General features: G+C 40.3%; 98 protein-coding genes and 1 riboswitch. Of the genes, 42 read left to right on the forward strand and 56 right to left on the reverse strand.

Going from position 1 to position 115,343, the window contains the following annotated elements; genetic code table 11:
- The 9 genes from C9J46_RS01765 to tsgA form a co-directional block, all read left to right on the forward strand.
- Nucleotides 1-961, forward strand: a 961-nt coding sequence (locus tag C9J46_RS01765; protein ID WP_146144659.1) for a glycosyltransferase, incomplete at its 5' end; no start/stop codon positions are given.
- Nucleotides 958-1,917, forward strand: coding sequence for a D-glucuronyl C5-epimerase family protein (locus tag C9J46_RS01770; protein ID WP_107290466.1), 960 nt, complete (start codon nt 958-960; stop codon nt 1,915-1,917). The genes C9J46_RS01765 and C9J46_RS01770, both read left to right, overlap by 4 nt.
- Entirely contained in the window at nt 1,914-2,768 is an 855-nt protein-coding gene (locus tag C9J46_RS01775) for a hypothetical protein (RefSeq protein WP_107290467.1), read from the forward strand. The genes C9J46_RS01770 and C9J46_RS01775 overlap by 4 nt, the downstream gene beginning before the upstream one ends.
- The gene (locus C9J46_RS01780) at nt 2,765-3,931 is read left to right on the forward strand and encodes a nucleotide sugar dehydrogenase (protein WP_107290468.1); all 1,167 of its coding nucleotides are present in this window, start codon (nt 2,765-2,767) and stop codon (nt 3,929-3,931) included. The genes C9J46_RS01775 and C9J46_RS01780 overlap by 4 nt, the downstream gene beginning before the upstream one ends.
- Before the next feature lie 2 nt (nt 3,932-3,933).
- A complete protein-coding gene (locus C9J46_RS01785) occupies nt 3,934-4,692 on the forward strand; it encodes a glycosyltransferase family 2 protein (RefSeq protein WP_107290469.1) in 759 nt (252 codons plus the stop codon).
- A gap of 173 nt (nt 4,693-4,865) precedes the next feature.
- Complete coding sequence (locus C9J46_RS01790) at nt 4,866-6,101, forward strand: exopolysaccharide biosynthesis polyprenyl glycosylphosphotransferase (RefSeq protein ID WP_199190625.1); 1,236 nt, start codon at nt 4,866-4,868, stop codon at nt 6,099-6,101.
- A gap of 111 nt (nt 6,102-6,212) precedes the next feature.
- The gene (gene galU, locus C9J46_RS01795; RefSeq protein WP_107290470.1) at nt 6,213-7,163 is read left to right on the forward strand and encodes a UTP--glucose-1-phosphate uridylyltransferase GalU; all 951 of its coding nucleotides are present in this window, start codon (nt 6,213-6,215) and stop codon (nt 7,161-7,163) included.
- A 207-nt stretch (nt 7,164-7,370) separates the two neighbouring features.
- Complete coding sequence (gene rfbB, locus C9J46_RS01800; RefSeq protein WP_107290471.1) at nt 7,371-8,381, forward strand: dTDP-glucose 4,6-dehydratase; 1,011 nt, start codon at nt 7,371-7,373, stop codon at nt 8,379-8,381.
- Nucleotides 8,382-8,615: 234 nt separating this feature from the next.
- Nucleotides 8,616-9,806, forward strand: coding sequence for an MFS transporter TsgA (tsgA, locus tag C9J46_RS01805; protein WP_107245837.1), 1,191 nt, complete (start codon nt 8,616-8,618; stop codon nt 9,804-9,806).
- A 106-nt stretch (nt 9,807-9,912) separates the two neighbouring features.
- Here tsgA and C9J46_RS01810 read toward each other — a convergent pair whose 3' ends face one another.
- The 18 genes from C9J46_RS01810 to C9J46_RS01895 form a co-directional block, all read right to left on the reverse strand.
- The gene (locus C9J46_RS01810) at nt 9,913-10,767 is read right to left on the reverse strand and encodes a MurR/RpiR family transcriptional regulator (protein ID WP_107206109.1); all 855 of its coding nucleotides are present in this window, start codon (nt 10,765-10,767) and stop codon (nt 9,913-9,915) included.
- Between the two features lie 37 nt (nt 10,768-10,804).
- Nucleotides 10,805-11,494, reverse strand: coding sequence for an N-acetylmannosamine-6-phosphate 2-epimerase (locus C9J46_RS01815; protein WP_199190626.1), 690 nt, complete (start codon nt 11,492-11,494; stop codon nt 10,805-10,807).
- Nucleotides 11,495-11,496: 2 nt separating this feature from the next.
- Nucleotides 11,497-13,047 (reverse strand): maltose/glucose-specific PTS transporter subunit IIC, encoded by a 1,551-nt coding sequence (locus C9J46_RS01820; RefSeq protein ID WP_107290472.1) that lies wholly within the window; start codon nt 13,045-13,047, stop codon nt 11,497-11,499.
- Nucleotides 13,048-13,497: 450 nt separating this feature from the next.
- Nucleotides 13,498-14,754, reverse strand: a complete 1,257-nt coding sequence (locus tag C9J46_RS01825) for an aromatic amino acid transport family protein (RefSeq protein ID WP_107290473.1) — start codon at nt 14,752-14,754, stop codon at nt 13,498-13,500.
- Nucleotides 14,755-15,031: 277 nt separating this feature from the next.
- Complete coding sequence (ald, locus tag C9J46_RS01830) at nt 15,032-16,147, reverse strand: alanine dehydrogenase (RefSeq protein ID WP_107245843.1); 1,116 nt, start codon at nt 16,145-16,147, stop codon at nt 15,032-15,034.
- Between the two features lie 556 nt (nt 16,148-16,703).
- Nucleotides 16,704-18,146 (reverse strand): NADH-quinone oxidoreductase subunit N, encoded by a 1,443-nt coding sequence (locus C9J46_RS01835; protein ID WP_107290474.1) that lies wholly within the window; start codon nt 18,144-18,146, stop codon nt 16,704-16,706.
- Nucleotides 18,133-19,635 (reverse strand): NuoM family protein, encoded by a 1,503-nt coding sequence (locus C9J46_RS01840; RefSeq protein WP_105059760.1) that lies wholly within the window; start codon nt 19,633-19,635, stop codon nt 18,133-18,135. The genes C9J46_RS01835 and C9J46_RS01840 overlap by 14 nt, the downstream gene beginning before the upstream one ends.
- 18 nt (nt 19,636-19,653) lie before the next feature.
- Nucleotides 19,654-21,534 (reverse strand): NADH-quinone oxidoreductase subunit L, encoded by a 1,881-nt coding sequence (gene nuoL, locus C9J46_RS01845; RefSeq protein ID WP_107290475.1) that lies wholly within the window; start codon nt 21,532-21,534, stop codon nt 19,654-19,656.
- Entirely contained in the window at nt 21,534-21,857 is a 324-nt protein-coding gene (gene nuoK / locus C9J46_RS01850; protein WP_005368949.1) for an NADH-quinone oxidoreductase subunit NuoK, read from the reverse strand. Before nuoK ends, nuoL begins: the two co-directional genes overlap by 1 nt.
- Complete coding sequence (locus C9J46_RS01855) at nt 21,854-22,387, reverse strand: NADH-quinone oxidoreductase subunit J (RefSeq protein ID WP_107262041.1); 534 nt, start codon at nt 22,385-22,387, stop codon at nt 21,854-21,856. Before C9J46_RS01855 ends, nuoK begins: the two co-directional genes overlap by 4 nt.
- Before the next feature lie 14 nt (nt 22,388-22,401).
- Nucleotides 22,402-22,938, reverse strand: coding sequence for an NADH-quinone oxidoreductase subunit NuoI (gene nuoI / locus C9J46_RS01860; RefSeq protein ID WP_369750685.1), 537 nt, complete (start codon nt 22,936-22,938; stop codon nt 22,402-22,404).
- Between the two features lie 22 nt (nt 22,939-22,960).
- Nucleotides 22,961-23,938, reverse strand: coding sequence for an NADH-quinone oxidoreductase subunit NuoH (nuoH, locus tag C9J46_RS01865; protein ID WP_045062688.1), 978 nt, complete (start codon nt 23,936-23,938; stop codon nt 22,961-22,963).
- The gene (nuoG, locus tag C9J46_RS01870; RefSeq protein ID WP_107290476.1) at nt 23,938-26,304 is read right to left on the reverse strand and encodes an NADH-quinone oxidoreductase subunit NuoG; all 2,367 of its coding nucleotides are present in this window, start codon (nt 26,302-26,304) and stop codon (nt 23,938-23,940) included. The genes nuoH and nuoG overlap by 1 nt, the downstream gene beginning before the upstream one ends.
- A gap of 2 nt (nt 26,305-26,306) precedes the next feature.
- Nucleotides 26,307-27,590: an NADH-quinone oxidoreductase subunit NuoF gene (gene nuoF / locus C9J46_RS01875; protein WP_107290477.1), complete on the reverse strand. Its 1,284-nt coding sequence runs from the start codon at nt 27,588-27,590 to the stop codon at nt 26,307-26,309.
- Nucleotides 27,590-28,156 (reverse strand): NADH-quinone oxidoreductase subunit NuoE, encoded by a 567-nt coding sequence (nuoE, locus tag C9J46_RS01880; RefSeq protein WP_107290478.1) that lies wholly within the window; start codon nt 28,154-28,156, stop codon nt 27,590-27,592. The genes nuoF and nuoE overlap by 1 nt, the downstream gene beginning before the upstream one ends.
- An 86-nt stretch (nt 28,157-28,242) precedes the next feature.
- On the reverse strand, nt 28,243-29,940 hold the full coding sequence (nuoD, locus tag C9J46_RS01885) for an NADH dehydrogenase (quinone) subunit D (RefSeq protein WP_107262033.1): 1,698 nt from the start codon (nt 29,938-29,940) through the stop codon (nt 28,243-28,245).
- On the reverse strand, nt 29,940-30,491 hold the full coding sequence (locus C9J46_RS01890; RefSeq protein ID WP_107290479.1) for an NADH-quinone oxidoreductase subunit B: 552 nt from the start codon (nt 30,489-30,491) through the stop codon (nt 29,940-29,942). The genes nuoD and C9J46_RS01890 overlap by 1 nt, the downstream gene beginning before the upstream one ends.
- Nucleotides 30,488-30,862 carry an NADH-quinone oxidoreductase subunit A gene (locus C9J46_RS01895; protein ID WP_006646494.1) on the reverse strand — a complete coding sequence of 125 codons (375 nt, stop codon included), beginning with the start codon at nt 30,860-30,862 and terminating at the stop codon, nt 30,488-30,490. The genes C9J46_RS01890 and C9J46_RS01895 overlap by 4 nt, the downstream gene beginning before the upstream one ends.
- Nucleotides 30,863-31,974: 1,112 nt before the next feature.
- Here C9J46_RS01895 and C9J46_RS01900 point away from each other — a divergent pair.
- The 4 genes from C9J46_RS01900 to mnmH all read left to right on the forward strand — a co-directional run bounded on the left by C9J46_RS01900 (nt 31,975) and on the right by mnmH (nt 36,639).
- A complete protein-coding gene (locus C9J46_RS01900) occupies nt 31,975-33,624 on the forward strand; it encodes an APC family permease (protein WP_107290480.1) in 1,650 nt (549 codons plus the stop codon).
- Nucleotides 33,625-33,750: 126 nt separating this feature from the next.
- On the forward strand, nt 33,751-34,299 hold the full coding sequence (locus C9J46_RS01905; protein WP_107206121.1) for an NAD(P)H nitroreductase: 549 nt from the start codon (nt 33,751-33,753) through the stop codon (nt 34,297-34,299).
- Between the two features lie 214 nt (nt 34,300-34,513).
- The gene (gene selD, locus C9J46_RS01910) at nt 34,514-35,548 is read left to right on the forward strand and encodes a selenide, water dikinase SelD (protein ID WP_107206122.1); all 1,035 of its coding nucleotides are present in this window, start codon (nt 34,514-34,516) and stop codon (nt 35,546-35,548) included.
- Nucleotides 35,548-36,639 (forward strand): tRNA 2-selenouridine(34) synthase MnmH, encoded by a 1,092-nt coding sequence (gene mnmH, locus C9J46_RS01915; protein WP_107259699.1) that lies wholly within the window; start codon nt 35,548-35,550, stop codon nt 36,637-36,639. Before selD ends, mnmH begins: the two co-directional genes overlap by 1 nt.
- A 68-nt stretch (nt 36,640-36,707) precedes the next feature.
- On the opposite strand, the gene C9J46_RS01920 is transcribed toward mnmH, so the two are convergent.
- The gene (locus tag C9J46_RS01920) at nt 36,708-37,487 is read right to left on the reverse strand and encodes a glucosaminidase domain-containing protein (RefSeq protein WP_107206124.1); all 780 of its coding nucleotides are present in this window, start codon (nt 37,485-37,487) and stop codon (nt 36,708-36,710) included.
- A gap of 166 nt (nt 37,488-37,653) precedes the next feature.
- On the opposite strand from C9J46_RS01920, the gene C9J46_RS01925 reads away from it, so the two are divergent.
- Entirely contained in the window at nt 37,654-39,639 is a 1,986-nt protein-coding gene (locus C9J46_RS01925; protein ID WP_107290481.1) for a DNA topoisomerase III, read from the forward strand.
- 55 nt (nt 39,640-39,694) lie between these two features.
- On the opposite strand, the gene C9J46_RS01930 is transcribed toward C9J46_RS01925, so the two are convergent.
- A complete protein-coding gene (locus tag C9J46_RS01930; protein ID WP_107290482.1) occupies nt 39,695-41,314 on the reverse strand; it encodes a sensor domain-containing diguanylate cyclase in 1,620 nt (539 codons plus the stop codon).
- A 280-nt stretch (nt 41,315-41,594) separates the two neighbouring features.
- Between C9J46_RS01930 and C9J46_RS01935 the strand changes: the two genes are divergently transcribed.
- A complete protein-coding gene (locus C9J46_RS01935; protein ID WP_107206127.1) occupies nt 41,595-41,870 on the forward strand; it encodes a hypothetical protein in 276 nt (91 codons plus the stop codon).
- 58 nt (nt 41,871-41,928) lie between these two features.
- Here C9J46_RS01935 and C9J46_RS01940 read toward each other — a convergent pair whose 3' ends face one another.
- Nucleotides 41,929-43,812 carry a DUF3413 domain-containing protein gene (locus C9J46_RS01940; protein ID WP_107290483.1) on the reverse strand — a complete coding sequence of 628 codons (1,884 nt, stop codon included), beginning with the start codon at nt 43,810-43,812 and terminating at the stop codon, nt 41,929-41,931.
- A gap of 51 nt (nt 43,813-43,863) precedes the next feature.
- Complete coding sequence (locus C9J46_RS01945; RefSeq protein WP_045083319.1) at nt 43,864-44,082, reverse strand: YejL family protein; 219 nt, start codon at nt 44,080-44,082, stop codon at nt 43,864-43,866.
- A 75-nt stretch (nt 44,083-44,157) separates the two neighbouring features.
- Here C9J46_RS01945 and yejK point away from each other — a divergent pair, with 75 nt between their 5' ends.
- Nucleotides 44,158-45,171, forward strand: coding sequence for a nucleoid-associated protein YejK (yejK, locus tag C9J46_RS01950; protein WP_107206129.1), 1,014 nt, complete (start codon nt 44,158-44,160; stop codon nt 45,169-45,171).
- Nucleotides 45,172-45,497: 326 nt separating this feature from the next.
- The gene (locus C9J46_RS01955; RefSeq protein ID WP_107290484.1) at nt 45,498-47,498 is read left to right on the forward strand and encodes a methyl-accepting chemotaxis protein; all 2,001 of its coding nucleotides are present in this window, start codon (nt 45,498-45,500) and stop codon (nt 47,496-47,498) included.
- Between the two features lie 51 nt (nt 47,499-47,549).
- Here C9J46_RS01955 and C9J46_RS01960 read toward each other — a convergent pair whose 3' ends face one another.
- Complete coding sequence (locus C9J46_RS01960) at nt 47,550-48,161, reverse strand: HAD family hydrolase (protein ID WP_107206131.1); 612 nt, start codon at nt 48,159-48,161, stop codon at nt 47,550-47,552.
- Nucleotides 48,162-48,436: 275 nt separating this feature from the next.
- Here C9J46_RS01960 and C9J46_RS01965 point away from each other — a divergent pair, with 275 nt between their 5' ends.
- Entirely contained in the window at nt 48,437-48,832 is a 396-nt protein-coding gene (locus C9J46_RS01965) for a nitrous oxide-stimulated promoter family protein (protein WP_233217614.1), read from the forward strand.
- A gap of 113 nt (nt 48,833-48,945) precedes the next feature.
- Here C9J46_RS01965 and C9J46_RS01970 read toward each other — a convergent pair whose 3' ends face one another.
- The 3 genes from C9J46_RS01970 to nhaC form a co-directional block, all read right to left on the reverse strand.
- Nucleotides 48,946-50,067: a M20 family metallopeptidase gene (locus tag C9J46_RS01970; protein ID WP_107290485.1), complete on the reverse strand. Its 1,122-nt coding sequence runs from the start codon at nt 50,065-50,067 to the stop codon at nt 48,946-48,948.
- A gap of 112 nt (nt 50,068-50,179) precedes the next feature.
- Entirely contained in the window at nt 50,180-50,335 is a 156-nt protein-coding gene (locus C9J46_RS21520) for a hypothetical protein (protein WP_158259266.1), read from the reverse strand.
- A 250-nt stretch (nt 50,336-50,585) separates the two neighbouring features.
- Entirely contained in the window at nt 50,586-52,037 is a 1,452-nt protein-coding gene (gene nhaC / locus C9J46_RS01975; RefSeq protein ID WP_107206133.1) for a Na+/H+ antiporter NhaC, read from the reverse strand.
- Between the two features lie 711 nt (nt 52,038-52,748).
- Between nhaC and asd the strand changes: the two genes are divergently transcribed.
- A complete protein-coding gene (asd, locus tag C9J46_RS01980; protein ID WP_005368890.1) occupies nt 52,749-53,867 on the forward strand; it encodes an aspartate-semialdehyde dehydrogenase in 1,119 nt (372 codons plus the stop codon).
- Between the two features lie 74 nt (nt 53,868-53,941).
- Here the strand turns inward: asd and C9J46_RS01985 are convergent, their stop codons facing one another.
- The 3 genes from C9J46_RS01985 to sodB form a co-directional block, all read right to left on the reverse strand.
- A complete protein-coding gene (locus C9J46_RS01985; RefSeq protein ID WP_107290486.1) occupies nt 53,942-57,034 on the reverse strand; it encodes an efflux RND transporter permease subunit in 3,093 nt (1,030 codons plus the stop codon).
- Nucleotides 57,021-58,178: an efflux RND transporter periplasmic adaptor subunit gene (locus C9J46_RS01990; RefSeq protein WP_107206135.1), complete on the reverse strand. Its 1,158-nt coding sequence runs from the start codon at nt 58,176-58,178 to the stop codon at nt 57,021-57,023. The genes C9J46_RS01985 and C9J46_RS01990 overlap by 14 nt, the downstream gene beginning before the upstream one ends.
- A gap of 232 nt (nt 58,179-58,410) precedes the next feature.
- Nucleotides 58,411-58,995, reverse strand: coding sequence for a superoxide dismutase [Fe] (gene sodB, locus C9J46_RS01995; protein ID WP_107206136.1), 585 nt, complete (start codon nt 58,993-58,995; stop codon nt 58,411-58,413).
- A gap of 329 nt (nt 58,996-59,324) precedes the next feature.
- On the opposite strand from sodB, the gene C9J46_RS02005 reads away from it, so the two are divergent.
- Nucleotides 59,325-59,663, forward strand: coding sequence for a Grx4 family monothiol glutaredoxin (locus C9J46_RS02005; RefSeq protein ID WP_107206138.1), 339 nt, complete (start codon nt 59,325-59,327; stop codon nt 59,661-59,663).
- 107 nt (nt 59,664-59,770) lie between these two features.
- Here the strand turns inward: C9J46_RS02005 and C9J46_RS02010 are convergent, their stop codons facing one another.
- From C9J46_RS02010 to rnt, 4 genes are all read right to left on the reverse strand, one after another.
- On the reverse strand, nt 59,771-61,093 hold the full coding sequence (locus C9J46_RS02010; protein ID WP_107206139.1) for a Na+/H+ antiporter family protein: 1,323 nt from the start codon (nt 61,091-61,093) through the stop codon (nt 59,771-59,773).
- Nucleotides 61,094-61,373: 280 nt separating this feature from the next.
- The gene (locus C9J46_RS02015) at nt 61,374-63,791 is read right to left on the reverse strand and encodes a VolA/Pla-1 family phospholipase (RefSeq protein WP_107290487.1); all 2,418 of its coding nucleotides are present in this window, start codon (nt 63,789-63,791) and stop codon (nt 61,374-61,376) included.
- A gap of 37 nt (nt 63,792-63,828) precedes the next feature.
- On the reverse strand, nt 63,829-65,091 hold the full coding sequence (locus C9J46_RS02020) for an outer membrane protein transport protein (RefSeq protein ID WP_107290488.1): 1,263 nt from the start codon (nt 65,089-65,091) through the stop codon (nt 63,829-63,831).
- A 274-nt stretch (nt 65,092-65,365) separates the two neighbouring features.
- Nucleotides 65,366-66,031, reverse strand: coding sequence for a ribonuclease T (rnt, locus tag C9J46_RS02025; RefSeq protein WP_107245882.1), 666 nt, complete (start codon nt 66,029-66,031; stop codon nt 65,366-65,368).
- A 228-nt stretch (nt 66,032-66,259) separates the two neighbouring features.
- Between rnt and C9J46_RS02030 the strand changes: the two genes are divergently transcribed.
- Nucleotides 66,260-67,153 carry an OmpA family protein gene (locus C9J46_RS02030; RefSeq protein ID WP_107290489.1) on the forward strand — a complete coding sequence of 298 codons (894 nt, stop codon included), beginning with the start codon at nt 66,260-66,262 and terminating at the stop codon, nt 67,151-67,153.
- A gap of 68 nt (nt 67,154-67,221) precedes the next feature.
- Here C9J46_RS02030 and C9J46_RS02035 read toward each other — a convergent pair whose 3' ends face one another.
- Both C9J46_RS02035 and C9J46_RS02040 read right to left on the reverse strand, forming a co-directional pair.
- On the reverse strand, nt 67,222-67,665 hold the full coding sequence (locus C9J46_RS02035) for a DUF2753 family protein (RefSeq protein ID WP_107206144.1): 444 nt from the start codon (nt 67,663-67,665) through the stop codon (nt 67,222-67,224).
- Between the two features lie 34 nt (nt 67,666-67,699).
- Entirely contained in the window at nt 67,700-68,314 is a 615-nt protein-coding gene (locus C9J46_RS02040; RefSeq protein WP_107245884.1) for a superoxide dismutase, read from the reverse strand.
- Between the two features lie 180 nt (nt 68,315-68,494).
- On the opposite strand from C9J46_RS02040, the gene C9J46_RS02045 reads away from it, so the two are divergent.
- Nucleotides 68,495-68,944, forward strand: a complete 450-nt coding sequence (locus C9J46_RS02045; RefSeq protein WP_107290490.1) for a hypothetical protein — start codon at nt 68,495-68,497, stop codon at nt 68,942-68,944.
- Between the two features lie 66 nt (nt 68,945-69,010).
- On the opposite strand, the gene nth is transcribed toward C9J46_RS02045, so the two are convergent.
- The 7 genes from nth to rsxA form a co-directional block, all read right to left on the reverse strand.
- On the reverse strand, nt 69,011-69,646 hold the full coding sequence (nth, locus tag C9J46_RS02050) for an endonuclease III (protein WP_107290491.1): 636 nt from the start codon (nt 69,644-69,646) through the stop codon (nt 69,011-69,013).
- Between the two features lie 152 nt (nt 69,647-69,798).
- Nucleotides 69,799-70,497, reverse strand: coding sequence for an electron transport complex subunit E (locus tag C9J46_RS02055; RefSeq protein ID WP_107206148.1), 699 nt, complete (start codon nt 70,495-70,497; stop codon nt 69,799-69,801).
- Nucleotide 70,498: 1 nt separating this feature from the next.
- Complete coding sequence (gene rsxG, locus C9J46_RS02060; RefSeq protein ID WP_107206149.1) at nt 70,499-71,131, reverse strand: electron transport complex subunit RsxG; 633 nt, start codon at nt 71,129-71,131, stop codon at nt 70,499-70,501.
- 14 nt (nt 71,132-71,145) lie between these two features.
- On the reverse strand, nt 71,146-72,192 hold the full coding sequence (gene rsxD / locus C9J46_RS02065; RefSeq protein WP_107259673.1) for an electron transport complex subunit RsxD: 1,047 nt from the start codon (nt 72,190-72,192) through the stop codon (nt 71,146-71,148).
- A 2-nt stretch (nt 72,193-72,194) separates the two neighbouring features.
- Nucleotides 72,195-74,891: an electron transport complex subunit RsxC gene (gene rsxC / locus C9J46_RS02070; protein ID WP_107290492.1), complete on the reverse strand. Its 2,697-nt coding sequence runs from the start codon at nt 74,889-74,891 to the stop codon at nt 72,195-72,197.
- 2 nt (nt 74,892-74,893) lie between these two features.
- A complete protein-coding gene (gene rsxB, locus C9J46_RS02075; protein WP_105059814.1) occupies nt 74,894-75,478 on the reverse strand; it encodes an electron transport complex subunit RsxB in 585 nt (194 codons plus the stop codon).
- The gene (rsxA, locus tag C9J46_RS02080) at nt 75,478-76,059 is read right to left on the reverse strand and encodes an electron transport complex subunit RsxA (RefSeq protein ID WP_045083337.1); all 582 of its coding nucleotides are present in this window, start codon (nt 76,057-76,059) and stop codon (nt 75,478-75,480) included. The genes rsxB and rsxA overlap by 1 nt, the downstream gene beginning before the upstream one ends.
- A 395-nt stretch (nt 76,060-76,454) precedes the next feature.
- Here rsxA and pepE point away from each other — a divergent pair, with 395 nt between their 5' ends.
- The 4 genes from pepE (at nt 76,455) to C9J46_RS02100 (ending at nt 82,586) form a co-directional block, all read left to right on the forward strand.
- On the forward strand, nt 76,455-77,192 hold the full coding sequence (gene pepE, locus C9J46_RS02085; RefSeq protein ID WP_107290493.1) for a dipeptidase PepE: 738 nt from the start codon (nt 76,455-76,457) through the stop codon (nt 77,190-77,192).
- Nucleotides 77,193-78,353: 1,161 nt separating this feature from the next.
- Nucleotides 78,354-80,381: an excinuclease ABC subunit UvrB gene (uvrB, locus tag C9J46_RS02090; RefSeq protein WP_107287149.1), complete on the forward strand. Its 2,028-nt coding sequence runs from the start codon at nt 78,354-78,356 to the stop codon at nt 80,379-80,381.
- Between the two features lie 402 nt (nt 80,382-80,783).
- Nucleotides 80,784-82,226, forward strand: a complete 1,443-nt coding sequence (gene luxO / locus C9J46_RS02095) for a quorum-sensing sigma-54 dependent transcriptional regulator LuxO (protein WP_107206154.1) — start codon at nt 80,784-80,786, stop codon at nt 82,224-82,226.
- Complete coding sequence (locus tag C9J46_RS02100) at nt 82,227-82,586, forward strand: Hpt domain-containing protein (RefSeq protein WP_107206155.1); 360 nt, start codon at nt 82,227-82,229, stop codon at nt 82,584-82,586. It abuts the gene before it with no gap.
- Here the strand turns inward: C9J46_RS02100 and yvcK are convergent.
- From yvcK to C9J46_RS02115, 3 genes are all read right to left on the reverse strand, one after another.
- A complete protein-coding gene (yvcK, locus tag C9J46_RS02105) occupies nt 82,548-83,444 on the reverse strand; it encodes a uridine diphosphate-N-acetylglucosamine-binding protein YvcK (RefSeq protein ID WP_107245893.1) in 897 nt (298 codons plus the stop codon). The two genes, C9J46_RS02100 and yvcK, sit on opposite strands and share 39 nt — an antisense overlap.
- 106 nt (nt 83,445-83,550) lie before the next feature.
- A complete protein-coding gene (locus C9J46_RS02110) occupies nt 83,551-84,126 on the reverse strand; it encodes an LON peptidase substrate-binding domain-containing protein (protein ID WP_107206157.1) in 576 nt (191 codons plus the stop codon).
- A 212-nt stretch (nt 84,127-84,338) separates the two neighbouring features.
- The gene (locus C9J46_RS02115; protein ID WP_107206158.1) at nt 84,339-84,566 is read right to left on the reverse strand and encodes a hypothetical protein; all 228 of its coding nucleotides are present in this window, start codon (nt 84,564-84,566) and stop codon (nt 84,339-84,341) included.
- Between the two features lie 184 nt (nt 84,567-84,750).
- Nucleotides 84,751-84,919: riboswitch (molybdenum cofactor riboswitch) on the forward strand.
- Here C9J46_RS02115 and moaA point away from each other — a divergent pair.
- The 11 genes from moaA (at nt 84,893) to C9J46_RS21730 (ending at nt 94,507) form a co-directional block, all read left to right on the forward strand.
- Entirely contained in the window at nt 84,893-85,897 is a 1,005-nt protein-coding gene (moaA, locus tag C9J46_RS02120) for a GTP 3',8-cyclase MoaA (protein WP_158259265.1), read from the forward strand. Its footprint overlaps the riboswitch before it by 27 nt.
- 90 nt (nt 85,898-85,987) lie before the next feature.
- Nucleotides 85,988-86,467, forward strand: a complete 480-nt coding sequence (gene moaC, locus C9J46_RS02125) for a cyclic pyranopterin monophosphate synthase MoaC (protein WP_005368821.1) — start codon at nt 85,988-85,990, stop codon at nt 86,465-86,467.
- Nucleotides 86,464-86,709: a molybdopterin synthase sulfur carrier subunit gene (gene moaD, locus C9J46_RS02130; RefSeq protein ID WP_107206160.1), complete on the forward strand. Its 246-nt coding sequence runs from the start codon at nt 86,464-86,466 to the stop codon at nt 86,707-86,709. Before moaC ends, moaD begins: the two co-directional genes overlap by 4 nt.
- 3 nt (nt 86,710-86,712) lie before the next feature.
- A complete protein-coding gene (gene moaE, locus C9J46_RS02135) occupies nt 86,713-87,156 on the forward strand; it encodes a molybdopterin synthase catalytic subunit MoaE (RefSeq protein WP_105059821.1) in 444 nt (147 codons plus the stop codon).
- A gap of 529 nt (nt 87,157-87,685) precedes the next feature.
- Nucleotides 87,686-87,850 carry a hypothetical protein gene (locus tag C9J46_RS02140; RefSeq protein WP_199187014.1) on the forward strand — a complete coding sequence of 55 codons (165 nt, stop codon included), beginning with the start codon at nt 87,686-87,688 and terminating at the stop codon, nt 87,848-87,850.
- Between the two features lie 458 nt (nt 87,851-88,308).
- Nucleotides 88,309-89,940 carry an ABC transporter substrate-binding protein gene (locus tag C9J46_RS02145; RefSeq protein WP_107287148.1) on the forward strand — a complete coding sequence of 544 codons (1,632 nt, stop codon included), beginning with the start codon at nt 88,309-88,311 and terminating at the stop codon, nt 89,938-89,940.
- Between the two features lie 84 nt (nt 89,941-90,024).
- The gene (gene oppB / locus C9J46_RS02150; protein ID WP_107206163.1) at nt 90,025-90,945 is read left to right on the forward strand and encodes an oligopeptide ABC transporter permease OppB; all 921 of its coding nucleotides are present in this window, start codon (nt 90,025-90,027) and stop codon (nt 90,943-90,945) included.
- 16 nt (nt 90,946-90,961) lie between these two features.
- Nucleotides 90,962-91,873, forward strand: coding sequence for an oligopeptide ABC transporter permease OppC (gene oppC, locus C9J46_RS02155; protein ID WP_107206468.1), 912 nt, complete (start codon nt 90,962-90,964; stop codon nt 91,871-91,873).
- 76 nt (nt 91,874-91,949) lie between these two features.
- Nucleotides 91,950-92,915, forward strand: a complete 966-nt coding sequence (locus tag C9J46_RS02160; RefSeq protein ID WP_107206164.1) for an ABC transporter ATP-binding protein — start codon at nt 91,950-91,952, stop codon at nt 92,913-92,915.
- Nucleotides 92,915-93,904 carry a murein tripeptide/oligopeptide ABC transporter ATP binding protein OppF gene (oppF, locus tag C9J46_RS02165; protein WP_107206165.1) on the forward strand — a complete coding sequence of 330 codons (990 nt, stop codon included), beginning with the start codon at nt 92,915-92,917 and terminating at the stop codon, nt 93,902-93,904. Before C9J46_RS02160 ends, oppF begins: the two co-directional genes overlap by 1 nt.
- Before the next feature lie 381 nt (nt 93,905-94,285).
- A complete protein-coding gene (locus tag C9J46_RS21730) occupies nt 94,286-94,507 on the forward strand; it encodes an OmpA family protein (protein WP_255418311.1) in 222 nt (73 codons plus the stop codon).
- Between the two features lie 74 nt (nt 94,508-94,581).
- Here C9J46_RS21730 and purB read toward each other — a convergent pair whose 3' ends face one another.
- The 4 genes from purB to C9J46_RS02190 form a co-directional block, all read right to left on the reverse strand.
- Nucleotides 94,582-95,949 (reverse strand): adenylosuccinate lyase, encoded by a 1,368-nt coding sequence (purB, locus tag C9J46_RS02175; protein ID WP_107206166.1) that lies wholly within the window; start codon nt 95,947-95,949, stop codon nt 94,582-94,584.
- A 97-nt stretch (nt 95,950-96,046) separates the two neighbouring features.
- Nucleotides 96,047-96,664, reverse strand: coding sequence for a high frequency lysogenization protein HflD (gene hflD / locus C9J46_RS02180; RefSeq protein ID WP_005368793.1), 618 nt, complete (start codon nt 96,662-96,664; stop codon nt 96,047-96,049).
- Between the two features lie 12 nt (nt 96,665-96,676).
- Nucleotides 96,677-97,792, reverse strand: coding sequence for a tRNA 2-thiouridine(34) synthase MnmA (gene mnmA, locus C9J46_RS02185; protein ID WP_107206167.1), 1,116 nt, complete (start codon nt 97,790-97,792; stop codon nt 96,677-96,679).
- Nucleotides 97,793-98,154: 362 nt separating this feature from the next.
- Nucleotides 98,155-98,805, reverse strand: a complete 651-nt coding sequence (locus C9J46_RS02190) for a pseudouridine synthase (protein WP_107206168.1) — start codon at nt 98,803-98,805, stop codon at nt 98,155-98,157.
- Nucleotides 98,806-98,945: 140 nt separating this feature from the next.
- On the opposite strand from C9J46_RS02190, the gene icd reads away from it, so the two are divergent.
- Nucleotides 98,946-100,199: an NADP-dependent isocitrate dehydrogenase gene (gene icd, locus C9J46_RS02195; protein ID WP_107206169.1), complete on the forward strand. Its 1,254-nt coding sequence runs from the start codon at nt 98,946-98,948 to the stop codon at nt 100,197-100,199.
- Between the two features lie 470 nt (nt 100,200-100,669).
- Here the strand turns inward: icd and cspD are convergent, their stop codons facing one another.
- Nucleotides 100,670-100,891 carry a cold shock domain-containing protein CspD gene (gene cspD, locus C9J46_RS02200; RefSeq protein WP_005368784.1) on the reverse strand — a complete coding sequence of 74 codons (222 nt, stop codon included), beginning with the start codon at nt 100,889-100,891 and terminating at the stop codon, nt 100,670-100,672.
- A gap of 224 nt (nt 100,892-101,115) precedes the next feature.
- On the opposite strand from cspD, the gene clpS reads away from it, so the two are divergent.
- Together clpS and clpA are read left to right on the forward strand one after the other, a co-directional pair.
- Complete coding sequence (clpS, locus tag C9J46_RS02205; protein ID WP_006646582.1) at nt 101,116-101,436, forward strand: ATP-dependent Clp protease adapter ClpS; 321 nt, start codon at nt 101,116-101,118, stop codon at nt 101,434-101,436.
- Between the two features lie 47 nt (nt 101,437-101,483).
- On the forward strand, nt 101,484-103,751 hold the full coding sequence (gene clpA / locus C9J46_RS02210; RefSeq protein WP_105059833.1) for an ATP-dependent Clp protease ATP-binding subunit ClpA: 2,268 nt from the start codon (nt 101,484-101,486) through the stop codon (nt 103,749-103,751).
- A gap of 141 nt (nt 103,752-103,892) precedes the next feature.
- Here clpA and infA read toward each other — a convergent pair whose 3' ends face one another.
- From infA to trxB, 6 genes are all read right to left on the reverse strand, one after another.
- Nucleotides 103,893-104,111, reverse strand: a complete 219-nt coding sequence (infA, locus tag C9J46_RS02215) for a translation initiation factor IF-1 (RefSeq protein WP_005368778.1) — start codon at nt 104,109-104,111, stop codon at nt 103,893-103,895.
- 200 nt (nt 104,112-104,311) lie between these two features.
- A complete protein-coding gene (locus tag C9J46_RS02220) occupies nt 104,312-105,001 on the reverse strand; it encodes an arginyltransferase (RefSeq protein WP_107290494.1) in 690 nt (229 codons plus the stop codon).
- A gap of 3 nt (nt 105,002-105,004) precedes the next feature.
- A complete protein-coding gene (aat, locus tag C9J46_RS02225) occupies nt 105,005-105,718 on the reverse strand; it encodes a leucyl/phenylalanyl-tRNA--protein transferase (protein ID WP_107290495.1) in 714 nt (237 codons plus the stop codon).
- Nucleotides 105,719-105,840: 122 nt separating this feature from the next.
- Entirely contained in the window at nt 105,841-107,562 is a 1,722-nt protein-coding gene (gene cydC, locus C9J46_RS02230) for a cysteine/glutathione ABC transporter ATP-binding protein/permease CydC (RefSeq protein ID WP_107206172.1), read from the reverse strand.
- A complete protein-coding gene (gene cydD / locus C9J46_RS02235; protein WP_107259657.1) occupies nt 107,555-109,327 on the reverse strand; it encodes a cysteine/glutathione ABC transporter permease/ATP-binding protein CydD in 1,773 nt (590 codons plus the stop codon). Before cydD ends, cydC begins: the two co-directional genes overlap by 8 nt.
- Nucleotides 109,328-109,444: 117 nt before the next feature.
- Nucleotides 109,445-110,395 (reverse strand): thioredoxin-disulfide reductase, encoded by a 951-nt coding sequence (gene trxB / locus C9J46_RS02240; RefSeq protein WP_107206174.1) that lies wholly within the window; start codon nt 110,393-110,395, stop codon nt 109,445-109,447.
- 885 nt (nt 110,396-111,280) lie between these two features.
- Here trxB and lrp point away from each other — a divergent pair.
- Both lrp and C9J46_RS02250 read left to right on the forward strand, forming a co-directional pair.
- On the forward strand, nt 111,281-111,775 hold the full coding sequence (lrp, locus tag C9J46_RS02245; protein ID WP_005368765.1) for a leucine-responsive transcriptional regulator Lrp: 495 nt from the start codon (nt 111,281-111,283) through the stop codon (nt 111,773-111,775).
- 427 nt (nt 111,776-112,202) lie between these two features.
- A complete protein-coding gene (locus C9J46_RS02250) occupies nt 112,203-115,274 on the forward strand; it encodes a DNA translocase FtsK 4TM domain-containing protein (RefSeq protein WP_107290496.1) in 3,072 nt (1,023 codons plus the stop codon).
- The last annotated feature ends 69 nt before the right edge of the window (nt 115,275-115,343 follow it).

Consider the following 115,343-nt stretch of genomic DNA (forward strand, 5'->3'; position numbering starts at 1 on the left):
TAATTTTATAACTAAGGGTCTTAATTTCTTTAATAGATTGTTTACTTTAAAGAAAATATTGAAATCTGATGAAATAGATTTATGTATTAGTTTTGGCGAGCGTTGTAATCTATTAACTATGTTAGCAGGAGGTAAGTCGAAAAAAATATTAACGATTCATAGTCAATTAAGTATTGAAAATAGATCAAAAGGGATATACGGCTATATATCATCACTAGCAACTAAATTTTTATATAATAAAGCTGATAGGATCGTTTGTGTTGCAGGTATTGTAAAGAATGATTTAGTAAATAATTTTAATATTAAAAATGATATTGTATCTGTAATTTATAATGGGCATGATCTAGAGCAAATAAAAGCATTATCTTGTTACGATGAAAATTTAATAACTGTTGATTTAATATCGGTAGGCCGGATTACATATGCAAAAGGTCACTGGCATATGTTAAGAGCTTTATCCGAAGTTAAAAAAGCTTATCCAAACATTACTCTAACTATCGTTGGTGGCTATGAGCTAGATGATGTTAAATCATCTCTCGATATCATAATTGAATATTTTAATTTAAAAAATAATGTGAATTTTGTTGGATTTAATGATAATCCTTATAAATTTATGCGAAATAGTAAAGTGTTTTTATTGAGTTCAATTTTTGAGGGTTTTCCTGGAGTTGTAATCGAGGCTATTTCTTTAGGGCTGCCAGTGGTAAGTTCTGACTCTGGAGGTGCTACAGAAATTTGTCCCAATGATAATATTTATAATAAAGCTATACATATAACACCTAAGTTTTCAGGTGAATTATTAACTACAGAGCCTTTACTAGATTCAGAGATAGTTTTTGCGGAAAAAATTATAGAAGTTTTAGATAATAATAAAAATTATAATTTTGATGATATTGCGGATAATTATTCTATTAATAAAATGATCTCTTCGTATGAATCTTTATTAGAAGGTGTAAAATGAAAGAAGCTACTACTTCATATAAAAGCATTAAAACACTATATCCTTACATTGGAATAAAATGTGAGGACTATTGGCATATTGATTATAAAAGTCGAGATTTTACAAAAAAATTTGACTATTATTGGGATTTAGTAAAAAAATACGAAGATTATAATGGTGCGTATGACAAAAATAAAATACCATTATATTTGGGTTCGGATGGTAAGAGCTACTATTCATCTATATTTTTAGGGCATTTTGCAATAGGTGCTTACCAGAAATTTCTTGATACACATAATAATGATGCAAGGAATGATTTTATTCTTATTGCTGATTGGTTTGTAAATAATATTAATGTTGATGGTCTTTGGATAAATAAATATCCAATGAAAACATTTGAATTAAATAATGATTGGCATTCTGGATTATCTCAAGCAAAAGGTATATCGACATTAGTAAGAGCATTCTATCTTACAAATGATAAAAAATATTTAAATGCAATTACTTTAGCAATAAAACCTTTTTTAGTTAAAGTCTCTGATGGTGGTATTAAAATAGATATTGATAACCGTGTTTTCTTTGAAGAATATACAACCAAATCACCATCTTTAGTTTTAAATGGTCATATATTTGCCATTTGGGCTTTAAGAGATGTTATTGAGTTATTTAAATTACAGGGTTTAGACTATGAAGAACTATCAGACTTTTATAATAAAGTTGTTGTTGATTTGAGCTCTTCATTACACTTATGGGACACTGGCAGATGGAGTAGATATGACTTATGGGAGAAACACTTTAATATTGCAAGCCTCTTCTACCATGATCTTCATATAAAACAGCTTAATATTTTATATGAGTTGACAAATATTGATGAATTTAAAGTTTATTCAAACAAATGGCTAAAATATAGAAATAATCCTATCATTAGAATGTTATCTTTGATAGAGAAGATAAAATTTAGGTTGGTTAAACCATGATTAATAAAATATATTTATTGTTTATTTCTCTTTTTAATATGTTGCGATTCTTTATATTAAATAGAGTTTCAAACAGAAGAATTAATAATTTAGATTATAAAGTTATCGTTAGTCTAACATGTTTTCCTGCTAGGATTGACCAAGTTTATTATACAATAGAATCTCTTTTCTTTCAGCGCTCTAAAGTTAACTATGATATCAGGCTTTACCTTTCTAATGATGAATTTAAAAATAATGAAATTCCTAATTCATTAAAAAGATTAAAGAAAAGAGGGCTGAAAATATTTTTTGTTGATGATAATTTGAAGTCATATAAAAAGTTAGTATATGCATATGGTCTTGAAAATATACCAGTAATTACAGTTGATGATGATATTTTTTATCCCAGTTATTGGATCAATACTATTTACGACGGTCATCAGAATAAACCATGTGATATAATTTATCTGCGTGGTCGAGAAATTATTTTTAATGGTGATGACTTGAAGTTGTACCATGAATATCCACAGGCTAAAGGATTTGAAGAATCATATCTTACAATACCTACAGGAGTGAGTGGAATATTGTATCCTCCTAATTCATTGTTTGACGATTGGGATAATAAAGATAAATTTATGACATTAGCTCCTTCTGCAGATGATTTGTGGTTTAAAATAATGTCACTTAAAAAAGGTACAAAATGTTTTTTAGCTAATAATATTTCAATTCACTTTCCCCCTGTTTTGGGGACACAATCAGTGTCACTAAGGAAGCTTAATGTGAAAAATAAGCTATCTCCAAATGATGTTCAGTTGCGTAACTTATTAAAGTATTACGATTTAGATTTTAATAATTATAGAGAAAAACAATGAAAATTGCTATTGCGGGTACAGGTTATGTAGGACTTTCTAATGCCATGCTTTTGGCACAGCATCACGAGGTTGTTGCAGTAGATATTATCGAAGAAAAAGTTAAATCACTTAACGATAAAATTTCTCCAATTGTCGATAAAGAAATTGAAGATTTTCTTCAAAATAAAGATTTAAATTTCACAGCGACTTTAGACAAAGATCTTGCTTATAAAAATGCTGAGTTTGTTGTAATAGCAACTCCGACTGATTACGACACTAAAAATAACTATTTTAATACTTCATCTGTGGAAGCTGTCATTAAAGATGTAATGACAATTAATCCAAATGCGGTAATGGTAATTAAATCAACAATACCTGTTGGTTACACCAAGCATGTTAAAAAATTATTTAAATGTGAGAATATTATTTTTTCACCTGAGTTTTTACGTGAAGGTCATGCTCTTTTTGATAATTTATATCCTTCTCGTATTATTGTTGGTGAGCAGAGTAAACGTGCGGAAGTCTTTGCAAATTTGCTTATAGAAGGGGCAGAAAAAAAAGATATTCCTGTTTTATTCACTGATTCAACAGAAGCTGAAGCTGTTAAATTGTTCTCAAATACATATCTTGCAATGCGTGTTGCTTATTTCAATGAACTTGATACATATGCTGCTTCTAATGGTTTAGATTCTCGTCAGATTATTGAAGGTGTAAGTTTAGATCCTCGTATAGGTAATCATTATAATAATCCTTCATTTGGTTATGGTGGTTACTGCTTACCAAAAGATACGAAGCAACTTCGAGCAAATTACCGTGATGTTCCAAATAATATTATTGGTGCAATTGTTGATGCAAACACTACCCGAAAAGATTTTATTGCTGATTCAATCATAGCTAAGAATCCTAAATGTGTTGGTATTTATCGTTTAATTATGAAAACAGGTTCTGATAACTTCCGAGCCTCAAGCATTCAAGGTATAATGAAAAGAATCAAAGCTAAAGGTATAGAAGTTGTTGTATACGAGCCTGTACTTAAAGAAAAAGAGTTTTTTAATTCAAAAGTGATTGAAGATTTATCTGAATTTAAATCTAGCTGTGATGTAATTATTTCAAATCGAATGGTTGAAGAACTGACTGATTCAATTGAGAAAGTCTATACACGTGATCTATTTGGTGAGGATTAAGTATGACAGATAAGAAACCTCTTGTTTCCGTTATTACTCCGTCATTTAACTGTGAAAAAAGTATTTCAAGTACGATAGAATCAGTAATAAATCAATCTTTTATTGATTGGGAAATGATTATTGTTGATGACTGCTCTACAGATGGCTCTGTAGATGTTATTGAAAGTTTTATGAAAAAAGACTCTCGAATTAGGTTAATTAAAAGATTATGGAATGCGGGACCAGCAATAGCCAGAAATGTTGCTATTGAAAGTGCTCAAGGTCGTTACATTGCATTTCTAGACAGTGATGACCAATGGTTTGAAAATAAATTAGAAAAACAAATATCATTTATGCAAGATCAAAATATTGAGTTATCTTATACTGCATATAATAAGTATGATTTTAGTGGCAAGCATTTAGGTGTATATAAGCCGAAACTAAAAGTTAATTATAGTGATATGCTGAAAAGCAATCGAATTGGGTGTTTAACTGCCATTTATGACTCAGAAAAATTAGGCAAAGTTTATATGCCTAATATATCAAAGCGTCAAGATCTTGGCCTTTGGTTACGTATACTTAAGATGGTTCCTTTTGCTTATGGGATGGATGATATACTTGCTAATTATCTTGCTGTTCAGCCTAATAGTGTATCATCAAATAAAATAACCGCAGCGAAATATCAGTGGCGATTATATCGTGAAGTTGAAAAGCTACCTTTTAAGCTAAGTGCTAAAAATTTTCTTAGTTATGCTTATCTTGGCTATAAAAAATCTAAGTAGAAATTGTTTGATATAATAAGTGTTTATAAAATCCAGCATGATTGTTAATTTTTCTGCTAATAACTACTATTTTCTAAGTCTTTATTTACAAGAGCCTATAAAAACACATGGAAGTAAATTGTACTAATTGTACTAATTGCTTAAAACATGAATGTTTATGTTTGAGAATCTCAATGAATATAAAATCAATTCAAAAATTGTTATCGAACTCATATATATGCCACATCATTGGCATTTTTTTTGTCATTTCCATCTTGAGCCTACTCTTTCCATATAGGCCTCAAACTATAATAAATTCCTTTTGGATTACAACTGGATGCTATCTTACTAGTGCTATTGTTTTACCTAAAATATCAACGTATTTGTTAGTCGAAAGGAAATATTATATTTTACCTGTAGTAGTTACGGTCTTTGTTGTCGCCATGAGTTTAGTTTTCTTTACAAGAGTCGATTATTCTCGAAGTGCCTTAATTTATGGTGGAATAATATCTTTTATTTGGTTTTATATAACCTCTCTTTTGCGTCAAGAATCTCAGCGTTTAGTACTATTTGCGATTTCAAATTTTGATATTAAGTCCCTTAACCAAAAAGGGCGTGTACGCGTTATTGAGTTAAAGCAACCTTATAATATCGCTGATGTTAAAGGCGGTTTAGTTGTTGATCTACATAGGAACTTGACTCCAGAATCTGAAAAGTTCATTGCTGATTGTAGTTTGGCAAATATTTCAGTATTTCATTCAGAAAGTATCAAAGAAATGCTTGAAGGTAAGGTACAGACTCAGCACTTGTCTGAGAATGCAATTGGTACATTATTACCAAATCCTATTTACATGACTTTTAAACGTATTTGGGAATCGTTAATCATAATTGTATCTTTTCCTATCACGTTGCCTATTATGGCGATTACTGCGATCTTAATTAAGTTAGAAAATCCAGGTCCTGCCATGTTCATACAAGAGCGAGTAGGACAAGGTGGCAAAGTTTTTAGAATATATAAATTTCGAAGCATGACTGTTAAAGAGGCTGGTGCAGAAGATAAGTTTGCTACTCAAGAACAAGCTCGTGTAACAAAAGTTGGCAAGGTGATTCGTAAAGTTCGTATTGATGAATTACCTCAATTTTTTAATGTTTTGAAAGGAGATATGTCTCTTATTGGTCCTAGACCTGAGCAAGACAGCTTTGTTAAACAGTTTGAGCAAGAAATCCCATTTTACGGATATCGCCATATGGTTAAACCAGGCATCACTGGTTGGGCACAGGTTGTTCAAGGGTATGCCGATGATACGGAGTCAACAACTGAGAAGTTAGCTTTCGATCTCTATTATATTAAGAATTTATCTTTCTGGTTAGATGTTAATATTGTCTTTAAAACCATACGTACTATGCTTACAGGGTTTGGCGCTAAGTAGATTCAATTTCATGAAATTACTATTAAGTTTTCTTTTTAGGGTGCTTTAAATTGCAATGCTATAGATCAGTGAAGAATATAACACGTTATAATTACGGATAATTTATTTAAGATGAATATCAAAATTAAAAAAGCTGTCATTCCTGTGGCAGGGCTAGGTACTCGTATGCTCCCTGCAACAAAAGCAATTCCAAAAGAAATGCTGCCGTTAGTCGATAAACCGCTTATTCAATATATTGTGAATGAGTGTGTCAATGCGGATATTAAAGAAATTGTATTAGTGACGCACTCTTCTAAAAACGCGATTGAAAACCACTTTGATACTTCATTTGAATTAGAAGCAACCTTAGAAGCACGTGTTAAACGTCAGCTGTTAGATGAAGTTCAAGCCATTTGTCCGAAAGACGTAACCATTATGCATGTACGTCAAGGTCAGGCAAAAGGTTTAGGTCATGCTGTATTGTGTGCCAAACCGCTTGTAGGTGATGAGCCGTTTGCCGTTGTATTGCCAGATGTTATTTTAGATGAATACACCGCAGATCAAAGTAAAGAAAACTTAGCTGCGATGATCAGCCAATTTGAACAAACAGGTGCTAGCCAAATTATGGTTGAGCCTGTACCAATGAGTGATGTGTCAAAGTACGGTGTAGTTGACTGTAACGGAATTGAGCTAAAAGCAGGCGAGTCTTGCCCTATGACGCGTATGGTAGAAAAGCCTGCCATTGAAGATGCGCCTTCTAACCTTGCAGTGGTAGGTCGTTATGTTTTATCTCATAACATTTGGGATAAGCTAGCGATGACACCACCGGGTGCAGGTGATGAAATCCAGCTAACTGACGCTATCGACATGCTAATGCAAGATGAAACCGTTGAAGCTTTTCACATGACGGGTCGTTCTCACGATTGTGGTGACAAGTTAGGTTACGCGAAAGCCTTTGTTGAATACGGTATGCGTGATAAAGCATTAGGCGAAGCCTTTACTGCTTACATCAAAACACTCAATGATACCTCGTTCACTGATAGTTTAGATCTAACACCATTAAGTGAGAAAACAGACGCGTAATTGTCTGTTCTCGTTTAAATAAAACAGCCCGATATTATTAGTACTTAATAATATCGGGCTGTTTTTGTTTGGGGCTAAATTATCAATAAAGGCTACTCGTTTTAATTTTATTTACTACAATCAATAATTATAGATAACAGTATATTTTTCTTACTTTTAGTAATTAAGCGTTACAATGGCTTGTTATTAAAAATAAGGTTCATTGTAGTGAAAATTCTAATAACAGGTGGTGCTGGGTTCATTGGTTCAGCGGTTATTCGCCACCTGATACAAAATACATCTCATCAAGTGATGAACATAGACAAGCTCACGTATGCTGGCAATTTAGCGTCACTTGAATGTGTCAGTGATGATGAAAGGTACAGTTTTGAACAGGTAGATATCACTAACCGAATTGAGATTGAGCGTGTTTTTTCAAAATATCAGCTAGATGCTGTGATGCATTTGGCGGCTGAAAGTCATGTTGACCGCTCGATTGATGGGCCTGCGGCATTTATTGAAACCAATGTGATTGGAACGTATGTATTACTAGACGTGGCAAGGCACTATTTTTCTGCTCTTTCTGATAGTCGTCGTCAGCTATTTCGGTTTATTCATGTATCAACCGATGAGGTTTATGGCGATCTTTCGCCACAAGCACAACCGTTTACTGAAATCTCACCGTATCAGCCATCGAGTCCTTATTCGGCCTCGAAAGCGTCAAGCGATCATTTAGTCAGAGCATGGCACCGTACTTACGGTTTGCCTGTGATTGTAACGAATTGTTCAAATAATTATGGCGCGTATCAGTACCCTGAAAAACTAATACCAGTGGTGATCTTAAATGCTTTAGCTGGGAAACCACTTCCTATCTATGGTAACGGTCAGCAAGTGCGTGACTGGCTGTATGTTGATGACCATGCTAAAGCGTTAGTGGCGGTTCTGGAAAAGGGAAAAGTCGGCGAGACGTATAATATTGGTGGTAATAATGAACAAACCAATATTGCTGTTGTTCATGCTATCTGCGATGTATTGGAGATCTTAGTGCCTAATAAACCGCAAGGGGTTAAGGCATACCGTGATTTGATCACTTATGTGGATGATCGTCCTGGTCATGATAAACGCTATGCGATTAATGCATCCAAAATTTCTCAAGAGCTTGGCTGGACGCCGCAAGAGAGTTTTGAAACGGGTTTAAGAAAAACAGTCGAATGGTATTTAGCTAATCCATCATGGTAGCTAGCAATGTAATAGCAGTCAAAGAGTAAGTTTTAACCAGCAAATAGTTTGAGTAGTTAGATTAATACTCACTCTGTTGTGTATTGATGGCTGAATAAAAACTGAAAAAATTGGTGTTTAATCGGAGTAAAACCCATAATAAATATTCTTTGTGAGTATAATCACAATTAAGAGTAATATGAATTGATAGCATTCATCATATTATTATCTATTAGAACGTTTTCAGGATTTGCAATGACAAACACAAATCGCAACCTCCTGACATGGATTAGTTTTTTATCATATGCGCTAACAGGCTCATTGATTATCGTCACAGGTATCGTGATGGGGGATATTGCTAAGTACTTCAACTTACCAATATCAAGCATGAGTAACACCTTTACCTTTTTAAATACAGGTATCTTAATCTCCATCTTCCTTAATGTATGGTTGATGGAAATTGTGCCGTTAAAACGCCAGCTCATCTTTGGTTTTTGTCTTATGGTCTTGGCGATATTCGGGCTGATGTTTGGGCATAGTATCGCGATTTTCTCTGGCTGCATGTTTGTATTAGGTGTCGTGAGTGGTATCACCATGTCAATTGGTACCTATTTGATCACCCATATCTATGAAGGTAAGCAACGAGGCTCGCGTCTACTGTTTACAGACTCATTTTTTAGTATGGCAGGGATGATTTTCCCAATAATTTCTGCAGCGGTTCTGGCTCATCATCTTCAGTGGTACTGGGTGTATGTGGCTATCGGTATTATTTATCTAGCGATTTTTGTGCTGACGTTATTTGCTGAATTCCCTGTACTGGGTAAAAAAGACGAAGAAGAATTTGAAGTCATCCCTGAAAAAGAGAAATGGGGCTTAGGCGTTGTGTTCTTAGCGATTGCGGCCTTATGCTACATTCTTGGTCAGCTAGGTTTTGTTTCTTGGATCCCTGAATATGCCACTAAAGATTTGGGCATGTCGATCACCGATGCGGGTCATTTAGTCAGTTACTTCTGGGGCGCATACATGGTTGGTATGTGGATCTTCAGTGCTATTTTGAAAAAGTTCGACTTACAGCGTCTTGTCATGGTGTTATCGGCATTAGCGACAGTATTAATGTATTGGTTTAATAAAGATACTGATGCCAAAACATTACTGTATGTGATCTCTATTCTTGGCTTCTTTAGTAGTGCGATTTACACATCTATTATTACGCTAGGCTCACAGCAGACTAAAGCATCATCACCGAAGTTGGTGAACTTCATTTTACTTTGTGGCACCATCGGTACTATGTTGACCTTTGTGGTAACCAGCCCAATCGTAGAGAACTTTGGCACACATGCGGCATTAGTTACCGCGAACGGTTTGTATGCGGTTGTCTTCTTGATGTGTTTCTTAGTCGGCTTTGTCACTAAACACCGTATCCATGGTCACGCTGACGCTGAATAAAAACGTACAGTAAAAAGAATATTGAAAGCCATCGTATGTAAGTACGGTGGCTTTTTTTTAATAGCAAGAATAAAAGCCACTATTGCCAGTTTTAAATATTTTTACATTATCCTAATGCTTTAATTGTCTTCATTTTAACGTCTTGTGCTTTTTGAGGTTCGCGTTGAATGAGGAGTGTATAAATAAGATCGATCATAAACAATTGCGACATAACCGTTCCGATAGAGTCCCCCTGAATGAAAGTTTGATCATCACCGGTGATCAATACATGATCTGCCATCTTTGCTACCGTTGATTGATGACAATGTGTGAGTGCTATCGTTGTTGCACCTTCTTCCTTAGCTAAGGAAAGTGATTTGATGATTTCTTGTGACTCGCCTTTATGAGAAATAAAAAAAGCAATATCTTCCTTATTTAACAAGCTTGCACGTATATACATCATGTGGTTGTTGTGGAGTGATTCTGCCTTTAATCCAATACGCATTAACTTTGTGTAGGCATAATTGGCAGCAATACCGGATGATCCGATACCAAAAAAGCAAATGTCACGACAGCGAGTGATTTTATCTACAAGTAATTTTATTTCGTTTGGCTTAATAGGTGATATGGTATCGTTTAAAATTGTATTGAGGTTGTTCTTTAACTTACTAGCGACATCAATAACATCATCTGTTGTTGATAATTCAAAAGAGCCAAGATTAGGATCAATACCGTATTCTTGTTGCGTAGCGTCAACAGCAAGCGCTGTTTTGAAATCTTGGAAGCGATGAAATCCTAACTGACGACAAAAACGTGTCACGCTGGCTTCACCAACAGTAGCCTTTAGGGCGAGATCTGAGATGGAAATAGTGACGACATCATCACTATGCATCAGAATATATTCTGCTAGTTTTCGGCCCGATTTAGTAAAGGTTTCTTGGTTTTTTTGAATTTCTTTTAGTAATGATGTTGTTGAAGTCATAAAAAGGCCTAACAAGGTTAGGCCTCATTGTTATGACCTAACACATTTTAATTTCATCAATAAATGCTGTAGTGATCTGCTTTGGTCGAGTGATTGCACCACCAACAACGACGGAGTAGGCACCTAGCTCAAGGCAGCGTTTTGCTTGCGCCGGCGTACCGACATTTCCTTCTGCAATTACCGGAATAGAAACAGCATCAACGACAGCACGTAAGAATGAAAAATCATGGTGGTAAAGTTTCATTCCTTTCGTTTCAGTAGTATACCCATGAAGGGTAGTGGATACACAATCAAATCCTAATTCTTGTGCCGTTAATGCTTCTTCTAATGTAGCTATGTCTGCCATCAATAATACTGATGGATAGTTCTGTCGAATGCTCTTGACCATCTCTTGAAGCGTCATACCGTCAGGTCGTAACTCTAGTGAAGCATCAAGCGCGATCATGTCAGGGTTCGCTACCATGAGTTCATCGATTTCTTTCATCGTTGCGGTAATGTAAATGGACGAATTGTCATAATCTCGCTTTAAAATACCAATAACAGGTAATTGTGTAACTTGCTTAATTTCAATGATGTCTTGTGGCGAGTTAGCTCGTATTGCACTGGCTCCGCCCTCTTTTGCCGCTAATGCCATCCGACCCATAATGAAACTGCTATGCAGCGGTTCATCTTCTAATGCTTGGCAAGAAACAATCAGATTATTTTTCACGATTGACAACATATTCATACTTAACATCCTACTGCTTCTTCTACTTCAGTTTTAATAATGGTGACTTGTGGTCCATAGACGATTTGGATCCCATTGCCTTTGATGATCACGGCACGTGCGCCCGTCATTTTTAATAGATCTTCATTGACGTTTTCACCCTTGATGACGGAGATACGTAATCGTGTCGCACAACAATCAACGTCTTTAATGTTGTCGCGGCCACCCAGTCCTTCGATGATTTTTTCAGTACGTTCAGAGCCTGCAATGTTCTCGATGATGGCGCTGTCATCATCCTCACGACCTGGTGTTTTCAGGTTTTTTCGTTTGATAATGAAAGAGAAACTAAAGTAATAAAGTGCAAACCACACACTACCAATCACCGGAACCATGACCCAGTTTGTCTTTGCGTTACCCTGCAAAACACCAAATAAAATGAAGTCAATAAAACCACCTGAGAATGTTTGTCCAATCGTAATATTGAAGATATGAGCCATCATGAAAGCCAGACCGTCAAAGATGGCGTGGATGAAGTACAAGACAGGAGCGACAAACAAGAAAGCGAACTCTAAAGGCTCAGTGATCCCCGTTAAGAAAGAAGTCAGTGCAGCGGTGAACATCAGACTAGCGACGCGTGTTTTATGCTCTTTTTTAGCACACTTATAGATGGCGAATGCGGCACCCAATAGACCAAACATCATGGTAATGAAGCGACCAGACATAAAACGGGCAGTGCCTTCATAAAACTGTTGTGTATTCGGATCGGCGAGTTGGGCAAAGAAAATACGTTGGGTCCCTTCAACTAGCGTGCCGTCAACGATTAAACTGCCACCTAATGCGGTCTGCCAGAATGGAAGGTAAAAAATATGATGAAGACCAAAAGGACCAAGTAAACGAAGCACAAAGCCGTAAATAAACGTGCCGAGGTAACCAGAAGCATCGACGAGTGAACCCAGCGTACCAATGCCGGATTGGACAAACGGCCAAACAATGTACATCAAGACACCCAGCAAAATAGCACTGAATGAGGTGATAATCGGTATAAAGCGAGAGCCGCCAAAGAAGCCAAGAATTTGAGGTAATTCAATTTTGCTAAAACGGTTATGGAGACTGTAAGTCATCAATCCCACGATGACCCCGCCAAAAACCCCAGTATCTAACACTTGCATACCAAGGATCATACCTTGACCGGCATTCCCCAAGTTTTCGGTAAGAAGTTGTCCATTAAGCACCAATAGCGCATTAATGGTCGCGTTCATGACAAAGTAACCTAATAGCGCTGCAAGACCTGCGGTACCTTTATCACTGCGTGCGAGTCCGACGGCTAAACCAACTGCAAAAAGGACCGGTAAATTACCAAAAATAACAGAGCCGGCACTGGCCATGAGCGTGAAGATACATTGCAGTAACCAAATATCGAGAAAAGGATAAGCTTGCAATGTATTTGGGTTAGAAAGTGCGCCCCCAATACCGAGCAATAAGCCTGCTGCGGGTAATACGGCAATGGGTAACATTAAGGATTTTCCGAACTTTTGTGCTTGTTCAAAAAAGCCATTTTTGATGCGGTCTAACATGGTGAAAAACTCCGTAAAATTAGAATTGTCTTTACATGTTGCGATAAGTGGAGTTTATTTTCATTTTAAGATAGGGAAAGAGGGACAGCTCACAGTTTTATCTGTGCGCAATTTTCAGTGTGAAAACTGTGACGTAAACACACAAATAAAGAGAGGGAATTAATAGGTACAGTGAATGTTGAATTTATTCAACGTTGTCCGTCAGCACTTTTTATCAATACGTCATGCTTTTTGCCTATTTTAAGACACTGCGATGTCATTAATGTCGTCTCATTTTTCCCATTTTTGAATAAAAGCTGTCACCGTAAGGTTTTGATTTTATGCTTATTGATTGTTTTTAAAGGGGATGTGGAGGTAGGGGGGGACGGGGTAATAGCCTAAGTTATTTTATTGATATACTTATCAGTAAAGAAAACAGCTAACGAATTAGCTGTTTTCTTATCGCACGATTTATACCAAATTATATAAAATCGCAGAGATAGCAATTAAGCCGATAACAGTCACGAAAATATTACTTATCTTTCCGCGATATTTCTTCATTGATTCAACATTTCTAATCGCATACATCGGCAGAATAAATAAAATCAGGGCGATCACAGGGCCTGAAAATGTTTCCATAATACCCAGTACACTTGGATTCTTTACTGCGGCATACCATACCGAGAAAAATAAAATACCAATGGTAAGTTTATTAACAACGTTAGGTTTTAGGTTGGTATGTTTGGCAATGATCCCGCTTAAACTTTCTCGTCCACCAAGGAAGTGACCAAAGAACGATGAGATGATAGCAATACAAGCAATGAAGGGACCAAATGACCCAATCAAGCCGCTTCTAGTCACATTTGCAAGGTAAGACAAAATAGAAATGTTTTGTGCCTTAGCTTCTGCTAATTGAGCGGGGGTTAAGCTGAGCGCACAAGAGAAAACGAAGAATAATACAAAGGTGATTAACATCATCGATGTGTGTTTTAAGATAAAGTCGACGCGCTTACCTGCCTGCTCTCCGTAATGTCTTTTTTGGGCAACAGAAAAAGTGGAAATCGCAGCGGTGTGGCTGAATGCAAAAATGGTGGTAGGAATCGCGAGCCATAGAGTTTGAGTAAATGTTTTTGCATCTGGCATATCGGTAAAGTTTGGCATTTGCCAATTAGGGATCATATAAACCGAGATCCCAAATAAGATGAAGACTAATGGATAAACAATCACTTCAAAGGCACGTAATACGGTTTTTTCACCGGCTGTCATCACTCCAATTAAGAGGGCAACTAGAACACCAGATAGCAACACCCGCGACGGTGTAGCCATACCCATCTGATTTACCATAAAGCTTTCAACGGTATTGGTTAATCCCACTCCATAAATCATTAAAATCGGAAAAATAGATAAGAAGTAGAGGAGTGAGATCAGAAAACCGAAGCGGTGACCAAAATGTTCTTCGGCCACATCAGTAAACTCAGCTTTCGAGTTATTTGACGATAAAATAAATCGCGCCAAGCCACGGTGGGCCAAAAATGTCATTGGTCCTGCCAGCAAGGCTATAGTGATCAAAGGCCAGAAACCATTTACACCAATATTGATTGGTAAGAATAATATCCCTGCGCCAACGGCTGTGCCAAATAAGCTTATGATCCAAGTTTTATCGTGTTTATTGAGGGTGAGTTTTTGTTCTGCGTGGGTGGATATTTCAATGTTATTGGAAGTCGACATGTGATTGACCTTATTGGTTAATGTATTTGTTATAGGTTTTTTCATATCGAATACAATGTTAACAAATTGGTAATCTTTTCAGTATTCTAAATAGGAATACTTGTTACTTTGATCGCATTAATATTTTGGTTTGTTTAGATTTTTATTTGATTTTATTTTGCTGCGTGTGGTTTTAATGGTTTAATATTTTGTGTTGATGGGGTTTTGAGGACGTAAAAACTCCTGCTGGAGGAGTAAATGAGATAACCAGCAGGAGGAGGGGGGGGAATGCTATGAATCACGCGATAGCAGAGTCTGCATCAACGTAAGGTAAATCCAATGATGTTGCTACGCTCTCACAAGTGATTTGTCCACGGTAAACATTTAGGCCATTTAATAGGTGCTTATCGTCTTGTAGCGCTTTTTTGTAGCCTTTATTTGCAAGGTTAACAATGTAAGGCAGTGTTACATTGTTTAGTGCCACAGCTGATGTACGAGCAACCGCACCTGGCATGTTTGCAACACAGTAGTGAACCACCTCATCAACAATGTAGGTAGGCTCGCTGTGCGTCGTTGCATGGGATGTTTCTACACAGCCACCTTGGTCGATAGCAACATCGACAATTGCAGCGCCTGGCTTCATCTTCTTGATCATTTCAGCAGTAACCAGTTTCGGAGCCGCAGCACCAACAACTAGCACACCACCGATAACAAGATCTGCTTCAAGCACATGTTTTTCAATTGAGTCATTGGTTGAGTAAACTGTTTTTAGTTTACCGTTGAACTGTGCATCTAGTTGGCGAAGTACATCGATATTACGGTCAATAACTGTGACATCAGCTTGTAGACCTAATGCCATTTGTGCTGCATTTGCACCTACAACACCACCACCAATAATCACAACTTTTGCTGGTTCAACACCCGGTACACCACCAAGTAGTATGCCACTTCCACCACGTGACTTCTCTAATGCGAATGCGCCAGCTTGAATAGACATGCGACCAGCCACTTCTGACATTGGTGCAAGTAGTGGTAGACGACCGTTTTTATCTGTCACGGTTTCGTAAGCAATACACACGGCTTTGCTATTAATGAGATCATGCGTTTGCTCTGGATCCGGGGCTAGGTGTAGGTAAGTAAATAGAATTTGCCCTTCGCGAAGCATCGCACGCTCAACAGCTTGAGGCTCTTTTACTTTTACAATCATTTCTGCTTTTGCAAAAACATCAGATGCTGTTGCTAGGATTTGTGCACCCGCATCAATGTAGTCTTGATCGCTAAAGCCAATACCTGTGCCTGCGTTGGTTTCGACAAAAACATGATGACCATGAGAGACCACTTCTTTAACTGACGCTGGGATCATACCTACGCGATATTCATGTGTTTTGATTTCTTTAGGGATACCAATGATCATAATTTAAGCCTTAATATCTGTTGTTTTGTTTATTACTTGTTATTGGAATGATTAATAGGTTAAACAAAATAACCTGAAATGTGTCACTGTTTTTTAACTAATAACCAACAAAATAAACCAGTTTTTCGTTTATTTTTGGTGTTAAAAACCAAATTAGACATTCGTCACGGTTGATAGTTTGCTTTGGTGGTTATTTCTTGGTTCTAATAACTGGTTTTATTTGCTATTGTAGCATTTAGGTCTTTTGATTATTTAATTTTTGGTTTTTATGACTTTTTATTTTTATGTTTCTTGTGTTTTTGATGTCATTTTTTACTTCTAAAGGAGGTTTTGATTTTTAATATCAAAAATCAACGTTAATTAGTTTTATATTCTGCTTGGCTAGATGAGATTTAATTTTTTGTTGATATAGCAGAGGATTGTACTTTTAGTGATGAGCTTTTTCGCAGGGATTTTGTGAGGGATAGGGCTAATTAAATGAGGAAAGTGTAGCTTGAAAGAAATAAAGAGAAGACATGAAGAACCTCGCTGCTTGTACAGCGAGGTTGCTCATTTGTTAAAACATATAAGTAAGCACTGCTTGAGCAAAGATGCCTAATGCGATAGTAGCAAAAGCACCGACACTGATCACCGCTGTTGAACCAAACTCTACGCTTTCAACATCCGCAGATTGGTTGTGGTGGTGATATTCCTCTTTAGCGAAAAAGGCCAGTAGGATACGAAGGTAGTAAAATACGGAGACTGCAGAAGCTAATGCAGCGAGTACAACCATGCCTAAATATCCGTTGCCAAGTACACTTGCGAACAGGAAGAACTTGGCAAAAAAGCCAGCAGTAGGGGGGACTCCCGCCAATGAAAGCACAGCAATCGCCATTGCAACACCAGCGAGTGGGTAACGTCGACCTAAACCGCGATAACCTTTTAATTCACCCGTTGGGTTATGTTTGTTTAACATTGCAATCACAGCAAACGCGACCAGATTCATCACGGCATAACTCAGCCCGTAATAAGCAGTAGCATGAACCGCTTCTGATAAAGAGGCGCTACTGTTCGGGATCACACTGGTTAGTGCCATGAGTGCGTAGCCGAAGTGGGCAACGGATGAATAAGCCAGAATACGTTTGATATTAGTTTGGCGGAAAGCCAATAGGTTACCAAACACAATGCTAAATAACACAAAGCCCCAAAGCACAAACGAGATTTGATCCCAAATAGGTTCAATCTGAATCACGAAGTGAATAACAAATGTCAGCATTGCAATTTTGGCGATACTACCAATAAATGCCATCACAGGCGCAGGTGAGGCTTGCAGTGTATCAGCCAGCCAGCTATGAAATGGTGCTAAAGCCAGTTCAAAGCATATGCCTACAAATAGCAACATAAAGCCGATCAATGCGACCATCGGCATCGCGTTAGCACTGGTGAGCGCTTTGGGTATTTCACTAATAACGATAGTGCCCGCACCAAAATAGATCAGTGCAATACCAAACATAAAGAATGCTGCAGCAACAGTGGCTGTGACAGCATACTTAAGCCCTCCTTCGATGGCTCCTTTACGTTGAGGGTTCCATGCGATGAGTGCAAACATTGGAATGGCAATGGTTTCCATTCCTAGGAATGCTGCTAACAAGTTACTTGCTGAGGCCAAGATAAATGTACCGAGTACAGCTATCAGTATCAGGGCGTAAAACTCTTCTGCAACATGCTTGTTGAGGGCTGGGTAGTTTTTAGCCAGTAATATGGTTGCCAGTCCTCCTGCTGCGAATAATTCAAAAGCAACGAGTGTGAAATGATCAATAACCACAAAGTATTCAATATTCGCACTGTGTCCGAATAAAGAAGCCACAGACAACATGGTCGCTAATAGCACCACAATCGATCCCATATAAGGGAGTTGTTGGTTGTTCTTACCCGGCAGAACACCTAACAGGAGGACACCTAAAGCACCTAGTCCTAGGATGGCAAAGGGTATTGCACTAATTAACTCATGAGATAACATTGATAACCCCTTCAATCAATGAATATGAACCCGAATGAATCGATGCCAGTGTTTTGGTTGATGACATCATAAGTTGCAGTAAATAGTTCGGCTCTAAGCCAACCCAGAACAATCCAATGACAATGATGGATGCTGTTAGCTTTTCTCGTGCTGTCAGATCGATTAATTTACGTTGTTCATTGTCGTCAGAGATTGGCCCTAAGAATGCCAGTCCATAGGCTCTTAAGAAGTAAACCACACCTAACACTATCGAGAATGCAGCCAAGCTTGTCCAAAGAGGTGAGACAGAGAAACTACCTGCGAGGAGTAATATCTCACCTGCAAAGTTACCTAAGCCTGGAATACCCACACTTGCTGCAACAATAAATAGTAGGAAGACGCCAATACCCGGGAGGACTTTATATAAGCCGCCCATTTCATCAAACTTACCGCTAAACCCGCGCGCTTGAAGCATACGTACAACGGCAAACAGACCTGCCACTGAAAGACCGTGAGCAATTAATTGGATCACTGCGCCATTCAATGCTTGAAGTTGCCATGCGAAAATCGCTAAGACCACTAAGTTCATGTGACTGATACTTGAGTAAGCAATCACATTACGGAGATCTTTTTGACGGAAAGCGAGTAGGGCGGCGTATAAGCTACCGATTGCACCCAGTGCCATACCGATATACATCATTTGGTGCATGGCTTCAGGGAAGATAGCTAAACAGAAACGCAAGATACCGTATGCGCCGACGTTAGCCATAACACCAGATAGCAGTAGTGATACCGCAGGTGCCCCTTCGCGGTAGGTGTCAGGCGCCCAAAAGTGAAATGGGAAACCTGGGATCTTAATTAAGAAAGCAATTAAGAATCCGCATACAACTGGAATAGCCAATTCCCCCGTAATTGGATGGGAAGCTAAGTAGAAGTAATCAAATGTCCATACACCTGTGTTGTTACCATTAATGATGTAAAGAGCAACAAGCGATACAAGCATTAATAAAGAGCCTGTGATGGTCACAAGAACAAATTTTAATGCTGCTTGCTTGGTATCTTTACCGCCCCAGAAACTCAACATGAAGTAAATGGGAATTAACATAAGTTCCCAAAATACGTAGAAGAGCATGAGATCAAGAGCAAGAAATGCCCCCATAATGCCACTGAGTGTTAATAGCATTAGTGGGCCAAAAGCCTGCCAACGATTCACTTGGTGCCAAGCAACAAGCATTGCAACGATGAACAAGGTACAGGTTAAACCAATCAGGCTTAAGCTGATCCCATCCATACTGACTAAATATTTAATGCCGAAGTCAGGGATCCAGTTGAGGCTTTCTGTCATGGAAAAACCATGAACTTGATGGGTGATAAATATCCAAGCTACTAACATTGACTCAATAATGAGTGTGGTTAATGTCATGGAGCGTGCAATAAATGGCAGCTTACGGCAACTTGAGCCGATAAGTAGTGCAGCTACCATGGGTAAGAAAATCAATAAACTAAGCATATATCAAACCTAAATAGCTCAAACCAAGTAAAAAAGCAGAAGAACAGAACCTGCAATCATCATAATGACATAACGAGAAAGCTGGCTGCCTTGTACATCACTAACGGCTTCGCCTGAGAGAGATAACATTGCCGCGATCCCTTTCACAATGGCCTGATTCAGCACCCATCGTTCAATAACCGTTTCTAGCAGCTTGGAAAGACCTTTGAAGCCACGAATAACCGTTAGTTTTGACAGGTCGTCGATATACCATGCTGAGTTCAGGAATTGACAATTACCGATGCCATGCCCCTGTTTAAGCTCTTGTTTTACTAAGATGTATGCAATCCATACCCCAGCAATAGCGACTAATGAGCCAACAACTTGCAGCATAAGACCTGCAGAGGTTGCAATCTCTGGCGCTGTACCTAGTTGACTGTCAATCCACGGGAGGAATAGGTGAGGGCCAAAAGACCATTCGTTAGGAAACTGCATCCAACCAATAGCGATCGAACCAACGGCTAAAATACCCGTTGAAACTTTCATCTGCCAAGGAAGACCATTATTTTTCAGGTAGCGAGGTTCACTAAATGCTGTACGGTTTTCACCATTGAAGACCATAAAGTACATACGGAAGCTGTAAATACTGGTAAATAATGCGCCCGCTAAACCAAGTGCACCCAGTAACCAACCTAAATAGCCTGTTTCCGTTGCTGCTATGATGGCATCTTTTGAGAAGAAGCTTGCAGTGATGACAGGCAGTGCGGCTAAACTTGCAGAGCCTGCTAGGTAAGTCCATTTAAGCCAAGGCAGTCGTTTGCCGAGACCGCCCATTTTGCGAATGTCATGATCGTGATTAAACATATCGATAATGACACCAGAGCTGATAAATAGCAGTGCTTTAAAACACGCATGAACAATGACGTGGAAAATAGCTAAATCATAAGCACCCACACCTAGCGCAGCAAACATATAGCCAATTTGGCTGATGGTTGAGTAGGCGAGAATACGTTTGATGTCGTTCTGCGCCAGCGCACATGTCGCGGCATAAAACGCCGTAAATGCACCCACAAGTGATACCCACCATGTGACATCAGGTACTAAATTAAAGAGCACATGATTACGTGCAATCAAGTACACCCCAGCTGTTACCATGGTTGCTGCGTGGATCAATGCCGATACCGTAGAAGGACCTGCCATTGATTCAGGAAGCCAAACATGGAACGGGAACTGGGCTGATTTCGCCATACCGCCGAACAAGAATAGAAGACAAATCGCGCCAATTAACCATAAGTTTATCGATTGCTGGCTGGCAATAGTATAGATCTCGTTAAGGTTAACGGTTTTGAACACGGTGAATGTCAGTAAGATACCAATCGCAAGTAAGGTATCGCCAATTCGTGTTACGACGAATGCTTTACGTCCTGAGTACACATTCTTTTCTTTGTTGTAGTAATGAGAAATCAGTCCGTATGAACATAGCCCCATGATTTCCCAACCTGTGTATAGCAGGATTAAATTATCCGCCATCACAAAGAACAACATCCCAGCAACAAATAGATTTAAATAGCAAAAGTAGCGTCTTTCACCAAAATCACGGCGCATGAAGGGAACGGAGAACAAGTGGATAAGAAATCCAACCCAGCTTGTCACTGTCATCATTACTAGCGAGAGGCGATCAACCGATAATCCAATGTTGACGTTCCAATCACCAACAGCCATCCACGTCCATAATTGCTGGTGGAAAGCTGGGTTAAAATCACTGGATAGCCATAGCATGCCTGTGAGTACAGCCGACACTAAGACCGAGAGTGAAGCGAGTATACCGCTTGCACGAGTCGGAAAGTGCTTGCCAAATAAGACAATTAAGGCGGCGCTGAAAAGCGGAGCGGCAGGAATTAACCATAACCATGTATTCATTACAGTTCTCCCTTACTAATTAATGTATTGCTAAGCTGGTTAAGTTTGTCGATACGGGTTGTTTTTAGGTGTTTGTACGACAACATGGCGAGCATCAAGACAACAGAAAGCTCACAGCCTGCTGCAATCATCAAAAAGATAGTAATGATTTGTCCTGTTGGATTTCCCCAATGTTGACCTGCTTCAACCGCGGCTAACGCAACGCCATTAAGCATGACTTCGATACCCATAAGTACGAACAACAGCTGTCGGCGAACAACAACAATGAGGAGGCCAATAATGAACATGGCAAAGGATAAAATTAAGATAGTCAGTGGACTCATGCGTGCTCCTCCACTTTATCATCAGTCTCTGAGTGGCGAACTTTCATTTGTGCCGCGAGATAAATCACAGCGACTAACGCACCAAGTAAGAGCGTTGATAGCGCTTCTATCGCGAGTTTGTAATGATTAAATAAATCCGCACCAACAGCTTTAGGACTGATGGTTTTGATCGTTTCAATTGTATAGAACTGATGACCGTGATGTAGAACGATGAAAGCCTCAACTAACATAACGGTTAGTAAGATCACCGGTAAAATGACAGTGCGATTGGCCGTGAGTGGGAAGGTGCGGCTTGCCGGACTCAACATAATGAAGAAGACAAACAACACCATGATTGCCCCGACGTACAAAATAATTTGTAACGCGGCAATAAACGGCGCACCCAATAAATAGAAAATAACAGCCAGTGCGAGTAGCGATGTGGTTAAATACACCGCACCATGCATCGGCTCTTTGACAAACAGTAAACTGATTGCCGCCAATAGCATGATGGCACTACTGGCATAGAAAATAATATTCCAAGTTAACATGAATGATGATGTCCTTATGGCAGCAGAGAGTACACATCGATTGGTGGTTTTTCATTTTCACCATCGCCGATAGCTTTACCTGTAATTGCTACACCTGCTTGCTTGTAGTAATTAAAGTCTGGGTGTTTACCTGTGCCATCAATGAGTAAGTCTTCTTTTTCATAAAGCAGCTTGTCACGAGAATATTTACCCATTTCAAAATCAGTGGTGCATTGAATCGATAGGGTTGGACATGCTTCTTCACACATCCCACAGAAAATGCAGCGACTGAAATCCAGTTCGAATGTTTTGGCATATCGCCGCTCATCTTCTCGCTCAGCACCTTGAATGGTGATTGCATTGGCAGGGCATACTGAAGAGCATAAATAACAAGCAACACAACGTTCATCACCGTCAGGATCGCGCGTTAATACAATGCGACCGCGCCAGCGTTCAGGTAAGTCTGGTTTTACCTCTGGATAACAAACCGTATCGCGTGGTGCCCAAACGTGCTTAATGGTTGCCGCAAAAGCCCCTGTGACCTCTTGTAAAATCTGTATAACTTTCATGATTGTCTCTCTCTAATGTTGGGGGCTACATCCAGAATGTACCGACAAGGGCGGTCACAATGATGTTGACGATGCCGATTGGAAGTAAGAATTTCCAACCGAATGCCATGAGCTGGTCGTAACGTGTTCGCGGTAAGCTGGCACGCATCCATACAAAGAAGAAAACTAACAGGAAGGTTTTCAATACAAACCATAAGACGCCAACAAGCGGATAGGCTTCAGCCCATGGTCCGTGCCATCCGCCGAGGTACAAGGTTGTTGCCATTGCACCAACGAGGATCACACCTAGGTATTCACCAAGGAAAAACATCGCAAAAGGCATACCGCCATATTCAGTATTAAAACCGGCATTAAGCTCGTTTTCGGCTTCAGGCATATCGAATGGCAAGCGGTGAGTTTCTGCAATACCTGCGATTAGGAATACAAGGAAGCCAACCGGTTGAAGGAGGATATACGGTGTCGTTTGTGCATCAACAATTTGCGTTAAGCTAAAGCTGCCAGCAAGCATAACCACACCCAATACCGCCATACCCATTGCTAATTCATAACTGATTAACTGAGCAATAGTACGAATTGCGCCAAGCATGGTGTATTTCGAGCTTGATGCCCATCCGCCTAAAAAGACTCCATAAGCGTGAATGGAGCTTAATCCCATCAAAAAGAGCAGACCGATGTTTAAGTCTGCTGCCCATGAGATATTTTTACCTATAGGCAGTAAGGCAAAGCTAACAAGAATCGATACCACGACAAGGATTGGTGCTAAAGCGTAGAGCTTTTTGTCGACAAACCCGGGCATGAAATATTCTTTTGTTAGCAGTTTTGCTGCATCACATAGTGCTTGGAATAACCCTAATGGACCTGCTCGGTTAGGGCCGTAACGGTCTTGCAACAAGGCTAGACAGCGACGTTCAAATAGAACGGTATAGCCTGCAACTAAAATCAAACCAAAGATAGTGATAACCATACCGACCAGAATAAAAATCCAGTACTGCAATGAATCCATTAGGCTTCTCCCATCATGATGACCGATGCACTACCAATAATGTTTTTGATTTCCTCCTTTTTATCAGCATCAATAAAAAGCTCAGAGGTGCGCTCAAGACACAATGGTGAAGCAATATCAGCCTGAAGTAGGCGCATATCTGCTTGATTTAAAGCAACCGTGAGGTCAGCAACTTGAGAGGAAATCACCGCATGGCGTACCAACTTCTGATCACCGCAAATAATCATTAATTGATCACCATTGCTAAGGTTTAGCGAGGCAGCCAGTTTGGGATTTATTGAAGCGGAAGATCCTGGCTTGAGAGAGCGGATTTCAGGCGCATGATCGGCAACATATCCTTCACCAAACCATTTACTCAGTGCAACTTGCGGCTGAGTACTTTGAATTGCTGGTGGATTTGTTTTCTGTTCAAGCGGTAATTCAGTGCACTTAAACTTGTCTTTTTCGATGATGATCCCGTCATCACCAGCTTGAGGTAGCGTCGGTGCGAGCTCAGTTAACCATTGCTCGATTGTCTCAGGTGATTTCATTAAGGTTTCAATCATGTCATGAGCGTCAATCGTGGCTGTTTTTCTCGCGAAAGCCTTGCTAAAACGCTGTAGTCTACCTTCATAGTTAATCGTCATACCGTCCCTTTCTGGCCATGCTGCGAGTGGCAATAAGGTGTCGCTTAAGTGTGCTGTTTTGGTTAAGACTTTATCGATCACAATCAATTGGTCTAGCTTGTCATGCAATGCATGCCAGTGTGGGTGATTGGTATTCAGCGGATCGCTGCCGACAACAACCAATGTCTTTATTTTGTCACTCTCTATTTGCGCCATCAGCTCAGCACATGAGTTTTCTTGTGCTGTTAATGCTGCATTAACAGAACCGGCACTCGGTAAAGCAATCGCCATTTTGGCTGTAGGTGCAAGTGACTCTGTAATGGTATTAAGTAGAGAGATATCTGCAGTGTTAAGCAGTTCAGCCACACCAATAATGACGGGTTTTTCCGCCTGTTTTAGTGCATTGGCAACATCTTTAATCCAGAGATCTTCCACAGCACCATCATGAACAGCTGTGTTAATTTGTGTTAAACAGTCTTGCCATTGGCTTGGTGCTAATGCTTTAACATGGCCTCGCTGAAGTTTATTCAAGGCTGTGACGAGGTGAGAAGGTGTTGCATGTAATACATACACATCTTTTTTAGCTTTGATAACTTGGCGTACCGCAAGATCAAGCATAGGCGCATGTTCAGTGAGCTCTCCTAACACGAAAACCGTATCTGATTGCTCTATATCTGATATAGAAGGCGCATTGTTATTCGCTGCTACAGCGGTTTTCGTCAAGGCTTCTTGTTGCGGTGAAATAAATGGTGAGAACGGCGCATTCATCTCTTTTGCAATAGCTTTAAGTGCCAAGTTAGTCGTGAGATCTTCTTCTACGGAACCTAAAATACCCACATGACCTTCAGCTCTAACAAGGGCTATTTTCAGTGCATCTAGAGGTGATGTTTTTACGACTTTACCTTGCTCTGATACGTATTTAGGTCTTGAGTGCGACTCGGTGCCATGAGACCCATAACGACCACGATCACAGATGAAATAAGGATTTACTTTTGATTCTTCGTTGTTAGGTTGAACGCGTCGTAGGGTTCCTTCACGTCCACCAACTTCGATATTACACCCCACACTACAACCAGAGCAGATTGAAGGCGCTTTTTCTAACATCCATGTACGGCTGTATTTACGGCGGTAAACCTTATCGGTAAAAACGCCGGTTGGACATACGCTGACTAAATTGCCTGAGAATGGACTATCGAATGCACCATCTTCTGTACGACGGAAAAGCACGTGATTGCTTGACCCCATTGCACCAAAATCATCACCAAGCGCATAGTCTTGATAAAAGCGTACGCAGCGATAACAGGTCACACAGCGGTTCATGGTTTGGTATACTAACGGACCTAGGAATTGATCCGGCATGGTACGTTTTTGTCCATCATAGTGGCGGTAAGCATGGCCGACACTGATGGTTGTGTCTTGAAGGTGACAGTCACCGCCTTCATCACAAACAGGGCAGTCATTGGGGTGGTTGGTCATATAAAACTCAACCACGGCTTTTTGGATTTGTTTTGCTTTTGGCGATTTAAAACGAAATTGCTGGCCATCTTGTGCTGGAATGCTACAAGTCATGACGGTACGCGGCTTTTCACCTTCTTTTTGTGGCACGGTTTCCATGGCACAAATACGACAAGAGCCTGCGGCACCTAATGCTGGGTGGTAGCAAAAATAAGGTGTATCGATCCCCGCTTTACGCGCAGCGTCTAACACATTCTGTCCTGGCTCAAATTCGACAGCTTTGTCATCTATATAGATAGTTCCCATGATCAACATGCCTCCGCAGTTAGCTGGTGGTTGTGAGTACAGCGTTGCCCTTCAATATGGGATTCAAAAACATGTTTGAAGTGTTTTAATCCAGTCATGATTGGCATCAGCGCCCCCGGTGCAAGCGCACAGAAAGTGTTGGGATAGATGGTTTCACAGAGCTCATGAAGCAGATCCAGATCTTTGGAGGTCGCTTCTCCTGTTTCAAATTTTTTCAATACATGCACGACATACGGCAAGCCATCACGGCAAGGTGTGCAGTAGCCACATGATTCTCTTGCGAAAAATTCTGTCAGGTTGATCATGAAGTCTATTGGACAAATCGCATCGTCCATCACAATGATCCCGCCAGTACCTAAACGTGAACCCACAGTCGCTGGGCCGTCCCAATCGAGGGGAACGTCGAGATGTTCAGGGAGCATGAATTGCGTTGAGGCACCACCTGGTAGAAAACCGACAAGCTCACGATCGTCAAGTAATCCGCCAGCGTGCTCGAAAATAAGCTCTCTAGCTGTAGTCCCTAATGGCAACTCAAAGAAGCCAGGCTTTTTGACCGGACCAGACACTTGGTAAATATGGCTTCCTGCGGCATCACCTTTACCTTGAGATTTGAACCACTCGGCACCTTTATGAACGATCCAAGGAATATGACAGATGGATTCCACATTGTTGACTATGGTTGGCTGTCCCCACAGACCTTTTACGATAGGGAAGGGCGGTTTAGAACGCGGGTTACCACGGTAGCCTTCAAGAGCATTGAGTAGGGCGGTTTCTTCACCACAGATATAGCGCCCAGCACTTAAGTGAACGTCAACATCAAGATCCCAGCCAGAGCCCATGACATTTTCACCCACAAGCCCAGCCGCTCGTGCTTCTTGTACTGCTTTCTCAAGTCCTTTTGCCCCTTCGCGATATTCTCCACGAATGAAAACAAATGCTTTGTCTGCACCAAGTATGTAACTACTTGCGATAACGCCTTCTAAAATAGTGTGCGGATCGCGATAAAGCACTTGTCTATCTTTAAACGAGCCCGGTTCTGATTCATCTAAATTCACGACTAAGTAAACGGGGTGACTAGCATCTTTTGCAAGGAAGCCCCATTTCACACCCGTTGGGAAACCACCACCACCACAGCCACGTAGACCAGATGCTTTAAGTTCTGCCAGTAAAGGCTCTCTTGGTTGACCAATAATGGCATTAAGGCTTTGGTAACCACCATTTTCACAGTACTCAGCAAAATTTAATGGTTTTGGATGATGAAAGTTACGTGAAAGTACTAAATCCATTACATCACCTCTTCATTGGGTTTTGCTGGCGCATCTTGAGGAGTCAGCATCGAAATAATGTTTTGGTAATCAGGCTTCTCTGATAGCTTGATCTCTTCTTCTGCTAATTCAGTTAAGATCATTCTCATGCGTTCAGGTGTTAGTTCACCTTCAACACGATCATCATTGATTAGAGCGGCTGGAGCGCGATCGCATAGTCCAAGACAAATACTGGGTAGAACGGTAATGCTGCCATCATTAGCGATCTCTCCTAATGCTTTACCTGTTGCATTTTCTGCCGCTTCTAGCACTTTTTTCGCACCTCGGGTATGGCAAGAAATGCTGTCACAGACACGCATGATATTGCGACCAACAGGACGTCGGCGCAAAAGCGTATAAAACGTAATAAGTTCATCTAACTGCGTTGTTGATAGGTCTGTAAGTTCACTAACAAGGTTGAGACTTGGTTTGGTGATATAGCCATATTTATCTTGCATAAAATAAAGACAATAGATGGCACCGGCTCTTTTTTCTGGGTAATGAGCAATATGCTCTTCCAGATGAGCTCTTTCTTGATCTGTTAACATGATTTCCTCACATTGCGGACTTTATTTATGACGAGCGACATTCGCTTATTCGTCTCAACATCTACATGGGATGTTGTTTTTATTGTTTAGCGATCAATATCAGCGAGTACGTAATCGATAGAGCCGATTAAACAGATGATATTGCTCAATAAGTCGCCTTTAGAAACGGCTTTAACGGATTGGAAATGTGTAAATGAAGGTGTGCGGATTCGGACACGGTAAGGGCACCCAGTTCCATTACTGATGGTGTGGTAGCTTGTGACCCCTTTAGCGGTTTCCGTTGCGTAAAAGGTTTCAGCAACCGGGAAATTAAAGCCTCTGCCGGTATCAACAAAACTGTGGATCAGGGTTTCGATATCACGTAATGCATTTTGCTTTCGCGGAAAACCAAAGTTAGGCGCATTGTCAGCAAGGATAGGACCTTCAGGCATACGTGCCGCCGCTTGTCGAATGATCTTCAAGCTCTCAACCACTTCTTGCACACGGAGAACGGTACGGGTGTAGGCATCACCATCTTGGCCAACAGGAACGTCAAAGTCGTAATCTTCGTAACCCATATAAGGGAAATCTTTACGCATATCGAAGTTAATGCCTGTCGCACGCAAGTTTGGTCCTGTTAAGCCCCAATCAAGTGCCATTGACTGACTGTAAACCGCAATGTTTTGTGTCCGTACTTTGAAGATCATTGAGTGGGTCATTAACTTTTCAAGATCGGGGACAAGCTGTTCGATACCTTGGCAAGCATGTTCAACTTTTTCTTTCCAGCCATCAGGTAAATCTTGAGAAACACCACCAATTCTGAAGAACGCAGGGTGCATACGACCGCCACAGATCAACTCGATAACATCGAAGATTTTTTCACGCTCGGTGAAAGCATAAAAAGCGGGAGCCATACCCCCTAGGTTATGCGTGATACTGCCAAACCATACAAGATGGCTCGAAATTCGGAATAATTCGCATAACATAATCCGCATGGTCTTGGCACGTTCGGGAACTTCAATCCCAGTCATTGCTTCAAGCCCTAGTAAGTAGGGCAGTTCACCCGCTACACCACCTAAGTAATCGATACGATCGGTATAAGGGATGTAGTTATGAAAAGTATGACGCTCGGCAATTTTCTCTGCCCCGCGATGGTGGAAGCCAATTTCTTGATCCAAGTCTTCAATGAACTCGCCTTTCATTTTAACTTTTAGACGGATAACGCCATCGGTACCGGGGTGGTTGGGACCGATGTTTAATACCATGCTGCCATCGTCTTGCTTACCTTGAATATCATAGGACTTCATAACATCATCAAAGTCAGGTCCTGCAAGATCGAAAGGTTCATCCATTAAGGTGGCACGACAAGGATAAGACTTACGCAGTGGGTGACCTTTCCAGAAATCAAAAGTTAAGATACGACGTAGATCGGGGTGATCAGTGAATTTAATCCCGAACATGTCATAGACTTCACGCTCATACCAATTCGCGTTAGGCCAAAGTCCAACCACGCTAGGTACTTCAATGGTGTCATTAGCAATGTGTGTGCGAATGGAAATAAATTGCTTATTTTTCACACTCAGCAGGTAATAAAACACACTGAGTCCGCCACCACGTTCACATTCATCAATTGCTGAAAGGTCGAACAGCATTTCAAATTGTGAAGAAGCCGCATTTTTTAGGAAGTGCAAGGTATCGATAAGGTGTTCTTTTTTTATCTCGAAACTTTCACAACCAATGATTTCGTGGTTTGGCGCTTTAGCACCGAAACGCTCAATGAGTATTTGACGATCGTTATTATTCATTATTCGACCCTCAAACCGAGTGGTTTACGGTTTTTACTTAGCACAGATACTGGGTTAGCTTGAACGTGCTCTTGAAGCATGATCAAACCCTCGAGTAGGGCGTCTGGACGAGGTGGGCAACCAGGGACATAGACGTCAACAGGAAGAATTTTATCGACGCCTTGTACAACACTGTAAATGTCATACATACCACCCGAGTTTGAACAAGATCCCATTGAAATAACCCATTTAGGCTCAAGCATTTGATCATAAATATGCTTCATTAACGGTGCCATTTTCACAAAGCAGGTACCAGCTGTGATAAGTACATCGCTTTGGCGTGGCGAGCCACGAAGTACTTCAGAACCAAACCTTGCCATGTCATAGCGAGGCGTCGCTGCTGTCATCATTTCAACGAAACAGCAAGATGTCCCAAAGTTGTAAGGCCAGAGCGAATGCTTCCGGCTGTAGGAAATAAGTTCATCAACTTTACCAACAATATTGGTAATGATGTTGTTGCCTTTTTCATTCGAGGAATTACCGACGTTAACGGTTTGAATTATATCGCTCATGACTCATACACTCCGATTTGAAAGACACCTTTACGTATCATGTAAATGAACCCTAAAAGTAAAATCACCAAAAAGGTGACGCCAGCAATGACACCCGGTATACCGAGTTGCCAATAGTCGACTCCCCATGCAAAAAGGATTGCGGCTTCTAATTCAAAAATGAGAAACGCAACAGCGATGAGGTAATAACTAATAGAAAAGTTATGCTTTGTTGTTCCAGAGGGTAAAAGCCCACACTCGAAAGGCTGTTCTTTATCAAAACGACGACCAAATCCACCTATAGACTTACTAATAAATAAAATGGAAGCGATCACCGCAAAGACGAGAAGGCTGAAGACACCGATCATGATTCCTGGGTTGAAATCACTCATTTGCACTCCTTGTCGAATTTGATGTATTAGCCGTCAAGCACACTTGAAAAGCCAAGGTGCTGACAACGTGAGCTTACATCTCATTCGTACTTCAACATTACTTTCAAAAGAGCTTAATTTAATTGGTCGTTAAACTAGCCCTGTCGTTATTTTTTATAGGTCGCATACTTAGTCACTATTTCTTATTTGATCATTGTTAAAAATAAACAAATAAATGCAACCAATTGAACCTAACAGTTACTTTCTGAACAAGTACTTAACAAAAAAATGCAAAATCTTTTCATTTTTGAAATAAAAAAAATCGATTTTAATTAATGATTTTTTTATAAAAATATTAAAGTTAATATATTCATTGATTTATATTTAATTAAGTAAAAAATAAAACCTATATAATTACTCCATTTCACTGAATATAAAACATTGTTTGTTTTAAAAAATTAAAGATACATATTGGATGAATGATTTATTTTTATATTGAATAAAAGTAAGGGTGATAAATATACCCATCGCTAATTGATATAAAAAACACTTAGAAATATTCCATGTTTTTAAATGAAACGTGTAAATATATTTACTTAAAGATGTGGTATAGATCTTAAAAATGCGTAGTGCAATTAATGGTGTTTCAAAGTAAATGATGGGTTTTTGCTTTTATCTTTATGTTTTTAAAGTGGGTTTTTTATTTTCTTGGTGGTGGTAAGAAAAGAGAATTGTTCTGTTTTGATGATATTAATCAGATGTGGCGAATAAACATTAAAATAAGATATAAAAAAGTGAAAATATAAATGTGAAATTTACGCCCATTCCAAATATATTCAATACTCAGAGAATAAAATAGAAATTTTTAGTTGGTACTGTCGTGTTAGTAAAAGGCTGTCGTTATTGACCTACGACTTTATGAAATGATAAAAAATATAGGAATCGCTAAAAACATATAAGTAAACGCTTCTGCTTAGTTACCTCTGCTACAGCATTATTAATATTACAACTACAAAACCACTTTTTATTAATGTTAATTTTTTGAATTTTCACTTTGGATAGCATTGTCTGCTTTTAGTTCTAATAAGAGCAGTTTGTAAAGTCAGTATTAATAACAGGAAGGATAACTATAAATGAATAATAATTTAGAGCTAAAGCCTAAAAGGAAGATGGGCTTAGTATCGTTAACCATGACAGGTATTGGCTCGATAATTGGTTCGGGGTGGCTTTTTGGCGCCTATCACGCGGCAAAAATTGCGGGACCTGCCTCACTCGTCTCATGGGTGATAGGCGGTATAGCTGTGTTGGTTGTCGCGTTGACATATACCGAGGTCGCAACCTTGTTCCCTAAATCTGGTGGTCCTGTTCGATTTTTAGAGCTGACTCATGGATCCATTGTTGGCTATATGGCGGCTTGGGCTACTTGGCTTTCAATTGTGACCGTTATTCCTATTGAAGCTGAAGCCTCGGTACAGTACATGCATTCTTGGCAGTGGGAATGGGCTAAACCTATTACATCAACAATATTTAATGCTCAAACCCAAAGTTTGTCGTTCGTTGGGTTACTTATTGCGGCGGGATTAATGCTGATTTACTTTCTACTTAATTACTGGAGTGTCAGTTTATTTAGTAAATCTCAGACCAGTATTACGATCTTTAAAATAGCGATCCCAATTTTCAGTGTCGCTTCGATTGTCGCGGCAGGCTTTCATCCGCAAAACTTTACCGCTGTTAATCATTCCTTTGCGCCCTATGGATGGGCTGGATCATTAACGGCCGTAGCAACAGCAGGTATCGTCTTTGCTTATAATGGCTTCCAAAGCCCGATGCACTTTGCTGGAGAATCTAAAAATCCTGGTAAAGATTTACCAAGAGCAATCATTCTGACGCTTATCATCGCTGTATTTTTGTATTTAGGGTTACAAGCCGCTTTCATTGGTGGTGTTGAACCATCGGAGCTTGCTGTAAAAGGTTGGAGTTTGGATTTCTCATCACCATTTGCTCAATTAGCGATAGCACTAAACCTTAACCTTGTTGTGATGTTGCTTTATGTTGATGCTTTTGTTTCTCCGTCTGGAACTGGTATTACCTATATGGGGACAACAACGCGGATGCTATTTGCGATGAGTGAGTATGGCCACCTACCAAAATCGTGGTCAAAATTACACCCGAAATATCATATTCCCCGTGCAGCATTGTGGGTGAATTTATTTGTTGGCTTTATTTTCTTATACCTATTCCGAGGCTGGGGACAATTAGCTGGGATTATTTCTGCGGCAACGGTTGTCACCTACATTGTAGGTCCGATGGCGGCGATGTCACTGAGAAAGCTTGCTCCAGATGCTGAACGTCCTGTTCGTTTAAAAGCGTTACAAATCATTGCACCATTAGGTTTTGCTATCTCATCTGAAGTGCTTTATTGGTCTCGTTGGCCGTTGACGGGCAAAGTGATCTTTATCCTACTGCTAGGGTTTGTGATTTATGCTTACTTTCAAAATAAACGCGGTTGGAAAAATATTAAACAACACATGAAGTCGAGTGCTTGGTTACTGGGTTATTTTGTCACTATGGTTGTACTTTCGTTTATTGGCAGTGATCAATTTGGTGGGATCAATATTATTCCATTTGGTTATGATATGGCTGTTGTTGCTCTAGTCAGTTTATTTTTCTTTTACTGGGGAGTTAATTCAGCGTGGTTAACACCAAAATTAGAGCATGAGTTAGCGCAATTGGAAGTGAAATCTGAGCCAGCAAAAGAGCTATTGGTTAAGCACTCTATCTGATATTGCTGCGATAGCCCTCTATATTTAGACAGGTTATGAATATGCTAAAAATAAAGGGGTAGAACCTTAATCTCTTGTAGTGTCCATGATACATTTAAAAAATAACTATTTTCATTTGAGGTTGTCATGGACGCGTTATCACTGTTACTCAATCGTCGCTCTATTCCTAAACTTGTTGAACCTGCACCTGAAGGTGAAGCATTGGATAATATCTTTCGAGCGGGTCTGCGTGCCCCCGATCACGGTGGTTTAATGCCATGGCGTTTTATTGTCTCTCAAGGTGATGGATTACAACGTCTTGCTGATATTTTAGTTTCAGCGGCTAAAGCTGATGATCTCGAAGAGTTTGTGATTGAAAAAGCATCTAAAGCTCCATTTCGTGCACCCATGGTCATTACGGTTGTCAGTAAGGTAACAGAAGGGCATAAAGTCCCTGTGATTGAGCAACATTTATCAGCAGGTTGTGCGGTACAAGCGATGCAGATGGCGGCGGTAGCACAAGGCTTCTCTGGATTTTGGCGCACAGGTTCATGGGCTTATCATCCCGTTGTACGTGAAGCATTAGGCGTACAAGGTGAAGATATGATCGTGGGCTTTTTATATTTAGGTTCGGCGAATTGCCGTGAAGCTAAACTGCATGAGCGTGACTTAAACCAGTTCGTTGAATATCTTTAACGCTAAAGCATTTCAAAACTATATTTTAAAGAGGTGATACCTATTCGGTGAACAATACCGTGAGGGGTATCACCTTTTTTAGCTCAGATTGATTGTTTTTAACGCTATTTTTGATTTATATCAATGGAAAAATAGCATGATATTCGCTCTAAAGATGACAGGTGTTAGGGGCAGGAGTAGAATCCCTGACTCTTTCCCTTTTTTGGAGCGTGTCATGGAAAATGTTCGCCTAACTCAATACAGTCACGGTGCCGGATGTGGTTGTAAAATTTCTCCCCAAGTTCTCGACACCATTTTACGCACCCAGTTAGCCCCATTCTCAGATCCTAACCTTTTGGTGGGTAATGAAAGTAAAGATGATGCTGCCGTTTATGATTTAGGTAATGGTACAGCAGTGATAAGTACTACCGACTTCTTCATGCCAATCGTTGACGACCCATTTGATTTCGGTCGTATTGCCGCAACGAATGCGATCAGCGATGTGTACGCGATGGGTGGTAAGCCTATTATGGCGATTGCTATTTTAGGTTGGCCTGTCAATATCTTAGCCCCTGAAATTGCGCAACAAGTCATTGAAGGCGGTCGCTCTGTATGTCGTGAAGCAGGGATCTCACTTGCTGGCGGTCACTCTATTGATGCCCCTGAGCCAATTTTTGGTCTTGCTGTTACAGGTATTGTTGATACTGCTCGTGTGAAGCGTAATGACAGTGCTGAAGCAGGCTGTAAGCTGTATATCACTAAGCCATTGGGTATTGGTGTATTAACAACAGCAGAAAAGAAATCTAAGTTGGCTGATGAGCACCAAGGATTAGCACGCGATTGGATGTGCAAATTAAATAAACCGGGCGCAGATTTTGCTGACGTTGCGGGTGTTAAAGCCCTAACGGATGTCACAGGTTTTGGCTTAATGGGTCACTTAACAGAGATCTGTGAAGGCAGCAATTTAAAAGCAAAGCTGTGGTTTGATAAAGTGCCCACATTGCCTGGTGTGTATGAGTACATTGAGCAAGGTTGTGTACCAGGTGGTACTGAGCGTAACTTTATGAGTTATGGCGATAAACTTGGTGAAATGACCGATCAGCAAAAAGCAGTATTATGCGATCCACAAACATCGGGTGGCTTACTATTAGCAGCAACACCTGATTGTGAAGCTGAATTAATTGAAATTGCGAAAAAATACGACATTTTGCTGGAAGCGATTGGTGAGTTAGAGCCGATGGATGGCGATACCTTAATCGAGGTTTGCTAATGCAACGTCCCAATTGCGAAGATTTTCGCAGTCTGTTTGTTAATGATACACCGTTAATGGATATGCGTGCGCCGGTTGAGTTTACTCAAGGCGCATTTCCTACTTCTGTTAGTCGTCCTTTGATGACGGATGATGAACGTGCAGCAGTAGGTACATGTTATAAAAATCAAGGCCAACAAGCAGCGATTAAACTGGGTCATGAATTAGTCCATGGCGAAGTAAAAGCAGCACGTGTTGCCCAGTGGAAAGCGTTTTGTGAAGCGAATCCTAGCGGGTATTTATATTGTTTTCGTGGTGGATTACGTTCACAAATCACCCAACAGTGGCTTAAAGAAGCGGGGATTGATTTTCCTTTTATTACTGGTGGTTATAAAGCGCTTCGCCGTTATTTAATCGATACCATTGATGATATCGCACAAAAGCCTACTGTGATTGTGGCGGGTAATACGGGGAATGGTAAAACCATTATGGTCAATGAGCTTACGAATGGTATTGATCTTGAAGGTGCAGCCCATCACCGTGGTTCATCATTTGGTCGGTTTGTTACCCCACAGCGTACGCAAATCGCTTTTGAAAACGATTTAGCGGTACAAATGCTAAAAAAACACGATCGTGGTGTGACACAGTTTATCTATGAAGATGAAAGTAAGAGTATTGGCTGCGTGATGGTGCCATTATCGCTTCAAGCTGCGATGAAACAAGCATCCATCGCCGTTATTGAAGATCCAATAGATGTCCGCTTAGGCCGTTTATTGGATGACTATGTGATTACCATGCAACATGATTATGTTGCCCATTACGGTGAAGAGCAAGGCTGGATCTTGTTTGAAGAATACCTTGAAAAAGGCATGTTTAATATTCGTAAGCGTTTAGGTCTAGAGCGTTATCAAGAAATACTCGATGCGCAGAAACATGCGATTAACGTGATGCAATCAACGGGATCTGTGTCAGATCATGATGGCTGGTTAGTGCCTTTACTTGAACAATATTATGATCCAATGTACACCTATCAGTTAAGTAAAAAGGCAGAACGTATTGTTTTTCGTGGTGATTATCAAACAGTAAAAGCGTGGTTTGAAGCGCAATCATAATGTGATTGAGAACATGAAATAGAAGCTGATCAGTTAATGCCATCATTAACGATCAGCTTTTTTAATATCTATGAAGAAGACGTGGTTGGAATAAGATCTTTATTTGAGTTTATTAGGTCTAATAAGCGTTGGATGTATTGATGCCCAATTTGCGAATATTCGAGTAAGCCATGAACTAATGCTTGTGCGGTGATCGGTTTATTATCCTGTTGCAGTTTTGCACGAATATTACGCAGTTCACTATAAGCATCATTAGTATTGATGTTATTAAAATAAGATTCTACTGCTGCATGGATAGAAGGAAAACTTTTCACTTCATGATAATGTTCAAGATCAATATCTAATGGCGGAATACCGCACCCTTCGGTAAAGCACCATTCGCCAAAATAACTATTTCCTTTTTCAGCAAAGCGTGATGTTCCCCATGATGATTCTAATGCGGCCTGTGCGAGGACTAATTGTGTAGGTATAACATTAACGCGCTTTAATAATTCTGTTAGCCATTGCTGGGTAATTGTTTTTTTTGGTAATGGCAGATCATATTGCTGACTAAGCGTTGTAATCAAGTCGTTATCTAAATCTATCTTGGCTGGATCTTTACTCAGGAGTTCTAGTTGTTGACGATCTTCTAAGATCTGGTGATTAGTTTCTTCAACAAACGGATATAGATAGTCAAAGAAGGCTTTCTTTTTTTCGTCAATGTTGAGGAAGGCACCAAAGTTTGGTTTATCGGGATGGCTGAAATCATTATGTTCAATAAAATCATGCAATGAGTCTCTCCCAACCCAGAGCAAGCCAAGTAGCAATACAACAGCGAATACGGGGGTCAATGTTTTTAAATTAAGCATTTATCTCTCTTATGAATCGACTGTTCAGTATTGATTAAGACGCATTTTATCACATCTAAGAAACAAAATTAGGCGTTGCCAACTGGTTTTATATCCAGTATTTCTTGCTGCACTGCGCTGTTTTAGGTACAGTTTCAGCATTATTCACTGTCATATAAAGATTTTGATGAGCCGTTTATATATTGCAGAAAAGCCAAGTTTAGGTCGGGCGATTGCCGCAGTGCTTCCTCGACCTCATAAAAATAATAATGGTTATATCGAAGTCGGTAATGGCGATATTGTTACGTGGTGTATTGGACATCTACTTGAACAAGTCGAGCCTGATGCTTATAACGAGCGCTATAAAAAGTGGAATTTAAATGATTTACCCATCATTCCTGAAAAATGGCAGCTTATTCCACGTAAAGCGGCGAAACAGCAATTAGCGGTAATTAAAAAGTTAGCTAAATCGGCTTCAGAAATTGTCCATGCTGGCGATCCTGATCGTGAAGGGCAATTGCTGGTGGATGAGGTGATAGATTACGCTAAATTACCTACGACAAAGAAAAAGACCGCATTACGGTTACTTATTTCTGATCTTAACCCAGCCGCAGTTAAAAAAGCGTTATCTTCTATGCGCAGTAATCATGATTTTGTACCATTGTCGGTATCAGCCTTAGCTCGCTCTAGGGCTGATTGGCTTTATGGTATGAACATGACTCGAGCTTATACTTTACTTGGGCAAAAAGGGGGGTATCGGGGGGTATTGTCTGTTGGGCGAGTACAAACACCGATTTTAGGTTTAGTGGTGCGTCGTGATGATGAGATCGCTAATTTTATTCCTAAGCCTTTTTATGATGTGTTTGCACTTATTCCTTATGCAGAGCAAGAGATTCAGGCGCGATGGCTACCAAGTAAAGCTTGCGAGCCTTATCAAGATGAAGAGGGAAGAATACTCAGTCGGCAGCTTTGTGAAAATGTGGTGAGTCGTATAAAAGGACAAGCCGCGGAAGTCACCGAATCTGAGCGTAAAGAAACCAAGCAAGCGGCGCCTTTACCTTACTCTTTATCAGCATTACAAATTGATGCTGCTAAACGCTATGGTATGAGTGCGGCAGATGTTTTAAGTATCTGTCAGTCGTTATATGAAAAGCATAAAGTGATCACTTACCCACGTTCTGATAGTCGCTATTTACCTAACGATCATTTCAAGCAAGCTGGTGAGGTTTGTGGTGCTATTGCCAATACAGACAATAGCCTATCGAATGCGGTTTCTGGCGCAAATACAGCATTAAAGTCCAAAGCATGGAATGATAAAAAAGTGGATGCTCACCATGCAATTATCCCTACGCCAAAAACGGTGAACCCACAAAGCTTAAGTTCCAGTGAAGCGAAGATCTATCAGCTAGTAGCAAGACAATATTTGATGCAATTTTACCCAGCAGCGATTTATGCGGAAGCGAAGTTAGTCTTTACTATCGCTAACGGGCAGTTTGTAGCAAAAGGACGTCAACTAATGGATGCGGGCTGGCGGGTATTATTAGGGCGAGATGATAAAGGTGATGATAACGATCTGGCTGATAAAGTGCCGCCGTTGACAAAAGGTACGGTATTAACTTGTCGAGATGGTGTAATAAAAGACAAAATGACGGAGCCACCCAAAGCGTTTACGGAAGCGACCTTATTGCAAGCAATGACGGGGATTGCTCGCTTTGTTTCTGATCCATCGTTAAAGAAAATTTTACGTGATACCGATGGTTTAGGCACTGAAGCGACACGTGCTGGGATTTTAGAAATTTTATTTAAGCGTCAGCTATTACATCGACAAGGTAAAACCATTCATGCAACCGAGGCAGGGAGAGGCTTGATTTATGCCTTGCCGAATGAAGCAACCTATCCTGATATGACAGCGCATTGGGAACATCAACTACAGGATATGGCAGATAAAAAATATGCTTATCAACCCTTTATGGGCGCACTAGAGGTACAGATAACAGCCCTGATGGAAAAAGTAAAAGTCTCCGATATTCCACAAAGCTTACGCGATCTAAAGTCACCCGAATGGAGTAAGGGGGGAGCGAAGCGTCGATACTCAAAGAAAACGACAAGTGCAAAATCTTCATCTAATACTGCAGGTAAAACAACGCGAAAACGAAAGCCAAAAGAAAAATAGAAGATACAGAGGACACAAAGTGGTTACGTTATTGAGTCGCCACTTTGTATTGAAACTAGAGTAAGAGTCTGTAACAGTTTCGCCCTTCATCTTTTGCGCGGTACAAGGCCTTATCAGCAGTATTAAATAGCATTTTATAACTACTGCCTTGAGTCGGTACCATAGAGCTCACACCAATACTGAGGGTGACTATCGGATTTTTTTTCGTTTCTGACTCTTCATTCTGCGGGAAAGGCAATGCCATTTCATTCATTGTGGTTAAGATCTTTTTCGCAGAAAAAACAGCGGCTTTACTGTCTTGACCTGGAAGTAATAAAACAAACTCTTCACCACCGAAACGAGCAAATAACGCCCCTGCTCGTCTTTCAATATCAGCTAGCCCGTGAGCTATTTTCTTTAAGCAGAGGTCACCGGCGTCATGGCCTAAATGATCGTTATATTGCTTGAAGTGGTCAATATCCATGATTAATAAAGAAATAGGCAACTGATGTCTTTCAGCTCGACGCCATTCATCTGCAATCGATTTATCAAATACGCGACGATTAGCGATATTGGTTAATGGATCAAGACGAGAAATTTTTTCCAGCATCTTATTAACGTTATTAAGCTCTTCAGTACGGGTAAGTACGCGCTTTTCGAGATCTCTATTGAGCCGTTTGAGACGATCTTCAGCCTGATGACGAACGAGATGCTGCGAAATGATAAACCCGTATTGTTTTAATAACTGGTGGTGATAAGTACGGAAAGGGCGACCTGTTAACAGATTATCGCAAGCAATCCAACCTATTGGGGTATCTTCATCCCATAAGGCAATATAGGCGCTCCAGCCAAAGCCAACCTGCTTTAAATCGTGATAAAGCGGGGTGTTTTCTTGAACCGCGAGGTATTCTTTTTCTTCAAGTGTTCGTGTTGCGTACCATTGTTTTGGGATCACTGACTCAAAATAATATTCATCTATAGTATTACCAGCAATATCAGTACCATAGGTACCATGCATGCGGTATTCTTTATCAAATAGAAAGACTGCCATACGATCGATTTCGAGTTGTTTTTTTCCTTCATCAACGGCAATAAAGAGCATTTCTTTGATTGATTTTGTTCGCCATAGCATGAAAGAAATACTATGCATAGCTTGGAGTTGCTCAAGTAGTAGATCTTGTTCGTATTGGCTGTTTCTTAATTCTTGCTCTACATGTCGGCGAGAGCTATTTTCAGTTTTAATTGTTGGCGATAAAAGGTTGGCATCAATTTCAGTGGCAAGGAGTGTACACAATTGACTAAATACCCCAATATCTACTTTCACGGCATGAGGAAAATCTATAATTAGCCAGCCGATACGTTGTTCACGACGTTGTAGTGGCAGCCACACTCGATGAAAATCAGAATTAGAAGTAGTGAAAGGTTGTGTGCTGTTTTGCCCTAAAAGTGATTGGTAAATATCGGCATGTGTTTCTTCTGAAATGACAACAGGTGGAAAACTATACTGGATACCGGCTTCATTCTGTTGCACGAGAGACTGCCAATGTCCTTTATAAGCCACAATAAGCTGGCAATGATGGACGTTAAAAAACTCCATAAGATTACGGCAAGTTAGTTCACATATGGTACGTAAGCTATGCGCATTCCCCCATTGCTTTGTAATGTTTTGATAAAAAAGATCAACGTGCTTCTTCATTAAAGGATATATTCCAATTGAGCCTAATTCATTTTTAATATTATTTTTAATATTTATAACAGTTTATATTTTAACGATTCATTGATAAATAGGCGCGATATAACCCACAAAATTGTACTGTTATTGAAATTAAGCGTTAAAAATGCGATCAGATCGAGGCTTAAACTGTCTTTTTATTTAGACATGAAAAAGTGATTTTCACCACTATACTTATGTGAAATGCAATTATATTTATAGTGAATAATTGTGAAGTGTAAACAATATTAGGTGAGTGTTAATAATGAAGTCTTACCCACTTTTCTTTTATGTTTGTTTATATTTTATATTAACGGGATGCACGACAAGTCGTCATCAACAGCTTTCTGAGTTAGGTTTTACACGCCCTTATCTTGATGGTTATCAAGATGGGTGTCACAGCAGAAAGCTTGATGAAATGATGCATAGAGAGGGGTTTAGACGTGATCCTGAACGAATGGCAAAGCAAGGTAAGTATTTTAATGGTTGGCAAGATGGATTTAACCATTGTTATAGTGATGCAAGGGATGATTACCACTGATAAATAAAAAGCAGCGATTAATTAACGCTGCTTCTTATTTTTAGTTTACGATAAATAATTACTTGTCATTATCTTGATTACGGTTCGGTTCATAGAAACGTTTTAATTCATTCATGACCTGCATTAGTGTTGAAAGCTTTGGTTTGCCTTCGTCTTCTAATTGGTAATTTTTATCGTAGACATTGTAATTACCATATTTATCAACCACGGTTGTTTGTTTATTTTGAACAACGACAATATCAGAATCATCTCCAGCTAATAACCAACGACGAGTATTATTGTTATCAAATAAACTCACACCTGAACTGTAATTTGAGCTCGCTGAAGCGACATTAAGTAATGATTCCATCAGTGTCGGTACCAGATCTAAATTACTGGTTAAGCGTGTCACTTCTTGCGCAGAATGATCTGGCCAGTGAATGATCAGCGGTACTTTTATTTGGTATTGGCTGTAGTTACTGCCAGAGCCCCAAGTGTTGTTACCTGTCTCATTAAATTCAGTACCGTGGTTAGAGGCAATCACCACGATGGTATTTGCCATATCACCTTTTGCTTCTAACTGAGCAAACACACGTCCAAGCATTTCATCAATATGATACGCCGCATTACGGTAACTATTTTTGAGCAGCAATGTGGAATCGACCCCTTTTTCATTAATGGCATTGCTGCCTAATGACGGAGTGAAGCGAGGTTTATAATGTTCACCTTCTTTAAACTGTTGAACAGAGGTCAATTCAAGGAAGCTAAACCATGGTTGATTTTGTTTTTGTTTATTTAACCAATGATCCCAATCTTTTATTGCATGAGAATCACTTTCAATGTCATGAGAGTGTCGTGAATCTGTTACTGCCAGTTTAGTATTGGCAAAAATAGCTTCACGATAAATCGGTAAATCAAAATTCTCGCCACTGAATAAACCAAAATGATAACCGCGTTCTTGAAGAGTATTGAGTAATACCGGTGATTTTTTCTCAGCGCGAATACTATTGATATAGCCACTTGGTAAGCCATATAGCAGGCCAAATACGCCAGTCGAATTGCTATTACTTGAACTGTAGTTATTGGTGAAATTCAGATTGTTTTGAGCAAATGCCGTTAAGTTAGGCATAACCGTTGATGTCAACATATCACTGCGTAGACTATCAACCATAATGATCAGAAGATTTTGGTCTGTGCCTTGATCATTAAAACTTAACTTACTGATCGGATAGCGAACAAATTCACTGTTTTGCACGCCTTGCTCTGCACGACGTTTAGCATATTCTTGTCGATCTAATAAACCATGCTTTTCCATGAAGGTTTTTGCCGTCATCGGATAAGAAAATGGGAAATTAGAACGTTGCATCGTAACGGGACGGTATAAATTTGCATCCGCCCAGATGTAAATGAGATGGCTACCTAGAAAGCAAACCCCAAAAACAAGTGCGATAGGACCGCCAACATGTTTGCGGGTTAGCTTTCTAAGTTTGCGCCATACCCACTCTGAGCACATTAGCTCAAAGAGGAAGATGACTGGAACAACGACAAATAGATATTGCCAGCTGGCATTTAATTCTGTCTTATCGCCACTTAACAATAAATCCCATACCAATGGGCTTAAATGTAAATCTACTGTTTGATAAGCATAGGTATCAAGCAATAGGGCGGTTAAACCAACGGTGCTGACTAATACCCCAAATAAACGCATTAAACGTTGCGAGGGGATCAAAAAGCTTGCTGGAAATATAATGAGAATATAAATGCCAAAAACAAGAAAACCGAAATGACCAACCCAACTTAATAAAAGGTAAAGTTGCCCGATCAGCGTTGCTGGCCAGTCTGAATGTGTAATATATCGCGTACCCAATAGCATGGCTGCGATGATATTAAAGAAACTGAACCAATGTCCCCAGCTAATTAGCTGTGAGACTTTCTCTTTGTAGGTATTTCCGCTGGCGACCATAAATGTCAATTCTTCTCAGTCTTCAATGCAAGTTTAATATGACTATTAAACTTAGTCTTTTTTAATTGAGGTCTGCAGAGCTTTAGCAAATTTTTCTGCAATCACTGCGCGTTGAGCAGCCGGCACATTCGCGTTAATAATATTGGTTGCAATATCACCAACAACCATCAGTGCTAATTCTGGTGATGTTTTATGTTTTTCAAGTACATCGAACATGTCATCAATGATTTGTTCAACTTGTTTAGTGCTGTATTTTGAAGTAATTGGCATAAGAAATCTTGTTTAATGTTTACATAAGCGACTTATGATAACCTAGAGTTCACTTTTCTTGAAAACCTTTTCATTATGAGCCTAACACTTTCTAATGTCATTCTTCATCAATTGACAAAAAACGACCAAGATGAACTAGAAATACATCTAAGAAATCAGACTCTTGAGAACGATGCATCGACTGAAGATCTCGTGGCTGAACTCCATCGCATTTACAGCAGTAAGGGGGCGAAAGGTTTTGCACTTTTTGCTCAAGACAGTGAGTTTTCTCATTGGCTGAAGCAATTCCGTCAAGGCGAATTAGATTTCTTAACGTTTTCAGATATGGCGGTTAAGCGTTTACAAACAGAATTGGCTAAATATCCTTTTGCTGAAGCAGGTACGGTTGTGATGGCGGAATACCAGTCATTAGCAACAGATTACCTGTTTATTGGTATGTTACCGACCTGTCACAGTATGAAAGTAACTGAGCAATTAAGTATTAGTGCGACTGACTACCTTGATATTGCCAAAATGGATATTGTTGCGCGTATTGATCTGTCTTCATGGGAAACCGACCCTGAATCTAAGCGTTACTTAACGTTCGCGAAAGGGCGTGTGGGGCGAAAAATTGCAGACTTTTTCTTAGACTTTATGCAAGCAGATGTTGGTTTAGATGTGAAAGAGCAAAACCAAGTGCTGATGCAAGCTGTGGAAGATTTCTGTGCTGATTCACGTTTAGATAAAGAAGAAAAACAGCAATACCGTAAGCAGGTTTATGATTACTGTAATAGCCAACTGCAAGCGGGTGATGAAGTCGCGGTAAAAGAACTTGCAGGTGAATTACCGACCTCAGACGACGGTACAAACTTTTATGAATTCACGTCAAAGCAAGGTTATGAGTTAGAAGAAAGCTTTCCTGCCGATCGCACAGCAATGCGTAAACTTACGAAATTTGTTGGCTCTGGCGGTGGTATGACGCTTAATTTCGACAGTATGTTGTTGGGTGAGCGTATTTTCTATGATCCAGAAACAGATACGTTAACCATTAAAGGCACACCGCCGAATTTAAAAGATCAGCTATTACGTCGTTTAAACTCGGATAATTAATCTTTATAAGCGATATCGGCCATACCATTCTCTTTTTCGTTGAAAGTATGGCCGATGTTGAACATGTTACTCTGTTCTCTATTTACTTATCGTAATACTCAAAAACACGTCTTAATCTCTTCTCACGTTTGATTATTTTCTTTAGCCTCAGCATGGTATTGAAGCGTCAAAATTATGGCGTTTTGTTTTTATATAACTCGTTCTATAAAAAAGCAATTTGCAGTAGATCTCTAAATTCGGATAAATGTTAATTATTTTTATTGTTTCATTTAACAATTTGTAAAATTTAGCTATATTTTATTAATATTTTTATCAGGAGTTTATGGATGAAACTTACGATATCAAGGAAGTTACAACTGAGCTTTGCCTTATTGGCATTGCTTTTTATTGTTTCTTCGGTATTTACCTATCGCAATATATCGACGGTTGAACAATATGCATCTTCTTTGCTGACTTCTGATATACCGACCGTCGATACGAGCCGAGGTATACAGCAATCGGTACAAGCATCGCTATCTTCTATCCGTGCTTATATGTTATTGGGAGGTGATGATCAGCATAGCCAACAATTGAATAAGGATGTTCACAAGACGATTGCTTCTATTGATGAGTCTTTGCCAACGCTTCAAACGTTGATTTCAGCACAAAAGTTCAACACCATTCAAGAACAATGGCAATCTGTTAAAAAATCATTGAATCAATTGCTTGTTTTAAGCCATAGCCGTGAAAATTTACCCGCCCATAACCTTTTCATTAATGAAGCGGCACCTATTGCTGAGGTCGCATTAGATCAGATCCAAAGTTTGATTAATGAAGAGTCCAGTAACCCGTTTGGCGGTGAGAGAAAAAGACTCTTTAAGGTTTATGCTGACAGTTATGTATCACTAGCAAATGCATTGGCTTCACTTCGCGATTTTTTGTTATACGGACAACAAGAGTACTTAGATAAGTATCGAGATCTCATTGAGTCACATAAAAAATCAGTGGCTGAAATTGATAAAAAGTTAGATCGATTAACGGAAGAGCATGCATCCTTATGGGCGCTTTTTAAAGAGATGCAGCAACTTTACTTTCCTTTAGCGGAGAATGTAATAGCCCTTCGCCTTTCACCAGAATGGAATAAATCAAATCAACTCATGGCAAATGAGCTGTTACCTTCAGCCGTAGCCCTTGAGCAGAGTTTAGAAACGGTAGTGCAAGCACAGCAACAACGTGCAGATCAAAGCGGGCAAGGAATTAATCAATCAATTCAAAATGTACTAACGACTATGTGTATTGCCATTGTATTAATTGTTAGTTCGGCAATTGCTATCTCAAAGTATATGGGAAATACCATTGGTCGCCGTATTTCATTACTGTCTGAGAGAGCAAAGACGATTGCTTTTGGTGATGTATCTCAACCTCCTCTTAAAGTCGTTGGGAATGATGAGTTGGCCGTTTTAACTGAGTCAATAAATAGAATGAATGCTTCACTGTCAGAAATTGTTTCTGGTGTTACTGATAAAGCTCAACAAGTTGATGTAAGCATGGAAGAGTTGCTGACTTCTGCACATGTCACATCATCGAATGTGGTGCACCAACAAGCGAGCATTGAGCAGATGGGAAACCAACTAGAAGAAATCGCTTCTGCCACAGACAATACGTTAGAACAGGTTACGTTATCGGTACAAAAGTTGTCAGATTCCAAAGGAGAAATTGAGTTAGGGCGTGATGCACTTGAGCAAAATAAAATTACAATGGAAACCTTGCACAACAATATTGCTACGGCGAGCACTCAGGTAACGCGATTAAGTAAAGAAAGTGAAGCGATTGGCCGGGTGACGGAAGTGATTGAAGGCTTAGCTGAGCAGACGAATTTACTCGCACTTAATGCCGCTATTGAAGCTGCAAGAGCTGGAGATCAAGGCAGAGGTTTTGCTGTGGTAGCAGACGAAGTTCGAATGTTAGCAACCAGAACAACCCAATCGACGACAGAGATTAACGATATCATTAATGCGATTCGACACTCTACACACGCTGTGGTTGAAGAAATTGATAGTAGCCAATCTCTTGCCGATCAAGGCGCGGAACATATTGAAAAAGCAGTGTCACGTTTACTCTCTACGACAACAAAAATTAGCCAATTAAATGGTCAAATGGAAGAGCTTGCCGCAGCCGCAGAGCAGCAATCACATGCAACAAATTCAATTACCGTACTCATGGCAGATATTACTGATTCTGTAAATCAGGTATCCAATCATAGTCAAAGTGCAGCAGAAACGTCTTCTAAGGTAAAAGAACAAGTTACTGAACTTAATCATCAAATGGCAACATTTGTCACCCACTAAGTCGCTGATGATGATAACTGATTTAACAAGACTATCTTTATGATGGTCTTGTTAGTTCTTCTTTACTGATTGAAATTGAACAAGTAAATCGCTTAGCTCATTTAAAGCTAATGACGCTGCATCACTAAACGCTAACGCCTTACCATGATGGACCAAGCAAGACGGCATCCTAGCGTTATAAGCTGCTTGCAAGTCATAAAAATAATCACCAACGTAAAGTATTTCATTACTCATCAGTCCCCAATCCTTTGCTAATGATTCTAAAGAGGCTGGATTGGGTTTCGGTGGAAAACATTCGCGGGTAATTACACGTTCAACACTGATTTGATTCTGAATGAGTTTTCTGTGGGTTGCAGCCAAGCAGTTTCTGGTAATGATTGCTGTTTTAATCTTATTTGTTTGTAAATATATCAGTAGTTCATGGCAGCCAATCATGGGAAAAGAGCTTTCTGCATCAGAAAGCTCATGTTCAAAAACAATATTATTGGCATGCATCTTTTGATCAGCGTTAAGCGTTTCAATATAACTTAATAAATCGATATCTTGAGGACAGCCTAGTTGTTTGCGTAACTGAGAAAAGTTTATGTTTGAAGTAACCAAGGTGTTATCTAAATCAAAAATAACAGCTTTGATTGTTTTTAAATCGAGAGAAAATGGAATCATAGAATCCTCAACAATATTGATTAGCAACAAAGGTGATAAATGATTAAGAGGTATTACTTTAAGCTATGTACTTTTCCGTCAACAGACATAAAAATTGGAGTATAACTCCAGTTTAAGTATTTATGAAAATGCGTAGAAGGTCATTTTCACATTCAGTTCTTTTTTTGAACAATGTATTAAAGTATGTCTTTTAATCAATTTTTTGGCTCGTATTTCGATATTTGCTTATAAATTTACGATTTCTTGAAAAAATTGATCTTTATCATTGGATCTTTATGGCCCCAGTGGATAATAACGCCACTATGATAGTTCAAAACAATCATTCAGTTCGATCGCAACGTGAACTGAACGCAGTGAAAGCGATGATTCGCCTATATTGTAAAACGTTGCACCGTGGGGCAATTATTTGTCCTGAATGTGAAAGTCTTATCGAGTATGTTGAGGAGCGCGTAACAGGTTGTCGACTAGGTGATGATAAGCCAAGTTGTTCGCATTGTATTGGGCATTGCTACCAATCTGCCAAACGATTACAAATGATCCATGTGTTACGTTGGACATTTCCACGTTACTTATGGCGTCATCCAATTAGGGCTATACAATTTAAATTAGACAATTTACATAGTGCCCAGATATCAGCAGGAAAGGCCGAGATATTCACAAAAACGGGCTAAATCAGGAGTGGTTTAGCAAAGAAAACTTGAACGGGTTGTGTTGTTCTCTACGGGTGGAGTTAGCTACATCCAAAGAGAACAAAAGGCTGCATTGATGCAGCCTTTTGTTGTTTTTACGCTGCTAACTTTTCTAAAATACGTTGTAATAAACGGATACGCGGCTCAATTGAAGTGAGATCTAGCCATTCATCAGCACTGTGGAAACCTGCACCAATAGGACCTAGACCATCTAATGTTGGAACACCTAACACTGCAGTTAGGTTTGCATCAGATCCACCACCGACGGCTTGCCATGTAATATCAATACCCAAGTCTTTACCGATCGCTTCAACTTGTGCCATTAATCGCTCTGTTTGTGGGCTTGGCACCATCGATGGTTTATGCGCTTCACGCTCTGCAATAACTGTGATGTTCGGAGTAAAAGGAGTATCACACAGTGCACGAATTTTCTGATCTGCGGCTGCATACTCATCGTTGTCCCAGAAACGTACATCAACAATCGCTTCAGCAAAATCAGCCACAATATTGGCACCAGCTCCCCCTTTAACTACACCCACATTAAAAGTAGTACCAGAAACGAAATTGGTTAGCTCATTGATCGCAATGATCCAGTGTGCCATCTCACTGATTGCACTACGGCCATTTTCAGGTTCATTTCCTGCATGTGCTGCTTTACCATGGAAGCTTAAGCGATAGCGTGCCATACCTTTACGGGCTTTAACTAAAGAGCCGTCAGCGCGAGCCGCCTCAGCGACGAAAACATGCTTTGCATTAACGGCGACACTTTTAAGCCATGCTTCAGAATGTAATGAGCCAATTTCTTCATCTGGGTTCATGCATACACAGATAGAAAGTGTATCTAAGATCTGCTGATCTAAACCACGTAGTGCGTAAACAATATTTAATAACCCTGATTTCATATCAGAAACCCCGGGGCCATAAGCTTTTGTTTCATCGGTTGTCATTGGGCGAGCAGCTGCTGTACCAACAGGAAATACGGTATCCATATGGCCGATCAGCATGGCATCAATATGGCCGGCTTCAGGTTTGTTACGAATTTCTAGGCCAGTTCCTGCAATACCACAATCGACACGTTTAATGTGCCATCCCAGATCTTGGTATTTTGTTGCCATGGTCTCAGCAATAGCATTAATACCGTCAACGGTTAGCGTACCGCAGTCAATATTGATTAAAGGACGAAGTTCTTCTAAGTAAGCATCAAGAGAAAAAGACATATAAAGCTCCAAATAAGGGCTGTGTAATGATCAAAAGGTGAAGAATAAAAGCAAATATGCAGCGCTATTATGAAAAGGCTTGCCGTGAAAGGGCCCACGGCAAGTTAAATATTCACACTAAGATATTCATCACAAACATAGCAGCGAAGGCATTTAGCACCGAAATTGCAATCATAACTGGGATATAACGGCCTTCAGTACCAATAGGCCCCATGATACGTCCCATGTATTGAACTTGTGAACCCATGAGGTAGATAGCAGGCGCCATAATGACAAGATCTAAATCCGTTACGTCACGATGCGCTATTAAGGAAAAAGGTATGAGTATGTACCTGTTTATGCACGGTTTTAGTGAATAAAGACAATAACTACACGCTGCGGGGGGAACTCGAGGTTATTATTGATTTTTTTGTAACGGAAGGAAGGGTTGAACGACGAAATGAGTAATAGGTATAGAAACAAATAAGCCCCATTATTTGGCTAATATAATGGGGCTTATTCTTTATGCTTAATAAATATTATGAAGTTAACTGTTTAACAGCAAGTGCTTCTTCTTCATCATCTTGTGCTAATTGGGCTTCTGATGCTGGTGGACAGCGATCCACAAACCACCCCATGAATGAACAGACAATCGTTACGATAATACAAACGAAGCTTAACCACATAAATGGTGCGTATGAGAACGTAGCAACACCTAAAATGCTTGCCATATAAATACCGTTATCACTCCACGGCACCATACCTGAGGTCAACGTACCACCAAACTCAGCGTTACGAGAAAGGTTCTTACGTTGGTAGCCTAGACGGTCGTAATTTTTTGCACAAATTTTAGGTGTAAGGATCAGCGAAACATACATCGCAGAACCAAATACGTTACCTAGAAAAGCAGTAGCAATAGTGGAAACGGATAGGCTACCTGCGGAATTTACGCGTTTTTCAAAAAGACGGGCAATAGTTTGCAGTACACCGACCTTATCTAATAGACCACCAAAACCAAGACCGAAGATGATCACGGCGACTGAGCCAAGCATTGACGACATACCACCACGGTTTAGGATCGCATCAATAAACTCAACACCAGAGCTAATAGAAAATGGTGCCCATGCAGTATTAAAGGCAACTAAAGGATCCATACCTTGGATCATCACTGCCCAAATAATACCCAATAGAGAACCTAGTGTAATAACAGGGAATGATGGTAAGCGTAAAGCCAGTAACACCAAGACAATAGCCACAGGAATAAAAGACAATGGTGAGATAACAAATTGCTTATCCATTGCTTGAATCACTGAATCAACTTGCGTCATATCTACATTGCCTGAGTAGTGGTAACCCACAACAGTAAATAGAATGGCCGTGATCACGTAACTGATCAGTGAGATAGGCAGCATACCTTTGATATGTTCCATGATTTCAACGTTAGACATAGAAGATGCCAAGATCACAGAATCTGATAGTGGTGACATTTTATCGCCGAAGTAACAGCCAGAAAGAACAGCACCAGCAGTCATAGGAGCGGGAATACCTAAACCTTGGCCAATCCCCATCATAGCGATACCTGCCGTACCTGCTGCACCCCAAGAAGTACCGGTTGCTAACGCTGTTAATGAACAAATGATCATTGTTGCTAACAAGAAAATGGATGGGTGGATGGCTTTTAGACCGTAGTAAATAATGGTTGGAACAATACCACCTGCAATCCAAGTACCCACAAGCGCACCAACCGCAAGCAGAATTAATACGGCACCGAGACCATTAGCAATACCTTTTGTGGCGGCTTTTTCTAATGATTTGTAATCATGGCCTAGTTTTATACCTAACCCAATGATAATGAACCAGCCGATGTAGAGTGCTAGTTGAATAGGTAAATTTAACTTAGCGGTAAATGAGAATGCTAGTGCAAGGAAAATACCGAGAGCAACAAGAACTTGCATCAACGAGGGTAGTTTCACGACAGTCTGTTTTTCCATACTTCTAACCTTGTTTATCGTACCTGTAAATGAGCTGCTAGCCCAAAGTCAGTAATGAATATTTCTATACTAGTTAATAAATCACATGCATCACAGCTTGTAACAAACTTCGGCTACTGTAGCAGCTAGCCTTAAAACCGCGATAAATAATGTTTCTATATGTGACCTGAGTCTTTTGCTTTAAAAGATGAGCAAAAGTGCTGCTTTTTTTGTGTTTGTTTTGTTAAATAATGGTTTTTATTTTGTGTTTGTATATTGGTTTTATTATTCTGGTTATTTATTTTAAAACATAAAGATAATGTTTAAATTAGTTTAAAAAACCAAAATACACTCAGTTTATAAATAATATATCCAATAAAGTTAGGTTAGAGAGATTATCAGGATAGTCGGGGGTTTTCAAAGATATGTATTTAATTGAATTATATGGTCTTGAATGTTTAATTTCATATTTAGAGTTAAAAACATACATTAAGTACTAGTTTTTAAGCCTTTTTGCTGTTTTATTCTTCTTTGCTGTTGCATTTTTGAACTTATAAAAATAACTAATACCAGTAATAAGAAATTCAAATATCGATAAATTAACAAAGATTGTTACTCTTTTTTGCGATAGTATTTTGAAGTGGATATTAAAATTATGCTTGTTTTTAAGCCTTTAAATCTCTATAGATGGAAACAGCAGCCGTTAAATTACGACAGGGAGTGTAGTAGCAAATGATGAAAGTAGGTTTAGTTGGTTGGCGTGGTATGGTCGGTTCTGTACTGATGCAACGTATGGTCGAAGAGGGTGATTTTAAACTAATTGACCCTGTATTCTATTCAACCTCTCAGATTGGTATTCCAGCGCCTAATTTAGGTAAAGATGCAGGCATGCTGCAAGATGCCTTTGATTTAGAAAGCTTAAAAAAACTTGATGCCATTATTACCTGTCAAGGTGGTGGCTACACTGAAAAAGTGTACCCAGCGTTACGTCAAGCAGGCTGGAAAGGTTACTGGATTGATGCGGCATCAACATTACGTATGAAGCCAGAATCAATTATTACACTTGATCCTGTTAACTTTGATCAAATTCAGCAAGGTATTCACAATGGTACCAATACGTATGTTGGTGGTAACTGTACAGTTAGCTTAATGCTGATGGCTGTCGGTGGCCTATATAAGGCAGGACTTGTTGAGTGGATGACGTCACAAACATATCAAGCAGCTTCTGGTGCGGGTGCTAAGAACATGCGTGAGTTGATCAGCCAAATGGGTGTGATTAACGATTCAGTGACAAGCGAGCTCGCGAATCCATCAACATCGATTCTTGATATTGACCGTAAAGTGGCAGATACATTACGTTCAAGCGATTTCCCATCACAAGAGTTTGGTGCGCCATTAGCCGGTTCTTTGATCCCTTGGATCGATGTGAAGCGTGAAAATGGTCAAAGCAAAGAAGAATGGAAAGCGTCTGTTGAAACGAACAAAATTCTTGGTTTAGAGGATTCTCCAATCCCAATTGATGGTACTTGTGTACGTATTGGTGCGATGCGCTGTCACAGCCAAGCACTAACATTAAAGCTGAAGAAAAATGTACCGCTAGATGAAATCGAAGAAATTATTGCATCACATAATGATTGGGTAAAAGTTATCCCGAATGATCGTGATGTAACAGTGCAAGAGTTAAGCCCTGCTAAAGTAACGGGTACACTATCGGTACCGGTTGGTCGTCTTCGTAAACTTGCGATGGGTGATGATTACCTGAACGCCTTTACTGTTGGTGATCAGCTACTATGGGGTGCTGCTGAGCCACTTCGTCGTACACTGCGTATTATCCTTTCTGAAAAAGCATAATATTCGTTAGTTGAAAATAAAAAAACGCCTGCAGTGATGCAGGCGTTTTTACTTATAGCAACGTTGATTTAGTGTTATTTTCGTTGACGGAAACCACGGCCACTTAAGATGGTTTTTAGTACGTCTTTTTCTCTTAATCTACTCATCCCGACATAAGCAACTGGAACAAGAAATAGTGAGAAAAATGTGCCGGCGGTTAATCCTCCCACTAAGACCAAACCAATATTTACGCGACCTAATGAGCCAGGACCTGATGCAAATGCCAGGGGTAGAGCACCTAAAATCATGGTTAATGATGTCATTAAAATTGGACGTAAACGTGAGCGAGCACTATGGATTGCCGCCTCAATGGCAGTTTTACCATGCTTACGTTGCTCATTGGCAAATTCAACCAGCAAGATCCCATGTTTAGTGACCAATCCGACTAAGGTTAATAAGCCTATTTGTGAGTAAATATTGAGGCTTTGACCAAAGACCCAGAGGGTCAAAACAGCGCCTACAATACACAAAGGAACGGTAAGAAGGATGATCAGTGGATCAACGAAACTTTCAAATTGCGCAGCTAAGATCAGATAGATGAAAATGAGCGCCATTAAGAATAACGTTTGTGTACCATCTTGTGAGTCCATTAATTCTTTAACCACACCGTCGTAGGCATAGCTCTGTGAGTCATCAAGTAGCTCAGGTACATTTTCATCAATGTAATTACGGACATCACTCGCAGTATAACCTGGCATTAATGTCGCTGTGATCTCAGCACTATTTTGTCCCATATAAGTTTTAAAACTGGACTCAGATGTTACTGCTTTAATTGAAACGAATTCAGACAAAGGAATATTTTGTCCCGATTCTGACGCTACATAAAGCTTATCGATAATATCAAAGTTACCCAGATCTTTACGGTTTACTTGAACGCGAATAGGGTAGGTAAAGCCGTCATCAGCCTGTAAGTTTGCCGCTTTCAATGAGCCAAGGAAGGTCGATAGTGCATTGGTTACGTCAGTATAAGCCACGCCTGACAAGATGATTGCGTTACGGTCAATGCGTAAGTCATATCGCAGTTGATCTCGAAGTAATGAGCTTTTAACACGAGTTAAGCCTTTATACTCACTTAACTTTTTAACGATACGGTTAGCCGTATCATTGAGCTTTGTATTATCTCGATTAACGGTTTTAAGCTGCAGTTTCAAATTGGTTGCTGCATTTAGACCATCAGCAGAGCGCACACTAAATGACATACTGTATGCAGACAGAGTACTTGCTGCTTTTTCAGTTAACTCAGCTACAATCTCATCTGCCGGTTTAGTACGTTTGCCCCAAGGTTCGAGTAAAATATGATTGGATGGTGTTGCTTCGATATAAGATAAATTTGCAGCAATATCTTTGTTATCTTCCATAACCGTATTTAGCTCAGAGTTATGCTTAATATGATAACGACGACCGACACCGGTCGGTGCTTCTGAACTACCATCAATAAAGCCAGTATCTTCTATTGGCAACAATACTTGTGGCATCGACCATACCGCAACACCCGAAAGTGCGATAAGTGCCAGTGCAATACCCCCCATCAATGCTTTACGATCAAACCATTTAGATAATTGTTTCGTGTAACCTAGTGATAGTTTGTGAATCTGCTTATCAATTGCAGCAAACCATTTAGGTTGTTGTGCTACCGGTTTAATTAAATACGCACACATCATCGGTGACAGTGTTAATGCAACCATACCTGAGATGATCACTGATGCTGCAAGAGTAAAAGCAAATTGGCGGAACAGATCAGCTGTCATACCTGACATTAAACCAATAGGCAGGTAAACCGCAGCAAGGGTCATTGTCATTGCTATTACTGGGAAGATAATTTCATTACTGCCCTTAATGGCGGCATTAAGCGGTGTTTCACCTTCTTCTATATAGCGATAACAATTTTCAACCACCACGATAGCATCATCAACCACAAGGCCGATCGCAAGAATAATGGCTAAAATAGTCAGCACGTTAATGCTGAAACCAAGAAATGACATTACTGCAAAAACACCAATAATACATACAGGGATAGTGATAATTGGGATTGATGCAATACGCAGTGAACCAAGGAAAAGTACCACAATTACGGATACTAAAACGATAGCTTCAAAGAGGGTATGGAAGCCTTGGTCGATAGATTCTTGAATGAAATCGGCTTGGTTATAGACCATCTTCATTTCTAAGCCATCTGGCAAGTGTTGCTGCATCTTGGTGATTTCAGCTTTTACACGAGCAGCTACATCAACCGGGTTCTCACTTTTCAGTGGTAGCACCTGCAGTGACATTGCAGTTTCACCATTCACTTTAAGTTTGCTTGGTGTCAGGCTATTTTCACCCATTTTGACATCAGCCACATCTTTGATGCGAATGATGTTGCCATCATCGACGCGGATAACGAGATCTTGTACATCTTTAACACTGGTTACTTGAGTCACTGGGTTAATTTGGAAATTACGCGCTTCACCAACGATCTGACCAACTGTGAATGATGAACTGTATGCACTGAGTGTTGTTACAATATCAGCGGGCTTAACATTGAGTGCCATCATACGGTTTGGGTTCAGCCAAACACGGACAGCTTTTGCTGCACCACCATACGGTCCATATACCCCACCAACACCTTGAATATGTCTAAACTGTGGTTTGATTTGCTGGCCAATGAAGTCGTACATCTCTTGCGAACTCATCTTCCCTTTATTGATAAAGGTAATAATGTTACTAGCTGAGCCCTTATCACCGGAATCATCGGTAACCGTCGGTTTATCAACCATACTTGGTGGAAAATCAACGATAGCTTCAATGCTACTACGTAACTTATTCATTAAGTTCGCATATTCAACATCAGTAATACCATCGCTAAATTTTACATTTAATGTACATTTACCTTGGGTACAGTCAGTCGTCATAATATCGACGCTTTCTAACCCTGTTGCGGCATTAATTAAATGTGTTGCGACATTTCGTGACATGAAGTCTGCGCTAGCGCCATCAATACTGGCGGTAACCGTTGCTTTAGGCGTGTTGTGATCAGGGAAATATTGAATTGCAAGTTTTTGGAAAGAAAACAAACCAATAAGAATAATTGCAATACTTAACACTGAAGCAAAAACAGGATGTTTAATACAGACTTCAGGTAGTCTCATTGCTCTGCTCCTTCACTGATTTAGTTTTTTCCTGTCCTGCTTTTGCTGGATCGGTTGTTTTCTTTTTTTGCTCTTGTGCTGGTGCATCAGCTGTTGATGCTTGAGTCTTGATGATATTTACTAAAGTTTCATCATCGATTTTTTGATGACCAGTGACAACAACAATGTCATCTACCTTTAAGCCTTTTTCAACAATTACATAGCCATTATTAAGGTTGTTACCTAAAGTTAGGTAACGCTTAGTAGCAACATTATTTTTATCAACGACCCATACGTAACGATCTTCATTATGAGCAAGAATCGCGTTTTGTGGCGCGACAATTCGATTAGTTCGACCATTCACCATTTGGCTCACTTGAGCAAACATACCGGGTGCTAGAATATGATCTGGGTTTTCGATACGAGCATGAATAGCCACACGCCCCGTGTTTTTATTAACGGCTGGTGCGACGTAATCAACAATACCGTTAAATATCATATCCTTGTATGCTTCAACAGTCACAGTGATGGGCTGGCCTTTTACTGCTTTACCAAGATCGTTTTGGCTAATGGTGTAGGAGACTTCAACAGGGTTGAGGTTATAAATACTTACCAGAGGTGTTGTTGCATCAATCATACTTCCTGCTGATTTAGTGAAGTTGGTCAGTTCACCATCAAAAGGAGCGGTAATGGCATAATCTTTCAAAATGGCTTGTTGCTGGCGGTAATCGGCCGCTGCAAGGTTCGCGGCATCTTGAAGCTCTTCAAAATCTTGCTTAGATAATGCGCCAGGTTGTTTTCTATTTAACTCAGCAACACGTTTTACTTTGTTTCTTGCTGTAGTTAAAGAACTTGCCGCTTTATCTAAATCAGCTTTTGCTTTACTACTATCTAGTTTTGCGATTAGTTGACCTTTTTTAACCACATCACCATCTTTAAAGTTTATGGCAACAAGTTTACCGGGAGTACTGAATGTGAGTTCAGCAAAATCAATCGCATTGATTTTACCTACTTCATTTAATGTAGCGACAAACTCTTTGGTAGAGATAGGCTCGACAGTAACAGGAACTGCTTGTTGTTTCTCGTCATCTTTTGCGTGAGCAAAGTTCGATATTGTTAAAGCCATAAGGGTAAATAGGAGTGGGGATAACTTTTTGTAGTGCACGTCGTATAACTCTCTTATTTCAGGATAAGGGTGTCAATCTTAGTTAATTTATATTAAATAGCCATATGAATTGTCAGTGAATGGTTAGCTTATCATTGCATCTTGGCGCATATCTATTTGGATGTCGGTTATATTTCTAATTTAGCTGATAGGAATTCAGATACAAAAAAACCGTAAATAGATGCTTCTATTTACGGCTTTAATTTTGGGTTTGCGCTTATTTTATGAGCAATTATGCTGCTAGGTTTTTAGCAACGAAATCCCAGTTTACTAGTGACCAGAAACCATCCATGTAGCTTGGACGTAGGTTGCGGTAGTCGATGTAGTAAGCGTGTTCCCATAGATCAACAGTTAGTAGCGGTGTTACGCCTTCTTCTGTGATTGGGCAACCAGCGTTAGAAGTGTTAACGATAGCTAGAGAGCCGTCAGCGTTCTTCACTAACCAAGTCCAAGAAGAACCGAAGTTGTTGATTGCTGAATCTGTGAATTTAGCTTTGAACTCAGCGAAAGAACCGAATGCTTTTTCGATTGCTGCTGCTACTTCACCTGTCGGTTCGCCGCCAGCGTTAGGCGCTAAACAGTTCCAGTAGAACGTGTGGTTCCAAACTTGAGCCGCATTGTTAAATACACCGCCAGTTGAAGTTTTAATGATGTCTTCAAGTGACTTTTCAGCAAGCTCTGTACCTTCAACAAGGCCGTTAAGCTTAACAACGTAAGTGTTGTGGTGCTTACCGTAGTGGTACTCTAGAGTTTCTTGAGAAATGTGTGGCTCAAGAGCGTTCATTGCGAAAGGTAGAGCTGGTAATTCAAATGCCATTGCTCAATTCTCCATATTGGTTTGGTGGCGTTTGCCACGACATTATTGCTTCCAGTAAGCATCGAGGCTTACTTAATTTATTTTTTGAATCTGACCGTTTTATTTTAGCAAGTTTTTTCTTTATTAAAAGACTTGGCTATAAAAAAATACCCTATACCTCGTTAGAGGAATCGTCAATAACCTTTTAATTATAAAGGTTAAATGATGCTCTGATTAAAGATTGGATTAAAAGCAGTCGGTTAGGTGCGGGAAAGTATTTTTATTGGTGACGATAACCAAGTAGAATGGTAGGGTTTAAGTAATTACTATTAAAGTTGTACGAGGAAGCTATGGAAACTATCGACAAGATCAAGCAGCAGATCGCTGAAAACCCAATTCTACTTTACATGAAAGGTTCACCTAAGCTACCAAGCTGTGGTTTCTCATCTCAAGCGTCTCAAGCGCTAATGGGCTGTGGCGAAAAGTTTGCATACGTTGATATTCTGCAAAATCCAGATATCCGTGCAGAACTTCCAATTTACGCACAGTGGCCAACATTCCCACAATTATGGATTGAAGGTGAGTTGATCGGTGGTTGTGACATCATTCTTGAGATGTTCCAAAAAGGTGAGCTTCAGCCACTAATTAAAGAAGCAGCAGCACGTCGCGACGCAGCTTCAGCAGAGTAATTCTTCTGTAACGCCAATTGTTTAAGGTGATATGATTTTGAAGTCTTTCACTTTTAGGCAATAAAAAACCGCCAAATTTGGCGGTTTTTTTGTCGCTAAGGAAAGGCTTATAGCACCATAGATGCTAACCAACCAAATCCAATTAATGGCAAGTTATAGTGGATGAATGTTGGTACAACCGAATCCCAAATATGATCGTGCTGACCATCCGCATTCAAACCTGATGTTGGACCTAAGGTTGAATCTGATGCTGGAGAGCCCGCATCACCTAATGCCGCTGCAGTACCTACTATCGCAATGGTTGCCATTGGTGAGAAACCAAACGATAGACAAAGCGGTACGTAAATTGTGGCTAGAATTGGAATGGTGGAGAACGAAGAACCGATCCCCATGGTGACTAATAAGCCCACAACCAGCATTAGCAGTGAAGCAAGAGGTTTGTTATTACCAATCACAGCTTCAAGAGAATTCACTAAGGTTTCAACCCCGCCAGTTGCTTTCATGACGGCTGCAAACCCTGCTGCTGCAATCATAATAAAGCCGATCATCGCCATCATATGAACACCTTTGGTAAACACATCATGGGTTTCTTTCCACTTAATGACGCCCGTGAAAGTAAACACCATAAAGCCAACAAGGCCACCGATGATCATCGAGCCACTGTATAATTGTGCGCCTAGTGCAGCAAAAATAGCAGCAACTGCGACATAGACATGACGCATGTCGATTTCTTTTTTCTCGGGCTCACTGGCAAGAATTTTCTCAACAGAATATTCGCGAGGTTTACGGTAGCTGACAAAGGTTGCAAGAAGTAAACCAAATAGCATGCCACATGCAGGTAGGATCATTGCGACAGGTACTTGACTTGCTACGACATCTAAACCGTTATCGTGTAGGTTTTTTAATAAGATGTTATTTAAGAAAATACCACCGAAGCCAATAGGTAGCACCATGTATGGCGTAACTAGACCAAATGTCAGTACACAAGCAATTAGACGACGATCTAGCTTCAGTTTGGCAAAGACATGCAGTAGTGGCGGAATAACAATTGGGATGAAAGCAATATGAACCGGAATAACGTTCTGAGAAGAAATGGCAAGTAAGACTAGAATGATAAGAACGCTGTATTTGACGCCCGTTGCAGCCGCGGCGTTATCATGCCCACTGATTTTCTTGATCACTTTTTGTGCTAAGATATCAGTAATACCAGAGCGTGAGATTGCAACGGCAAACGTACCGAGCATGGCATAACTTAGCGCTGTGGTTGCACCGCCACCAAGACCACCTTCAAAGGCTGATACCGCATCAGTGAGAGACATTCCACCAATAAGGCCGCCAACAATGGCACTAAAGGTTAGCGCGACCACCACATTCACTCGCATTAATGCGAGTATCAGCATGATACATACCGCTATAACTACAGGGTTCATAAAGCTTTGATCCATCCGTTTTATTGGGTAATTGTGAACTACACGAGTTTGACTGTTTCAAAGTGAGTACATAATCACAGAAATAGAGGGGTGAAATAACACCGTTTTTATCAGTTTGCTTAATTTTTTGCACATGTCGAGGACAAAATGTGTTTTGCCGCACATTTTATTGAGGTTGTATGATTTTAAATCACTTAAAAGGAGGTTCTAGAATGGATTATCAGGCAATAAAAAGGCTAGCAGCATGCTAGCCTTTGGTTATAAGAGTTACTGCAATTAGCTAGTCAAGCTGGTAAATAAAGCTTGGCTCAGCAATAGGTAATGACCCATTAGATAAAAACGATATTGAATTAGCCTGCATGTCTGCAATTGATGCTGCAAAAGATTCTAAATTTCCTTGTGGGGGGGTTAGTAGTGCTCCATGAAAACTATTGGCTTGTTTATAAAGCACAGCCCGCTTACCAGTAGTTTCTGTTGATTCTCCAGATAGAATATTAAAACCACCATATTGAATCATAGGTATGGTACCTGCGACTTGGGATGCTAATACTTTATCACTGCCAAATGGCCCATTAGGAATAACAGTATCTCCTTGTGCCATGGATAAATAAACTGGAGTAGTTGAAATATCGTTGATTAAGTTAGCGGGATCTGTTGTATCAAGGACGCTTTGAGCAGCATACGCAAAAGTATTGAAAAATATCTTATCGCATGTGTTCTCATCTAAATTTTCACAGCTACTTTCTTTAAAGGCTGTATAGCCCTCGCTAGATTTTAGACTTGATTGAATCGTACCGCCAAACTCATCTGAGTTGAATAAAAAGTAAGCTATTCCACCACCTGGAACATCAACATGACTTCGAGTTACACCAAATAACATCGCTTCTTTTTCAGGATTATCAGGTAATACTGGTTTTTCCATTGTTGCGGTATAAGCAATACCAACGATACCGCCAAGTGAAACACCAAGATACCCAACACCAGACTTTGAGTCATTAACTAAAGATAATTTTCCTAACTCACCATAAAGACCATCAATATCAGGTTGAGAAAGCTTTGCTTTAGTACCGAATAGCAGGCCAAGCGCGGCACGTAAACTCATTAAATCAGAAACTGATTGACGAATATTATCTCTTGCTACAGGAAGACGTTGAAGGTTCATATAAGCAAGACTTTGAACACTGTCATCGCCAAACGCAGGATTCCATCTATCACCATGAAGTGGCAGGTCTATGCTAATTATGGCTTGGCAATTTGAAGCTAATGTAACTGCTGAGTAATAATCAACACTATCATTGTTGCTGGTAAAGCCATGACCAAAAATGCTCACTGGAATATTTGATGGATCACTACAGTTAGCAGTTGTTGCTGGCATGTATAAGTTGTAGGGAACATCTGCCACTGACCTTAGTTGTGGGGCTGGACTGAACTTAGTAATTAGACGCTCAGCGTCAAGTTGCTGAGTTTTATCTTGATCCAAATAGAGCTTTGTATTGAGTAGTTTTTGAATTATGGATAATTGCGCAGCGTTATCTTGTGGGTTTTCTGCTAAATATGCTAACTCTTCAGCGGTAATATTAAGTTCAGCAAGTTGGGCTAATAAAATAGCACTGGTTGTGTCTTGTCGACTAATCACATTTAATATTTTAGCGAGACTAGGCGTTGCACTTTTCCATGTCTGTGTGAGGAACTCATCAGGGGTGGTATTAGCACCAAGAAAATAAGGCAGTTTTACACTACCAGTATATTTTTTTACACCTGAATTAAATAGTGTATCAAATGATGTATCGAGGGTAGGCATCGTAAAGCTAAATAGTGAAGTTGTATTGATATCACTTCCCCAAAGTGAAGATGCATTTCCTGGACCAGTAGCACTTGTAGTTGAAGCAACAGCTTCTGCTGATAAAGCGATAGCGGCTTTAGCTGCATATAACCCGTCGCCAACTGATTCTGTTGTAAACCATGTAGAGAAAATTATCTTATCTTTATTTACTCCTGTTGTGGATGTAATTGTATTTTCTGTAGCGTGAGTGATTGTTTGTGCTGGTATTAGCGCTGGAGAGGGAGGTGTCCCACTAGCTTTCAATACCGCATAACTTCCAGATGTTCCAACAGCCATTCCTTTTTCATCTTTAAGAGAGTTTGTTACAGCAAACATATAATTAGATGATGATTTTAGAGGCTTTAAGAGTGAAATAACTAAGGATGAACCCTGAGTTGAAACCACATAGTCAATACCATATTCTAAGGTCGAAGGTGCAGTTGAGTCTGTTGTTGATGTTGGATCAAAAGATTCAATCATCACAAAACTATCTGGAGATGGCTCTGTTGTAAGGTTATTACCAGTGAAGTTAATAGTAATCGGTTCTAATGTCCCCCAACCGTCAATTTTACCTAATGCTACGGATGGGTTACTAATGTCCGTGAGGTATTCACTATTTTGTTCATTATCACTTGTCAGGTTACTACCATCTGTCGCAATAGTGCCATCATAGCTATCCATCGCTAAATAGGTCGGCGTGACAATAACTGGCGAGCTTGGATTTGAGATAATATCAAAGTTGACTTTTGTTTCTGCATTTAGGCTGTCAGCAGTATCGGGATCAATCGTAGGGGCGCCCGTTGTTTTGCTGTCGCCACCACATCCTGTTAGTCCCAAGCTAGCAGCTATAATGATCGATAAAAAATGCTTGTTCATAGTATTCCTTACTTTCAATTCTTAGTTCAGTCTTGGGTTAAAAAGTGTAATTAGCTTGCGCGGCACCGATGAAAGCATCGCTGGTTGCGGTGAAGCTATCACCTGCTTCAGTAAATGTGCCGTCTTTGCCGTAGACATAACTAACGCCTAGATCAAAACTCAATTGGTCGCTGTATTTATAGCTTGCTCCTGCTGAGTACCAGAAGCGGTCAGTATCTGGAATACTCAATGTTGCTTTACCGCCTTGCTCATCGTAAGCAAAGCCAGCACGTAACGTGATTTGTGGATTAAGATTGTATGTACTACCAATAGCCCAGCGGAATGCATCGTCATATTTTTCTTCTTTCAATAAGCAGACACCGGGTAGTTGTCCCCCAAAATTACATTCACTGCTGGTCGCTTTTAGCTCAGTGAATTTACTCCATTGGGTCCAAAATATACTGTAGTGCAAAGCGAATTGGTTATTGAGTTGGTGAAAGCCTGAAAACTCAGCGGTAGCAGGGAGGGGGGCTGCAAGTTTTGCGTCGATGGTTGAACCACGGCGATTGGCACCGAGAACTTGTCCTGAGTAATCAGTAAAGTCACCGTCAAAATCAAGGTCAACTTGTGAACGGTAAGCTAAGCCAAAACGGTTATTCTCATCAATTTCAAATAGCGTGCCTATATTCCAGCCAAATGCCCATGTCTCTCCTTCCATATTAATGGTTTTGTCGCTGGGTTTTATTGCAGGATAAAACGGTAGTGCATTCTTACCGTAATGGCGGTAAAGCTCAGCATGTGCATAAACAGCACTAACACCAACACCGATACTCCATTGGTCATTGAGTTTATAGGCAACACTTGGGTTTAAGTTTATGGTGAGCAGTGAGGTTTTACCTGCGGATGTGCCGTCATAAAAATCATCAGGGTAATCGGTTGTAACCCCGTAATTAGAGAATAAAGACATCCCCCAAGACAAACGATCATTCAGTGGTTGAACAAAGTAAGTTGAAGGTACAAATGCCAGAGGTGCGACATCTTCGGCTGTTTGTTCACCTGCTGGGGCATCATGTGCAGTGACATCAATATTAGGTAAAACAAGACTTCCTTGTGCAGAAATAGCCATTTTATCGAACTTTGTCATGCTTGCAGGGTTACGTGCAAGAACACCAGGGTTATCAGCAATAGCAGCTTCACCTGCAAATGCACGCCCTAAACCCGTTGCAGATTGTTCTGAAACTTGGAAACCAGCCGAGTAAGCCTGCGTTGAAAATAATGCAGTGGTTACGGCAATGGTGAGATAACGTTTTTTTACGGACATTATACTGCCTCTCTATATGTTGTTATTTAGCTTCTTATTCGTCCCTGAAAGGAAAAACAAAGATTAAGTACAAGAGTGAGTATAAGACCGGATTTCATTTATGTTAACTAAATGTTACGTGAAAATTAATGCTAATTTCATGTATTTAACATATTTTTAAATTGAGCGTTTAAAACGTTTAATTTAAAAATCTATAAATAAAAAAAGCATAAAAAAAAAGCTCATAAAAATATGAGCTTAGAGGAGAATTTTGCGGTTTAGATGGGCGATAGATTTAGTTGCTATCCATGTCTTCTGTTTGAGGTGCCATTAAAGGCCAGCCACCTAACTTTTTCCATTTGTTAACTATTTCACAAAATAGCTCAGCGGTACGTTCTGTATCATACAGCGCAGAATGTGCTTCACGATTGTCAAATGGGATATTTGCTGTTTGACATGCTTTCGCTAATACCGTTTGACCAAATGCAAGCCCACTTAATGCGGCGGTATCAAACGTTGCAAACGGGTGGAAAGGATTACGCTTTAATTTTGCACGCTCAGATGCCGCCATAACAAAGCTGTGATCAAACGTTGCATTGTGCGCAACCATAATGGCGCGAGAACAATCAGAGGCTTTTTGTTCTTTACGGATCTGCTTATAGATTTCTTTTAAAGCGTGCTCTTCAGATACTGCACCACGTAATGGACTAAAAGGATCACGGATCCCATTAAAATCCAACGCTTCTTTATGTAAAATCGCGCCTTCAAAAGGAGATACATGGAAGTGGATTGTTGTTGCTGGCTTTAGCCATCCATCTTCATCCATTTGTAATGTAACGGCACAGATTTCAAGTAATGCATCTGTTTTAGCGTTAAATCCCGCGGTTTCTACATCAATGACGACGGGAAAGTAGCCGCGAAAGCGACTTTTTAATGTGTTGAATTCGTTATCTTGGCTCATAACACTGCTGTCAAAATAAAGGAATGGGCTATTATGTCAGATCCATTCCTTGATACCAATTTGATCTGATGTATAAACAAAAATGGCCTGTCTCTTTTTGCTTAATGTGAAACGGGTTCTGAATCGTTAAAGCAAAGGATGTTATGGTCGATATAAAGAGAGGATTAATTTGTATCAATTAAAAGTCAGCCTTTATATTTCGAGAAGTTAGATTAAGACATTTGGATAATGACATTTCTTATTTTTAAAAAATGGCCTAGGTCATTGTATATATTGATTTTATTGTCTTCATTGCCAAGTTGGGCGGGGAAGCAATATATCGCATCACCTAATCAGTCACAGTGGAATGTTATTGTTGATACGCCGCTAGAGTGTCGTTTGTCACATCATATACCGGGTTACGGTGACGGTGAGTTCGTAGCACGTTCCAGTAAAAAACAATCTGTTGCCTTTGAATTAAAAATGTATCGTCCGATGGGAGAAACACGAAACGTCCGTCTAACTTCGATGCCTGCTCGTTGGATGCCTGGTGATTCAGCAAATACCATGACAAGACTTAAATTCTTTAAGCAGTTTGATGGCTATATTCAAGGGAAAACGGTGTGGAATATGCTTGCTGAATTAGAAGATGGGCGAAATCCTACATTTATGTATCAAGATTGGCAGCGACAAAATCGCTCATTAGAGGTTGGATTATCTGCCGTTGCGTTTCAAAAAGGTTATCAATCATTTAGCCAATGTCTGAGTAAGTTATTACCTTATGGATTTGAAGATATCGCATTTTCTGTCCTCCACTATAGTGAAAATAGCGACACATTAAATAAAATATCACAACAACGTCTTGCTCAAATTGCCGACTTTGTTCGCTATTCTGACGATATTGATTTGGTTTTAGTTGCTGCGTTTAATGACTCTATTGCTGGTACTACGGAAAGCCAAGAGATGTCAGAACGACGAGCGGAAAAACTACGTCAATATTTTCAATCATTAGGGTTACCTGCCGAGCGTGTTCAAGTGGAAGCATACGGTAAGCGGCGTCCTATTGCTGATAACTCAACCCCTATCGGACGAAACTTAAATCGTCGAGTTGTGATTTCATTAGGACAAAGTCCGATTTATTAATTAGTAATGGAAAACTGGATGGGATGGGGCTCGTTATTATTGAATGATGTAACGAGCCTTATTTTTTATTAATGCAGTTTAAAGGAAGCGATGAGCTCACAACTTGAATAGTTGTTAATGGCTTTAACTTGATTCGCAATAGCAGGGTTAGGATGTCGTTTTAAAAAGCTAATCAATGCAGATTGGCAACACCCCAAAGAATTTATATAGCTGTGGCATTGCGTTTGTTTACACTGTGGGATCAATGCAATAACTTGTTCAGAGGCAAGTTGTAAATACTTTAACTCGTAGTCTGGATCGCCATGTTGTCGCCAAAAATTAGCCATGTTATGGCAAGAAACGACTTTCATCGTTAAGAGATCCGTTAGTTGCTCGGTGTCAGTTGAATCTGCCGTGATTTCCTGAGCAATAGATAGCGCGAGTTGATAATGAACAATAGACATCAAAGGGTTATTGTTAGTCTTAGCATCATCAGCCATTAAGGTGTGTCTTTCCCACTCTGAAATATCCATGTCATTATCCTTTGTAAGTGGTAGTGTTTTGCGGTTAGAAAGCCTGTAACGCGCTAAGGTAGTTCATCTCAACTTGTTCCCAATCGACTAAGTGCCACCATGCGTCAATGTAATCAGGACGGACGTTTTGGTAACTCAAGTAGTAAGCATGTTCCCATACATCAAGCGCAAGAATTGGAGTCCCTTGTACTGTTACTGTATCCATTAACGGGTTGTCTTGGTTCGGCGTTGCTGAGATCTCGAGTCGTCCATCCACGACAGAGAGCCAAATAAATCCGGCACCAAAATGATTGGCAGCTAATGTTGAAAATGTCTCTTTAAACTTAGCAAAACTTTCAAAATGGGCATTAATTGCTTCTGCAAGCAAACCTGATGGATGGCGAACGCCTTCGGGTGACATACATTGCCAATAGAGGTTGTGATTATAGAAACCACCGCCATTATTACGCACTGCTGCAGGGTATTGAGATATATTGCTTAAAATGGTCTCAATGGGCTGGTCAGTAAGATCTGTATTTTCAATTGCAGCGATAAACTTATCAAAATAACCTCTATGGTGTTTGCTATAGTGGATCTCAACAGTTTTTGCATCAAGATAAGGTTCTAGTGCATTAAAGCCATAGGGTAGTTTTGGGAATAGATGTTTCATAAATTATACCTAGTAAAAAACGTCAACTAGATACTAATGATAACTATTATCATTATCAACCGCTGTTTTGTATGGATATTAATGAATTTTTAGCTGTGAAATTATGAATTTGATGATTAGTTAACAAAGAATTTATGGTTTTTGGTTATGATTTACATTGTTTAGATAAGGATTTTCGTTATGAATAAAGTTGTTTTAATAGCTGTTGTTGTATTAGTTGCAGTAGGTGTGGGGATTTTCAGTGTGGGTAAATTGACTGAAAAAGCAGCGAATGAGACGACAAAAAAAGTATTAAAAGAAGTAGTGAGCGCTGATTTAGCACCTGTCGCAAAAGCGATTGGTAAGCTAGAAGCCTGTGAATCTGGTGCAACTGCAGAGTTAGAAGCCTTAGGCCATACCGCAACACCATTAGGCCGGAGTTTGGCTTATATTGCTTTAGCACAAAATAGTTATTTGATGGATGATAAAGATAAAGCGCGCGTGGAACTGCAACAAGCGATTGATGCGAGTACTGATAAACCCTCAGTAGAAGAACGTAATGAGATGTTTACCAAGTTGGGTGAAGGCGCAAAACAAATGGCAGAAAAGCGTAAAGCATACGGTTTTAAAGTAAACTGTGAACCACTTTAATTGCTGATGATAGCAGTGAAAAGGAGCGATTAAGCTCCTTTTTTATTGAATTAAATTTGTTATTAATCAGATGTCTACCTTATCTTTATACTCACAGAGGTCCTCGATTAGGCAGCTGCCACAGCGCGGTTTTCTTGCAATGCAGGTATAGCGTCCGTGTAAAATTAACCAATGGTGAACATCAACTTTAAATTCTTTTGGCACAACCTTTAAGAGTTTCTCTTCAACTTGGTCGACGTTTTTCCCCATGGCAAATTTAGTTCGATTACAAACTCGGAAGATGTGAGTATCCACTGCAACTGTCGGCCATCCAAATGCCGTATTTAAAACAACATTTGCGGTCTTTCGACCAACCCCTGGTAGTGCTTCTAATGCTTCTCGGTTTTCTGGGATCTCGCCATTATGTTTATCTAAGAGAATACGGCAGGTTTTAATGACATTTTCTGCTTTAGAATTAAATAACCCAATGGTTTTTATATATTCTTTAACGCCGTCAACGCCTAAGTCGTAAATAGCTTGAGGGGTATTAGCAACAGGATAAAGCTTGTCGGTTGCTTTATTTACGCTGACATCGGTAGCTTGAGCTGAGAGTAATACCGAAATCAATAACTCGAAAGGCGTGCTCCAATGAAGCTCTGTTTCCGGGTGTGGGTTTTCAGCGCGTAAACGTTCAAGAATTTGGACGCGTTTTTGATTATTCATTTTCTATTCCAAATAAGGCTTATTGCAATATAAGTAGGGAGTGACAGAGTGAGCATCTGTCGTTGCAATTAAGCATTTTACTATTCCATTATTTTGTCGCGATATGTAATAAAAAGAAACCCAATAAGTATGATACTTATTGGGTTTGATCTTTAGTCTACGCTAGTGACGCGAGCACGTTCAACCGTTGGCTTTGATGCTTCTTTAGGCTGTTTTTGTTGACGGCGTTTATCAATCACATTTTTGGCCGCAATCATCAAACCGACACCAAGAAAGGCACCCGGTGGTAACATTGCAAGCAAGAACCCTGAATCAAAATGGAATACTTGGATTCGTAAAACTGATGCCCAGCTACCTAGTAGGCGATCAGCACCATCAAATAAGGTTCCTTTGCTCAATAGTTCTCGCATTGCGCCCAGAATGAATAGCGCAGATGTCATGCCTAACCCCATCCATAAACCATCGAGTACTGCTGGTAATGGTGCATTTTTAGAGGCAAAGGCTTCAGCGCGACCAATGATAATACAGTTGGTTACAATCAAGGCGATGAAGATCCCTAATGATTTGTATAAACCAAAAGTAAAGGCATTCATCAATAACTGTACGCAGGTTACGAGTGAGGCAATGATCATTACAAACACTGGAATACGGATCTCAGAGGGTACCCAGTGACGAATTAAAGACACAATTAAGTTTGAGCCTATCAGTACTAAAGTCGTCGCAAGCCCCAAACCTAAAGCATTTGTCACCGTTGATGAAACGGCAAGTAAAGGGCATAGGCCGAGAAGCTGAACAATGGTCGGGTTATTTAGCCATAAGCCATTTGCCATTAACTCTTTATTAGTTGTCATATCACTCACCTGCACAATCAAGTGGTTGGTTGATGATTTTATCCTGGTTTTGATCCCAGTATAACGAAATATTTTTTACTGCTTTGACGACGGCTCGCGGTGTTATGGTCGCACCTGTGAATTGATCAAATTCACCACCATCTTTACGTACTTTAAATGATGGGTCGTTATCACCATTTACCCGCTTACCATTAAAGCTGTAAATCCAGTTACTAACAGTGGTTTCAATTTTATCACCCAATCCTGGAGTTTCGTTTTGTTGTAATACACGAACGCCAGTGATCACGCCATTCATGTCTAAACCAACAATAATTTTAATTGCGCCGCTATAACCGTCAGGGGCAATCCCTTCAATTGCCACACCAACAGGCTTATTATCTTTTTTAGCGATATAAGCAGGCATCTGAGCCAATGTACCTAAACGCTTATGATCTCTTACTAAAGTACAACTTTTGTAGAGTAAGTTATCGTGGCTTGCTACGGGAATCACTTGGTTTAGAGTATCCAGTAACTGTACCCGCTGCTGCTCTGCTATACGATCTTCTGTTAGGTAGTTCGTCAGGGCTACTAGCGCTGTCGCTAAACACGCAAAAGTGGCAAGAATAGCACCGTTTTTTTTCATTGCATTAAACATGGCTGCTCTCTTAATTAGTGCCCGTAAGTACGAGGACGAGTGTAGTAATCAATAAGTGGTACACATAAGTTACCCAGTAAAACGGCAAAGGCAACGCCATCTGGGAAGCCACCCCATGTGCGGATCAGATAAATCATGACACCGATAAAGCCACCAAAAATTAAACGGCCTTTTACCGTCGTTGATGCTGTTACTGGATCGGTGGCAATAAAGAAAGCACCTAACATGGTTGCACCTGAGAATAGGTGCAACAACGGAGAGCCAGTCGTATCAGGATGAACAATGTAAACAAGGCTACTGATCACAAATAGTGACGTTAGCATAGCAACAGGGATATGCCATTGAATAACACGAAGCTTTAATAAGATTAAACCACCAACAAGGAAGCCCATGTTAATCCACTCCCAGCCAATACCTGCAATCGCGCCGTAAACAGGTTTTGTCATTGTTTCAGCCGTTGTAAACCCTGTGTGTAACGCTGTTTTTAGTGTATCTAGCGGTGTTGCCATCGTGTAACCATCAACTGACATTTTCAGTTGTGGAACACTAAATCCATCTTGAGTAAAGCCAGTAAAGATTGCATAAATACTATCCATAAAGTTAGCTGGTTGTGCACTCAATGATGCTGGTGGTAACCAGGTTGTCATCTGTACTGGGAATGAAATGAGCAGTACGACATAAGCAATCATCGCGGGGTTAAAGAGGTTTTGTCCCATACCGCCATAAAGGTGTTTTGCAATGACTATCGCAAAGAAAACACCAATAACAGTTAACCACCAAGGTGCTAATGGTGGGATTGATAAACCAATTAATACGCCAGTAAGCAGAGCTGTATTATCTCTTAAATAAGGTACAACAGGACGTTTACGCAGTTTTACAATAATCGCTTCAAATATGATTGCAGAAATAGATGCTAATACAATTTGGATCAGAGTACCGAAACCAAAGAAGTAGCATTGAGCAATAACGCCAAATACCGAGCATAATATAACTGTACGCATAATAGCGCTGGTGCTTCGGCGGTTATGGTCATGGGGTGAACTGGCAATATTAAACGCCACGGTTAATCTTCCTCAATGTTTTGTTGTTCTTTGGCGGCTTGTTGTGCCGCTTTTCTTGCTTTAGCGCGAGCGACGGCAGCAGCAACAGCGGCTTTTTTCGGATCAACGTTTTCAGCTTCAACTACAGGTTCAGGTGCTGATTCTGCTTGTGCTTCTGTTTGTTGTGCGGCTTTTCTTGCTTTAGCACGAGCGACGGCAGCAGCAACAGCGGCTTTTTTCGGATCAACGTTTTCAGCTTCAACTATAGATTCTGGTGCTGATTCTGCTTGTGCTTCTGTTTGTTGTGCGGCTTTTCTTGCTTTAGCACGAGCGACGGCAGCAGCAACAGCGGCTTTTTTCGGATCAACGTTTTCAGCTTCAACTACAGGTTCAGGTGCTGATTCAGCTTGTGCCTCTGCTTGTTGTGCGGCTTTTCTTGCTTTAGCGCGAGCCACGGCAGCAGCAACAGCGGCTTTTTTCGGATCAACGTTTTCAGCTTCAACTTCAGATTCTGGTGCTGATTCAGCTTGTGAGTCTGTTTGTTGTGCAGCTTTTCTTGCTTTAGCACGAGCGACGGCAGCAGCAACAGCGGCTTTTTTCGGATCAACGTTTTCAGCTTCAACTACAGGTTCAGGAGCTGATTCTGCTTGTGTCTCTGCTTGTTGTGCGGCTTTTCTTGCTTTAGCACGAGCGACGGCAGCAGCAACAGCGGCTTTTTTCGGATCAACGTTTTCAGCTTCAACTATAGATTCTGGTGTTGATTCCGCTTGTGCTTCTGTTTGTTGTGCGGCTTTTCTTGCTTTAGCACGAGCGACGGCAGCAGCAACAGCGGCTTTTTTCGGATCAACGTTTTCAGCTTCAACTTCAGATTCTGGTGTTGATTCCGCTTGTGCTTCTGTTTGTTGTGCGGCTTTTCTTGCTTTAGCGCGGGCGACGGCAGCTGCGACAGCATCTTTTTTACTGTCATTTTCAGCAGCGGTTTGGTTATTTGCTGTAGCTTCTTTTTCAGCCTTACGTTCACGAGCTTGACGCTTACGCTCTTCACGTAATTTCGCCATTTCACTGTTATCTGGCAGGCTTTCTGAAGTTGCACCTTGTGCTGAAGCTGCTTGTTTTGCTTTTGCTTTTGCAATCGCTGCTGCAACAGCCGGTTTCACTTCTGCTGTATCTGCTTTAGCGGCTGCTGCTTGTTTGGCTTTTACGCGGGCAATAGCGGCAGCGACTGCATCATCACCCCCAGTTTTCGCCATTTCATCACGACGAGAATCAGCCGCTTTTTTAAAGCGGTTTTCACGTTCAGCCTTATCACGTTCCATGCGTGCTTGTTTGGCTTCAAAGCGTTGGCGAGCTCGTTCTGCATTCATTTCATCTTGGCTACGTGCCCAGATCTCAGCTTTTGCTTGGCGATAGTACTGAACAAGAGGGATCTCACTTGGACAGACATATGCACAAGCACCGCACTCAATACAATCTTGCAGATTATATTCTTCACACTTGTCGTAATTTTGATCCTTGGCGTACCATTGTAATTGCTGTGGGAGCAATGATGATGGGCAAACATCCGCACAAGCAGAACAACGGATACATGCCATTTCATAGGTATGTAATGGGAGTTCTTTGCGTTTTGGTGCCAAAATACAGTTTGTTATTTTGGTGATCGGTACATTGGAATGTGGGAGTGTAAATCCCATTAACGATCCACCAATGATCACACGAGGATGTTTTTTATCGGCTTTATAACCAAACTTATCTAACAAGTAGGCAATCGGCGTACCTAACATAGCAAAAACATTACCACGTTTCTTAAAGGCTTCACCGGTTAGCGTAACAACACGCTCAATTAGTGGTTCACCGTCGATAATGGCGCGTTTAATTGCAAAAGCAGTACCTATGTTTTGCATGATAACGCCAACAGAAGTTGAACGTGACTGACTTGGTACTTCTCTGCCTGTTAAAATTTTAACTAACTGCTTTGAGCTACCTGATGGATATTTTGTTGGTACAACACGTATCAGAATGTTGTCTGCTTCGGTGACATGCTGCTCAAGGGCTTTAATCGCTTCAGGTTTGTTATCTTCAATACCGATGATTGTTAGCTTTGGGCTAATAATATGGCGAAGAATACGAACCCCTTCGATCACTTCTTCAGCATAATCGCGCATGAGTCGGTCATCGGCAGTAATATATGGCTCACACTCAGCCGCGTTGATAATTAAAATATCAACATTACCTAAACCGCCTTGAAGTTTTCTTGCGGTAGGGAAACCAGCACCACCTAATCCAGCGATACCACTCAAACGGATTGTTTCGATCAGTTCTGCGGGATCACGATCTTGATAATCGGCATAGGTTTTTTTCTCTCCCCAAGTATCGGTGTGATCTGGGTGAAGAACGATACATAAATCGCTTAAACCTGAAGGGTGAGCAGTCGTACGTTGTTCAATGGCTATTACTGTACCAGATGTAGGCGCATGAACAGGGACACACATTGCAATGTCACCTTGTGTTAGAGCTTGACCTTTTTGTACTTTGTCACCAACAGCAACAATAATGTCACCTTTAGAACCAATATGCTGCTTAAGTGGTAAAACGAGTTCTTGTGGAATGCCAGCACTAACGATAGGTGCTTGATTTGAGATTTTTTTATTTTCAGCGGGATGAATACCGCCGTGGAAATCCCACAACTTACCTTGTTTAATTTGCTCAATGATAGATAGCATAACTACGACTCTACCTTTTCTGTACTCGGTGCATCACTGATATTTACGATTGGAATTTGGTTTAGTTGCCATTTCCAATTATCAGGCGTTTCTTTAACTGGGATCATTTCGATACAGTCAGTAGGGCAGGGAGCAACACAGAGATCGCAACCTGTACATTCGTCTTTGATAACCGTATGCATAGATTTAGTGCCGCCAACAATGGCATCGACAGGGCACGCTTGAATACATTTAGTACAGCCAATGCACATATCTTCATGAATAAATGCGACTTTTTTAATGTTTTCTTCTGTACCTTGGGTAGAATCAGGAACATCAACACCCATCAAGTCAGCTAATTTTTCAATAGTAACTTGACCGCCAGGAGGACACTTATTGATCACATCGCCATTGGCAATCGCTTCTGCGTAAGGGCGACAGCCAGGATAGCCACATTGACCACATTGGGTTTGCGGAAGAATACTGTCGATTTGTTCAACAATAGGATCGGCTTCAACTTTAAATTTAACCGAAGCAAACCCAAGAATTAGTCCGAAAATGGCAGCCAGAATAACGATGGCAATGACTGCGATAAGGATCCCACTCATTACAATTTCACCAATCCAGTAAAGCCCATAAATGCAAGAGACATTAGCCCTGCGGTGATCATCGCAATGGATGCGCCTTTGAATGGCTCAGGTACATCAGCGGCAGCAATGCGTTCACGCATAGAAGCAAATAAAACAAGCACAAGTGAGAAACCCACTGCAGCACCAAAACCATAAATAACGGATTCAATAAAGTTATGACGCTCATTTACGTTTAATAAGGCGACACCTAACACCGCACAGTTAGTGGTGATAAGTGGTAAGAAAATACCTAATAAACGATAAAGCGTTGGGCTTGTTTTATGTACGACCATTTCTGTGAATTGCACAACAACGGCAATGACTAGAATAAAGCTTAGTGTGCGTAGGTACTGAATCCCTAATGGATCCAAAATGTAAGTTTCAACAAGATAAGCACAAACAGAAGCAAGCGTCAGCACAAAAGTGGTTGCTAAGCCCATTCCAATAGCTGTTTCTAATTTTTTAGATACGCCCATAAATGGACATAAGCCTAAAAATTTAACGAGTACAAAGTTGTTAACCAACACAGTACCAATAAGTAATAGGAGGTATTCAGTCATACCGGCTTCATTATTATTAAAAGAGATCTAAACATTATCTGATTTTGTTGCCGTTATAACAACTCCTGTGGTGTAGGGTTTTAGTGATTATTGTGTTTTTCATAAAGATAGATCATGAAATATAAGTTTTTAATTTAGTTACTACGGCTTTGTTTAGCTGTGCGATCAAAAAACACCCACTGCATATGACGCAGAAGTTATCAGTTTTTGGTTTTGTGTTTATTAATTGTTATTTGACTGTATGCCTTAGTCAGAAAGCTTGTGATGATGAGTTAAGTTTTCGCAAAATATGTTTGGATAGCTTGTAAAGCCGTTTTAAACCTCGTTTTATGTAAGGGCACTTGTGATCATCGTGTGAGATGATGGCATCATTGAATGAGCATAGGATAGATGTGATGGATATTTTATTATTGAGTAACGGTAAAATTGCAGGTAATACCCATGTAATGGAATTTGCGGGTGATGCAATTGTTGAGCAAGTTAAGCGAACTGGCGCTAAACATTTTCTTGTTATTCCTTATGCTGTGATTCGATCGAGTCATGATGATCGTGTGGCGATGGTACAAGCGACATTTGATCGTTTAGGTATTGATTGTGTTGCAACAGGTATTCATCAAGCAGCCGATCCAGTTAAAGCCATTGAGGAAGCTGAAGGAATTATTGTAAGTGGTGGTAATACATGGGTTTTAAATAAAAAACTTCATGACTTAGGTTTAGTTGGACCGTTACGTAAGGCGGTATTAGCGAAAGGTATTCCCTATATTGGTTGGAGTGCAGGTACCAATATTGGTTGCCCAACTATTCGTACCACTAACGATATGCCGATTGTCACCAGTGCAGTGCTAAGCTCACTTAACTTTGTTCCTTTCCAAATAAACCCGCATTATCTAGAAGCGTCGGTTGAAGGTCATATGGGAGAAACCCGTGATGAGCGTATTCAAGAGTTTTTAGAAGTGAATAAGCATGAGCCGGTTGTGGGGATTCCAGAAGGAACATGGCTGCAGTTATTAGATAGAGAGTTAAGCTACCACACAGCAAATGGTAAGCCATTAAAGCTATTCCAGTATGGCGTTGAGCCTGTTTATTTTGAGGAAGGGCAAGATATTCAATTTATGATGGAATATAGCTGTTAATACATCAGACAATATTCTACTAAAGAAAAGCCAGCGTTATGCTGGTTTTTTTATAGTGGTTATGTGGAGGGCTTTCATTTTACAAAATTGCTCCCAGATGCTTATAAAATAATGCTTGATTTTTAGAATAGTAGATTTGACCAGTGTTTAACTTAGTTATCCACAAAAACTGTGGATAAGTGTGTTGATTTCATCTTGTAAACGTATTGGAGAGTGGTAGTTTGCATTCATCACTTTGTTATGTTTGAGAGGGATGATGATAAAAAGGTACTAATTTCAAATACTATTATTGACTAGATGCATATCTATAAGAGCCATTGTTAAGCAGACAGATATTACTGATGGTTGCTTTTCATTGAGCTAAAAAATTGAACAGAATAGGTATAAGCTGTGGATGTAAACGTTAATGTTTAATTGTTTTTTAAAGGTTAACGGTATGAAGCTTAGATGTTTCTTTGAAGGGGAGAGCATAATACGTGTTACAACATGGTCGGTCAATTGATCTGGATTCATTTTTCTGCTTTATATTAATATTTAGGTAATAATTTCATAAAAAGAGATAAAAAAAATCATATATTTTTTAATTTTTTTGCTCATTGTGAAATTCACCATTTAATAATATTAAATACAATATTGTTATTAATTAATGAGTTATGGTTTTATTTCTGCGGTGGTAAACATCAATATTCTGAAATTCAGAACGACATATAAGCCTGGCTTATTTATCCTTCATTTATATTCACGTGGTAACTTTTACCTTGCCCGCCCTTCGCTTTATGATTCATTCCACATTAAGTTCCTGGATTCGAGTCAGGCATTTAAACTTATGATTTAAGATAAGGGTACTTAATGCCTACACGTCAAATTTAGCTTAACGTTTTGCTTATAAGTTGAGTTAGCTTTTTACAATATAATGTTGTTTGCTTCAATATTAGTTAGTTAAGACCCAAAGGGGGCTATTTACAGACTGTTGTAAATAGTTGTGGTCTTTTATTCTGTGAGTCATGTTTGGTGTTCAAACTCTTAGTATTCACTTAACTAATATTGAAGCTATTTTTTTATCTGCAATTTAGTTTCTTCATCGCAAGTATTTCCAGTAGTTGACATTACTAATGGTCTATCCACAATGTAAACAGTAATTTATTGCTGGATATGTAATTTATGAGCGACTTATTTTCTCTTGCTTCTGAATATTCACCATCAGGCGATCAACCTACCGCTATTGCTCAATTGGTTGATGGTTTAGATTCAGGACTAGCGCACCAAACGTTACTTGGCGTAACAGGTTCAGGTAAAACTTTTACCGTGGCTAATGTTATTGCCCAAGCTAATCGACCGACTTTGATCCTTGCACCAAATAAAACGTTGGCAGCACAGTTATATGGTGAGATGAAAGAGTTCTTTCCAAATAGTGCTGTAGAATACTTTGTATCCTACTATGACTATTACCAGCCCGAAGCGTATGTGCCTACAACGGACACATTCATTGAAAAGGATGCGTCGGTTAATGCGCATATTGAGCAGATGCGACTATCAGCAACCAAAGCATTAATGGAACGACGCGATGTTATTATTATCGCTTCTGTGTCTGCGATCTATGGTTTGGGTGATCCTGATTCTTACCTAAAAATGATGCTACATGTTCGGCGTGGTGATTTTCTTGATCAGCGTGACATTCTTCGTCGTCTGGCTGAGTTGCAATATACCCGTAATGATATGGCCTTTGAGCGCGGTACTTTTCGAGTTCGTGGGGAAGTGATTGATATTTTCCCTGCAGAGTCAGAAAAAGAAGCGATTCGTCTTGAGTTATTTGATGATGAAGTGGAATGTATTTCATCCTTTGATCCCCTGACTGGCAGTATCACGCATCGTGATATGCCGCGTACTACTATTTACCCTAAAACACACTATGTGACGCCACGAGAGAAAATCTTAGACGCGATTGAAGGGATAAAAAAAGAACTGGTTTTGCGCAAAGAGCAGTTTTTAGGAAACAATAAACTCGTCGAAGAGCAGAGAATTAGTCAGCGCACACAATTCGATATTGAAATGATGAATGAGCTAGGTTTTTGCTCTGGTATTGAAAACTACTCACGTTATCTTAGTGGGCGTGCTGAGGGTGAGCCACCACCAACATTGTTTGATTACTTACCTGCTGATGGCTTACTGATCATTGATGAATCACACGTAACTGTGTCGCAAATTGGCGCGATGTACCGTGGTGATCGCTCTCGTAAGGAAAACTTAGTTGAATATGGATTCCGTCTTCCTTCTGCGCTTGATAACCGACCGATGAAGTTTGAAGAGTTTGAATCGTTAGCGCCTCAAACGATTTATGTGTCAGCCACACCGGGTAATTATGAGATTGAAAAGTCGGGTAATGATATAGCAGAGCAGGTGGTACGCCCAACGGGATTACTTGATCCTGAAATTGAAGTACGCCCTGTTGGTACACAAGTGGATGATTTGCTTTCTGAAATACATATTAGAGAGAAAAAAGGTGAGCGAGTATTAGTTACAACCCTTACTAAGCGTATGGCAGAAGATCTCACTGAGTACCTTACAGAGCATGGTGTGAAGGTGCGTTACTTACACTCTGATATTGATACCGTAGAGCGGGTGGAAATTATTCGCGATTTACGATTAGGTGAGTTTGATGTGCTAGTGGGCATTAACTTATTGCGCGAAGGGTTAGACATGCCCGAAGTGTCATTAGTTGCGATTCTAGACGCTGATAAAGAAGGTTTTTTGCGATCTGAACGTTCATTAATACAGACGATTGGTCGAGCTGCTCGTAATATAGAGGGTAGAGCGATTCTGTATGGTGACCGTATTACAGGTTCAATGGCGCGTGCAATTAACGAAACCCAGCGACGTCGTGAAAAGCAAATTGAATATAACCTTGAGCACGGTATTACACCTCAAAAGTTGAATAAGAAAATTGGTGACATTCTTGAATTAGGCGCTCCAAGTTCACGAGGAAAGTCGCGAAATAAAGCGGCAGATCTTCACAAAGTGGCAGAAAGCAAAGGAACGTATTCAGCGCTTTCGCCACAAGAGCTCGAATCACAAATTCAAGTACTGGAAAAACAAATGTACGACTTTGCACAAAATCTTGAATTTGAACAAGCGGCAGAAACACGCGATAAGATCCATAAACTAAGGCAGCAATTTATCGCCAATAGTTAATTGGTTATTGGCTATTTTTCTTGTGGATCTTGAATTTTAGGTAAAAAAAAGCCAACCGATAAAAAAGGTTCGGTTGGCGTCATTGTTTTAGTGAAAAAAATCCACAAACAACGTCAGTTGGCTAGGTTGACTCTTAAATTAAGAGTCACGTTATATAAAGCATGTAGTGTGCCAACTTTTAAAAGTCGTATTTTTTTATACAATCCAGCGTGTTTTCTGTCTTTGGGTAGCACTTATTTGCTTGCGCCACAGCACAAATAAAAACAAATATTCGCAATTTGCGAATCAATTTGCGAGTCAATATGAGATAATTGAAAAAAAAGAAATCTATCCCCCATATTTTTTTCTATTGATTACAATTAGTTTAAGGGGCTTGTTTTAGGAGGAGCAATGGAGAGCAGAATGCAGCAACGCCAAGTATTAATGGTTGAAGATACAGCGTCAGTTGCGGCCTTGTACAAATCTTACTTAAACCCTCTTGGACTTAATGTAAGCATTGTTGGTACAGGGAAGGAAGCACTGAGCTTTATTCAAGATATAATTCCTGATCTAATTTTATTAGATCTCCGTTTACCTGATATGACGGGAATGGAAGTGCTTGAACGTGTGAGAAAAGAGCACGGTAATGTTCCTGTTGTAATAATGACTGCACATGGTTCGATTGATATAGCGGTTGAAGCTATTCGTTATGGCGCACAAGACTTTTTAATTAAACCTTGTGAGGCTGATCGATTACGAATTACGGTAAACAAAGCGCTTAAAGCCGAAAGTAAATCGAATACCAGTACTCAATCCAAGCAATCAGATGGAGCACAATACCAAGGATTTATTGGTAATAGTTTACCAATGCAGGCGGTATATCGCGTTATTGAATCTGCAGCTTCAAGTAAAGCGACGGTATTTATCACGGGTGAAAGTGGTACGGGTAAAGAAGTGTGTGCAGAAGCGATTCATGCAGCCAGCCCACGTCATGATAAACCGTTTATTGCTCTAAACTGTGCTGCTATACCTAAAGATCTCATTGAAAGTGAATTGTTTGGCCATGTAAAAGGTGCCTTTACAGGAGCTTCAACGGAGCGACAAGGTGCCGTTGAAATGGCACATCATGGTACGCTAATGCTTGATGAGCTATGCGAAATGGATCTTGATTTGCAAAGTAAATTGCTACGATTTATTCAAACTGGAACCTATCAAAAAGTCGGCTCATCAAAAATGAGTAGTGTTGATGTCCGTTTTGTTTGTGCAACTAACCGAAACCCTTGGGAGGAAGTGCAAGAAGGCAGATTTCGAGAAGATCTTTACTACCGTTTACATGTTATTCCTATCTCTTTACCGCCGTTACGGGAGCGTGGCGGAGATATTATAGAGATTGCTCATGCATTATTAGGTTTGATGTCGTTGGAAGAAGGTAAAAGCTTTAGTCGTTTTTCTGAGCCAGTTTTACGGTTATTTGAGTCCTACTCTTGGCCTGGTAATGTACGTGAATTACAAAATGTGATCCGTAATATTGTGGTTTTAAATACTGATGATGAAGTCAAACTTGAAATGGTTCCGCCGCCTATTAATTCAATTAACGGTGTAGAAATTGCATCTTATCCTAAGGCTCTACCTGAGAAAGTACAGAGAGAAAGCCTTGCTGATGAATCTATTTATTCACATGATCATCATAAAAATAAAATTGAGCCGCTCTGGGTTGTAGAAAAAAGAGCGATACAATGGGCGATTGATGCTTGCGATGGCAATATTCCAAGAGCCGCAGGCTTACTAGAAGTCAGTCCATCAACGATATATCGTAAATTGCAATCTTGGCAAGACACTAATACCAGTGCTAGGGAGATGGATTAAATGCCAACAACGATAAATTCTGAGACAATTAAACGCCTTGCTGATGAAGTTGGTGAGGACACCGTGTCATTGCTATTAAATGTTTTCAGTGATGAATTAGAACAGTATTCAAAGCAATTATCGGCACATCCTTCCGTTGATCAAATTGGCGAAATTAGCCATGCAATAAAAAGTAGCGCCGCAAGTTTTGGCGCGGACGATTTAGCATTAATGGCACAAGAATGTGAATATCGAGTAAAACAAGGACAAGATGATTGGATGATTGACCATTTGCCTGAATTTAGACAAATGGTCGAAGGTATGGTGGTTGAATATAAGCAACTAGCAGGAAACAATGAGCTTATCAACCGCATGCTTTAACTTGTCTCGGTCATGTCTCCACTCATGATTACTGGATGCAAGATCTTCAATTTGCAGATTAAATTTATTGTTTAAATCTGTATGAAGTTTATCGGTCAAGATTGTATCTATCTTGCGTCCATTCATTGCTCTTTCACACCAATGTAACATGGTCTCTAGTGACATTTTCCCAGCAGGGCCATGTTCCTTATCTAGGTTAGTAATAAACACGATTTGTGCGTTACTGTTTTTTAACGCGATACCTAAATCACGTAACAGTAAGATAGGCATAACGCTTGTTAAGAAACTACCAGGGCCGAGTAATATCAAATCAGCTTGATTGATTGCGTTTAAAGCTTCTTTTGTTGCCGGCACTGCGGGCTCAAGATAAAGACGTTTAGGTACTTCTTGTAATTCATCAACACTGGTTTCACCATTTATAATCTCGCCACTGTAGGTAATGGCAGCGAGATCTGATGGGTGTTCTGACATTGGAATGATCTGAGTTTCAACATTTAGCATATCTCGGATCAGATTAATGGCATCAAGTGGGCGAATCGAGAGGTTATCTAATGCTGTAAGCATTAAGTTACCGAGGTTATGACCATTCAACTCACCATTACCTTTAAAACGGTATTCAAAAATCATCGAACCAATCGATGGCTCTGTAATTAATTGATTAATACAGTTACGCATATCGCCCCAAGCAATACCGCCTTGGCAAGCTCTAATACGACCCGTTGAACCACCATTATCGGTTGTTGCGACAATACCCGTTACTTTTGAACCGTAACAAGAAAGCGAGGATAGGATCCGTCCTAGGCCATGACCGCCACCGATGGCAACAATATTCTTTTTCAATTTATCTGCCTTAAGTATAGTGTTGGCTTTTTAATATTGCTTATAAGCGTTCAGGTTATCAAAAAATGTATTGTATTGCATTTTTTGCTGTGTAAATTACCTGTGGTATCTCACTTAAAATAGATTAGTGGCTTGTTTTAATCATACTCATTAAATAATCGTAAGTATTCAAACAGGTTGGCTTATTGAGTAAATGCTGCTTATCGATAGTAGGTAACGGTAATATTTCTAACCAACGTTGACATAACCAGCTGAGGTTATTGAAGTCTTTGGATTTGTATAGCTCATCAAGATCAGGGAATTTTTCAAACATTTTCTTCAGCCGAATCGCAAGTAATTGTTGCTCTTTATTGATTGCGATTTCTTCCCAGCAGGGTAAAGGCGTCGTTTCTCCCCAAAAAACACCATCGGTTGTTTGTTTTATCGACTGGATCTTAAAGTTATTATGACCTGAAACGGTGAGTTTTATAAACGGGGAGCCTTGCTCTTGGTTGAAATCATCAATCGTGACACGAGTACCGATATGAAATAAATGTTGAGCTTCCTTTCGATTGCTATACATACAAATACCTAACCCATCTTTTGAAGCGAGTGCCGCTTTCAAGGTAGGTGTTTGATCGACTGGCGAGATATAGATTTGCATCCGACCAGTAGGAAGAACATGGCGCTTTTGAAAAAGTAGCGGTAATACTTTAGCCATAAGGAACTCCATAGTAAGATTAGCAATGCCTAGCTATGTAGACAATGCAAAACTAATGCCGACTAAAAGTTAAGGCGTTCACGTGGCTTTGTCATTGAGTTCATGAGCTTTTAATCAAAGTGTGTCTGCTTTTGACTTAATTTTAAGTTAATCAAGCTTAATGTTGATTGCAGTTTGAAAATCAACATTTGCAAAATAACATTAGTTCAGTGTCATTTTTGACGCTCAATTATTGATAATGCCGTGTCGGTAGGAAGCAGTTCTAAATGCCCTAACTCATCAAAATACCAACCTTTTATGAGCCCTTTATCACGCATATCTATAAAACCATCAATGACTTGCTGAGCAGCATTTTGTGCTGATTCTGCATCAATACCGTCTTCTCGCTGTAAATAGAGAGCGATATCTTCGATTGAAGCCGATTCCATTATATTTGCCATAATACCCTCACTTTTATTGGTAAATTGTGGCTTAAATTATTAACTAGTATTGTCGTGATCTTACTCGAAAGGTAGAATACAGAGTGTTTTTTTCCAATATTTGTCAAATACGGAAAAACTCTGATACTTTTATATTAAGAAATGCTGTTGTGTAATATTATTTCAAGGAATGATTTGCTTTGCATAACTGCCATAACTCCGAGCATTTTTCACTAAGTTACTAAGTGATGTTGGACATTATATATACGTCCAAAAGTTGATAGGTGATTAATGCCAGTGACGATTTGTCACCAGGGTTTATTTAGAAATGAATTGACCTCCCGTATTTGGAAAGGTGTTCCGTGGCGAAACAATTAGAAGATAGTTTCCATCGTAAGTTTTACTACTTGCGACTCTCTGTTACAGATGTCTGTAACTTCAAATGTACCTATTGCTTGCCAGATGGCTATCATCCAACAGAAAAGAAAAAACCTTCTTTTCTAACATTGGATGAGATTCAGCGAGTTGCATCAGCGTTTGCTGAGTGTGGCACCAGTAAAATACGTATCACAGGTGGTGAGCCGAGTTTACGTCGTGATTTTACTGATATCATCAAAACGGTAGCTGAAATTCCTGGGATCAATAAAGTAGCGACAACCACTAATGGTTATCGTATGGCTAAGCACGTCCACGAATGGCGCGATGCTGGCCTAACGCATATCAATGTGAGTGTTGATAGTCTTGATCCTAAAATGTTTTATCAAATTACCGGTGAGAATATGTTCCATCAGGTAATGGATGGCATTGATGCGGCTTTTGATGCTGGCTTTGAGCAAGTTAAAATCAATACGGTACTTCTTAAAGACCTTAATTCACAAGAGTTACCTAAGTTTTTAGAGTGGATTAAAACTCGTCCAATTCAATTACGTTTTATTGAATTGATGCAAACTGGCGAAATGGACAGTCTTTTTCAAAATCATCACCTTTCAGGGGTGAGTATTCGTAATCATTTGATCGCTAATGGTTGGCTACTGAAAATAAAAGGTAGTAATGACGGCCCAGCACAAGTTTTTTGTCACCCCGATTATATGGGCGAAATTGGCTTGATCATGCCTTACGAAAAGAATTTCTGTCAAAGCTGCAACCGTTTACGAATTTCTGCGAAAGGTAAATTACATCTTTGTTTGTTTGGTGAACAAGGTGTTGAGTTGCGTGATTTACTGGCAAGTGATGATCAAAAAGAATTATTAATTGCACGTATTCAAGCAGGGCTAGGTGAAAAAGCGGTAAGCCATTTCTTGGATGAAGGCAAAACAGGTATGACGCCAAACCTAGCATCCATTGGCGGTTAATTCTGTCTACTTTTCCTAATTTTAGAGAACCTAGTTGAGATAAATATCTCTACTAGGCTTCGTATCGCTTCGTTGAGGAACGATTAAATAATGAATCAATTTACACACATTAATGCATCAGGTGAAGCCAACATGGTTGATGTTTCTGCTAAAGCGGAAACCGTTCGTGAAGCACGTGCAGAAGCTTTTGTTCATATGGCAGCAGAAACGTTAGAGCTGATTGTGTCAGGTCAGCATCATAAAGGTGATGTGTTCGCAACAGCGCGCATTGCTGGCATTCAAGCGGCCAAAAAAACATGGGATCTGATCCCACTTTGTCATCCGTTGCTACTTTCGAAAGTTGAAGTACAGTTAGAAGCGATTCCAGCTGAAAACAAAGTCCGTATTGAGTCTTGCTGTAAGCTAGCGGGTAAAACGGGTGTAGAGATGGAAGCATTAACTGCTGCTTCTGTTGCTGCATTAACGATTTATGATATGTGTAAAGCGGTACAAAAAGATATGGTGATTAGCCAAGTGCGTCTGCTAGAAAAAACAGGCGGTAAATCAGGTCACTTTAAGGTAGAAGCATGATTAAGGTTCTCTTTTTTGCTCAAGTAAAAGAGCTTGTAGGTACAGATAGCCTTGAAATTGATATGGTTTATTCTACAGCTGATGCGCTACGTGAAGCATTGGCAACACGTGGCGATAAATGGCAATTGGCATTAGAATCAGGCAAGTTACTTGTTGCTGTCAATCAAACTATTTGTTCACTAGATACGCCATTAACTGATGGTGATGAAGTCGCATTTTTTCCACCAGTAACAGGGGGATAAGTGATGATTTCTGTTCAGTTTGATGATTTCTCGGTTGCTGATGAATACGAAAAGTTAGCAGAAGGCACAGAAGCTGGTGCCGTTGTAACTTTTATCGGTAAAGTACGTGATTTTAATCAAGGTGATGCTGTGACGGGACTATCTTTAGAGCATTATCCTGGAATGACGGAAAAATCGCTTCAAGAGATCGTTGATCAAGCACACCAACGTTGGCCATTGCTTAAAACACGTGTCATTCACCGTGTAGGTGATTTGGCATTAGGTGATCAGATTGTGTTTGTGGGTGTAACAAGTGCCCACCGTGGCGCAGCTTTTGAAGCGTGTGAGTTCATCATGGATTTTTTAAAAACCCGTGCACCTTTTTGGAAAAAAGAACAAACACCAGAGCAAAGCCGTTGGGTGGATGCTCGAGAAACGGATACATCAGCCGCTGATCGCTGGAAATAGCAAATGAATAAAAGAAAGGAGCCGCAAGGCTCCTTTTTTTTACTTATAAAGCAGTAGATGGTTCTAGGTTATTGCGATTGATCATTCTTCTTGTTTTTATCACGTGTTATCACGCTAGATGGTACGTAATTAGGGCGAAAACGTGATGGGCTTGGGCGTGACGCACAACCTACTGGTCTCATAGAATACTCTTTAAAATGGAATTAAGTGGGTTATTCTTTAATATTTTTTAAATAAAGCATAAATACTTTACATTAATAATATTACCCCTCTTTTTTATGTTTTGTATGTAAAATCATGGATAAACATGTCGATATAATAAAACTATCTATCAGTGAAATTGTTAATCATTTTTAGTTATTTAAAAATAAGAAATAAAGTTTTATGGCAGATTAGAGGCGAACTGTGTAGATGTGTGCCATATTTTAAATGCGGTTAGTTATTAAATAGAAATTAGTTGCTGGTGTTAGACCAAGCAGGATAAGTGGTAATTGAGGTCTACTGGCATAGCTTGACAGCGGAGGGTTCAATGAAGCACAGACGCGTATCTAATAAAAAAATGAAACAAATTATGCATGATATTGGTATGACAGATCAGCCAGAGGATAATGAGTCGCAATTGTTATTAGAGCAAAGAGAGCAATCAGTAAGTGACGATAAACAATTGATTCAGTTAGATAGCGAAAATAAGTAATTTCCACATATTTCTTATAATAGTTGAATAAAAAAGCATCGATAGTATCGATGCTTTTTTGTGCGTGAAACAAAAATGTAAATATAATGTTGCTTTAGTGTTTGGTTTTTTAGGTTTCATAAGCTGCATTTTGGGTTTTTATTGAGTTTATTTACTGCTTATTTGGTTATATGTTGGTTTTATATAGTGTTATTTTCTATTTTTTGAGTGTTTATAGAAATGAAACGTTAATTACATTGTTATTAATAGTATTAAAAACTAATGAATAGTGATCTTATTAGCATAAAGAAGCTTTTAATTGTTAAAATATGGTAAATATATTTATATTCTGGTAACGTTTTGAATAATTCTTCGGTTTGATCGGCCTGTTTTAGGATAAAAACTAGCCAATAAAGCTATTTAGAGTAGCCAAATGAAGAACGTCACGGACGTAATAAACTGATGTATTGGAGTAATGCATGTACAAGAATAAAATCACTCAAGCACTCATGATGAGTGCAAGTTTTGCCGTAGCCGCCACTTCTTTTTCTTCTTTTGCGGCACAAGTTCCCTCTGATGTAAAACTTGCTGATAAGCAAGAGCTTGTTCGCGGTAATGGAACCGAGCCAGAATCGCTAGATCCGCAAAAAGTATCAGGTGTACCTGAATCAAATGTTATTCGTGATTTACTTGAAGGGTTAGTAAACCAAGATAGTAAAGGTAACTTAGTACCAGGTGCCGCTAAGTCGTGGGATACAACAGATAATAAAACTTGGATCTTCCACCTTCGTGAAGATGCAAAATGGTCTAATGGCGATCCTGTAACAGCTGAAGATTTTGTTTATACATGGCGTCGTTTAGCGGATCCAAAAACAGCATCTCCTTACGCGTCATATATTCAAATGACAACAATGGCAAACGCCGAAGATATCATTGCAGGGAAAAAACCAGCAGATACATTAGGCGTTGAAGCGGTTGATACACATACTTTAAAAGTAACATTGGATAAGCCAGTGTCTTACTTCGCATCCATGCTTGTTCATACTTCAATGAAACCTGTAAATCAAAAAGCAGTGGAAAAGTTTGGCGATGATTGGACGAAAGTAGGTAACTATGTATCTAACGGTGCATACAAGTTAGATAAGTGGGTGGTTAACGAGCGTATTGTACTGACTCGTAATGAGAATTACTGGGATAACAAAGATACCGTTATTAACAAAGTAACGTTCTTACCGATTGAAAACCAAGTTGCTGCAATGAACCGCTTCTTAGCGGGTGAGCTAGATATGACGTACGAAATGCCAAACGAGCACTTTAAACGTCTGCAAAAAGAATACCCACAAAATGTGAAAGTTACGCCATATCTATGTTCGTACTACTACGAATTTAATATGACACGTAAACCTTTTGATGATGCAAACGTACGTAAAGCACTGTCATATGCCATTGATCGTGATGTATTGGCGAAATTTATCGTAGGTAAAGGAGAAACGCCAGCTTACAACTTTACACCATTGGCAACCAATGGCTTAGACGTTGATATGCCTGAGTACTCGAAGCTTGATCCAAAGCAACGCTTAGCGAAAGCAAAAGAGTTATTGAAAGCGGCGGGTTACGACCAAAATAATCCTCTGAAATTTAGCCTGCTTTACAATACATCTGAAAACCACAAGAAAGTGGCTGTTGCGATAGCTTCAATGTGGAAAAAAGGCTTAGGCGTTAGTGCAACGCTAGAAAACCAAGAGTGGAAGAGCTACCTCGATGCTAAACGTCAGGGGAACTTTGATGTTTCACGTGCAGGCTGGTGTGGTGACTACAATGAAGCATCAACATTCCTAGCTATTATGCGAAGTGATCATTCACAAAACTACCCGAAATATTCAAGTGCTGATTACGATAAAGCGATTGATGATGCGGTACTAGCAACAACAGATGCACAGCGTTCTGCTGATTATAAACAAGCTGAAGCAAAACTTGCTGCAGATATGCCTATCATGCCTATCTACCATTATGTCAATGCGCGCTTGGTTAACCCTCAATTAGGCGGTTACCCAATGGAAAACCCAGAAGATAATATCTACTCAAAAGATATGTACTTCACAGCGAAATAATTCGCGCTAAATAAAAATAATAATATGCAGCCTTCGGGGAATGAAGGCTGCTTTTGCACTCACAGCAATTACACGGTAGCGTTTATGTTTAAATTCATAGCTAAACGGATTTTAGAAGCCATACCGACTTTATTGGTATTGATCACAATTTCTTTCTTCTTGATGCGCTTTGCACCAGGTAATCCTTTTTCAAGTGATCGTCCTCTTCCACCTGAGGTTATGGCAAATATCGAAGCGAAATACGGCTTAGATAAACCAGTTTTAGAGCAATACACCACCTATCTTGGCAATATTGTCCAAGGTGATTTTGGTCCGTCTTTTAAATACAAAGATTTCACTGTTAACGAGTTGGTGGCAAAAGCCTTACCTGTATCGGCAAAAATTGGCTTCTTCGCCTTTATTTTTGCGTTAGTGATGGGGGTAGCTGTTGGCACTATTGCGGCGTTGAAACAAAATACCTGGCTCGATTATACAATTATGTCGACAGCGATGGCGGGGGTGGTTATGCCGTCCTTCATTCTCGCACCGGTTCTTATCTACATATTCTCGATTAAGCTGCAGTGGCTACCTGCGGGTGGTTGGCAAGACGGCTCTACAAAATTTGTGTTGCTACCGATGTTTGGTATGGCGCTTCTCTACGTCGCCACGTTTGCCCGTATTACTCGTGGTAGCATGATTGAAACGTTAAACAGTAACTTCATTCGTACTGCGCGTGCGAAAGGGTTAAGTTACCCTTACATCGTCATTAAACACGCTTTAAGGCCTGCACTTCTTCCTGTTGTTTCTTATATGGGGCCTGCTTTCGTTGGCATCATTACGGGTTCTGTCGTTATCGAAACCATTTTTGGTTTACCGGGTATTGGTAAGCTATTCGTAAATGCAGCGTTTAACCGTGATTATTCGTTAGTACTTGGTATTACTATTTTGATTGGTTCATTAACCATTATCTTTAACGCCATTGTGGATATTGTTCTCGCAACAATTGACCCTAAGATCCGTTACTAAGAGGCTAATAATTATGATGTTAATGAAAAAAGATAGTGTAGAAGCCTTAGAGAACTTTTCAGAAAACTTGGAAATTGAAGGCCGTAGTCTTTGGCAAGATGCGCGTGTGCGTTTCATGCGAAATAAAGCGGCAATGATTTCTTTAGCGATTTTATTCTTAATTACCTTTGCTGTTATTTTCGGTCCAATGTTTAGCCAGTATGCGTTTGATGATACTGACTGGTATGCGCTACATGCAGCGCCATCACTCGGTGCTGAAGGGCACTTTTTTGGTACTGATAGTTTAGGCCGTGACTTATATACTCGAACCCTGATTGGTGGGCGGATCTCACTGATGGTCGGTATTTTAGGTGCATTAGTCGCGGTGGTGATTGGTACGCTATATGGTGCCGCATCGGGATTCATAGGCGGTCGAACTGACCGTGTGATGATGCGTATTCTAGAGATTTTATATTCAATCCCATTTATGTTCTTCGTGATTGTTTTAGTGACGTTTTTTGGTCGTAACATCATGTTGATATTTATTGCGATTGGTGCCATTTCATGGCTCGACATGGCTCGTATTGTTCGCGGTCAAACCCTGTCTTTACGTGGTAAAGAGTTTATTGAAGCAGCCCATGTTTGTGGCGTGAGTCGCTGGCGTATTATCACTCGCCATATTGTGCCTAACGTCTTAGGTATTGTGGCGGTTTACTCAACGTTACTTGTTCCGTCAATGATTCTGACTGAATCTTTCCTTAGCTTCCTAGGCTTAGGGGTACAGGAACCAATGACAAGTTGGGGTGCTTTACTACAAGAAGGTTCACAAACAATGGAAGTGGCTATTTGGCAGTTGATATTCCCTGCAAGTTTCATGGTTGTGACACTGTTCTGTTTTAACTACGTGGGTGACGGCCTACGTGACGCATTGGATCCAAAAGATAGATAACTGGATGAAGCTGGTTGGCAACACATGCTGCTAGAACAATAAAGTTGATCAGCTTGCTTCATTATAAGGACGTAATATGAGCTTATTAGATGTAAAAGATCTGCGTGTCGAATTTACCACGCCTGACGGTATTGTTACTGCGGTTAACGATCTTAATTTCTCGCTGAACCTTGGAGAAACCTTGGGTATTGTAGGTGAATCAGGTTCAGGTAAAAGCCAAACCGTTTTTGCCATCATGGGGTTACTGGCGAAGAACGGTAAGATCAGTGGTAGTGCTAAATTTGAAGGTAATGAAATTTTAAATATGCCTGAAAAGGCGCTGAATAAAATTCGTGCAGAACAAATCGCGATGATTTTTCAAGACCCGATGACATCGCTAAATCCCTATATGAAAGTGAGCGATCAGCTCATGGAAGTATTAATGCTGCACAAAAACATGAGTAAGTCTGAAGCGTTTGAAGAGTCTGTTCGCATGTTGGATGCGGTTAAGATCCCAGAAGCACGTAAACGGATTGGCATGTACCCGCATGAATTTTCAGGCGGTATGCGCCAGCGTGTGATGATCGCAATGGCGTTATTGTGTCGTCCTAAGTTGTTGATTGCTGATGAGCCGACAACAGCACTTGATGTAACCGTTCAAGCACAGATCATGGAATTACTGAATGATTTGAAGAAAGATTTTAATACTTCAATCATAATGATCACTCACGATCTTGGTGTCGTCGCGGGGAGCTGTGACAAAGTACTTGTGATGTATGCCGGTCGAACGATGGAATACGGTAAGATCAATGATATCTACTATCAACCAAGCCATCCTTATACCGAAGGTTTATTGCGTGCTATCCCTCGTTTAGATACTGAAGGGGAGGAGTTACCAACTATTCCTGGAAATCCGCCGAATTTATTACGTTTACCTACGGGGTGTCCATATCAAGATCGATGTCATCGTGTATCAGCACGTTGTAAACAAGAGTCGCCGATCTTAACTCCGTTCGATGATGGTCGTTTACGCGCGTGTTTTTCTGATATGAGGGCATGGTAATGAGCACAGAAAAGAAATTATTATTAGATGTAAATGATCTTAAAGTTCACTTCAACATTGCAGCAAAATCTGCTTGGCCATGGACACCGCCACTTAAATTAAAAGCCGTTGATGGCATTAATATCCGTATTTATGAAGGTGAAACACTCGGTGTAGTGGGTGAGTCTGGCTGTGGTAAATCCACTTTTGCTCGTGCTGTTATTGGTTTAGTTGAAGCAACGGATGGGCAAGTGGTCTGGCTTGGTCAAGATTTGACAAAGTTGAAGCGTGAAGCTTTGCGAGAGAAGCGTAAAGAAATTCAAATGATCTTTCAAGATCCATTAGCATCATTAAACCCACGTATGACGGTGGGTGAAATTATTGCAGAGCCATTAAAAGCGTTTTATCCAAAGCTTTCAGCTGATGATGTAAAGCAGCAAGTACAAGCGATGATGACTAAAGTGGGTTTATTACCTAACGTGATTAACCGTTATCCTCATGAATTTTCTGGCGGGCAGTGTCAACGTATTGGTATTGCGCGGGCATTGATCTTAAAACCTAAAATGATCATTTGTGACGAGCCGGTATCAGCACTTGATGTATCGATTCAGGCTCAGGTAGTTAATCTACTTAAATCGTTACAAAAAGAGATGGGTCTTAGTTTGATTTTTATTGCTCATGATCTTTCGGTTGTGAAGCATATCTCTGATCGTGTGTTGGTGATGTACTTAGGTAATGCGGTTGAGATGGGGGAAAGTGAAGCCCTGTTTGCCGAGCCTCAGCACCCTTATACCAAGGCATTAATGTCTGCTGTGCCAATCCCAGATCCAGAATTGGAACGTAACAAGCATATCGAATTGCTTGAAGGGGATTTACCGTCACCAATGAACCCCCCTTCAGGCTGCGTATTTAGAACCCGTTGCCCAAATGCCACATCATTGTGTGCAGAGCAACAGCCGCAACTAAAAGGTAACGATGTTCATGCGGTGTCATGCTTACATGTAGCGTAAATTGTGTTTAATTACAAAAAGCGGCTTTCTATATAGAAGCCGTTTTTTTATTGGTAATTTTTCAGTTGCTCTGTGATGTTCTTATTTTGATACAGAATATGCACAGCGCGTTTTAACGCATTGTTTACGCTTTCATTCTTTGTGACTTCAATGCAATCTGCCGTGATATTCTTCTGTACATTATGCTCGCAAACACGACGTTGATTGATAGTAATGAAAACCGATTGGCCATTAAATTTCAGTACTTAAACCGCAAGCAATAGCGGAAGATAAGAAAATATATTTGTCTTTGATCTCGCTAAAGCGGTTTTAAAATCAGAAGACATTAAATAGTTAGAAGTTTTTTTTACTAAAATTCAGTCACTTTAAGAAGATATCTTAATTACAGGTCATACCGATTATCAAGGGAGTGATAGCTATAATGAAGCTTTATCGCTGCGTCGTTCACATGCGATTGAAAGCTATATAAAAGTGCGAATTGATGAAAGTCATTATCAGTTTGAAGTGAAATATTTTGGTGAGAAGAATCCCATCGTGAAAGGACACTGCTTAAAAGCTAATGCATTGAACCGACGTGGTTTGGTGATGTTCACGGAAGTCTAATGGATAAATTCGAGATAAAGAAAAGGCGAGAAAGGTCACCCTTCTCGCCTTTTTTAATCCCGTTTAGAACGACATTATAGCTTGTCAGTTAGCTTAACAGCATCACCAATGTAGTTTGCTGGTGTTAGCTCTTTTAGACGTGCTTTTTCATGCTCAGGTAGGTCAAGACCATCGATGAATACACGCATACCTTCGCCATCAACACGCTTACCACGAGTTAGCTCTTTTAGCTTCTCGTATGGCTTTTCGATACCGTAACGACGCATTACTGTTTGTACAGGCTCTGCCAATACTTCCCAGTTCTTATCAAGCTCTGCTGCTAACGCATCAGCGTTAACTTCTAGCTTGCTAATGCCTTTCAGTGTTGATGTGTAAGCAATAATTGCATAACCACAACCTACCCCTAGGTTACGAAGTACTGTTGAGTCAGTTAGGTCGCGCTGCCAGCGAGAAACAGGCAGTTTTTGTGCTAGGTGACCGAAGATAGCATTCGCTAGGCCAAGGTTACCTTCAGAGTTTTCAAAGTCGATTGGGTTAACTTTGTGCGGCATGGTTGATGAACCGATTTCACCTGCAATCGTCTTCTGCTTGAAGTGACCTAGTGCAATGTAGCCCCAAACGTCACGGTCAAAGTCTAGAAGAATTGTGTTGAATCGTGCGAATGCATCGAATAGCTCTGCGATGTAATCGTGTGGTTCAATCTGTGTTGTGTAAGGGTTCCAAGTGATACCTAGAGAGGTCACGAACTCTTCACTGTATTGGTGCCAATCGATTTCAGGGTAAGCTGAAAGGTGAGCGTTGTAGTTACCTACAGCGCCGTTGATCTTACCAAGAATTTCAACGTTTTCGATTTGCTTGTATTGACGTTCCATACGATACGCCACGTTAGCCATTTCTTTACCCATTGTAGATGGAGAAGCTGGCTGACCGTGAGTACGAGTAAGCATTGGAATATCACGGAATTGATTTGCTAGATCTTTGATCGCATCAATCACGTTACGTACTTCTGGTAGCATCACTTTTTCACGTGCTTCTGTCAGCATAAGCGCGTGAGAAAGGTTGTTAATATCTTCTGAAGTACATGCAAAGTGGATGAATTCGTTAACCGCGTGAAGCTCTGGCACTTCAGCTACTTTTTCTTTTAAGAAGTATTCAACCGCTTTAACATCGTGGTTTGTTGTACGCTCAATCGTTTTAATGCGTAATGCATCTTCTTCACTAAACTCAGCGGCAACACGATCTAAGAATGCGTTAGCTTCAGGGCTGAATGCAGGAACTTCCACAATAGCGTCAGTAGCGGCTAATTTTTGTAACCAACGGATTTCAACGATTGTGCGGTACTTTAGCAGACCAAATTCACTGAAAATGCTGCGTAGTGCGCTTGTTTTACTTCCGTATCGGCCATCTACTGGGGAAACAGCAGTCAATGCTGACAGTTCCATATTGGGTCTCTCCTGATTTATAAGGGTTAAAACAATTTGTTCATCTAGCTAAGGGATAAGCCAAAGCTAGATGTTATGAATATTTACATCGTCGCTTTTAGTTTCGCGCAAGCAATATTTTTGCTTGCTCGATCATTTGTTTACGACCAAACAATAGGTGGCGACGTTTGCCGCCGACTTGACGCCACAGTACCGCACCACGAACAGCCGCTAGTAATAATGCACGGACTTTATGCTGTACGTGAGATTGTTGTAATTGCGCAGGTGTGCCTGATACTTGGATACGAGGGCCAAGTGGGCTAATAATATCGAGGTAAACACTCGCGATATTACTGAGCATTTGCTCGTCAAGTAGCTCGAAGTGATCACGCTGGCGTTTAAGCATATCAATGCGATCACCAAGCTGAGACATACTATCTCGACGACTTTCCAACTTACGTTCTAATGCCATCACACTGACTAAGTAGCGAGTAATTTCACTACCTGACGTGCTATTGTCGATATCACGCACCATGGACTCTAAGCCCATGCGTAGGTTTTCTTCATTTCCATAGACAGCAATAGTATTGTTTGGTGTTGTTTCAACAATACTATTTAATGTTGCGGCTAGAATATCGTTGTCACAGCTACCATTCTTGGCAACTTCCTGAACCAGTTTTACCGCTTGGCAAATACCAGCAAAGGCGATTGTTCGATCATAAACAGTGTAAGCCACGGTGAAACTCCTTTAAATTCGCTCTTCAATAATGCCGCCACCTAGGCAGATTTCACCGTTGTAAAATACCGCGGATTGACCTGGAGTAACTGCAATTTGAGGCTCATCAAAAATCACTTTAATGGTTTCATCATCCACAGGAATGATGGTGCAAGGAATGTCTTGCTGGCGGTAACGTGTTTTCACCGTACAAGCCATTGTTTCACGAATTGGTTGACGATCAACCCAGTGCAATTGCTTCGCAATTAAACCGTTTGACTTTAGGCGCGGGTGATCTTTGCCTTGGCCAACAATCAATAGGTTGTTTTTAACATCTTTATCAACCACATACCATGCATCTTCGTGACCATTACCACCTTTTTGACCACCAATATGTAAGCCTTTACGTTGGCCTAGAGTGTGGTACATCAAGCCTTGGTGTTCACCAATTTCTTTCCCTTCGTCAGCGGTAACAATTTTACCTGGCTGAGCGGGTAGATATTTGCCTAAGAACTCAGTGAATTTACGCTCACCGATAAAACAGATACCTGTTGAATCTTTTTTCTTCGCTGTAATTAAGCCTTGCTCTTCTGCAATGCGACGAACTTCTGGTTTCTCGAGTTCACCAACAGGGAATAAGCTACGTGCGATCTGCTCGTGACTTAAGGTGTACAAGAAGTAGCTTTGGTCTTTGTTATTATCTACACCACGTAACATTTGTGGTTTATCGCCTTCCGCTGTCGGGAAGCTACGACGGGTGTAGTGACCCATAGCAATGTAATCAGCTTCAAGTACTTCGTCTGCAAATTCAAGGAATGCCTTAAATTTGATTTCCTTATTACATAGAATATCTGGGTTTGGTGTACGACCGGCTTTGTATTCAGCTAGGAAGTACTCGAAAACGTTATCCCAGTATTCTGCTGCAAAGTTAATGGTGTGCAGAGGAATACCCAGCTTGTCACATACAGCTTGTGCATCAGCGAGATCTTCTGCAGCAGAGCAGTATTCGTCGTTATCGTCTTCTTCCCAGTTTTTCATAAATAAGCCTTCAACTTGATAACCCTGTTGAAGGAGTAGGTAAGCGGATACCGATGAATCTACGCCGCCGGACATGCCGACAATGACTTTCTTTTGGCTGTTATCTGACATATTTCTCTTCAGTCGCTAATTTAGTGTTAAGAGCGTAATTCTAACAGAAAGCATTGAGCTGAAACAGATCGAGAGCAGAATCACACTTCAATAAATAAGTGACATAGCGCAATGCGCTGTCTTGTATCATTGCTGAAATTAAAAAATTACTACTAATACAATGGGTAATAGCCAAATAAGCCGTGAATATAAAGTATAAGTAGACTGTTTTTCTAGTTGCGCAAACGTTTGCTATTTAGGTCGATAATAATAGATATAGTGATGAATGTGTAGTTTTTTTGAAGAGAAAGAGTGTTTTACATTTTAGTTGGTAATCTGTGTGATTTGAGAGAAGAAACAATCACACAGATAAATAGCAGCGTTTACAATTGTTCACTGGTGGCTAATGTGACCTCTCGCCACTCACCAGGTGCAAGATCATTGACCGTCCATTGTGCCATTTGATGGCGAATTAGGCGTAATGTTGGATGGCCGATATGCGCGGTCATACGGCGAACTTGGCGATTACGCCCTTCTTTTAGTGTAATAGCAAGCCATGTCGTTGGAATGTTTTTACGTTCGCGAATGGGGGGATTACGATCCCATACCATTGGTGATTCAATGACTTCAACACCTGCAGGCAGTGTCATGCCGTCTTTTAATTCTACGCCATCACGTAAAGCTTGCAGATTAGCTTCTGTTGGTGCGCCTTCAACTTGTACCCAATACACTTTTGCTTGCTTTGATTTGGGCTGCGTTAACCTAGCTTGTAACACACCATCATTGGTTAAAACTAACAAACCTTCACTGTCTTTATCTAAGCGTCCAGCAGGGTAAACATCTTTTACTGGAATAAAGTCTGCAAGTGTACTGTCACCCGGTTCACCAGAAAACTGGGTCAAAGTGTTAAAGGGTTTGTTAAATAAAATGATCTTTTGTGGACCGCGAGCTCGCTTCGGTTTATTTAATTTTCTTGATGCCCTGCGCTCATTATTGGCACGTTTAGGTTGACGAATCATGGTATTTGGCTTCATAAATACTGCCGTAATGGAGATTTGTAGTATAGACAGGTCTATTATACGTGAAAATAACACAATTGGCGTACCGTTAAAATTTCAAGTATGATTTGCTCGCATCTTACAAAAAGATAACAAATGGACGCTAGGAGATTAAAATGGATAGTAAAGTAGTTGTACCAGTTGAAGGTCAGAAAATTACCCTAGATTCTGATGGTAAATTGGTCGTTCCTAACAACCCAGTCATTCCTTACATTGAAGGTGATGGTATTGGTGTTGATGTAAGCCCTGCAATGATTAAAGTTGTCGATGCAGCTGTAAAGAAAGCCTACGCTGGCGATCGTAAAATTGAGTGGATGGAAATCTACACAGGTGAAAAGTCTACACAGATTTACGGTGAAGATGCTTGGTTACCTCAAGAAACATTAGACTTTATCCGTGAATATAAAGTAGCGATCAAAGGCCCACTGACAACACCTGTCGGCGGTGGTATTCGCTCACTGAATGTAGCATTACGTCAAGAGCTAGATTTATACATCTGTGCTCGTCCTGTTCGTTACTTTGATGGTGTTCCAAGCCCACTTAAGCAACCAGAGCTAACTGACATGGTTATTTACCGTGAAAACTCTGAAGATATCTATGCGGGTGTTGAATTCCAAGCGGGCACTGCTGAAGCGGATAAAGTAATTAAATTCCTACAAGAAGAAATGGGTGCAACTAAAATCCGTTTCCCACAACAATGTGGTGTAGGTATCAAGCCTGTATCTGAAGAAGGCACTAAGCGTTTAGTTCGTGCTGCAATTCAATACACAATCGATAACGATCGTGACTCACTAACGTTGGTACACAAAGGTAACATCATGAAGTTCACCGAAGGTGCCTTCAAAGATTGGGGTTACGAAGTTGCGCTACAAGAGTTCGGTGCTGAACTACTTGATGGTGGCCCATGGATGACTCTAAAGAATCCAAATACGGGTAAAGAAATCATCGTTAAAGATTGTATTGCTGATGCATTCTTGCAACAAATCCTACTTCGCCCTGCTGAATACGATGTTATTGCAACGATGAACCTAAACGGTGATTACGTTTCTGATGCACTTGCAGCACAGGTTGGTGGTATTGGTATCGCACCTGGCGCAAACATTGGTGATGGCATTGCATTATTTGAAGCAACGCACGGTACTGCACCTAAGTACGCAGGTCAGGATAAAGTAAACCCTGGTTCACTTATCCTTTCTGCAGAAATGATGCTGCGTCACCTAGGTTGGGTTGAAGCTGCAGATCTAATTATTAGTTCAATGGAAGCTGCGATTAGCAACAAAACAGTGACTTATGATTTCGAGCGTCTAATGGATGGCGCAACATTACGTAAGTGTTCTGAATTTGCTGATGATATGATTGAACAAATGTAATTTAATCATTACATATAGATATGAGCCCAGCACTGCTGGGCTTTTTTGTATGCAAAAAACACAGTTTGTCTGCTTGTTAGGCATTCAGAGTAATGGTTCGTGCTTAACTTCTCAAAGGTGATATTTGGCTATGAGTCAATGGTTTTCATCGCTGATTATTTCGCATATGATGAAAACAGAGCAGAAAAATTGTTAAAAATATGTTTGTATTTGAGCGGTGGGGAGTGCTTTTTTAGTCATGCACTTTTTATTCATAATATGTTGGTATATTTCTCTGGTACAGAACAAGATTAGCGAATAACCATGTGGTGGGTGTACTTTTAATGTCCATTGAGGCATTGGATCATAGACAAGTAAACACATTATTATTATTGTCTGTTAATAATGCGGTAGATGTTGAGATAGAAGGGACTAAAAATTAAAGGCGAGAGAAACTCACCTTTATTATACACAATGTGGTAGATACAAGATTACTTAGCTTCATCACCTTCAGCGAGGATGATTTCGCTAGCATGATAGCCTTTGGGGCCTGTTTGCACTTCATAGTTAACTTGTTGTCCCGCCTTAAGTGTTCTATATCCTTCCATCTGGATTGTAGAGTAGTGGGCGAAGATATCATCTTCTCCATCCTCAGGGCAGATGAAACCAAAGCCTTTGGCGTTATTGAACCATTTCACTGTACCTGTTGCCATGCTATTACATCCCTCTTGCATTCAACTTCCATTTGGCATTAGCTATATACCAATACATTTGAATATTTGCATACTAATGCGTTTTGATGCAGATTATATCTACTACAGGTAACACTTTAGTAAAAAGAGCAAGTCAGTCAAGTGTTCTTTGTAACATTTTGATAAAATCTTTTTTGTTGGCTTCTCTATAGCCAGCTTGTGAACTAATGAACTAAGATGAAACTATGAGTAAGTTATACGAATGGATTAGCCCTGACTCCGATATTTTAGAAGAGGAAGAGATTCAGGTTAAGCCACCATCGATGTACAAAGTAATTTTGAATAATGATGATTACACACCGATGGATTTTGTGATAGAAGTGTTACAAACTTTCTTCTCCATGGATCTGGAGAAAGCTGCTCAGTTAATGCTAGCTGTACATTATGAAGGCAAAGCTATTTGCGGAACTTTCACGGCAGAGGTAGCAGAAACAAAAGTAGCGCAAGTAATGATGTACGCACGCGAACATGAACATCCGCTGTTGTGTACTATGGAAAAAGCATAATCTTTTTCCGGCACGCCATTTTTAGTGGTTTTTAGGGGAGGTGCCTTATGCTAAACAAAGAACTTGAAGCGAGCCTAAACGGTGCATTCGCCCGTGCGCGAGAAAAGCGCCATGAGTTTATGACTGTAGAACATCTATTGATGGCTCTATTAGAAAATGTAGCAGCTCAAGAGGCTTTATTAGCGTGCCGCGCTGATTTAGACCAATTGCGTCGTGAACTTGATTCCTTTATTGAACAAACTACGCCATTAATTCCGGTTGATGACGAAAGCCGTGAAACACAACCTACGCTAAGTTTCCAGCGTGTCTTACAACGTGCAGTTTTCCATGTTCAATCATCCGGACGTAGTGAAGTTACGGGTGCTAATGTTCTTGTTGCTATTTTTAGTGAGCAAGAATCTCACGCCGCTTACCTACTTAAGAAAAGTGATATTAGTCGTCTAGATGTCGTTAACTTTATCTCTCACGGCACTGTAAAAGACAGTGACAACGATGATGTTAATTCATCAGATATGGGAAATAACGAAGAGCAGCGCGCAGAAGCAAATTCTGAAGATAAGCTTGAGAACTTTGCAACTAACCTTAATCAGCTTGCAAAAGCGGGCGGTATTGATCCATTGATCGGGCGAGATAAAGAGCTGGAACGCACCGTTCAAGTGTTATGCCGTCGTCGTAAAAATAACCCATTACTGGTTGGTGAAGCTGGGGTCGGTAAAACAGCGATAGCAGAAGGGTTAGCATGGCGTATTGTTGAAGGACAGGTGCCAGAAATTATCAAAGATTGCGTGATCTATTCCCTGGATATTGGCTCGCTACTCGCGGGAACTAAGTATCGTGGTGACTTTGAAAAACGTTTTAAAGGAATTTTAAAGCAGTTAGAAAAAGAAGATCATGCAGTGCTATTTATCGATGAGATCCACACTATTATCGGTGCGGGTGCGGCATCAGGTGGTCAAGTTGATGCTGCAAATTTAATTAAGCCGTTGCTAAGTAGTGGCAAGTTACGTTGTATGGGATCAACCACGTACCAAGAGTACAGCAATATTTTTGAGAAAGAGCGTGCACTTTCACGCCGCTTCCAAAAGATTGATGTGATTGAACCATCTCTTGATGATACAACCAAGATATTAATGGGCTTGAAGCCGAAATATGAAGCGCACCATGAAGTACGTTTTACCAATAAAGCAATTCGTGCAGCGGTAGAGCTTTCAGCTAAATACATCAATGAGCGCCATTTACCAGATAAGGCGATTGATGTGATTGATGAAGCGGGAGCTCGTTGTCGTCTCGCTCCAGCTAATCGCCGTAAGAAAACGGTGAACGTGGGTGATATTGAAGCTATGATTGCAAAGATGGCACGTATCCCTGAGAAGTCGATTTCATCAAGCGATCGAGATGTACTTCAGCATCTTGATGACAAACTGAAGATGCTAGTCTTTGGTCAAGATAACGCCATTGATGTACTCACAGAGGCCATTAAGCTCAGTCGTGCAGGCTTAGGTGCTGAGAATAAACCTGTTGGTTCTTTCTTGTTTGCAGGCCCTACTGGTGTTGGTAAAACAGAAGTGACCGTACAACTTGCACGTACGCTAGGCATTGAACTATTACGTTTTGATATGTCAGAGTACATGGAGCGTCATACTGTTAGCCGTTTAATCGGTGCTCCTCCTGGTTATGTGGGTTATGACCAAGGTGGTTTATTAACGGACGCCGTGATCAAAAATCCACATTCAGTAGTGCTACTGGATGAGATTGAAAAAGCGCACCCTGATGTATTTAATCTACTACTACAAGTAATGGATAACGGTACGTTAACAGATAACAATGGTCGTAAAGCGGATTTCCGTAACGTGATTTTTGTTATGACGACCAATGCGGGTGTGACCGAGACAGTACGTAAATCGATTGGCCTTATTCAACAAGATCATAGCCATGATGCGATGACTGAAATCAAACGTGTATTTACACCGGAATTCAGAAATCGTTTAGACAATATCATTTGGTTTAACCACCTAGAGAAAGATGTTATTGGTCAAGTGGTAGATAAGTTTATTGTTGAACTGCAAGCCCAACTTGATGCGCGTGGTGTATCGATGGAAGTCTCTGAGCGTGCACGTAACTGGATGTCAGATAAAGGTTACGATAAATCAATGGGTGCTCGTCCGATGGCGCGTGTAATTCAAGATAACTTGAAAAAGCCGCTGGCGAATGAATTACTGTTTGGTTGTTTAGTGAATGGTGGTTCTGTACGTGTTGACTTTATCAATGATGAGCTTGATTTCCAATTCAGTAGTGAGATGGAACCTGCGCATTAGTGATGAAATGCGATAAAACTAGAACGCCGCAGGCTACTAAGTCTGCGGCGTTTTTTTATCTACGCAAAAAGATTATTTGATAGATAAAATAAAACCCAGCATTTAGCTGGGTTTCACTGCATCGTTAATTTTGAAAGAAAATTAACGTGCGCGGAAGACGATGCGACCTTTAGTTAGATCGTAAGGAGTCAGTTCCACAGTTACTTTGTCACCAGTAAGAATACGGATGTAGTTTTTACGCATTTTACCAGAGATGTGAGCAGTAACTACGTGACCGTTTTCCAGCTCAACACGGAACATTGTATTAGGTAGTGTATCTAGTACAGTACCTGCCATTTCAATTACGTCTTCTTTTGCCATTGAATCCTCTTAGGCTACCAGCCATTCATCTTGATCGGGCTGGATAATGCCTCGAAACTGTTTAAGTGTAAAGTTTAGGTGGTAATTTTACCCTTGCCAGTTGTCTTTGTCAGCTTTTGTTCGCGATTAATACGTATTTTCTACGTAAATTGACTTTTGTTTGATGTGTTCAGTTTGTATTGCTTTAGATTTAAGCAAACTTACTGCCATATACCATCGATAAGTTTTTGATGAGGGACAAAACGTGTTTTGTAATTCATTGCCTTACAAGCATCAATTTGAAACCCAGGGTATAGCCATTGACGCTTTGATTGGCGACAGAACTCTATTTGAAAAAGTACACATAAGGTTCCGAGAGAGAGGGAGTGCTCTGGTTCAAAAAAGCTATACACTGCGCTTAATGCATCAGGGAATACATCTGTTACAGCAATGGCGATAAGTTTGTCATCTTCATAAACATGCAAAAATGCGGTTGCCATCCAAGGGGCAGTGACAAACTCAAAAAATTGTTCTTTATTGGCTGGAAACATGGATCCTGTGGAATGACGAAGGCGGATGTATTTTTCATATAATACAAACCAGTTTTCATCTAGCTCTGTTTTAAACTCGAAGCGCAGCTTTCGCATTTGAGCTTGCTGACGCTTTTGACTTCTTGATGGTGTGAATCCTTGGCAATCAATACGTAAAGGTGTACAAGCTGAACAAGCAGCACACATAGGTTTGTAAATGGCGCGACTACTGCGGCGGTAACCTGAGGCTATCAATAAGTCGTAGCCTTCGGGTGATAGCCACTGTGGCTCTATAACTACCCCTAATCGCTCCGTTTCATTAGGTAAGTAGCTGCAATTAGATTCAGGTGTTAGACCGATTTGTAGTGATAACTGATCCATTGGTTAGGCCTGTGCAATCGGTAAAACGTGAGAAAGGTAGGTTTCTACTGGCAGTAGAATATCTCGCTGCTGGTAAAGATGGTCTAAAAATTGCGAACGCTCAAAGGTTTCTGCGCCTAAGGATTCAAGATGTGGGTTCATCATCTGGCAATCAATTAATGTACCGCCAAGCTCAGAGAAATAACGACAAAACTGCCATAATGCAATTTTAGATGCATTATCCGCCAATGAAAACATCGATTCACCACAAAAAACAGTTCCTATTTCAATACCATAAAAACCGCCGACTAGTTTTTCATTAGACCAAACTTCTACGGAATGACAAATACCTAAGGTATGTAGTCTTTGATAGGCTGAAATCATTTCTTCGGTGATCCAGGTTTGTTCAGGCCCTCGGCAACTTGCACAGTGGCGAATCACATCATGGCATGCCTTGTTCATCGTAACGGTATAGCCTGATTTACGGAAAAATTTTTTCAGGCTCTTACTTGGCATAAAGGCATGTGGATAAAAAACGCCACGAGGAGTAGGGCTCCACCAAAGAAGAGGTTCACCTTCAGAAAACCAAGGGAAAATACCTTCACGATAGGCGGTTTGTAAGCGTTTGGGGCTGAGATCACCTCCCATTGCCAGTAACCCATTAGGTTCTGATAAGGCGTTTGACGGGTGAGGAAACTGGTAAGTGCTGCTATCGATCTCTGGTAAATAAATAGTCATACTTTACTGATAGTAGTGGTAAATCTTAAATGATTATATCGCAGTTGATGGTGAGATGAGACAGATAATAAAAAGGCGATACAGTCAGATATCGCCTTTATTTATTTTAGCTATTACAGTACTTAGATACGATTACACAATTCTGCATAACGACCGTTTTGTGCCAGTAATGCTTGGTGTTTACCGCGTTCGATGATCTCACCTTCATCCATTAAACAGATTTGATCCATTTGATCGAGTCCCACTAATCGGTGGGTGATAAAGAGTACGGTTTTATCTTTTGCATGTTCGAGTAACAAGGCTAATATTTGCTGCTCAGTTCGGCGATCAAGACCTTCTGTTGGCTCATCCATTAGTAGGATAGGCGCATCATGAAGTAGTGCGCGAGCGATACCTAAGCGGCGTCTTTCACCACCAGAGATTTGACGTCCACCTTCACCTAACCAAGTATCTAATCCTTTCTCTTCAAGTAGGGTTGATAGGCCGACTTGAATTAATGCCTCGGTAAATTCAGCATCAGTGCCGTTGGGTTTTGCTAACACAAGGTTTTCACGTAATGAACCATTGAAGATATCAACACGTTGGCTAACCACGGTAATTGCTTTACGTAGAGCACTTTCACTCCATGTTGGAAGTGGTTTGCCATCAATGGAAATTTGACCTTGTTGAGGATCCCAACTACGCGTGAGCAGTTGAAGTAAGGTTGATTTACCACAACCTGTTCGCCCTAGTAATGCCAGTTTTTCACCTTGTTTTAAGTCTATTGATACATTCTTCACAACAGTCTGAGTGCTACCGTAATAGGTGTAGCTGACATTTTCAATCTTTAGCTCACCTTGTGCATCACCGTGGTAACCGTTTGGATCAAAGATCGTATCAGGTGTCGCTTCAATGATTTCATTTAAGCGTTTTGCTGACGTTATGGTTTGCCCTAGGTATTGGAAAGCACCAGCAACTGGCATCATCATCTCAAAGCTTGCCATGGTTGCAAATGCGACCATAGCTACAAATGGATCGGGCGCATGGCCACCAATACCATCAGCAGCAATCCACAGAATGACCACTAAGGTCCAGCCTGTGGCTGCCATCAACATACCATTCGCTAAGCCTGTTAAACTCGCCATTTTGCGTTGAGCTGCAAGCAGTTGGTCTTGCTCTGCTTCTGCTTGTTGGCGGTAACGAGGTTCTGCATTAAAAAGCAAGAGTTCTGCATGGCCTTGCAACCAATCTAGTAGTTTTACACGGTAGTTCGCTTTTGCAACTGTCAGTTGCTCACCGTTACGTTTACCTAAGTGGTAAAACAAAATAGGCAATATAAACATTAATGAGAGCAATATCCCACCAAGCGTTAAGCCAATCGTTGGATCAAACCATGATAAAAATGCGGTAATTGCAGCGATACCTAATACGCCAATCACTAAAGGACTAACCAATCTTAGATAGATGTGATCCATCGCATCAACATCAGCAACTAAACGGTTCAGCAAATCAGCATCACGTAGGTTCGCTTGACGGCCAGGGATCAGTGGTGTGAGTTTCCTAAAGAAAAATAAACGTAGATCAGCAAGGAGCTTAAACGTTGCATTGTGGCTAACAACGCGTTCCCCCCAGCGCCCTGCGGTACGAGCCATAGAGAAACCACGAACCCCAGCCCCTGGTAACATGTAGTTGAATGTTTCTCTCGCTATGGTTAAACCCGCAACAGCAGAAGCGGCAATAAACCAGCCGGATAGGGTTAATAGACTAATAGCGGCAAGAATTGTAGCTAAACCTAAGAGCATACCGAGTGTTAAGCCAAACCAGTGCTTACGGTAAAGTTTTAGGTAAGGGATTAAATCACGCATCGAGATCCCTCTTATCTGTATGGCTTAGCATATCTGCCAGTAAGCCATGTTGACTGATTTCTACGAACGAACCGTTTTGAACAAGTTTGCCATTCTCCATTACAAGAACACGATCCATAGCATGTAGTTGATCTAAACGGTGGCTAACCATCAATGTGGTGTGTTGCTCAACAGCACGACCTAAACTTTCAAGGACTAAGCGTTCACTGTTAGCATCAAGGCTGGCTGTGGGCTCATCTAAAATCCAAAACGCACCTTGTTGTAACATGGCGCGAGCAACAGCAATACGCTGCGCTTGACCTACAGATAAACCACCGGAACGATCACCAACATGATGTTGATAACCTTTTTCTAAGCGATTAATGAATTCGTCAGCGTAAGCTTCTTTTGCTACTTGAGTTACTTTGGCTTGTTCCGCGAATTGATCACCTAATGTGATGTTTTCATAAATCGTACCGTGAACAAGTAACGGGTTTTGACCAACCCAGCTAATCGCTTGACGCCATTCACTGTGGTTAAGCTCTTTCAATTCAATCCCATTAACTTTTATACTGCCGCGATAGGGTAGGAACCCCAATAAGGCGTTTAATAAACTGGTTTTACCTGCACCACTAGGGCCAACCAATGCCACATGCTCATTGGCATTAATATCAAATGTCAGTGGACCTGCAAGCTTTTGACCTTCAGGACTTAATACTTCTAATTCGGTCACTGATATTTGTATTTTCTCTGGCGTTGTTAATGTTTTAGTGCCATCCGTCATTTCGTCTGCTTCAATATTTAGAAACTCAACGATAGATTCTGCCGCACCAATAGCTTGTGCCTTGGCATGATAGAAAGTACCAAGATCACGTAGCGGTTGGTAAAACTCGGGCGCAAGAACCAGAATGAACAAACCAGTAAATAAAGTAATAGGGATACCGTAGTTACCGAAATTTAATTCACCGATAAAAGCAAAACCGAAGTAAACCGCAACAATAGCAACAGAAATAGCAGAGAAGAACTCTAATACTGCTGAAGATAAGAAAGCAAGACGAAGGACTTCCATTGTTCGTTTACGAAGTACGTGTGAAGCGGCATTCAGGTTCTCTGCTTCAGCCTCTGCACGATCAAATAAACGCAGGGTAGATAGCCCTTGAAGACGGTCGTAAAAGTGACCAGATAAGCGTTGTAATGCCTTAAAATTTCGGCGGTTAGCATCTGCAGCACCTAAGCCAACCAGTGCCATAAATAAAGGAACAAGTGGTGCGGTGAGTAAGAATATTAACCCCGCTGCCCAGTTTAAGGGGAAAACGACAAATAAAATAACGACAGGAATAAGAACGGATAGTGACATCTGGGGTAGATAGCGAGCAAAGAAATCTTGCATTTCTTCTACTTGCTCAAGAACAAGACTTGCCCATGTGCCAGCAGGTTTCCCTTTAATATAAGCGGGGCCTAAGTTTTGTAAGCGGTTAAGAATTAATTGGCGTATATGTAACCGTATTTGTTCGCCGCAACGGTAACCAAAAATTTCTCTTCCCCAACTACATAGGGAACGCAAACCGATAATAACAAATAAACCAATAAATTGATTAATAAGAGAGTATTTATCAGTATGTTCAATAATCAGTTGATGCAGAATACTTGCAAGTAATGCTGCTTGTCCAACAAGCAGTAAACCAGACAAAAAGCCTAATCCAATACTTAGCATAAGCCAGCGTTTTGCTAACTTGCTTTGGGATTTAAGCCATTTGGTTAAATCGCGATGTAATTGTTTATCCATATAAGGGTTTCATTACGGTATTAACGGTGGGTAGCTCATAGTTAAATGGTGAGCATACATTTAACTATGAGATAAACAAACCGCGACTTCATGAGTGGCGGTTTGGACGTTTACTGATTATTGGGCGTCAAGGTAACGTTCTGCATCAAGCGCAGCCATACAACCAGTTCCTGCAGAGGTAATTGCTTGGCGGTAGTTATGATCCATAACGTCACCAGCTGCAAAAATGCCTTCAATGCTTGTCTGTGTTGCATTACCATTTAAGCCTGACTGCACTTTAATATAGCCATTTTCCATGTCTAATTGACCTTCAAAAATAGCGGTATTTGGCTGGTGGCCAATTGCAATGAACACACCCATAACCTCTAACTCTTCAGTGGCGTTAGAATGAGTATCTTTAAGACGAAGACCAGTAACCCCCATATCATCACCAAGTACTTCGTCTAAAGTACGATCTGTATGCAGTATGATATTGCCATTAGCGACTTTATCCATGAGACGATCAATCAGAATTTTTTCTGAACGGAAAGAATCACGACGGTGGATAAGGTGAACTTCAGAGGCGATATTTGATAGATAAAGCGCCTCTTCAACAGCTGTATTACCGCCACCGACAACTGCTACTTTTTGACTGCGATAAAAGAAACCGTCACAAGTCGCACATGCAGAAACGCCACGGCCTTTAAATGCTTCCTCTGATTCTAAGCCAATGTATTTTGCTGAAGCGCCTGTTGAGATAATTAGCGCATTACACGTGTAAGTATTGCTTTCACCTTTTAATAAAAAAGGACGTTGGCTGAAATCCGTTTCAACAATGTAGTCGGTAATAATTTCCGTATTGAATTTTTCTGCGTGTGCTTTCATGCGATCCATTAGCGCAGGACCGGTGAGATCATCAGCATCTCCAGGCCAGTTTTCCACTTCTGTCGTCGTAGTTAATTGACCGCCTTGCTGCATACCAGTGATCATCACAGGGTTTAAATTTGCACGTGCTGCATATACTGCAGCGGTGTAGCCCGCAGGACCAGAACCAAGGATGAGCAGTTCACAATGTTTTACGTTACTCATTTCTTCTCCAGGCTGAATGAGATTATTGTTATTGAGAATTGATTGTAGGTAAATTGCAGACGTAAAGGAAGAGTCGAATTAAGAATAGGTTATTGCTAATTTGTCGTTATATATGAAAAAAAAACGTTAAGTAAAGACAAAGAGGTTAATAAATAAAACGTTACATAGGTCACAAAAAAATACGAAAGAAAATGAATAAGTAAAAAACATAAAATTGAAAAATCAGATTATATTTTTATCGCGTCATTTTTTTATTATCAATTGTTTTATATTTAACCGCGTTAGCTATGTCGAATGTACAGGTTGATGCATAATTTGTTTTTAATCGTTTGATTTTTAATGATAATTTTATTGTTTTTTATTGAGAATAAAAGAAAGAACGTTAGCAAAGAAACCTTGATTAAAAAATGGTCGACTAGATATTAGGTGTTTTTATATGGTTAATTATTCATATGATAATGCTCTTTGTCGCAAATAGAATGGAGTCAAAGATACATGTTTTAGGTGTTTTTTATGCGTTTTCGTAGTGATTAATACGAATTTTACTGCTGTTTTACTTTGACAATCATTTCTTATCTGGTAAAAATTTCTATAACTACATAATGATGCGCACCTGAAATTATAGGATAGGCGGGTGATAAATATTCAATTTTTAGCATGCGGCAAGACTTTAGCTGGCAATATTGTGCAAGGAACATGAGCGGGTAGTGAATTATAAAGCTCAAACTGCCATGAAAATAATGTTAAGCAGTCAATTTGTCTAGGTTACATGTCAATTTATAGGTGATTATTGATCATTAATTTTGACTTTTGGCTTATTTGATTCTAAAAATAGATAAAATGTAGTATATTTTTTTGCAAGGAAGTAAGAAGGTGGAATAAAAAATGGTAGATACCAAAAAGAAACCATCCAAGGAATTGGATCGCATTGACCGTAATATTTTGAATGAACTTCAAAAAGACGGCAGAATTTCAAATGTTGAGCTATCAAAGCGCGTTGGTTTATCCCCAACACCTTGTCTTGAGCGTGTACGTCGTTTAGAGCGTCAAGGTTATATCAGTGGTTATACTGCATTGCTTAACCCACAGTTTCTTGATGCTTCATTATTAGTGTTTGTAGAAATCACACTAAATCGCGGTGCACCAGATGTATTTGAACAGTTCAATAAATCAGTTCAAGAGCTTGAAGATATTCAAGAATGTCATCTTGTTTCTGGTGATTTTGACTACTTATTAAAAACACGTGTATCTGATATGTCAGCATACCGTAAGCTTCTTGGTGAAACCTTGTTGCGTCTACCGGGTGTAAATGACACGCGTACGTACGTTGTAATGGAAGAAGTTAAACAGTCAAATAATCTAGTGATTAAAACACGATAAGTGTATTTCTGAGTATAAGCAGAATAAATAAACGAGCGGCTATTTAGCCGCTCGTTTTGTTTGTACGATATGTTAATTTATTCATAGTGGTGGTTAATTGGACAAAAAGTGAATCAAATTGACATAGTGATGAATTTTTTTATCTATTGGGCGTCTAAAATAGCTATCTGTACCTTATTATCTGGGGCGAGAGAAAATTTTTCACTAAAAGCTTTTTCGGTACACAGACAATGCACGCATTTAGTATAGAATAGTGGCATTGAGACAATGACATTGTATTTCTTATATTTAGCTAAACTTTATAGCGCATTTGGCTATAGATATTAGTATTATTCGATGAATGTCTTAGATTTCTGGCAAAATTTTGAGTTTTATAGAGACATCGGAGTTATCCTTGAGGAAAATTAAAGGTAAAAAACTGTCCCAGATGCGTTTGTCAGGTACACAACGCATTGTTGAAGGTTTTTTAATCATCAGTATTTTAGCTGCTATTTATATTATGGTGGCATTGGTAACATTTAACCCTGCAGATCCATCATGGTCACAAACTGCTTGGGAAGGGGTTGTTCAGAATAAAGCTGGCGCGTTTGGCGCTTTAGTGGCTGATACATTCTTCTTCAGTTTTGGTTCATTAGCCTATGTTTTTCCTGCCTTAATAGTCTTACTTGGCTATTATTTATTTCGTCGCCGTTCAAAAAGTTTATCTCACGATTATATGGTTTACGGCACTCGTCTTTTAGGTCTAATTTTATTGCTATTAACTAGCTGTGGTCTTGCTGATTTAAACTTTGACGATATTTGGTACTTTTCATCGGGTGGAGTCGTGGGAGATGTTGTTTCAAACATCTCTATGCCATTGCTTAATGTGCTTGGTACAACATTAGTATTAATGTTTATTTGGGCTATTGGCTTTACATTGTTCTCGGGTATTTCATGGATATCAATTGTTGATACATTAGGTGAGAAGACGCTTGCTTCGTTAACATGGTTTTTAAATAAATTCCGCTCAGATAAACATGAGGTTATGCGACCTTTTGCAACCGAAATCCCTGATGAATCAGAAATGCCTTACATGGCACACATAAGTGACGTTGATGATGAAGATGACCCGTTATTATCATCTTATGTTAATAACGAACCACTAGATAATAATGCAAAAGAAGTCGAATCTTCACCTTATAAGATTGTTCGACCGAATTCTGATGTGACACGTGACCCGTTGTTAGAAACGAGTGAACCTGTTGTCAGCCCGCCCGCGGCACAACCGCAACCAGCTGTTCAACAACCTGTTGTAAGTCAGCCAGTGGTACAACCGCAAACTGCTGTTCAACAACCTGTTGTAAGTCAGCCCGCGGCACAACCGCAACCAGCTGTTCAACAACCTGTTGTAAGTCAGCCAGTGGCACAACCGCAAACTGCTGTTCAACAACCTGTTGTAAGTCAGCCAGTGGTACAACCACAAGCAGCTGTTCAACAACCTGTGGTAAGTCAGCCTGTTCAACAGCAACAAGAGACAGTTCAGCAGCCAGCTACTCAGCCTCGTGGTCTTTCGATTGAGGATTTAGAACGTGAACTGGATAAAAATGAAGATTTTACTGTTCCAGTGGATGAGTATACGCAAAGTGCAATTGAAGCGGCTGAATCAGCAGTAACTGCTGCTCCTGCTTATCATTCTTCACAGCAGAATGTTGCTGAACTAAGTCAAGCTGAAGAATCTATGGCTGTTCAACAGACAACACCAGTAGCGTCGCAAGTTGTCGCTCCACAACCAACAACATCACAGCCAGTTCCTGGAAGTGATATTGAAATTGGTGTGCAAGATGGTATGTCTGAACTAGAGCGTGGTGAAGCGGTAGCGTTAACACCAGAACAAAAAGAAAAAGCCGATCAGGAAGCGTTTTTACAAAATATTCGTGATTTACAAAAAGAACAAGCGCATTTGGCTGGATTAGATAATCCGTTTTTAATGCAAACAGAAGTTGATCTTCCGGCGCCAACGTCACCAATGCCGACATTAGATTTATTGCAACCAGCGCGTCGCACTGTGGAGCCTGCTTCTGAAGAAGAGCTGCAAGCGACAGCTGCGTTAATTGAATCTAAGTTAGTTGATTATAAAATTAAAGCGCAGGTGAAAGGGATTTATCCGGGGCCAGTTATTACCCGCTTTGAATTAGATTTAGCGCCAGGTGTGAAAGTCAGTCGCATCTCTGGTTTAGCAAAAGACTTAGCGCGTGCGTTGTCTGTGATGGCTGTACGTGTCGTTGAGGCTATTCCGGGTAAACCATATATTGGTTTAGAACTGCCGAACAAAGGTCGAGAAACGGTATACATGTCTGAAGTGGTCGCCAGTGAGCGTTTTCAGAATATGGATGGTCCATTACCGATTGTTTTAGGTAGCGATATCGCTGGTGAAGCTGTTGTGGCTGATCTAAGTAAAATGCCTCACTTACTGGTTGCGGGTACGACGGGATCGGGTAAATCAGTTGGTGTAAACGTCATGATCTTGAGCTTACTATACAAGTGTAAGCCGGAAGATTGTCGCTTTATTATGATCGATCCAAAGATGTTGGAATTATCTATTTATGAAGGTATACCGCATCTATTAACGGAAGTCGTAACTGACATGAAAGATGCCGGCAATGCCTTGCGTTGGTGTGTTGGGGAAATGGAACGTCGTTATAAGCTCATGGCGAAATGTGGAGTACGTAACCTAGCGGGCTTCAACGATAAGTTAGAGGAAGCGGCAGCGGCGGGTTTCCCTATTCATGATCCATTATGGCAGCCAGGCGATACCATGGATGAATACCCACCATTACTTGAAAAAATGCCGAGTATTGTGGTTATCATCGATGAATTTGCTGACTTAATGATGGTTGTTGGTAAGAAAGTTGAAGAGCTTATCGCGCGTCTCGCTCAAAAGGCACGTGCGGCAGGTATCCACTTAGTACTTGCTACTCAGCGCCCATCTGTAGATGTTATTACCGGCTTAATTAAAGCAAATATTCCTACGCGTATGGCATTTACGGTATCGACCAAAACAGATTCACGTACCATTCTTGATCAAGGTGGTGCAGAATCCTTGCTTGGTATGGGTGATATGCTGTACTTACCACCAGGTCAAAGCCATACAACACGTGTTCACGGTGCATTTGCATCGGATGATGATGTACATAACGTGGTGAATGATTGGAAAGCGCGTGGTAAACCACAATATATAGATAGTATTCTAAGCTCAGACCAAGGTTCAGAAAGTCTATTGCCGGGTGAAACATCCACTGGTGGTGATGATGATATCGATCAACTGTTTGATGAAGTAGCTGCATTTGTCACTGAAACGCGTCGCGCATCAGTATCGGGTGTTCAGCGCCGGTTTAAAATTGGTTATAACCGCGCAGCGCGAATTGTTGAGCAATTAGAAGCGCATGGCATTGTTAGTCCACCGGGGCACAATTCAAACCGAGAAGTACTAGCACCTGCGCCAGTACAGATCCACGATTAATGAATAAACCGACACCTTGCTGTCAGTAAATTTATAGCGTAATTTAAACCGCTGCGCATAGTATGTTCG

The sequence above is a fragment of the Photobacterium sp. GB-36 genome, assembly GCF_003026135.1.
Lineage (GTDB): Bacteria > Pseudomonadota > Gammaproteobacteria > Enterobacterales > Vibrionaceae > Photobacterium.

Excerpts from the sequence above, each read along its gene's own strand:
- rsxC (WP_107290492.1), bottom strand. The coding sequence starts at position 74,891 with ATGCTATCTATCATTGAGCAAATTAAACAAGGTAAGTTGTGGGATTTC.
- C9J46_RS02110 (WP_107206157.1), bottom strand. The coding sequence starts at position 84,126 with ATGGCTAAAGTATTACCGCTACTTTTTCAAAAGCGCCATGTTCTTCCT.
- icd (WP_107206169.1), top strand. The coding sequence starts at position 98,946 with ATGGATAGTAAAGTAGTTGTACCAGTTGAAGGTCAGAAAATTACCCTA.
- C9J46_RS01985 (WP_107290486.1), bottom strand. The coding sequence starts at position 57,034 with ATGAGACTACCTGAAGTCTGTATTAAACATCCTGTTTTTGCTTCAGTG.
- luxO (WP_107206154.1), top strand. The coding sequence starts at position 80,784 with ATGCAGCAACGCCAAGTATTAATGGTTGAAGATACAGCGTCAGTTGCG.
- nhaC (WP_107206133.1), bottom strand. The coding sequence starts at position 52,037 with ATGGAAAAACAGACTGTCGTGAAACTACCCTCGTTGATGCAAGTTCTT.
- C9J46_RS02250 (WP_107290496.1), top strand. The coding sequence starts at position 112,203 with ATGCGTTTGTCAGGTACACAACGCATTGTTGAAGGTTTTTTAATCATC.
- C9J46_RS02040 (WP_107245884.1), bottom strand. The coding sequence starts at position 68,314 with ATGAAACATCTATTCCCAAAACTACCCTATGGCTTTAATGCACTAGAA.
- rsxG (WP_107206149.1), bottom strand. The coding sequence starts at position 71,131 with ATGTTTAATGCAATGAAAAAAAACGGTGCTATTCTTGCCACTTTTGCG.
- C9J46_RS02115 (WP_107206158.1), bottom strand. The coding sequence starts at position 84,566 with ATGGCAAATATAATGGAATCGGCTTCAATCGAAGATATCGCTCTCTAT.
- C9J46_RS01920 (WP_107206124.1), bottom strand. The coding sequence starts at position 37,487 with ATGCTTAATTTAAAAACATTGACCCCCGTATTCGCTGTTGTATTGCTA.
- oppF (WP_107206165.1), top strand. The coding sequence starts at position 92,915 with ATGAGCACAGAAAAGAAATTATTATTAGATGTAAATGATCTTAAAGTT.
- purB (WP_107206166.1), bottom strand. The coding sequence starts at position 95,949 with ATGGAACTGTCAGCATTGACTGCTGTTTCCCCAGTAGATGGCCGATAC.
- C9J46_RS01820 (WP_107290472.1), bottom strand. The coding sequence starts at position 13,047 with ATGTTAGACCGCATCAAAAATGGCTTTTTTGAACAAGCACAAAAGTTC.
- C9J46_RS01965 (WP_233217614.1), top strand. The coding sequence starts at position 48,437 with ATGGCCCCAGTGGATAATAACGCCACTATGATAGTTCAAAACAATCAT.
- C9J46_RS02030 (WP_107290489.1), top strand. The coding sequence starts at position 66,260 with ATGACATTTCTTATTTTTAAAAAATGGCCTAGGTCATTGTATATATTG.
- moaC (WP_005368821.1), top strand. The coding sequence starts at position 85,988 with ATGAATCAATTTACACACATTAATGCATCAGGTGAAGCCAACATGGTT.
- C9J46_RS02220 (WP_107290494.1), bottom strand. The coding sequence starts at position 105,001 with ATGGATCAGTTATCACTACAAATCGGTCTAACACCTGAATCTAATTGC.
- infA (WP_005368778.1), bottom strand. The coding sequence starts at position 104,111 with ATGGCAAAAGAAGACGTAATTGAAATGGCAGGTACTGTACTAGATACA.
- C9J46_RS01825 (WP_107290473.1), bottom strand. The coding sequence starts at position 14,754 with ATGTCGACTTCCAATAACATTGAAATATCCACCCACGCAGAACAAAAA.
- oppB (WP_107206163.1), top strand. The coding sequence starts at position 90,025 with ATGTTTAAATTCATAGCTAAACGGATTTTAGAAGCCATACCGACTTTA.
- nuoL (WP_107290475.1), bottom strand. The coding sequence starts at position 21,534 with ATGAATACATGGTTATGGTTAATTCCTGCCGCTCCGCTTTTCAGCGCC.
- moaD (WP_107206160.1), top strand. The coding sequence starts at position 86,464 with ATGATTAAGGTTCTCTTTTTTGCTCAAGTAAAAGAGCTTGTAGGTACA.
- C9J46_RS01785 (WP_107290469.1), top strand. The coding sequence starts at position 3,934 with ATGACAGATAAGAAACCTCTTGTTTCCGTTATTACTCCGTCATTTAAC.
- tsgA (WP_107245837.1), top strand. The coding sequence starts at position 8,616 with ATGACAAACACAAATCGCAACCTCCTGACATGGATTAGTTTTTTATCA.
- ald (WP_107245843.1), bottom strand. The coding sequence starts at position 16,147 with ATGATCATTGGTATCCCTAAAGAAATCAAAACACATGAATATCGCGTA.
- oppC (WP_107206468.1), top strand. The coding sequence starts at position 90,962 with ATGTTAATGAAAAAAGATAGTGTAGAAGCCTTAGAGAACTTTTCAGAA.
- C9J46_RS02190 (WP_107206168.1), bottom strand. The coding sequence starts at position 98,805 with ATGAAGCCAAATACCATGATTCGTCAACCTAAACGTGCCAATAATGAG.
- cydD (WP_107259657.1), bottom strand. The coding sequence starts at position 109,327 with ATGGATAAACAATTACATCGCGATTTAACCAAATGGCTTAAATCCCAA.
- mnmH (WP_107259699.1), top strand. The coding sequence starts at position 35,548 with ATGCAACGTCCCAATTGCGAAGATTTTCGCAGTCTGTTTGTTAATGAT.
- C9J46_RS02035 (WP_107206144.1), bottom strand. The coding sequence starts at position 67,665 with ATGGATATTTCAGAGTGGGAAAGACACACCTTAATGGCTGATGATGCT.
- C9J46_RS01940 (WP_107290483.1), bottom strand. The coding sequence starts at position 43,812 with ATGGTCGCCAGCGGAAATACCTACAAAGAGAAAGTCTCACAGCTAATT.
- rsxB (WP_105059814.1), bottom strand. The coding sequence starts at position 75,478 with ATGAGTGGGATCCTTATCGCAGTCATTGCCATCGTTATTCTGGCTGCC.
- C9J46_RS01905 (WP_107206121.1), top strand. The coding sequence starts at position 33,751 with ATGGACGCGTTATCACTGTTACTCAATCGTCGCTCTATTCCTAAACTT.
- selD (WP_107206122.1), top strand. The coding sequence starts at position 34,514 with ATGGAAAATGTTCGCCTAACTCAATACAGTCACGGTGCCGGATGTGGT.
- clpA (WP_105059833.1), top strand. The coding sequence starts at position 101,484 with ATGCTAAACAAAGAACTTGAAGCGAGCCTAAACGGTGCATTCGCCCGT.
- C9J46_RS01945 (WP_045083319.1), bottom strand. The coding sequence starts at position 44,082 with ATGCCAATTACTTCAAAATACAGCACTAAACAAGTTGAACAAATCATT.
- C9J46_RS02160 (WP_107206164.1), top strand. The coding sequence starts at position 91,950 with ATGAGCTTATTAGATGTAAAAGATCTGCGTGTCGAATTTACCACGCCT.
- nuoK (WP_005368949.1), bottom strand. The coding sequence starts at position 21,857 with ATGAGTCCACTGACTATCTTAATTTTATCCTTTGCCATGTTCATTATT.
- cspD (WP_005368784.1), bottom strand. The coding sequence starts at position 100,891 with ATGGCAACAGGTACAGTGAAATGGTTCAATAACGCCAAAGGCTTTGGT.
- yejK (WP_107206129.1), top strand. The coding sequence starts at position 44,158 with ATGAGCCTAACACTTTCTAATGTCATTCTTCATCAATTGACAAAAAAC.
- nuoF (WP_107290477.1), bottom strand. The coding sequence starts at position 27,590 with ATGGATTTAGTACTTTCACGTAACTTTCATCATCCAAAACCATTAAAT.
- C9J46_RS01955 (WP_107290484.1), top strand. The coding sequence starts at position 45,498 with ATGAAACTTACGATATCAAGGAAGTTACAACTGAGCTTTGCCTTATTG.
- C9J46_RS01815 (WP_199190626.1), bottom strand. The coding sequence starts at position 11,494 with ATGAATATGTTGTCAATCGTGAAAAATAATCTGATTGTTTCTTGCCAA.
- C9J46_RS02145 (WP_107287148.1), top strand. The coding sequence starts at position 88,309 with ATGTACAAGAATAAAATCACTCAAGCACTCATGATGAGTGCAAGTTTT.
- C9J46_RS02140 (WP_199187014.1), top strand. The coding sequence starts at position 87,686 with ATGAAGCACAGACGCGTATCTAATAAAAAAATGAAACAAATTATGCAT.
- C9J46_RS02015 (WP_107290487.1), bottom strand. The coding sequence starts at position 63,791 with ATGAACAAGCATTTTTTATCGATCATTATAGCTGCTAGCTTGGGACTA.
- nth (WP_107290491.1), bottom strand. The coding sequence starts at position 69,646 with ATGAATAATCAAAAACGCGTCCAAATTCTTGAACGTTTACGCGCTGAA.
- nuoE (WP_107290478.1), bottom strand. The coding sequence starts at position 28,156 with ATGTTAACAGATCAAGAAAGAGCTCATCTGGAAGAGCATATTGCTCAT.
- C9J46_RS02100 (WP_107206155.1), top strand. The coding sequence starts at position 82,227 with ATGCCAACAACGATAAATTCTGAGACAATTAAACGCCTTGCTGATGAA.
- C9J46_RS02045 (WP_107290490.1), top strand. The coding sequence starts at position 68,495 with ATGAATAAAGTTGTTTTAATAGCTGTTGTTGTATTAGTTGCAGTAGGT.
- C9J46_RS01895 (WP_006646494.1), bottom strand. The coding sequence starts at position 30,862 with ATGAGTGATTTCAACCCAGGAATCATGATCGGTGTCTTCAGCCTTCTC.
- C9J46_RS01780 (WP_107290468.1), top strand. The coding sequence starts at position 2,765 with ATGAAAATTGCTATTGCGGGTACAGGTTATGTAGGACTTTCTAATGCC.
- moaE (WP_105059821.1), top strand. The coding sequence starts at position 86,713 with ATGATTTCTGTTCAGTTTGATGATTTCTCGGTTGCTGATGAATACGAA.
- mnmA (WP_107206167.1), bottom strand. The coding sequence starts at position 97,792 with ATGTCAGATAACAGCCAAAAGAAAGTCATTGTCGGCATGTCCGGCGGC.
- C9J46_RS01840 (WP_105059760.1), bottom strand. The coding sequence starts at position 19,635 with ATGCTTAGTTTATTGATTTTCTTACCCATGGTAGCTGCACTACTTATC.
- trxB (WP_107206174.1), bottom strand. The coding sequence starts at position 110,395 with ATGAGTAACGTAAAACATTGTGAACTGCTCATCCTTGGTTCTGGTCCT.
- uvrB (WP_107287149.1), top strand. The coding sequence starts at position 78,354 with ATGAGCGACTTATTTTCTCTTGCTTCTGAATATTCACCATCAGGCGAT.
- nuoG (WP_107290476.1), bottom strand. The coding sequence starts at position 26,304 with ATGGGAACTATCTATATAGATGACAAAGCTGTCGAATTTGAGCCAGGA.
- C9J46_RS02005 (WP_107206138.1), top strand. The coding sequence starts at position 59,325 with ATGGAAACTATCGACAAGATCAAGCAGCAGATCGCTGAAAACCCAATT.
- C9J46_RS02020 (WP_107290488.1), bottom strand. The coding sequence starts at position 65,091 with ATGTCCGTAAAAAAACGTTATCTCACCATTGCCGTAACCACTGCATTA.
- C9J46_RS01925 (WP_107290481.1), top strand. The coding sequence starts at position 37,654 with ATGAGCCGTTTATATATTGCAGAAAAGCCAAGTTTAGGTCGGGCGATT.
- C9J46_RS01790 (WP_199190625.1), top strand. The coding sequence starts at position 4,866 with ATGAATATAAAATCAATTCAAAAATTGTTATCGAACTCATATATATGC.
- C9J46_RS01770 (WP_107290466.1), top strand. The coding sequence starts at position 958 with ATGAAAGAAGCTACTACTTCATATAAAAGCATTAAAACACTATATCCT.
- asd (WP_005368890.1), top strand. The coding sequence starts at position 52,749 with ATGATGAAAGTAGGTTTAGTTGGTTGGCGTGGTATGGTCGGTTCTGTA.
- C9J46_RS01890 (WP_107290479.1), bottom strand. The coding sequence starts at position 30,491 with ATGAGCGATATAATTCAAACCGTTAACGTCGGTAATTCCTCGAATGAA.
- rnt (WP_107245882.1), bottom strand. The coding sequence starts at position 66,031 with ATGAGCCAAGATAACGAATTCAACACATTAAAAAGTCGCTTTCGCGGC.
- C9J46_RS02010 (WP_107206139.1), bottom strand. The coding sequence starts at position 61,093 with ATGAACCCTGTAGTTATAGCGGTATGTATCATGCTGATACTCGCATTA.
- C9J46_RS01855 (WP_107262041.1), bottom strand. The coding sequence starts at position 22,387 with ATGTTAACTTGGAATATTATTTTCTATGCCAGTAGTGCCATCATGCTA.
- lrp (WP_005368765.1), top strand. The coding sequence starts at position 111,281 with ATGGTAGATACCAAAAAGAAACCATCCAAGGAATTGGATCGCATTGAC.
- C9J46_RS01960 (WP_107206131.1), bottom strand. The coding sequence starts at position 48,161 with ATGATTCCATTTTCTCTCGATTTAAAAACAATCAAAGCTGTTATTTTT.
- cydC (WP_107206172.1), bottom strand. The coding sequence starts at position 107,562 with ATGCGTGATTTAATCCCTTACCTAAAACTTTACCGTAAGCACTGGTTT.
- C9J46_RS01970 (WP_107290485.1), bottom strand. The coding sequence starts at position 50,067 with ATGTCTTTTTCTCTTGATGCTTACTTAGAAGAACTTCGTCCTTTAATC.
- nuoH (WP_045062688.1), bottom strand. The coding sequence starts at position 23,938 with ATGGATTCATTGCAGTACTGGATTTTTATTCTGGTCGGTATGGTTATC.
- C9J46_RS01935 (WP_107206127.1), top strand. The coding sequence starts at position 41,595 with ATGAAGTCTTACCCACTTTTCTTTTATGTTTGTTTATATTTTATATTA.
- C9J46_RS01900 (WP_107290480.1), top strand. The coding sequence starts at position 31,975 with ATGAATAATAATTTAGAGCTAAAGCCTAAAAGGAAGATGGGCTTAGTA.
- C9J46_RS21520 (WP_158259266.1), bottom strand. The coding sequence starts at position 50,335 with ATGGCGCCTGCTATCTACCTCATGGGTTCACAAGTTCAATACATGGGA.
- C9J46_RS01810 (WP_107206109.1), bottom strand. The coding sequence starts at position 10,767 with ATGACTTCAACAACATCATTACTAAAAGAAATTCAAAAAAACCAAGAA.
- rsxA (WP_045083337.1), bottom strand. The coding sequence starts at position 76,059 with ATGACTGAATACCTCCTATTACTTATTGGTACTGTGTTGGTTAACAAC.
- aat (WP_107290495.1), bottom strand. The coding sequence starts at position 105,718 with ATGACTATTTATTTACCAGAGATCGATAGCAGCACTTACCAGTTTCCT.
- nuoD (WP_107262033.1), bottom strand. The coding sequence starts at position 29,940 with ATGAATAATAACGATCGTCAAATACTCATTGAGCGTTTCGGTGCTAAA.
- clpS (WP_006646582.1), top strand. The coding sequence starts at position 101,116 with ATGAGTAAGTTATACGAATGGATTAGCCCTGACTCCGATATTTTAGAA.
- sodB (WP_107206136.1), bottom strand. The coding sequence starts at position 58,995 with ATGGCATTTGAATTACCAGCTCTACCTTTCGCAATGAACGCTCTTGAG.
- C9J46_RS01930 (WP_107290482.1), bottom strand. The coding sequence starts at position 41,314 with ATGAAGAAGCACGTTGATCTTTTTTATCAAAACATTACAAAGCAATGG.
- C9J46_RS01775 (WP_107290467.1), top strand. The coding sequence starts at position 1,914 with ATGATTAATAAAATATATTTATTGTTTATTTCTCTTTTTAATATGTTG.
- C9J46_RS02055 (WP_107206148.1), bottom strand. The coding sequence starts at position 70,497 with ATGACAACTAATAAAGAGTTAATGGCAAATGGCTTATGGCTAAATAAC.
- pepE (WP_107290493.1), top strand. The coding sequence starts at position 76,455 with ATGGATATTTTATTATTGAGTAACGGTAAAATTGCAGGTAATACCCAT.
- galU (WP_107290470.1), top strand. The coding sequence starts at position 6,213 with ATGAATATCAAAATTAAAAAAGCTGTCATTCCTGTGGCAGGGCTAGGT.
- C9J46_RS01835 (WP_107290474.1), bottom strand. The coding sequence starts at position 18,146 with ATGTTATCTCATGAGTTAATTAGTGCAATACCCTTTGCCATCCTAGGA.